This window comes from Enterobacter sp. BRE11 (assembly GCF_031844285.1).
Classification (GTDB): Bacteria; Pseudomonadota; Gammaproteobacteria; order Enterobacterales; family Enterobacteriaceae; genus Pantoea.
The window spans coordinates 1-87,372 of sequence record NZ_JAUZUX010000021.1 but is presented as its reverse complement, the minus strand read 5'-3'; the positions used below and the strand labels follow the sequence as shown (position 1 = coordinate 87,372).

Below are 87,372 nucleotides of genomic sequence, written 5' to 3'. Positions count from 1 at the left end.
GTTTTTAAGGTGTTATTTGGGATTTTCAACATGGACAGTGAACAGTGTTGGCAATCCAATTCCAGAGAAAATTGTTATTGAGAAGATAGTCACTGTCTTTTTTACCACCACTTCATGCCACTGCCAAGGTCGCAGCGGGTATCCAAAACGCATGAAGACAAGGTCTGAGTTAGATCAGCCCGCTTCGTAGAGCACTTTGCATCAGCTGTCGTTTCAAAATCGACTCTCATAAAAAAATCTTATGGCATTTCTTCTATAGGGATGCCGCATGGAGTGTTCTGGCGCTTCAGCCCTTCTGCAAGGGTAATGCGGCCGATAGCATATTCCCGGATCAGGTAGCCGCTAAGCCCCGCTGATTCCGCTTCCCGAAGTTTTGCGTTGAAAGTGGCCTGGGATTCAGTACTGATGCGTTCCATTTCCCGGAAGTAGTAAGTGCGGGCCTTTTTATAGCTGTCAGTGCAAGCCACCAGCACGTCCTTCACTACCACTTCATAGCGCCCCACATGCTCCTCGCCGCAATCCAGCAGCTGCACGCCTTTTCTGTCGGAATATGCCAATACGGTCTTATCGATCGCCAGTTCAGTAGCCACGTTTCTTCCAAATATATCGTTCATCAGGCGCTCCCCTTTTTTGTTATCTGTGCAGCGACTCCCATCGCTGAAGCCAGACTATACGGCAAAAATAACAAAAACTACAATCGTAAATCTAAAAAAATAATTTAGATAAATTACGCTGTTTTGCGTATGTCCGGCTCCAGCTGCAAATTACAAACCGGTTAATGTTGCGATCTCCTTTGGCCACACGGATGAAAGATGAATACCCGTAAAGCAACACCCTTTGAGCTCTTCCATAACCTGACTTTGGCATTCCGCGAAGATCCTCAGTTCCAATATGAATACAACTACTCCGCCGCCACGCTTGCGCTGATTGAAACGCCATACTGGCGGCTGACGCTGGCGCAGCAGGCGGAGCGCAACGCCATGATTGAACAGACCATGGCCAACGGTTCGGCTGAGGATACCCGCGTGCGCCTTATGGCCATGCGTCCCGAGCATCGCTACATGCTTATCCCCTCCTACGTCTGCCAGGCCGCTACAGAGCTCTACAGACAGCAGCTGGGCACTGTGACTGAAGAGCCTGAAACCGTCGATCTGATGCCAATTATCTGGTCGGCCGTATACGCCCTTGATCTGGCTCGGGAAATGCCCGTTCAGAAGTGGAATCAGATGACGCTTGCAGAGCAGCGATCGCAGCTGAAAGCGGTTGATAAAGCGCTGAGCACGCTGAAGCTATCGCGGTATGTCACCGATGCGAGCCGCGCTATCTGGCTGGGCCTGTTTATGACTTTCAGCGACTCACCAGATGATTTTTACGATCTGCTGATTTCCGGATGACTGCAGGAGCCACCTGATGACGATGAATAAGCCGCACGCCGGCGCCGGGAGGCGCTGATGCCCGCAGCCGGTACGCTGGACTCCGTTTGCTCCGGGCACGACGGTTTTCCCGCGCGTCAGACAGCTGAGGCTGATGCCGGGCTGACCATCAATGGAAAACCCGTGCTGGTGGACGGCAAGCTGTTTCCCGATCACTCCGACGGGAACAGCACCCACAACGGCACGGCGGTTACGGGCCGCCCGTGGTTCACAATCAACGGCAAGGGCATTGTGTGCGTCAACGATCCGGTTTCGTGTGGATCGGTGGTCGCCACTGGCGAAGCCGGTTTCGAGGTGAAGTAGATGCTCGATAACGACAAACAGATCAGCGCGTTCGCTGCCCTGTCCGCCTCCGGCATGGTAACGCCAGCGCCGGTAGTGGTGTGTGAAGCAATTCAGCCGCAGGCGACGCAGCTGGCTGACGCCATCCGGGCGCTGCTGCTGACCGGTGCAACCTATCCGGCGGAGGTGTCTCCGGACGTCGAAAAACTGCCGGGCTACGCGGCTGGTTTTGATAGTGCAGCAGGCGCGGCTTCTGGGTTCGTGACAGCGGTAAAACCTTTCAGCACCCCATCAGAGCTGCTGCAGTTAAAAACCGGATGGGACTGTCATGTGAAGGGAAATCGCCTGTCGCCGGCGCCAGGGTTCGCGCTGGTGGACGCCATGGGTGATACGTCCACTGCGGGAGCCCTCCAAGAGCTGCTGAAGGGCGTTTCGCTGTCTGCGCTTACCGATGCCATGACCGCGATAAACGCCAAAGTCAGCGCATCTGCAGCACCAGCTGACACCAGCATAACACCGGCCGCGCCGGCGCTGACGGATGCAGAGATCGACGCACTGCAGGAGGCAACCGCCGCGCTCGATGCGCAGCTGTCACCGCTTGCAGATAGCAGCAGCGCCCTCAAAATCCTTGCTGGCCAGGTCGCTGAAGCCACCAGCACGGCAAAAAAGGCGTTGTCTGACGCAGTGGCCATCACGCTGACAACCGGCCTCAGTAACGATCCCGTTATGGGGGCGGCCGTCAGCACCATCATGCCCGCAGCCGTTCTGGCTGCACTAAATCAGGAATAACCATGTTCAGTGAAATCACCCTTACCGGCTGGCTGAAGCGTGCTACTGCTGTCGCACTGTGCGCCGCGCTGCTGACGCTTTGCCACAAAGGGTATGTGACCGTTACTGATCACTTTGCACACGTCAAACAACTGGAAGCGGTTAACACCACACTGACAGCGGACAACAAGACGCTCACCGGCAACAACGCGACGCTGAAAACCTCTCTTTCTGAGCAACAGGCACAACTGCAGACGCTGCAGCAGACGCTGGATAAGCGGGAAAAGGAACGGCAGGAATACGCGCAGAAGCAGGCCCAGCTTGAGCAGGATCTACAGAAACTTAAAGAGGACAGTCAGAATGAAATTGAGGAAATTAACCGAGCGATACTGCTTGCCGGCATTAATCATACTGCTTTGCCTTCCAGCGTTATTCGCGTGCTCCGGGACAAAGCCCGAGCCGTTAACGCCAGAGGTCGTGACAGTAACAAAAGTGGTGGAACTGCCGCCCCAAAAAGCGCAGGCCTATCAGGCGTGCCAGGTCGATGAAAACATACCCGGCTTTACCGATCAGCTACCAGCCTACGTTGCGGGATTACTGACGACGGTCGATGAATGCAACCAGCGAAACGTCCTGATATCAAGCCATAACGCCAGTCTCTGAAAGCAGCCCTTCGGGGCTGTTTTCTTATAGCGTGGTTCCGGATATCTTTGTCACTAACCATGACGGAGGTGCCGGTCCGCGCTGCTATCTTAAAAAAAAGCAGCTGCGCCTACACTGGCTTTTCTCTTGAATGTTGTTGTCTGTTATCAGACGGGTGTATCACTCGCCGCGGTTAAGCGTCATTGGAATATTGAGGATTGAAGGGATGAAAAAATACCAGAGCAAAGCGCACCGGAACGGGCAGCAACATAACGCATCAGTAACCGGGTACGCCCAGCGCCACGCAGAGCAGGCCGAACGGAAACGACAGGAGGCCGTACAACGCGCACAGATCATCATACAGGCCGCAGAGCGCAAAGCTATGCAACGGCAGCAGGAAAGAGAGAAAGGCTGGCTGCGTCGTGTATGGGCCGCTAAATCGGGCGTCCTATTTGGTGCGGGTGCCCTCAGTGCATTTATCGCGGTTGGTCTGTGGTTCATGAATCAGGATGGGTACGTTTACACGAAAGGCAATCGTGTCAGCATGGCGGGCCAAGGGCTGTTAATCATCGCTATTGCGGTTGGTACACCGCTGTTTTTGTGGTGGGGTCAATGGCGTGATCGCAGGGACGAGCAGAGGCGAGTAGAGAAGGCCAAAGCGTTTCTGGAGCAGCAGGAGAAGATACAGGCGTTTAAGAGGTCGCAGCTGGGCCAGCAGTAAAAGCAGTAGTAAAGCAGAAGGGTTGCCCGGTAGGTAGTGGAACACGAACCGGGCCTTTCAAATTATCCCCCGCTTAAACACCACCGGTTAGCCACATATAGTCCTTCGTTGCTGGATTGCTGACGACGGTCGATGAGTGCAACCGGCGAAACGGCCTGATATCAAGCCATAACACCAGTCTCTGAAAGCAACCTTCGGGGCTGTTTTTACATAAACGTCGTATTCAGTAACTGATTATAAAAATCGGCTCTCTCACCTTTTAAACCCAGCCATCCGGGATAATTGGCTAAAGTTATCCAGATCAAACCGTTATTCTTGTGCACGGTGATTTTGAATGCCTGTTGCTCTTCGGGATCAATAAAACCACTCGCTTCCCAAGCCTTTTCTCCGTGCAGCTGAATAAACTGCGCATTTGTTACACTTCGCCCTCTTTTAGCATAGGATTTGCGCAAATCATCGACATATTTATCTAAATCGTCGGGCGTTTTTTCTGAAGAAACACCCATTTCTGCATTAGTAAAAGCGTCAGTAAAAGCCGTAATACGCTGGCCATCCTGCAGTGAGCCTTCAATTCTATAAGAGCTTGTTACCCCAACCGATTTAAGCGTGTCGAGGTTGATCCACGCCAAAGGCTTTCCGAATGAAGCATTGAAGGCCTGACTTGCAAAGTCCGGTGTGGACGGCTTTATGTAGATATATAGCGCCAGCGATAGGGCTGTAGCAGCGAGCAATGCAATTGCACCAAGCTGGATTTTTTGAGCATTTTTTGTGTTCTTAGCGGTCGGCTTATTTGTAACAACTGGCGCTGGTGGCGGTGTCTCATATTGGGACGTTACGCCTAAAAAATGGGGCACATCAGACAGCTGTAACCATCTGTCAAAGCCTGAAGTCCAGATCTGAGTATTTGCATTAAGCGGTTTGTTTTTCACTATTTCAGCGAATGCTCTTTCATCATATGGACCTTGTTTATCATTCCCGTCCAAATACCACCAATTAGCCATGTGTATCCCTTTGAGCCGCAAAATGCGCAAAAAAAGCCGCTGACATAGCGGCTTATGTTTATTTGGTGGGTAATTTAATTAAACCACGCTGTTAGTTCACTACCTGGGAAGCAAATTCAGAATTACCCGCTGCGTCCATCATATAAGCAGCAGCCACATCCGGCCCGCCTATTTGCAGCATGATTTTGCGCATGCCAGCTGCCAGCGAGCCGTCACCCTCAGAACGCAGGAAATCGCGTGCAGCAACAGGCATGTAAATGGAGGCTGTAACCGGATCGTGCATCTGCTGGGTGTTCCCCGCCTTTCGCCAGCGCGGCATGTTTCTGATTACTTCGTCGCCATCCTGTGCGCAGGCTTCCATGATGATTTCAGCACCATACATGATGATGATCTGCTGAGCCAGTGAGCGCGGCTCTGTCTCGCTGAGCATGTATTCAAGGTGCTGCTTCGCGTCGCGCTGGCTGCCGGTGGCCATGATGTGAGATTTAGAGCCGTTGGCGTACTGAAAGTAGAGTTTATAAGCCATGAGGTTTACCAGTGGTCAAATTCATGCATTCAATGTAACTACTTTTCTAAAAGTATTCCTTAGAATTGTGATTTTTTTCTTGCCTCCCCCACTTCGCAAATTACAAACCGCATACATTCATCCCGTCAAAAATTCCCTCGCAGCCGCGCCCTGAATTAAGGGCTGAATTGTGAGTAAAGAAATTACCCCTGCTCGTCTGCGCGAACAGGACATTATGAATCGCGCCTCGCGCGTTATGGCTTTTACCGTTGATGCGCAGCGCACCCAAGACGGCACGCTGATTACGGACCGTCACGCGCTGTCCGCCAACATCGGTGCTGCCCTGAAAAATGATCCGATGTTTGAAGGCGTAGAGCCTGAGTTTGGTCGCGTGGTTGGCACTGCCTGGGCATCGAGCATGATCGACTACCACAAACGTCATGGCTGCTATCCGCCGGCTGACCAGCTGGCCAACGCCAGCCGCGCGCTGGAAAATCTGCTGACCGAATCTGCTTCGGCCAAGCATGAAGGCTCCGGTAAGGCGATGTTTGAATCCGTAGCCGCGGACATGCGTACCTCTGATGGCGTTATGCGTCAGGCGCAGTTTGCCGCGCTGATCCTGCCGGCGGTGCTGGGCGCTGCCACCAGCGACGCATGTACTTTTGTCCCGTGCGAACGTGATGAAGCCAAAGTTTACGAGCTGCTGAACGTAGCCGGCACCACCTTTGGCAGCTTCCAGCAGGGTGACGAAATGAATATGCAGTCTGCGGCCGTTTACTCGCAGATGAAGCGCCATTACGTCTTTCCTGCAGCGTCACAGCCGGACGGCACCAAGAAAACCTTCGCCTTCTCGCTGAAAGCCATTGAAGGTGTGGATATGCCGATCCGTGCAGGTCGCTCCAAGCTGCTGATCAACCGTCGTCCGAGCAAGGTTGATGACGGCGACGGCAACCTGTATTTCCAGGATAAAGATTTCAACGGCAACGCGTTCGCCGCCACCTGTAAAGTCGATTACGACAAAGGCACTATCGCCGTGACCTTCCAGGATGCGCCGGTCAAAGGCACCGAACTGTCTGCACAGGTTGAGATCAACGTGGAGAAGGCACCAAACCTGATCCCGGTTATCAACCAGTCTATGCGTGAGTTCACCATCAAGCCGTCTCAGTTTGTCATCGCCTCTGAGCACACCGTAATGGCCGCATCGGATCTGAGCCGTGAATTTGGCATCAACCTGAATACGACGCAGTTCACCGCAATGCGTAACTGGCTGAGCCATGAACAAGACATGATGCGCCTGCGCACTATGGCTTTCCACACCGTGTACGGCCGTAAATTCGACGTCGCACTGCCTGAAGGCCAGACGTACGAATCATGGGTAGGCCTGATGAAGCACGTCATTACTCAGCTGAGCACTGACATGGTGAATCGCACCAGAAAAGCGGGCATCCGTGGTGGCTTTGCGGGTAGCGAGGCAGCTAACTTCCTGAAGAGCCTGCCCTCCAACGTGTTCCAGGCTGATCCAAACTTCGTGCAGTCGCCATACATCCAGCGCATCGGTACGCTTTTCGGCATCTACCAGATCTATGAAGTGCCAGCCGCTGTGTGCGAGCAGTTTGTGGCGAGTGGCGCGGCGCTGGGCAAAGACGACATTCTTTTCTACGGCCGTGGCGATTCCATCGGTGATGCAGGCCTGATCGCAGGTGATGCGGTACCAGCTATCCCGTACGTCCACGAAACCAACCCGTCACTGGTTAACCGTACGACGCTGTGGGGCTCTTCCCTGAACGAGCTGCACCCGCGCAACGGCGAAAACTACTTTGCCAAGCTGACGCTTACCAACGCCAAAGTCGGCGCTTACAACATGCTGACCGGTCAGAAAATTGAAGGTGAAGCCGCACCTGAAGCGACCACCGGCACCACTAACGCTACCAGCTAATCCCCCTTAACCCGCCCCCGTTAAGGGGGCATTTCATGGACATTTCGCATGAATAAAATTGGTTTTTCAGTAGGCCAGGCAGCTGGTGTTGCGGTGCAGGAGGTTAATGCTGATGCAACTACCTCCGTTGCCTCCGGTGGCGCGTCTGTTTTTGCTGGCCTGGTGATCTCCCGCCGCGGGAAAATCGGTACTGTGCTCCGTGTTACCGCGGATAACTATCAGTCCGTGCTGGGTGCCGCTATCCACCCGCGCACCGGCTCTGCGTTTGAACCTCTGCGCCACGTTGCGACAGCGGTTAACGGCGGCGACGGCTATGTGGTCCGCGTTGCGGCGCCGGGCATGAAGATCCCTGCCCTGTCACTGAATGTTGACTCAACGATGCGAGAGCTGAGCGTTGTTGCGAGCAACTTCGACCCGGCCAGCGATCCGGTGCTGGCTGCAGATTCAGCCGCAATGATTTATATCGACGACGGCGACGCCTCTGCAGATCGTACGCTGAGCATGGAAGCGGACCCGACGGCTCCGGGCTTCTACATCCTGACGCTTAAGCAGATTGATGCTGCTGGTGGCGAAACCGAGCTGGAATCACACCAGATTTCCTTCAACACCAACGCCACTAGCGATATGGGTTCTCCTGCATTCCTGCCTACCGCGCTGGAAAATGGTTCGACCCGTCTGCGCGCGCTCGTTGCTGACACCGTTGAAGAAAAGATGGCGCAGATTACCGAAGGCTTTGCCGACATGCAGTTTAACGGCGGTACCGACGGCGATCTGTCTAAGATCGCTACGGCGGACTACACCAAAGCCCTGGCCGTGCTGCGCAAGTCTATGTTCACCTGGACGGCCGTGCTGTCCCTGGGCTGCTATGACCCGACCGTTATCGCAGCGCTGGTGAAGCTGGCGGAAGATACCCGCACGGACATGTTCTACGACCTGAAAGGCCCGCAACTGGCCGCTGCAGCAATGACTGAAGCGAAGGGCCACGGCCTGGGTGGATCTCACCAGTCAGCGCGCTACTACTGGCCGTACACCGCGCGCGACGCGTTTACCGGTACCAACGTTAACTGGGGGATCTCCTGTGACGCGTTTGTCGCTAAAGCGAAAGGCGTTGCACTGGTCTCTGACGTGGGCGGCTGGCATTACGCGCCGGCAGGCGTGTCCCGCGCGATTATCTCGCGTCAGAACATCAAGCCTATCCCGAACCTGGACGAAATCGACCGCGAAGCCTTTGTGACCGCGCGTATTAACCCGGTCAGCCTGAACAAGGCCGGCGATATGTATATCGACGACTCCCTGACCACGTTCACCAAAAACAACTACCTGCGCCTGCAGCACATCAGTTCGCTTATGAATGCGATCGCACGCGGTTTTTATGACGTAGCAGAAGCGCTGAAACATGAGCCGGACGGCATCACCTTTAAAGGCCTCACGGATGGCCTGACCGACCTGCTGGAGCGATTTTCCGCATCTGGCGCGCTGGTGAAGCCGCGCGACGCCACGCAGGGCATGCAGCCTTTCGTCGTCTCTGTAGTGCAGAAAGATATCGACCTGTGGGAAGTCACCTGGTCCGTCTGCCCGACTGGTACATCACGCCGCATCGTCGGTAAACCAATGCTCTTCCGCTAACAGGAGAAATCATGAACAACATTTTTAGCCATCCCGTGAACAGTCTGCTGGGCGCGGCATTTTCTAAGCCAGTTCCAGCTGAAGCGGCACCAGCCGCCATGCTGGAAAGCGCTGGCACGGCCATTAACCCGGATTCACGCCTGGTGGCGATGTTTGAAGCGGTCGAACGCCGCGCGGGTGAAGATTCCCGCTCACTGGCCGCGTCCCTGCTGGCTGGCTGGGTAGCTGACGGCGACGCTGACGCTGACTGCTTTGAAGCCCTGGCGCTGGTGCTGGCCGGTCTTGACGGCATTCCCGAAGATGAAGATCTGACGGATGACCAGGTTGACCAGTTCAATGCCGCACTGAGCCAGCTTGCAAACGCCGCTGTGGCGCTGGGTGCGGATCAGGATGACGTCACCAGCATGATCGACGACGACGACGACAGCGCCGCTGAGAGCGTTTATGAGGCGCTTTCAGGGCTGAGCGACGACGACGAAGCCATTGCGGATTACACCATTGCCGGCGGCGAAGGTGGAGAAGCCATGCTGGAGTCTGCGACCTTCAAGGCCGTGCGTGATGGCGTTGTGACGCTTATCCGTAAGCGTCCGAAGAAGCGCCGCATGACGTCTCTGCAGAAGCAGGCGCTGAAAAAGGCCCGCACGAAGGCGCACAGTTCCATGGCCAACGCGCACCGCAAAAAATCCATGAAACTCCGCAAAAAGCGCGGACTGTAAGGCTTAGCCGCCGGGCGATCCCGGCGGCATTGAGGATAGCGCGATGATTTGCGGTGCATTCATGCCAGATGGGATCAGCCCATTCCTGAAGGTCTATATCACGTCGGAAACGGCGATGGTTGTGGGCTATCTCGGGGAAGGTTCAAGCGCAAGCATTGAATCTATGTGGGAATCACCCTTTTCCAATGACAGCCTGGGGGGTATGGCGGGTGCCGTCAGCGCTGCCGGCGGGAAGTTGGCCGGCGGCGTGCAGGCAATGAGTAACAACACCTCAAAGTCTGATTTCAACTCCCTGCTTATCTGGGAAGGACAGCAGCCGCCTGAGTTCAGCATCGTTATTGATCTCATGGCGACCGTTAACGCCAAAGTCGAAGTGATGGACGCAATCATGACACTTCAGCAAATGGCTTCGCCGGAGCTGAACGCTGCTTTACCGGGCGGCCGCCGCCCCCTTCCTGTCATTCTGGACGTTGGCCGCCGCATCAAGCTGATGGACGTGGTAATTCGCAGCGTCAGCTACCAGCTGGACGCGCCGCGCACGGCTGAGGGCCATTTCACCCACAACACCGTCACGCTGCAGTGCTCCGGCCTCAGTGTCCAGAACCAGTCCGACATTCCATTTATGTTTATCTGAGGATCTATTTATGTCCGGATTTTCCAACACGAAAGCCGACGTGGCTTTCCTGAAAAAGCGCTTTAACCAGAACCTCGCGGCCGGTGAAAAACTTATCGGATCTGAGTACTGGATGACCTTCAAAGGCTACCCCAACCTGTCCATTCTGGTGCGTACCACGCAGCTGCCAGAAATGGCGCGTGAGGACGTTGAGGACGTCGCGCCGGGTGGCATGAAGTTCAACCAGCACGGCACCCTTAAAAACAGCGGTGAGTTCCAGGTAACTTGCGTTGAAACCATCAAAGGCGACGTGTTTGCCGCCGTCAGAAAGATGGTGCTCGACAAAGAATACCTGGATATCACTTTTGCCGCTGCGGCGGAGTCAAACAGCGGCGAGAACGCTGGTCTGACCCGTAATTATCTGCACTGTAAGGTCTACTCTGACTCGGTGGATTTCGGATCTGAGGATACGACTGCAGCCGTGAAGCTGCCGCTGCGCGTCGTGTACAACTGGGCTGAATAATCATGACGCCGGCCGAACTGCTTGAGGGCGTGAAATTGCGCTTTACGACGCTGCTGGTGAATGAAGAGGCGCTACTTAAGAGCCTCCTCCGCCAGGCGCTCGGCGTCTATCAGGATCGGGCCGGTGTACCAGGCCGCATACGCATTGAAAAATCGGGGGGCGCAAGCCTCCCGTTTCCGTCTGATTACCTGTCACTGGTAAACGTTAATGACTTCAACGGTGCCCTGGTTTATGCCGATCCCTACGAATCATCCTTAGAGCTTGAGCTCACCGGCCGGGAAAAATGGCCGTTCACCCTGCTCTACTTCCGCAACATCCGCGACTGCGATTACGAAAAAACGCAGCTGCCACCAGACATTACCGGCCTGATCGAAGATTACCTGGAAGCGCTGATCGCTATCCGCAATGTGGAGCGACTGCGACGCCTTCAAATCGCCGGCAAGTTTGATGCCTCTTTCCTGCCTGACGAGGCCACGCTCCACCAGCGCAAAACCGATCTGGAAGCGCAGATCGCTGCTAATCGGGCAATTATCCCTGCAATGAGTTCCTGGTAAGGGGGTGTTATGAGCTTTTTTGACGGTCTGGCCGGAAACCTCAAAGGCTTCGCTTCCAGCACGGCCAAACAGGCCGGCGGCAACCTGATTTCCAATATCCTCGCGCGCGCCACCTCTTCCATGAGCGGCGCCGGCGCGTCATACGCAGGAATGTCTGCGGAAGTCTCCAATGCGAAAGCACTGCTGGAGCTGGCCATGCGTATTCGTTATGCGCAGGGCTGGCAGTGGAACATCGAGATAGACGGTTTCTCCCGGGTGGACATGTACGTGAAAGATATCACCTACAGCTTTGGCAACGTGGAGACCGAAAGCAAGCTGATTGGCGGCACGGAGTTTGTGAAGCCTACGCACCTGACGGCGGGCTCTGTGTCTATGACCGTCCGTGACAATGAGGGCGGCGAACTGCTGCAGAAGTTCAAAGAGCGGCGCGCGCGGATCAGCAACGGCGATGGCACGTTTAACCTGCCTCCCGCCTACCTGCTCAACGTCCGCATTTACCGCGTCTCACAGGACGGCAGCAGCGCGCTTGAGGAGGAAGCGAAAGGGTTTATCACCACGGTTGGCGAGATCTCCCGTGCGCGCGACGCTGTGGGCGAGTTTGCCACCTTCCCTGTGACGTTCGTGAAATACACCAGCGCCGGCAGCGGCATTAGCGGATTGCTAAAAGGAGTAACCGGGGGAATTACAAACCAGGTTCAATCATCGGCTTCAAACCTCATTAAATTCTGAAGGGCTTAACAGTGAACATTCCTCCGCTTCCCCTGGCGTCGCGCCCCACTACGGAAATCATCTTTCGCCAGCCGGTGATCAAAGACGCGCTGAAATATGGCACGCCGGATCAGTTTGGTGACGAGCGCCGTGTTTCGGAATACCTCAACGAGCTGCAGGAAGGCCCGCTTGATGACAGCCGCGATTGGACCGCCCAGGAGCGCCGTACCGCGCTCTGGTGGATCATGATTAACAGCCGCGTCGATAACCTTGAAGCCTTTCACTACACCTGCCAGCACTGCAATGCGATGCATACCTGTGATGTGGATCTGTCTGACCTGGCAGCGACCGTGGAGCTGCTGACAACCGAGCCATACGAACGCGTTAACGTGCCGGTAAACGGCGTACCTACGGACTGGACACTGAAGCCGCTGACCGGGCGCGGGCAGGAAATGCTGGAGCGCATGCGCGCTGGTCTGCCGGACAGTAGCGTGCCTGAGTATGAGGCCGCACTGGTGCGTTTGAGGATAGCGGAGTTCGCGCTCTGCACTGCGCTGGACGACGATCCGGAGGACTTTGAGGAAGCCGCTAACCGTCGCTTTGACATTATGGAAAGCATGGTTTCCGAAATGGAGTTTGCGCCGCTGGTGGCACACATTCAGCTGATGCAAAAGAACCTCCGTCACGGCCTTCTGATGCAAATTATTCAGGGCGAAGTGCGCCTGCTGCTGCCACCTCATGCTTGCGAAAAGGAGGACATGCAGATGAACACCACTCAACTGTTTATTCCCTTTCACCCTGGATTTTTTATTCCACGATTTTCCGCTCAGTGGATGGCTAACCATCATTGACAACCTGACGCTGACGGCGCGGCAGCCGGTTGGGGATGTTGATGCGCTGCCCCTGTGGCGCGCCATTCAGATGAACAACACGCTGACTGAGCAACTGAGAAAAACGAAAAGCAGGCCCGAATGATGAAGCACCAGGATCAGGCTCGCATCATCGATGCGATCGAAAAAGCCAGCGAGGCTGAGCTCAAACAGCTGACGCTTATCCAGCACACACTGACAGAAAACCTATCGCGGCCGTCTGGTAATGGCGGCTCCGCAACGGGCATGACCGTACGTCGTTCCCTGACACGGCCAGCACCCAAAAATGACGGTAAAACCGAAGATGTAAAAAAGGACTTCTCAAAAGAACCAAAAAGGCCCGAAAACGGGATAATTAGCTCCGGCTCCATTAAGAGGACCAAAAAAGAAAATTCAGATAAAACAGAGTCCTTTTTAAAAGACCAAAAATCGCCAAAAGAGATAAAGAGTCGGTCTTTGCCTGACTGGGTTCTTTTAGATGGGACTAAATTTAACGAAAAAGGGCAATCAAAAGGCAGAAAAAAAGCCAACACGGTGATTACGGGTGGCGCTGGTATAAAAAAGGGATTTTTAAAGGACCAAGAAAAATCAAAAGAGGGCAGAAAAGAGCTAACAGAAAGCCCTAAAGAAGGTGTGAAAAACACACCTGGCAGAGATTCCGGCGGCCGGTTCAAGGCGCATACGGATTCTGCAGAAGCCGCAGCCGCGCAAAGCGCAAAAAATGCACAGGCAGCAGCGAACAAACAGCAGCAAGGTTTTTTTCGTTCGCTGGGCGGCATGCTGGAAAATGCCACTCAGACAAACAGCGATGCGATGGCATCCGGCACAGATTTAGCCGGTACCGCTGCTGGTGGTCCGCTGTGGATGATGGGCAAAGGCATGTATGACATTTCCGCCGAAGTCGGGAAAAACGTTGTTACGCTTAAAGACTGGATGAAGGGTCAGACTGAAGGCAACACGGCGCTGAAGATCGAGCCGCCCGTGACACATCCGCCGGTAACTGCAGAGGCTAAGCAGCCACCAGCGCTGGGTAAACCAAAATCCGCTGACGGCTACAAAAACGCGCAGCAGGCAAAAGCTATTCAGGTTACGCAGGAGCAGACGAAAGTCATCGCGGCCAATGACGATCGTATCGTGGATGCGCTGGACGACGTGCGCGACGAAATCAAAAAGCTGTCGCATGCCTCCAGTTCCGGCGGCGGCCTGCTTGATTCACTGATGCCGGGCAGGCGTAAGCGCCGCAAGCGCAACAAATCTAATCCGCTGAGTACCGCTGCAGACGTCGCTGATGCAGCGGCTGACCTGCTGCCAGAAGGGCATAAAAAGACAGAAGGCGCGCGGCCCAAACCCAAAAAGAAAGGGCTTATGGCAAAAGCGCTGGAAGTGCTCAAAGGCGGCAAAAAGGCTGCCATTGCCGCAGGCGCAACGGCAGTCACGGCTGCTGGCGGCGCTGCGCTGGCCAATGACACGGCAGGCGCGGCCGGTGAAAAAACGAGGAAAGAAGGGGCTAAAGCTGCCACCTCAGAGGGGGCAAAAGTAGCCGGAAAACAGGGCATCCAAGTATCGGAGGCTGCAGCTGAAACTGCACTGGGCAAAGGCGCACTTAAAGGCGGCCTGAAAGTGGCAGGTAAGACTGCCGCTAAAACCGCGCTGAAAGCAGTTCCTCTGGTAGGAACCGTACTCGGTGCGGGATGGGATGCCTATGACGGCTTCAGCGATACGGAGGGGCAGAAAAAGGCATTCGGGCTCAAAGATGGCCAGGCGGTCACCGCCAGACAAAAAAGCGAGTACACCACGGCAAGCGTGCTGGACATGGGCGGGCTGATTTCCGGCGCCTCCGGCCTGCTGGCATCTGGTGCGTCAGCAATGGGCATGAATGGCGTGGCGAAGGCGCTTACTTTCGATACCGGCGACATAGCAAAAGGCCTGGACACCGGGCTGGGCAAAGTAGGCGACATGTTCAGCGCCTTTACTACCAGCGCTGCCGGCGCGTACGACAAACTGACCGGCACCAGTGCAGAGCAGACGAAAGCGATCACCGATGGTACTGATAAAACTGTCACTGCCATTAACCGCCTGGGGTCTCAGCTGCAGGGTGGCAACTGGGGCGAAGATGGGGTGGGTTCGCTGGGCAAAAGCGCGGCTGATTACGCCGACGTGGCGCAAAACAGTATCGGTGCCGATCTGAATGTGGGTGGGGCTAACGCCAAAAATCGCTCATTCCGAAACAACAACTTCGGGAACCTGAATTTTGTCGGTCAGGAGGGCGCAAGCCTGGAAGCAGCGAACGCTAAAGGCGAAGCGCGGTTTGCCAAATTCAATACCCCGGAGGAAGGTTTCCGTGCGCTGGCCAACCAGCTGACAAGCTACTCTCAGGGCACTTCAAAAGCGGCAGGTTACAAAAAGCTCAACACGGTGCAGGACATCATCAAGCTATACGCGCCGCAGAGTGAGAATGACACCTCGCAGTACGTCGATTCGCTCTCTAAAAAGCTGGGCGTGCGGGCAGATGAACAACTGAACCTTACCGATCCGAAAGTCATGACGCAGATGATGCGCGGCATTGCCACCATTGAGGGCGGCAATCCGCAGGTCACGAACGACTTCATGATGAATGCCATTGGGCATAACGAAAATGGCAAATGGGTCGGCGGTAAATTCAGTGATGAATCCCTGAAATCAGTTAACGAAGCGCGAGCGAAGCAGGGGCTGGCACCGGTTGCAGCGGATTCGCTCTATTCAGCTGGCGACAACGTGACACTGAAGCAGGGTGCAGCGGTACCGGCGGCACCGGCGGCTACAGCGCCAGTGGCACCGACCGGCTCACAGGCGGCGGCCGCTAAAGAAGCGGCCAAACCCGCACATGGTGGCAACGGCGTTACTGACAAAATCAAGCAGGGAGCCGCGAGCAGCTGGGGCAAGGTCAAAGAACTGAACGCCTGGGCTGACAACAAAGTGCAGGGTACCGTGGAATCAATGGGTGTTGCGGGAATGTCCCGCAAACGGCCTAACAGCGGCCTGTCTCTGCCCGCCGGCGATGCACTTCCGGCCGGGTTGCAACTGGCGGCACTGTCTCCGGATCAGATCGCTAAGCACACTCGTCCCGTTCCAACTTCCCGCGTTTCTTCTGCCAGCGTCAGCGCCCGGCCTGCATCCGCAACGTCGTCTGCGCCGATAACGGCAACCAGCCAGGCCAGAACAAATCCGCAGGCGGCGCTGGCGGCCAGCCAGCCAGATAGCACCGGCACGGGCTTTTTTGACCGCGCCATGAGCGGCGCTATGGACGGCATGAAAGCCGTCAGCGCGTCGATCATGCCCGCTGTGGGCGACACCTTCAGCCAGGCGCTGGGAGGCTTCAGCGGCAGCGACATGATCAGCAGCGTGATGGATCAGGCTGGTATTGCCGATCCGGGCCTGCTTCGCGCGGTATCACAGATCACCAGCAAAGCCGGCGGATGGCTGGACAGCAACGTGGAGTCGCTGGCAACCGCCGGCAAATCGCTCCTCAGCGGCAGCACAGCGCAGGCGAGAAGCATTCCGCAACAACCCCTTCTTAATCATCCGGCTCAGATTCAGAGCGTCACTGACCTGCCGCGCAGCGGCGTGCGGCCAATGATGAACGGCGATAACAGCAGCCATGAACAGGACATGCTCAAGGAACTGAAGGGCATGCGCTCGCAGCTGGAAGCGCTGCTGGGCGTCACGAAGAAAAAGGGCGACACAGCACCGGACAAAGTGGTGAACACCGCGCAGCCGGCGCCGCGCCAGTCATCAACGCTGAGCATCAACGATCCGGCGCTCAACGAACTACTGCAGGACTAACGCATGCAAAACGAAATCGACTGCCTGATGCGCGTGGATCAGGGCGGGGTAGTAGTGAAATCCGGCGATTCAGAAGCCTGGCTTGCCCGGCTTGAGGAATGGCTCCGAACCCCGCAGGGCAGCGTGTACGGCCTGCCCGGATGGGGCAACACGATGCAGGACTTCAAACATGAGCCAGTCGGCAGCGAAACGAGCCACTTAACCGCAGTGGCCATGGAGGCGGCGCTGATTCGCAAGCTGCGAATCGACCTGCCGGGGCTGGGGTTACAGGCGATCCGCTGTACGCCGGAGAACGTCGATACATGGCAAATCGCATTCATTACATCGTTTGGACCGCTAAGTGTGTCCATGAGCAAAAGTTAATCGGGGGAAAACGTGAGTATTCAGGATTTACTGGACAAGTTTAACGGCCAGCTGCAGGCAAACAGCTGGTGGAAGAAATTCACCAATAGCCAGTTCATTCAGATGATGGCTGTATTCGGTGCGCAGATCATCTACGCCGCTCAGAGCAGCGCTGAGCGGGGGCTTGCTGAAGGGTTTATCTCTACCGCCACAAAGCGCTCCAGCATTCTTGCGGCAGCGGAGGATCGTAACTACATCGGGCACCTGATTACCCCGTCATGGGGCAGCGTGAAAATCACCAATAAAACGGATGAACCGATCCAGCTGCCGGTGTTCGCAGAGTTCCTGTCTCTGGCACAACTGCCGTACGTTACAACCGATGTTATCTACATCCCGGCCGGACGCAGTGTGATTGTGAGTGACGTACGGCAGATGGAGCGCGTCAGCGTTTCCACAACCATTGAGGCCGAAGCGCCGTTCTTTACGGTCATGCTGCCGCGCGACATTACTGAAGAGACGGTATCTCTGGACGTCTATGTGACTGAGGACGGTAATAAAACCCTCTGGGAAAATAACCCGCTGTTTCGCCTGTCGCGCGGCACCAGTAAGCATTACGTGATGGTTTACAAGCCAACCGAACAGCTGGGCGTGCGCTTCGGTGATGGCGCGATCGGAGCCATGCCGGCCACCGGCAGCAAAGTGGATCTGGAGGTGTGGTGCAGCCAGGGCGACACCACGCTGACGCAGGGACAGAAGCTGACGCCGGCGGGCAACATTGCCGATCTGAACAGCAAAATTGAAGTCGTCACCATGACACCGATCACCGGCGGGAAAGGTTTTGAAACCACGGAGGAAACCCGCAACAGAGCCCAGTACTACGTGACCTATGACGAGCAGGTTGTATGGGGCGGGGATTATAAGTACTTCCTGAATCGCACCGTGCCGGGTATGTCGTGGATCAGCGTATGGGGCGAGCAGGAGCAGGAGGAGTCTACCGGCATCAAATCCCTGTCGAACATCAACACAATTTTCTTCTGTGGCCATATGCCCGGTTTTTCGCAGGAAGAACTGGAGGCGCAGATCATGGCGGCCGTAGAAGCCATCCCCAACGAGCTGAACAAGCGCTTTCGTTATGTGCCAACAAACGAGGAGCCTTTCACTCTCACCCTGAGCGCCGTAGCCAAAAAGAGCGTCATCATTTCTGATGCGAAAAACGAGGTCCAGAAAGCGCTTGAGGCCCGTTTCGGGCGGGATGCAAGCACGTTTGGCGACACCTATCAGAGTGATGTTTCCGCCGGCAAACATTTCTCGCAGGTGCAGGTAAAAGACCTGTGGCGCGTGGTTGAGGAGCTGGATCTGTTTCTCTCATACGAAGTGACCACGCACAACATGAAAGAGGCGCTGCAGCTGAATGACTTTATCTATCTGGACGTGGCCAATTCCGTCATTGAAATCAAATATCCGTAAGGCACAGCCATGATCAGAAATTGGGTAAAAGACCGTCTGACCAAAGATAAGCGCGACTCTGAGTTATGGTCCGGGTTTGCAACGGCACTGCAGGCCGTTTTTGAGCAGGCAGTAGAGCCTGTCCTGACGCGCATTACCAACCGCAAATCCTATTTCACGATGGACAGGGAGGATTTGACGCGGCGCATGGGCGAATATGGCCGCTTTTTCGTAGTGGCAGAAACAGCGGACAGCAGCAGGCCTGTGCTGCTGGCGCAGCGACTGGACGAGGTGCACTTTAAGGGCACGGATAAGCCCATTACCTCAACATTCTGGCGTGAGTTCGATAACCTGCCAGTGACATGGCAGCCGTTATACGCGCCGGTGGATCAGGAGAAAGCGCCATATGGCACTTACTTCACAACGAAAGAGGGGGTTAGCGTCGCTGAGGAGCATTACGGCGAGTTTTTCCTGACGTCCCGTGCGCAGATCTCAGTTGCGCTTAATGAGCTCTACAAGCGTTATGGCTACATCGAGCAGGAAGAAGCGGTAGAAAAATTGCTCACAAAGTTTGAGCAGATCATCGCGCCGCTGCTGCCCCTGCACATTGTGTTTGACGGCGTTGCGCTATTCATTTCATTTGAGCTCACGGCTAATGCCAATGAGATCCGGCTGATCAGTGCCGGCATCGACTATACCGCCAAAATGTCTTATGCCGATCTGCAGTCGGAAATCAAAAACCTCCGTCTGGCCACACAGATGGAGTTTGTGGTTCCGGCTGTCCCGGTCAAAGCGACCAGACGGTGTGAGCGCTTCGACATGTTTGCTGCAGATGCATGGTGGTGCGATTACCAAAGCAGGCCCGATGCCGCACCGGCACCGATAGTTATCGCCAGCGCCGCCAGCGACAGCCGGGCGCGGTTGTTCACTGAGGAGGGCATGCAGTATATCGCCATTCAGAAAGGCGACAGCCAGGGCGTCACTGCCACCAGCGCAGATGGTGGCAGCACGACCACGGCATTCCCGCATGATGGATCGCCTGAGTTCGCTATGGCGCTGCCCGCAGACGACAACGGCGACAGCACCATTACCACGCTTTTTTATGAGCGATATGTCGTGTAGTTGACCATCGGAAATTACAAACTCCTTACCCTCTGGCCTCTTATCCCTAAGAGGCTTTTTTATGGCTGATTCCATTTCCGTCAGCAGCAAGCTGTTTAAGGCAAAGCTGCTGGATTACTTTTACACCCGCCGTGCTGAGTCAGCGATCGGAAAGGGCAACCGCTTTCAGATGGCTAAAGCCTACTGGGGCAAGTCGGCGCTGGTTACAAGCAATGAGGCTGGCGGCTGGAACATTGCGGATATTCCGTCCACGTTCAGCAACGCCAATCTGTCCGGAAAGTTCACCGAAACACCGCTGATCCTCACCAACACCGGCGCGGACATTTCAATCTCGATCCAGCTGGATGACACCACACTGCCTGAAGGGCAGGCCTATGACCTCAATACCCTGACGCTGGTTGATACGGACGGCAACGCCTTTGCAGTGCTGTGCGTGCAGCAGGACACCGTATTTCGCGGGAAGGCCTACAACCTGATTGTGACCATTGAACAGAAAACGGCATAAGGCATATGAGCGATAACGAAATCACTGATATCGGCGTTATGTCCGGTATTCCATATGGCACAGCACCACTGTCCGCCGATATGCAGTACCTGGAGGCGTACACCAGTTCTGCGCTAAACCGCAAATTGAAAGGCGTCGTACTGCCGGGCTTTTACCTGGGCTTTTCGCCGGTACCGGGCGCCGGCCTGAATGTCGTCGTCACCTCAAAGGAGGCTGAGGGCGGGCAGGGCGCAGCGTCCATAGACGTAAATGCGCATCAGGTTACAGTGCAGCACCTGGCTGATCTGACTCTCGCCGTAGAAGCCGGGAAAACCACCCGCATTGTGCTGGAGGCGAATTACAAAATTGGCATCCGCACAGACCAGGTTGATCGGACGTCTCAGGTTAAAGCCGCTAGCGTATTTGCGCAGGATCTGTCTGTGGCGTTGGCACCGAACCAGCTGGAGCTCTGCCGCGTACTCGTGCCAACCGGCGCGACGCAGGTAACGGAGCCGATGATTGATACCCGTTTTCGGGTAAACCGGCAGGTAGGTATCACGCTGGATTCGATTTTCACCAGCGACGACGAGCTGATTGCGGCCAACCTGAAGGGGCTGAAAATCCTGAAGGCCTTGATCGACAAAAAGATGGTCATTTCTGAGAATGGCGCAGACATTCAGGACAAGGAAGCGTTTCGCAGAAACCTCGAACTGGATCAGGTGAGCAACGAGAAACAGCTGGTTGCATCCGAAAATCTGGCGGATCTACCGGACCTGCCGGCGGCCCGGAAAAATTTCGGTCTCGGCACCGCTGCAGAGGCAGATAAACAGGTATCCGCCATCGATATGACGCCGGGTGCACTGATGGCCGTGGGAGCATTTGGCCTGGGCGCGCCGTCGTATGTTCTGGCGGGCAGTATCACCCTGCTGGCTGATTCAACTGTTACAGAGCGAAACGCCTTCTGGACGCTGAACGGCACCTTTACCGATGGGCCGCTTGAGCTCGGGAATAAGGCGCTGGCCGGGCAGTTATTCAACATGCGGCGCTGGTACAACGGCGGTACGTCGCTGGTGCAGCTGCTGGTGGCGCAGGGCGGGGTCATGTATCTGCGTGCGGCCGGAGGTGGTCCGGGCACATGGGCATGGACCGGGCTTACGGCTGGCGCGGACAGTAACGGCTGGCGCAAAGTGATGGACAGCGCCAGCATGACGCTGGGCGACCTGTTAAATCTTGGGGCCGCGAAAGCTGGCGATAACAGCGATATCAGCCGCACAAATGCGCTGACGCATATCAACACAGAAACCCTAACGCTGTCCGAAAACCTGCACGTTGGATCGCAAATCACCGCCGGGGAGCGCGTGGGAATTATCCATGATGAAGCCAGCCCGGCTGACATGGTATTTGTGCGCAGCGATCAGCACGCCGGCGCGGCGCCGGCCAGCGAAACAATCATCATGAACGTGGATGCCCGTCTGGCTTCAGAGACGGATAATGCATTGGCGGGCAGGGTGCTGGGTGGCCTGACAGTCAGCAGCATGCCACACGGCGGCGGCAGCACTGCGCTGGCGGCCCGCGCGGCAGACGGCTCGATTGCTGCGCGTTTCTGGCTGGACGGCGGCGATGGATCAGTGTCATTCCAGGGCTCTGGCGGCCTCAAACTTACCGGTGGCCTTGTGTCAGACGGTGCTGGCCGCTTTGTTTCCGATACGATCACGCTGCAGATCAAACCCAAAACCAAAGACAAGGCCTATTACCTTCGCGGGCGTAAAAGTGACGATACCCTGCACTGGTATCTTGGCCAGACCACTGACGGCAATGATACCGTCACCTGGGGCAACTCCATTCCGAATACGTGGCTGACACTTGCCGGCGACGGCACGGGCGAAACCAACGTTTCCACAATGAAGTTCCGCAATAACGTGAGTGTGGGCGGCAACCTCACCGTGAGCGGCGGCGCTGACTTTACCGGTCCCGTTAATGTACTGGCGAAGGGAGCAACGGCGATTGGCGATCTGACGAACGCCGCGCTCGTAGTCACTGGTAGCAGCACAGACGGCAGTCAGGGACTTACCGTGAGCAGCTTTGCGCCATCCGTTTCCTTTGTTGATCGCACCGAAAACACCACGTCCTTCCGCTGGCGGACGCAGGGCAGTTATCTGCTTCTGGAAGCGGATTACCGGGACAATGGTGCGACGTGGCACAGCTATGGCGCTGCTTTCCATGAAGCGGGGCATCTGTCTCTTGGGGCGGGCACTATCAGCCCGGCGCGCCAGCTGACGATAGGCAACCCGCTGGCTGGAAACGGCAACATGACGGGCAAAACACAGATTGCCGCCATGACCTACTCCAACATTGGTGCTGACGCTACCGATCGCGCTATTGCCTGGGGCAGCGAAATGACCTACGGCGACGGTAAAACCACACAGAAAGTTGCTGATGTTGTGGAGTTTTGGGCAAACAGTAATATCGTCAATAACACCACAACCATTGATATTCTTTCCTCGTTCCGGTCTATCGATAAATCGAGCGAAAGCATGAAGAGTGTGTATGGTTTTGACGGGCGCCAGATGGTGCGTACTAACGTCAACCGCTGGAACCTCTACATGCAGGGCAATGCGCCAAACTATCTGCGTGGCCAGACAATTATCGGTGGGGTCGATACAACCCTCCCTGATAGTTACATGGCGCTGTCTGTAAGAGGTTCAGCAGAGATTAGTGACTTGCTCAGGGTTAAAGATATGGAGGTTAAAGGCCAGGTAAGTCTTATTTCGGCTACTCCGTATATCGATTTTAATTCCTCAACGGCACAACTGAATGATTATGACGCGCGCATTTTGGTTGATACCACGGATGCTACAACGAACGGCCAGGCGCAAATGTACATTCAGGCCGGGCATCTCAATATTAGGGCAACAACGGATGTTCAAGGGCAGCTTGTAGTTGAAAAAGACGCGCATTTCGATGATGCCGTTTATATAAGAGGCACGTTGTTTACAACAGCACATATGGGCATTGGTAATATTGGCACTGGCAATTTTGCAGGCACCAGTGCTTCTTTCAATATAGGGGATTCTGATTCAGGTTTTATTTGCCCTAATGACGGCGTGCTCGATGTTTATGCTAATAACGTTTTAACGACGCGTTTCACCCCAAACAATATGCGAGTATATGGGCCGGTTGTAAGCGAGGATGCTAATGCTTTCCGTATCAGAATTAATAATACGAAAAGTGTGTTCCACCGTTTTGATGGCTCCAATTATTACTTGTTAGTGACCAACGATAACGATCCAGACGGTACATGGAATACTTTACGTCCTTTTGCGTTCAATGCCGGCAATGGCAACGTTACGATTGAACACCAGCTACATGTTGTTGGCAACCTCGTATCAGATAGTCTGGTCTTATGTCAGGGCGCGCAATTTTTACCTGACGGCAACGTTTATGGCTCTGTATGGGGCGGATATCTTAATAACTTTTTGGCGGGCCGATTTGTAACAGGCGTCAGATTTGCTGGTTTTAAAGAGATCTGGGCCTGGAAAGATTCGGGTGTTTATGAGGAAAGCGGCTACGTCATTACCGCGGTTAAAAACAACAACAGAGATGAATACATCGACACAGTTTGCGCGCGATGCCTGCAATATTGCATCAGCGGCAACTGGTACACAGCAGGCTTTTCATAAGGATGAATATGTTAAATTTTGGTCCATTTAAAATTTATACGCCGGATGTACCGGTAATTACTGATTCCTCCACTGAGGAAGAAAAAGAGCTGGCGGCCAAATTAAAGACGCTTACCGAAATGAATGTCATGTTCGTTCGATGCCAGAGCGGCCAGGATTGGTACGAGTCGCAAAAACTTTATTCGCCAGACACCATGAAGATTGTTTATGACGAAACGGGCCGGGTGGTCAGTTTCGACAGGGACGCTTCCAAATTGTGGCCAATCAACTGCAGCGTGGCTGAGGTGGACGCCGCCGGTGTTCCCGAAGGCCTGGATACGCTGGGCGACTGGGTTTACCGCAATGGCAAGGTGGTGGCGCATGAGCACTCTGCCGCTGAGCTGCAGGAAATGGCTGAGCGCACCAGAAGTTCGCTGCTGTCCAAAGCGCGCGCTCAGATCAGCGACTGGCAGGCCGAGCTGGCGCTGGGCACTATTCCGGATGACGATAAGGCGCAGCTGGTGGAGTGGATGGCCTATATCCGCCAGCTGAAAGCGACCGATATCAGTAGCGCTCCGGACGTGCCCTGGCCTTCACCGCCCGCAACCCCCTGACTCTTCCTCAAAATACAGCGCTTTCGGGCGCTGTTTTTCTGTACCTCTCTAAATTACAGACTCCTTACCCTCTCTCCACCTGACAACCAGGTGTTAAAGGGGGGTATGTGACCGATGTAGAAAAAATGCTCGCGGTTTCGCTTCTCCTGTCTCTGTTAAGTGGCACAGGCGTTTTCCTGCAGGGAGTGCGCGAGTACCGGATCAAGGCGTCCGTATTCAACTTTGTTACTGAGCTGGTCCTGGCACTGATTACCGGCCTGACGGCCTATTTCTTTGCGCGGCAGCAGGGGCTGGATGAAATCGTGGTTTACCTCGCCGTGTTGGTTGCAAGCAACAACTGGCGTGAAATTTCAACTGTGTTTAAAGAACGACTCATAGCGGCAATAAACGGCGTCTTTGGGTCAAAAGGAGGCTCCGGCCAATGATTGATTACCAGGATCTGTTTATTGCGGGTATGGCGGCAGCGATGGTGGTAGATCGCAGCGTTTTAGCCCGTAAGAAAGTCACCCTCCTGGGGTGCGGCGAAGCGACGGTGCGGGATAACGCGCTGGCATTCCCGGTGAAGTTCGACATTACCTGCGCGGGCAAGCTGACAGGAGCCAAAATTGAATACTGGCTCCGCGACAGCAACGATCCGACGGTGGTTATTTCCGGCAAGCAGCGCACGCTGGACCTTTCCCCCAAAGGCGTGAGCGAAGAATTTCTGTTAATCGACACGCGTTATCTTGAACCGGGCACCTGGGAACTGACGGTGCGCGTGACACACGGTAACAGCCGGCTGAACCCGCTTTACCGCATCTTCCCGCTGCAGGAAACCGTCTCGAAAAAGTATCAGCTGATCAAATCAGAGCAGGGGGCTTTCCGTGTCGAGTCCTAAAAATTACGTGCTGCTGAGCTTTGACGATCTCAATGAGAAAGGCCTGGCAAAGCTGAAAAAGGCGATCGTCAAAAACGGCTATGAGATTGCCAAAATCACCGCCGCCGGCGCGGCGCGCAAAAAAGATGGTGTGCCCACCAAAACCTTCAGCCTCACCGGGATGGACGAGCAGGTAATGACCGTACAGGTCAACGACAGCGGTGATATTTCCGGCCTGAAGCTGAACGGCAAAAACGTACCTTTCACCCATGTAACCAGCATGGACGATCTCGGCCGCACGCTTGCCGCGCTCTTCAAACAAGGCTCAACGGCATTTCAGAAGGCGCTGGCGCGCAAGATGGCCCGCGCCGTTGCCGGCAAAGACGACGCTGCGCAGCCAAAGCGCGGGGTGAAATCGTCTGTGCAGCTGCTGGCTGAGGTGCAGCAGCGGCGTGACTCATACAAATCGGGGATCGCGGAGACAAAGGCGAAGGTAGACCAGCTGACACGCGATGCGGACACCGCACAGAAGAATGCGGAAAACGTGCAGACCGAGCTTAACCAGGAGCAGGCGTTAACCCGCCAGCTAAAGGAGCAGATCGCTCAATTAGAAGGGGCCGAATAATGAACGGTATTTTACAAAATCGGACAGTGGTTGATTTCAGCAGCCGCACACCGGGCGCTGTGCTGACGCAGGCGATCTATGACAGCCTGATGACCGGCAGCAGCGCAGATATGATGCTGGAAAGCGCCTCTATTGAGGATATCGATCACACCTACCTGGGCGAAGAATGCGTTGTTCCGGGAGCGATGTTTGAGGCCATCAGCACTGAGCGCATGCGCCTGGCGGCAACTATGCGGGCATTTGTGAAAGCGCTGAACCGCGGCCTGAACGGTACGAACATAAGCGCTGGCACGGACGATGCCGGCACAGACAGCACCGGGCAGAAAACCGTGGGCGGCGCGATTATCGGCAAAGTACGCCGCGTGGCCAACATACCGGTTATGAGCGCGCAAATCCCACTGTCAGACGGGCAATCCGTGTCGCTGGTGTTCCATTCACCGACGGCAGACGGCGGCAAAATCAGCAATCAGGATACGCTGGTGGCCTTTCAGTTCCTGATCAACAAACGCGACGTTACACACATCGTTGCGCCGATTGGCGGCCGCGACGTATCGCTGCAGCAGGTGACGCAGGCGCTTTCCAATCTGATCGAGAAGAACAGCGGCAAATTCGTTAAGCAAAAGGACGCACAGGCGAAGCTGCGCGCCGAAGTGGAGACGGTGCAGGCTGAGGCCGATCAGCTGGCAGAGCAGCAGTCAGCGCTGCTGGAGCAGGTAGATACGCAGACTCAGCGCGTGCATCTTCAGCAAAGCAATGAACAGGCACTGCGCGGCAAGCTGGCCAGCCAGCGCCAGCTGAATGCTGATCTCTCCGGGCAGCTGGCCGCACTGCAGCAGGCAAAAGCCAACGAGCCGGAAAATACGGACACCTTCAGCGACCGCACCATTCAGGTAAAGGCGCGTATGAACATCGACGGGAAGGCTACGCTGAGCAATGGCGCGACGGTGCGCTACCAGACTTATGACCAGAGCGGCGAGCTGGAAGGCAAAGTGATCATCACCGAAACCGACGGCACTACCTATGAAATGCTCTCCAAAACCAGCCAGGGCGCGGATATGGGTAAAGCGGCAACCAAATTGCTTAAAGCCTACCGCACCAGCGAAGCGGAGAAATACCGCGTTGCTGCTGAGCCAGCCCCGGCGCCAGTGCCAGAGCCCGAACCACAGCCAGACCCTCAACCAGAACAGCAGCCAGAGCCAGAGCCGGAGCCGGTCACGCCGGCGGCCGTATGGCGCTATGCGCTGGTGAACCGACCGGCTGGGATCGGCGCGGTACCGCCTGGCTTTACCTCAGTGGCAGATCAGCCCGCAGCGGGTGAGCCGTACAGCGGCGTTGCCCGCAACGGCATCATTTCCTATGACCGCCCGCTGACCGACAAAGAGGTTGCCGACTTTGAGCTGAAGCTGATCCCGACGCACGCTGATTTGGATAGCCTTGCCGCGACCGTGGCGAAAGAAATGGCCGGCTACGCCGCGCAGTATCTGGAAATGTCAGAGGAAGATCCGGATACCTACACCAAACAGGTGCGCATGGTGGCGCGTAAACAGCTGACCGGCGTTGCGTACCCGGAAGGGGGAGACGAAGCCTATTTCACGAGCGCTATCAAAGCGGCGCTGCAGCACCTGGCCGCAGGCGAAGAAAAACAGGAAGAGACCGATATGACTGATGATCGTGAAACCACAGACCCATTCTGGATTGCCGCGAAGCGCCTGGGCGATCTCGTTGGCTGGTCGTCTGATTTGGTGAATGCCTGGGCTGAAGCGCTGGGTTACGACAGTGAGCAGATGAAAATGGCTGCTGATTACGTGGAGGCAAATCAAAGCCCTGACTATCTGGCAGCAGTTAACGCCGCCATGATTACCGGTAAGCGAATCCCACTGACTGAAGAGCTGATCAGTCCAGAGCCAGCGCCTCAGCCGGAGCCAGAGCCTCAGCCAGCGCCACAACCTGAACCTGCCCCGGAACCAGAGCCAGAGCCAGAAGCTGATACCGAAGCGCAGAAGGCTATCAACTACCTGCAGGGGCTGAGCACACTGGATACCGACGACATGGACGTGATCCGTGCTGGCCGTAATCAGGTGCGCGAAGCTATAGCAGCGCTCACAGCGGCAGGCGTGTTTGACGAAAACGAAGCGCTGGTGAATGCTGCCGTGCAGCACCTTAGCGATCTGCTGGTGGCCGTTCAACGTAAGGGAGTGGCGGCATGACGTTAAGCGCCCTGCAGAAGCTGGATTTAGCCGATCAGCTGGACGAGCTCATTATCAAAGCCCCGACGGTTAAGGGGCTGGACCTTCTGGATCTCAATGACCAGATGGAGGCGATCATGCTCCAGCTGGGGTATGGCGCTGCGCCCGCACCTGCCACCAGCGAACCAATGCCGGCACCCGAACTGGTACCAGACCCACAGCCGCAGCAGGAAACCCATCCGGAGCCGGTGCAGGAAGATCAGCCCGTTCCGGAAGTGGTCCGCGATTTTCTGGCCGGGAAGTTCACGCATCAGGCGCAGCTGGATTTTGTCGAAACGCTCCGCCAGGTAAGTGACTACATCGGTGTTTACCTGCAGCTGGATGATGCCAAAGAGCAGACCGCCAGCTGGATAGCTGCCAGCGGCCTCGCTGCCTAATATTCGGCCCCGTTTCGGCGGGGCTTTTTGTTACCGGACAGACAATGCTTAACGAGAAACTTAAAAGCCTGCTGGGCGACGCCGGCAGCATCTTTGCGCTGATTGGGCTTGTGGGCTCACTGCGAAAAGCGGAAACCACAACGGGACGATCTTCTTACGTGGTGACGGGAAAAGGCCAGGAAGTGAAAACTGCCTTTAAGGTAGTGGATGCACGCCACCTGATTATCTCCAACAACCTCGACGGTACCATTAATCCGGCGTTCCCGGCGGAGCTGCAGCCGCGCGATCGCACGCGCCTGACCAGTAAAGTGCAGGTGTCCAAAATTGCGGGCAACCTCCGGCCGGCGAAGCTGACCGACTCCGGAATGAGCAGCCACGGCGCGCCAATCGTGGGCGCAGACAACGTGGTGGAATCCGGCAATGGCCGCTCTATGGGTATCACGCGCGCATACGAGCAGGGACAGGCGGATGAATACCGCCAGTACCTGATTGATCACGCAAAAGACTACGGTCTGAAGGCATCCGATATCGCGCAGATGGAAATGCCCGTGCTGGTGCGCGAGCGCCTGACAGACGTAGACCGCGCGCAGTTTGCGAAGGATTCCAACCTCTCCGATCTGCAGGAAATGGCGGCCAGCGAAAAGGCATTTGTGGACGCCGAAATGCTCGACGAGCGCCTGATGGCCATCTTCAATCCTTCTGATGATGGCAACCTGCTGGCGCGCACCAATGACGGCTTTATACGGGCGTTCATGAAAGAGATTGGCGACACGGCTACCGCCGGCCTGCTGACCGATGACGGGCGCCCGACGAAGCAGCTGATCGACCGTATCCAGAATGCGATCTTTGCCCGCGCTTATAAGGACGAGCGACTGGTAAAAATGGTGTCCGAAGAGCCGGACCCGGATATGCGTAACATCCTGACTGCACTCAACACGGCCGCCAGCGAATTTGCGCAGATGCAGTCGCTTTCCGGCGATGTGCACCGCCAGGCTGTCACCGGCCTGGTGGACGGCGTGCAGTCGGTCAACGGGCTGGATCAGCAGGCTATCGCCGCGCTGCAGGACGCAATCAAACTGGTGCGCCAGGCGAAAGACTCCGGGCAGGCGATACAGGAAGTGCTGGCGCAGCAAGGGCTGTTTGAAGAAACCAGCAAAGAGGCTGAAGCCCTGGCGCTGTTTATCGTCGCCAACAACCGCAGCGCCAAACGGATCGGGGCTGCATTCAAAAAGATGGCGCAGAAAATTAACGACGAACTGTTGCACCAGCAGCAGGCGCTGGGGGATATGTTCGGCGGCGGCGAGCTTTCGCTAACCGACGTGCTTACAGCCGTTTCAGGCGAGATTGAAGAGGAGTATGGCGAGGGGAAAGGCCTCAGTTTCTCCATGTTTGAATCCGCTGATCATCCGCGCGCCGCGGGGCAGTAAACCAGACATGCTCGGCCGCCTTGTGCGGCCTAATCCCACCGGAAATTACAAACTCCATACATTGCCGCCTTTCATCAACGAAAGAGTGACAACCACCATGGATCAATCCGCAAACCGTAAAGCCTTTGGCGACATGCTGGCCTTTTCAGAAGGCACCAGCACTCATCCACTGACGCGTATGAATGGCTATGACGTCATCGTTACCGGCATGGGGGAGAAGCAGGGTGAAATCTTCACCGACTTCAGCGATCACCCGTTTGCCCACCGCAAGGCCAAAACGCTCAATAAGCAGGGGCTGCTTTCTACCGCCTCCGGACGCTACCAGCAGCTTTTCAAATACTGGCCCGTCTACAAAGCGCAGCTGAAGCTGCCCGATTTCAGCCCGGCGTCACAGGAGCGGTTGCTTGATCAGCTGCTAAAAGAGCAGGGCGCGTACGCAGACGTTATCGCTGGGCGTATCAAAGCGGCTATCGCCAAAACCAACGATGTATGGGCATCACTGACCGGATCGCCATATGGGCAGAAAACGCATCCCATTGAAACGCTGCTGAATGCCTACCGGAACGCAGGAGGTACCGTTACCGATTAAGCCCCGCGAAACCCTTCCGGAATAGCGTAATCGTGACTGATGCCGTCGCCAGGCAGTGCGCCTGTGCGGCGGCCGTTCTGCTTCCTGCCATTGGCCGAATTAAACCGGCTTTTCAGGCGTCCCGTGTTAAACAGGCGATGCAGCAATGAACCGTTACGCTCAAATGTCTCTGCGCGACGTTCTTTGTCTGCAGCCGCTGCTGCAGCGGCCAGATCATTCTGTGAATCCTGGATGAAATGCTTCTCACGGGCTGGCGCTGGTGGCTGAGCCGTGGATTCATTCAAACCTGAAATTTCTGGCTGCCCGTTTAGTGTTTCTCTTTTTCTCGGATCAGTTATTACTTCTTCCCGGTCATTTTGACCAGGGGGGAGGCAGTCTTTTTGACTAGGGGTGTTGTGGATAAAATTGAACTTTATGAAGGCTTTAGCAATGACGCTCCGCACGTTTTTCTGACGGCCTGACACCTTCAGATTTGCAGCCTGAAGATCGGCAATGCTGGCCCGGACAAATGCCAGCGCTTTGCCGGTAAACGTGTATTTACTCGGGGCGCATTTGTTCCTGTTGAATTTGTCGTACTGTATTTCGCGCGTCAGGATGCCCAGGTGCTCAGCAAGGCGATAAGCGCGCTGAACGGTAGACACACTGCAGCCTGCTTCTTCAGCCAGGTTGCTGAGTGACTTCATGATGACGAATTTAGAGGTGGAACCCGCCAGGTTGCAGGCGAATTTCAGTATGCGAGTCATGCGCTTAGGCAGTGGAGAGAGCTCTATGATGCGCTCAAGATCAAAGCCAGTTATACGCACTGATTTTAGGTCATTATTTGAGCTACCTACGGGAAAAGTGTTGCCCGGATCGGTGTTTTTAGCTACTATTCTGGCTGCTGCTTTGCGGCCGTTTGTTGCTTGATTCACGGATTCCGTCCCTGGCTCACAGTGGCATACGATGTTGAAGTAATAATGGGGCTTAACGCTTGATTCATGGATGCCATCCCTGTTTCATAGTGACCATAAGTTCCTGTAAGTATTTGAAGTTTGAAGTTGTACGGCGCAAAGCCGATGTGGGTGCAACCACATGAAAGTTGTAAAAAAATCGACTGTTTCCAGCAGGCGATTTTTTTTTGGTTCTGAGTCAGTCGCCAAACTGAGTCAGAGCGCGGATGATAAACGTGATCCTTAAACGGATCAATACAGGTAAGAATTTTCCGGTATTTTAGAATCCGACAAAGCAGCGCCCTGTGAAGGGCGCGCTTTCGTTATCCCCTTTATTTTCCAGAATTAATCCAAAAAATCGTCTGATTCTCGTTCACAGCCTGACGCGTCTGCGGCAGCGGCGGCTGCTGAGTCGAGCCAATCGGCAGCGTGGCCGTTGCCGATGAACCGATAGATTCCAGCATGGCTGCGACGATCTGCGCATCCTCCGGCGTCTCCATCCGACACAGGGCATTTTGCTGCTCTTTGCTGATAAACAAAGGCATGTTGCCAATAGCCTCTTTCATGATTTTGCGGCGTGCTTTTGCCACGTTCCCGGCGCTTTCAAGCATCACTTGAGCGTTCCGCAATCTGTCCTCCAGCTCCAGCCGCTTACCGTGCTCGATTAACAGTGCGGATTCCAGCGAAGCCGAATCCGCTGATTCCAGCATCGCGGCCTGGCTGCGCATCGCTTCATAGTGCTGGATCAGGTCAGCGGCCTGATTTTCTGTGTACCCCTTTTCCACCAGCCCGGCGTGAATCACGTCAGCGCGCTCGGTGGCTGACTCCAGAATCAGCGCCGTACGATCGAGGCTGATATAGTTCGGATTGGTCACATAATCGAAGCCGTGAAAGCTGGTAACTTTGGAAATGGCGCTGTCGTCTCCGCCTGTCGCCCATGACCAGCCGCCGGCGCTGGAGCGATTCATACCGTCAACGATATTGCCGGGTTCAGTGTCGAGAATTTCCTGAACGTGCGTGACCACGCCGTTATCGTCCACGCTCACATCGAGCGTGCGGTTTGACGGTACGTTTTCGAGCGTCACCGGTTTGCCATCAACCATGACTACAGCAAATTCTGGCAGGTTAAGCCGGCCGGTTTTTGCGTAGTAGGCAGCGCGGCGACCATGGCCATAGTAGCCAAACATTTCCCCCAGCTGGATGCGCTCCCGCGTTTCGGGGCTGCTGAACGTGTCGCGTACAGAACGCAGCAGATAATTGCGGTCATTCTGCGGTGTATAGCGGCGAATCTTATCAATCAGTGAAAATCGATCCGTGACTGTGCGGAGTGCTTTCATGTTTTCCTCATAAGCAGGATGCAATGCCCCGCAAAGCGGCGGCAGCGCTGGCGGGTGCCGGCGCGAAGGGATGGTATGGAGGTTGTAATTTATGGGGTTAGGAAATCTTCAGGGGAGCATGGATCTATTAACCAGTGGGCAAACTCGCATAAGAAATATTGAATTTATCAGGGCGGGGGATATAGTGTGCGCGTCGCTGCAAAATCAGCGGCCGGGATTGGAACCCCGGAACGTACAAGGTTGGCACACAGTGCCTTCGGCGCTACCACGTCTGGAATTTGCCAGGCGTTTCAATGGTGGCGTTGGCGGGGCTACCTTCGGGTAGGCCGGTTTCCTTGTACGCCGGTAGTTCCAACCTCGTTAACGTCACCACCCGGAGATTGGAACCTCCAGTAGTGACGCTTCTACGTCGTACAGGGACCAATTTCATGCCGGACAAAATTACTTCACCTCACCCTGCATTTTCCTTCAGCAGAATGGAGGGGGAGATGCAATACAGCAGTGCTCTTCAAATTATATGCAGTAACACCAATGCGTTATGCCGCTGGGAAAAATGGGGCAAAACAGTAAAGCATGTTTACGCTGATTCTTGCGAAAGCGTGCAGCGCATTATGGTCAATGAAGATGGGGCTTTGTTTTTTTACATTCCATCTGTAAATGATTTAATGGCAAATGACTGGCAAGTATTACTTTGCTAAGAGTTTTAATTGGTTAGATGGTTTGTTTTGGATTTTCACAGTCATCGATCTAGGTGCTCTATATTTTTAGTGTTATCAAATAGTCAAAAGGAGATTGCTTTGACAACGTTCTTGGTGGTTGAGAGAGCTCGTGCGGATTATAGTAAGTATAAGGACTTGATTTTACTTAACTTCTCTACCTGGAATGATTACTCTTTCCGGACTTTATTTGATGTTACATATATTGGAAAGGACGGCGCAGCAAGTAGTATTGGTCAAATAAAAATAGGTTTTGTAGGACAGGATGAAAGCATTACCACATTATCTAGAATGGATGAATTTTTCCGGCAAATAGGTGATGATTTTTTTAGCATTGCTTCTAGTCCTGATTTTTACCAAAACCTGTACGCTTTTGGTCGGGATTTTGGTGACAACGTTTTGAAGAGCTTAAACTGTGTGCTTATTGAAGAAAGCGCCTTAACTAAAGCACGGCCAGAAATCGTGTTTACAAAGTCTCTTCTTAGGAACGTCCACTTAAAAACCTTGAAAGACCAGTTGAATCGTATTAGGCAGGGCTACAGCCCTTTAACAAATTTTTATTTCGCTTTCAAAAGAAACGCCGAAAAGCATGCTAAGTTAAGTTTGGAATTTGCTGTTGAAGCTGAATCACTCCCGCCCACTAATATACATGCTTTAATTGGTAGGAATGGTCTAGGGAAAACTACCATTTTGAATGGAATGGTTGATTCGATAATGAAGGAGGCGGATCGTAGTTCCGGAGTATTTGTGGATACTTTCGGCAGGAGGCTTGGAGAAGGTTATTTTAGTTCTGTGGTTTCTATCGCCTTCAGTGCTTTCGATCCTTTCAAAAACACTTTGCAAAGCGATGGTAATGATAACGGATTCAGCTATCATTATATAGGCCTTAAAGGCAGCACAGAAAACAAAATATTTCAAAATGGTTATTTGGAAGAATTGTTCACAAAGTGCTCGGATTCAGTTTATGAATGTCTGTCAGATAATTTCAAGAAAAAACTGTGGTTAGAAGCAATGGACGAGATGGGGTCCGATGAAAACTTTAAAAATCTTGATGTTGTAAATTTAGCTAGAATTAAGCCTAATTTAGTTATTCATGAGTGCAAATGGATGCTAAGAAAAATGAGTTCGGGGCATGCAATTGCTTTTATAACACTCAGCATGCTTATAGATAAAATCCAAGAGAAATCACTGGTCTTGTTTGATGAGCCAGAAAGTCATTTGCACCCTCCCTTGCTTTCAACATTAATTAGAGTAATGAGTGACTTGTTATATAAACGCAATGGAGTGGCAATAATAGCAACCCACTCGCCTGTTGTTGTGCAGGAAGTTCCCAAAAGTTGCTGCTGGATTCTTGATCGGTATGTGGATTTTATAGATTCTTATAGACCATCACTCGAAACTTTTGCCGAAAATGTGGGTGTAATAACAAAGGAGGTTTTTAAACTTGAAATGGAAAAATCCGGATATCATAACTTGCTAAAAAAGCAGGTAAGTACAGGTCTTTCATATGAAATGATTTTAAACAAGTTTGACGGTCAGTTAGGGTTTGAGGGCAGGGCGGTGCTATTAAGCATGGTCTTGTTAAGAGATAAAAAGATTAAAGATTTATTATCTTAACAGGAGAGGAAAGATGATAGAGGTTGTTTTCCCTCCAGACATTAAAAGCTCTGAGTATTACTTGTTATGTGTGTCTGAGATAACTGAAACAGATTTGGAATTGCAGGGCCGCCTGAACGAAATATCTAATGATGTTGACGCAGCATGGAAGTTATTTGACCTGCGGGTGACACCAAAACAATTTCATATGTTTGAGGCCTTATTACCTCCAGTTCGTAAGCGTCGGCCTCGCAGGAAGAAAGTAGAAAATCCAGAGGGTGAACCAATGGTAGAGCCAGTGGTTGAGCCTGTTATCGTGGCGGGAGCGGCCTCTAAAGCCGACTTTGTTCGTTTATACGAAAGGTATATGCTTCTAGGGAATAAAGAGCCTAGGCTCGTTTATGATTTACTCAGAGCTGCATCGCATAACGTATGTGCGCTATGTGGCATTATTAAGGCAACATCATTGGATCATTACCTGCCAAAGGCTAGGTATCCAATCTTTTCAATAAACCCTAAGAATCTCGTTCCTGCATGTACTCCATGCAACACGATAAAAGGTGACCCGATATATCATAGTGAATCAGATCTTCATCTTTATCCTTATAATGATGATGCCAAGTTTTACAATACCGATTGGATTGATGCTTCAATCACAGTAGTAGACGATATGCTGAGTTTTGACTTTTTTCCCAACCCACCTGAGCACTGGTCAGAAATTGAAAAAGATAGGGTTAGAACTCACTTTAGGACTTTTGAATTGCACGATAAATACAAAAATAACTCAATGCAACTCATTACCAGTATAATGTTCAATATACGTAGGATATTAGTTGGGGGTGATTATTTAGAGGTTTCTGCTTACTTTTTAGATAATATGAAAGTTGTTCCTTGTAACTCTACATTCCGAATTATGTACAAGGCTGTAGCTAATGATATCGATATCTGTAGCGGTAATTTTTAGTTCCTATAAATCCCACCAGCATGCACTGGTGGGGCTTGGTGGGGCTTAAATCAATCGTTAGATGACGTCACATATTTTGCAAACGCCACCAGTTCTTCATGTGTCCAGCTGGCCGGGTCATCATTGTCCGGCGCAGACTCGTTCATCATGCTGCTGCCGTCATCATTCTCGCTGGCCGCCTTGTCCCGGCTTTTGGTAAATTCTGCGAGCATTTTATCCAACGTTCCACCATCCATCTTCAGCTGATCGCTGAACAGGTAACGCATAAACGTGTCGTTTTCGGCCAGCTTGTTGTTGGCTTGCAACGCGTCCATGACCTGCACCATCAGCGTGATAAAATTGGCGCGGGCGTCCAGTTCACGGCTTTCCTCTTCCTGAATGGCTGTGTTCATGGAGTTAAACTGGACCGTATACGGCCGGTCGTTGACCGGGTACACCTTGCCGTACTTGAATGCCAGGTGGATATCAATCAGGCGGTAAATCATTTCCTGCGCTGCCTGGCGCAACCACTGTGCCCGCAATGCCGCCTGAATTGCCGTCTGAATCCAGCCACCTTCCCCGAGTCCGCCCGCCATCTGGTCAGCCCATCCCAGCATTGTTGAGTCGATACCCAACGCGGCGCACAGCTGGCGCAGGTGAAACATCACGTCCTCAATTCCCGTAATGTCTGCCGGTATCGACTGCGTATCAATGGTAATGCCGTTTTTGCCTTCACCCATCACCGGAATCACATGGTTCATGACCGTGGGCATGGAGTTCCCGTTGACCGCTTTCTTCTGCAGCGCTTCGCCGTGGCGCTTGAGCGTCTGCGAGACCGCGCGCGTATAGTTGGCCCCCACGACCGGATCAAGCGAGTTGGTCGTGAGCGCGATCAGACGGTCGATTTTGGCGGCGTTATAGCGCGTGGCTTTCAGCGCATTCAGTGCACCAACCAGATTCAGGAACGGTTCATACGCGTGCGCCAGGAAGCTGGTGCCGTAGTTCTGTGTTTCTGCGACTTCCTTGTTTTCCTCCTCTGTCAGCAGCGAATAGCCGCGGATGCCCGCCGTCACCGGCTGCACGTTGCGCGTCGGCGTCCAGTACGGGTTTTTCATGGGTACCAGTGACCATGGGGAAGAGAGCGTGCGCGTATGCGTGTCCGGAGACAGCACATAATCCCCGCCAAAGCCCACCAGCTGATCGCCTTTGTAAAACTCCTGGATGAAGTAGGGCAGCGAGTAATACGAGTTTTCCAGGCTGGTTATCCCTTTGCCTGACCGGGCGTATGGCCGCACGTAGGAGACGCCGAAAATAGCCATGGTCATGGCAAGGGACGGCAGGTGTTTGTTGATCATGGCTCCCAAATCGTCCTGCAGTTCTTTCGCGCGTGCAGCGCCTTCTTTGTCGGACGGATCAACCGCTTTGATGCAGAAAGCCAGCCCGGTTTTTTTGTCCGGCGCGAGCGCGTGGCCAATGTGGATATTCAGCGCAGCGGAGCACGTCGGGCTGTTGGCCATTTCTTCCAGAATGGCGTAGCGCTGCAGCCGGTCCAGCGGGAGTTCCGCGCCGAGATACAGGCTGTCGCCGGCGGTGGTTAGTTCACCCGGACTATCCGCGTTATAGGCCAGTGCGGCCGCCAGCCCGGAGCGGGAAACAACGACGTTTTGCCCATTGGACCACGCGAGATTATCAGGCACATCCGCGCCGGCGCCGCGAAACGCCTGCCTCAGCGCCCCGAGTACAGAAAAGGCCTTATTCATCTTTGCCAAAACATTAACCCTTAAAATTACAAATTATTTAGAATTGAGAGTTTATAGGCTTTGTGCAATCTGAAGATAAGGGTTATCGGTGGAAATATCGGCTAATAAGGCTGTACAGGAGGCGGGGTCGGTCGAGGATCTGATCCGGCTGGTCATGCGACTCCACAAACAGCGAACCGTCGTGGCGTTTGGCGTGACAAAACAGGAAGGCGTCAGCCTGCAGCGCGAGCGCCGCAATGCGAACGACGCCGCGGTAAAGCTGCTTAACTCGCTGCCGCAGGGCTTTGATGGCAACAAACTCACAGACGAACAACGCCGTATCCTCGCCGGCTACAGCGGTGAGGGTGGTCTGGAAGGGGGCGGTGGCAGCCAGTATGAGTACTACACGCCGCCGTTTATGGCGGAGGGCATTTGGGATCTGTTTTCCGATTACGGCATTACCGGCGGGCATATGCTGGAGCCGTCCGCGGGAACTGGCGTTTTCCAGGAAACCAAGCCCGCCGGCGCAATGATGACGTCGGCCGAAATCTCAGACACGTCCGGACGCATTAACCAGCTGCTGCACCCGGAAGATGACGTGCGCCTGGGCGCTTTTGAGAAGCTGGCCGCTTCGGTGCCGGATAACAGTTACGATCACGCTGTGGGCAACGTGCCGTTTGGCGATTCCCGCACCGGCTTTGCGGAGCTCGATCCGGCGTACCGGGATGAAACCAACGTCGGCCATTACTTTGTGATGCGCACCATCGATAAGGTGAAGTTTGGCGGGCTGGTGGTGCTGGTGGTGCCAAACGGCATGACCGACGGCGGCGGCAACAACAAAAAGCTGCGCGATCGCGTTTCCCGCGTGGCTGAGTTCCTGGGAGCGCACCGCATGCCGTCCGGCACCTTTGCCGAAAGCGGTACCGCCACTGTGGTAGACGTTTGGGTGCTGCGCAAGCACACCGAGGCGCTGACGCAGCTGGTGCATGACAGTGATGAACAGTCGCTTGAAGCTGCAAATGTGCTCTGGCCAACGTTCATCCGCGGTAAGTGGTTTGAAACGGAGGACCGCCGCTTTGTTCATGGCGAAACTGAGCGGTCAGACTTCAACAACATCCTGGTGGTGAAGAAAGATGGCCAGCTGACCAACGCAGCGATGAAGGCGGCACTGTCGCGCCGTTTTGACAGCCGTATCGACTGGGACCGGCTGGGCACGCCGGCTGCTGTCTGGCAGTCACCGGTTGAGGGCGATAAGCGCCTGATGGCGGGCGTCTGGCATACCTTCGACGGCACACGGTTCATCAAAGACGCGACCACGGCATCGAGCGGGATCGACGCAAGCCGGTTCGGCGTGGCGTCATTTGGCGACCTTCAGACGAAAACGCGCACAATCAACGGCATGCTTTCGCTGGACAGCCGCGCGCTGTATGAAGCCAGCGTTGAATATCCGCATCTGTTTGACGATCGCATTCACGCGGCAATCCGGTTTGCCATGCAGCAGAAGCCGGGGCACCGCTGGCGGGTAATGCGCGCCTCCATCATTGGCCTGCGAATTAACGACGCGCTGAACACGCAGATGCTGGGTGGCGACGCCAGCGGCATCATCGCGGATGCCGCGCGGCTGGTAAGCGAAGAGGTTGCACAGTACGGCACGCCGAAAGGCCTGAAGCTGGCCGGGCTGTCCGACGCCAGCGCCAAAGGCTGGCTGAGTTTTCAGGCCAACGTGTCCCGCGAAGGCGATTTATCGGCGCTGCTGACCGGCACCATAGACCGCTCTGAGGCCGTGGCGGTGTATTTCGCCAATCCTGAGCAGGTGGTAGCGCACCTCTTTAGCGATGTTGACCTTGTGCCGGTGGCGCTGGCTGCATTCCGCGAGGCCTTCACCGGGGAGCTGCCGGCAGACGATGACGCGCTGCTGGCCTATCTGGCCACGTTCCCGGAAATCGCGCTCGATGGAAACGGCAACGTCACGCCAATGGCGCGCGCCACGAGCGGCAACATCCGCGGTAAGATTTCCCGCCTGGCGGCGATGATCGACGCCGCGCAGGACGGCCCGCAGAAACAGAACTATGTTCGCCAGCTGGAGACCATCAACGCCAAGCGCAAGCACACGCCGATTGAGGACATTACGGTTAACCTCAACGCCCGCTGGCTGGACCGCCGCCTGATCAAAGAATTTCTGATTGAGCAGGGCTTTGATGACTTCAAATACACGCAGGATCTGGAAAACGAAAACGGCTACCTGACCGCTGAGGACAACTACGCGGGCAAAGACGGCGTTTTCTCTGGCTATCAGGTGCGATCTGTCACCAGCAAAGGCGGTGTAACCGAGTTTAAGCGCGCCAGCTACAAAGACGGTTTCTACAACCAGCTGGAGAACTACCTCAATGGCGTGAAGCCACGCGGTGTTAACGCGAACGTCTATCTGAAGCGCATCAGCGACCTGGAAGCCCATTTCAACGACTGGCTGCGCACGCATCCGGACGTGGGCAACGTCGTTGATGACTACAACGACGCGTTTAATGGCTATGTGCCGTTTGAACATTCGTCTGCATCGCTGGGCCTGCAGCAGATCAGCGGAAAGCGTATCCCGCTGAGCTACCAGAACGCCGAAGTACGCCGCCTTTCGGAAGATGGCCGCGGCATCATGGGGTTCGGTACCGGGCTGGGCAAAACGACAACGGCGCTGGCGCTGGAAGCCTACAACTACGAGGTGGGGCGCAGTAAGCGCACGGTTTACGTGGTACCAAAAGCGGTGCTGCAGAACTGGTACCACGAAGCGCAGGGCTTCTACAGCGCCGAGGCCTTCCAGAACATCCTCTTTGTGGGGCTGGATGAAGTCCGCGGCGAAGATGGCCAGATCATGCAGGCGCCGGAGCGCGACGAAAACAACGAGCAGAAGCTGGATAAAGACGGCAATCCGGTAATGCGCAACGTGGTGAAAGAGTCCGCTGCCGCGACCGTGCTGGAGCGCATGAACATGATCCCGGTCTCCAACTATCGTGCTGTGGTGATGACCAAAGAGCAGTTTGGTGATATCCCGCTGCGCCCGGAGACGATTGAGGAAAACTCCAGCCAGGCAGTCTTTAACCAGATCGAGAATGGCCGCACGGACCTGATGAAGTCCACGCACCGCGCCGCCACCTCGCGCAACAAACTCCGCGATAAAGCCGCTGACACCGGCACGAAGAAAAAGAGCCAGATCCCGTATTTTGAGGATATGCACTTTGACAGCGTGATCGCAGATGAAGGCCATAACTACCGCAACTCGCACAGCGCCGGGCGCGAGGCGGGCCAGCTGGCGTACCTGCCTAATCCGTCAGTGTCCAAAATCGCCCGCGATATGGCCGTCAAAAGCCAGTACATGATGAAGAAGTACAACGGGCGCGGCGTGGTTATGCTGACCGCAACTCCGCTGGTTAACTCCCCGATTGACGCCTTCAACATGCTGTCGCACGTCGTGTCGCTGGATGAATGGAAGGCAATGGGCATCCTGACGCCGGATGACTTTGTGCGCGTGTTTGGTGAAACCGAAACCGTGACGGTGCAGAAGATTTCCGGCGATTTGGAAGATAAGCAGGGGCTGGTGGGCTTTAAAAACCTGGATGGTCTGCGCGGCATCTTCCATCGATGGACCACGCTCAAATCTGCCGCTGATGTGAAAGACAGCGTGAAGATCCCGGGCCTGGATGAAAAGACCGTGGGTGTGCCGATGACGCGTGACCAGCAGGTGCTGTACGAAGAGCTGCGCCAGCGCGCCAGCCGCATCGGACAGAAAGAAAGCCTGCAGGACAATGGCGACGGCACGGTATCTATCGTCCAGAACGATGATGACTTTATTTTCTCCGTTATCCGCGACATGGATAAGGTCGTCATTGATCCGGACCTGTACCGCTCCGCCATGACGTTCCGCTTCCGTGAGGAGGACGTGGAACTGGCGAAGCAGGTGGCACGCGCTCTGCCGGGCGAGGCGGGCGGCGAACTGCTGGCCAGCGACGACGAAGAGACGGCAGAAGATGCTGAAACCGGCCTGACCGATACGCGCACCAGCAAAGTGGTGAAAACCACGCTGAAGAACCGCGGGGGCGTCGTGGAGCTGGTGGTTAGTGACACGCTGGAGCAGCAGGTATTGGATGCCATCGCTGCTGCCGGCATCGATATGCAAAACGTCTCTCACCCGGTACCGCCGAAGTACGCCGCACTGATTGAGAACCTGAAAACGGGCCTGCCGGACGGTAAGCAGATCATCTTCATGGATGAAAAGACACAGCACAACAAGCTGCGCCGCATTATCGCCAGTGCGCTGGGTCTGCAGGAGCAGCAGATCGGCATCATCAACGCGACAACGGTGGCCAAAGCCTCCGGCGTGAAAGTGAAGCCGGTTAAAAAGCCGGTGGAGCCGGTGGAAAAAGCGGACGGCAGCTTTAAGGATGGAGCCTGGGATAAATACTATCAGGAGCTGGCGCGCTATGAAGATTACCAGGCCGCGTTGAGCGATGCGTCACTTGCCGGGATGGAAGGTATCGCCGCCGATTACAACGAGGGCCGTACGCCGATAATCATCTGCAACAAAAAGGCTGAAGTCGGGATCAACCTGCACAAAGGCACCGCTGACACGCACCATCTGACGCTGCCGTGGACGCCGGCGAGTATCGATCAGCGAAACGGGCGCGGCGCCCGCGTGGGGTCCGAGCGCGACAGCATGCGCGTGCACTACTACTGCGGCAAAGGCTCATTTGACGAGTTCCGCCTGGAAACACTGCAGCGTAAGAAGAACTGGATCAACGACGTGATGAAATCCAGCGTCTCCAGTATCAAAAACGGTGATGTGGAGTCGAAGGAAGAGCAAAGCCTGCTGCTGGCCGCTAACCCTGAAGAGCGCCGCGCGCGCGTGGATGCACAGCTTAAAGCGAAACGTGAAGCCGAGCGCCAGCAGGCCGAACGTGAAGCCACTGCGGCGCTGGATATCTATCTGAAGGCAAGCGTAGCAGCCGCAACGCCGGTTGAGACTCTGGAAGCGAGCATTTCCGAATTATCAGACGCTTTTGACGCCATAAACGGGCAGATCGACGAGCTGCGACAGGCAGTGTCAGACGCTGAGGCGGCCTATAACCGCGAAGTGGAGCTGTACGGTAAGCGGTCGGCTGATAACTGGCGCGGACAGGATCGCCGCACAGCGCGCGCCAGCCTGCGCTCTGGCCTGGAGAAGCAGAAGAAGCTGGAGCAGGAGCTCAATGCCGCGCGTAAGGCGCTGACGCGCTCTAAAAGCGCCGCCAGCACCATCAAACGCTCACGCGGGGAAGTAGAGCGCGCCATTAAAGCGGGCGCGCTGGAAGTCGATTCTGACGTGCTGCGCGCACCTGAGCAGTACATGAGGCTGACCGGTGGCCAGCTGGTGCGCATCGGTGCGTGCTACGAAATCCTGCTGGACGACGATCTCAGCGATAAAGGCGTTTTCCTGATCCGTAAATTCTTCCCGGAGAAGGGTACCGTCGAGGTGGAGCTGATCCACAAGCCGCTGCGCTCTTACTGGGGGCCGGAGATTGGCACGTTTACCGAAATGCCAGCTGCGCACGTTGGCGATCGCGTGGATATCACTCTGGACCAGGCAAGAATGCTGCAGCTGGCCGCGAAAGGTATTGAGCCGGTGGCGCTGACAGACAAGCTGAGCCGCGCTGACTTTTACGCCGCTATTCGCGCCGGCGTAATGAACGTGAAGGCCGATGCCTGGCTGTACCGCGACGACGCCGGCGCATTGCAGCTGACCTATCTCAGTAAGGGGATCGCCGCAACCGACACCATCAAAGCTGAGGCCTGGATTTACCCTGACCACGACGACGAGCAGCTGAAGCGCGAGCTGTACCAATACAGCGTCCTGAAGGGCACCTATTCCGCGCAGGGCGTCTTTAAAGCGGCGTTTGGCGGGCAGTACGATCTGGCCATGCAAAGTTATGGCGCGCAGGCGGGCATGGATGATGCCGTGAAGGCCTTTAACAAGCTGGTGGCTGATTTTGAGGCGGCCGATTCAGAAGGGCGCACCGTTGCCGGCGCAACCGATAAAGAGGCGCGCGCTTACTACTTGGGCATTCAGGATGTGCGCCAGTATTGGCGCTCTGTTATCGGCCTGCGCGCATTCCGCGATGCCATGAAAGGCTTCTCCAATGCCCGCGAGTATGAGGCCATGTACGACCAGCTGCGCACCGCGCTGGCTGACGGCAAGCTGCTGGCCATCAAATCGCTGGCAGAGCACTATGCGGCTGCCGCGCTGAGCCAGTTCACCGCTCAGACGCCGGAAAGCGTTCAGGCAGCCATCGCCACGCTGCTGGACCAGTCAAAATGGAGTGTTTTCTCCGATCTCGATAACGCGGCAACCGTGGCGGATTCCTCTGCTGCGCTCTACATGCGCGCCGGCGTCACGCTGGGGGCGTTGGCTGAGTCTGAAATCAACGCGGCAACCTTCACTTCCTCCACCCTCGTTAAAGGGCACATTGCGAGTATCTACGCACACCTTGAGCGCATGGAGAAAGGGGAATACAGCCAGCTGGCACCTACCTGGCAGGACTACAAAGCCCTGATGACCGGCAAACTTTCACCTGCAGACCTGGCGGCGCGACGGGAGGCGGCAGCGGTCCAGGCCGCCAGCGCGGCCGCCGTGGTGCGCACAACCGAAACGCAGAAGCAGGCGGCGGGCTTCCAGGTACTGAAAAACGAGCTGGAGCTGGTGGCCTCGCGCAAATGGCGAAACCGCACTTTCAAGATCGACTTCCCCGCGGGCGGCGCCTATGTGCTGACAGACACCAGCGATAAGCCGGTACTGAAGCGCAAAGAGGTGCGCGACCTGATGAAAGAGAAGTACGGCGCGAAATTCTGGAACTTTGAAGAAGATCCGGTTGCCGGCAATGAATTTACGCAGCCCGCGTGGCTTATCCCGTCCTCACACGATCTCGACGCGCTGCGCGCCGATATTGAAAACGCCTGACGCCAACTGAATAAGGAGCGGCCCGAAAGGGCCGTCTGACATGACGACATTGATCGACACCATTAAACCGACTGAATCCTACATCGAAAGCCTGCTGCCGCTTGCCCTGGACGGCCGCACGGAGGAAGCCTACGTTACGAATTATCTGGAAAACCTGGTCAAGCGTGCAGGCAGTAACCGGTTTGCTTATCGGGCGTTCGGGCCATGGTGGCCCGCAGTTAAAACTCTCCTTCTGGAACATGCTATTACTAAATTTGGGCAGGTAGTCGAAAGCGATGTAGCCGAAATATACTCACTGTCCCGGCCAGCCCTGACGGTCATAGCAGCGCACCTGTATGCCGACGATCGTACGGAAAACGATGCAGTGTACAGTGCGGCCCACCTGCTGCCCGTTATGCAATCAGCGGACGATACGGAGCCGTATTTATACGTCAGTTATGACGAATCCATTGAGAAGCGCAGACTTTAGGAGTTTCCGTGCCACGAATTAATAAGCACATCAAGCAAGAGGAAATTGAGCACTATGTCAGTGCAGCGGGCGCACTGCTGCAGTTTAACCGGACCCTGGGCGTATTTTACGTGTACGCCGCTGAGGACAAAGATACGTGGGCATGGGTGATTAATCCCTACACAAAGGAGCGCGTCAGGCGGCTACGGGAGCTAGATAAAATGAGCTGGTATGTGGCTCTGGACGAAGCCATTACGCGCCTGAAAAACGGCGCTTAAGCCGCGCCACGCACGAAAAATGACAAAAACTTTAGTAATAAGTTGACTGAAATAGTTAAACCATTTAGATTTCACAGCGCAGTTTAAGCAGCACAAATGAAAAAGCCCGACCATAAGGCCGGGCTTTCACAAATTACAGGGGCTCTGTTTGGCGACGTGCGCCCCTGTACACAACAGAGAAAATATAACATGAAAAGTTTTGCGCAGCGCGATTTTGTTAATTCCAGCGTTACTCAGTCTGCTGGTGAAGAAAACGGCTCTATATCTAATACTTTGGGCAAATTTGTGACACTTTGCCTCAGCACAATCGGCGTAATTTTTAGCCTTTACTTCGTATATCTCGCGCACCGCTAATCCGATAAAAGCCTGTATTTACTATCTTTAGAAAGAAGTAAGTTACAGGCTTGTTTTTTGACGCCCGAGCGTTAAAAATACCCCCCAACAACAAACCTCTTTAGAATACATAATCATTGGTGATCAACTCAGGACATGCGTGTTAGTGAAGAGTGGTATCACTCCTACAGTCAAAAGAAAAAAACGCGCAGTCAGTCAGGGAAGCAGGTGGCTCCAGAAAAGCCCGGTCGTGCAGGAAAGGCACTTGACTGGTTAGCACCGGTTAAAGCGTTATCCGCCCACGCGATAGCACTTGCGGCCCTCGCAAAAAAACCTGAAAAGCGCAAAGGCAAGCAGGAACATTACGATCAGGTCCAGATATTCGACCATTTCCACCGTTCTGACAGCCACATCTACGAACACCTTTATGCCATACCAAACGGAGGATTCCGTTTAAAAGCGACAGCTGCCGCCATTGAGGCAGAAGGCGCTAAACGCGGATACCCGGATATGGGCCTGGAAATCCCCGCAGGCGTCTATCACGGGATGCGCATCGAGCAAAAGCACGGGAAGCGTATGCCTGCAGAGAAGCAGGTGGAATGGATGCGTCGCCTCGCCGCACAGGGCTTTTATGTTCTGCTGTCTTTTTCACCGGACGAAACGATCAGAGTAATTAAGCAGTATGTGGCGCTGAGACCTGGCGAAGGTATGCCAGCGCATGAGAATGACGAGTTCTGGAGTGAATAAGTGCTTTTTGATGCGAATTTTTTTACCGGGTGCCCTACGTTTCAGCACTATGCGCGTCGCTCCAAGACGCGCCAGAGCTTAGGCACGGGGCTATCGGTTTTTGCCGAAATGGCTTTGAGTACTGGCATGTTAAAAGTGCCGAAGGGGGACTTCATGACGCAGAGCGGCATGAGCGAGCGCACGCTGAATTATTACGGCGGCATGAAGGGCATTAGTTACATTTTACGAAAATCATTTATAGAGGGACGCGCAGGCATGACAACGGCACAGGTTGAAGGTTTAGGCAAAATTGGAATCGGTGCCATTGAGTGCGGCGTAAGGGCGGGGCAGTATTTTAGCTATAACGACGCCATGAACCGCCTGAACCAAAACCTGAATCTGGCCGTGCGGCGTGCCGGGTGGCCAGTGGGGCATTTTGTCATGGCTGAAGCAAAGGCTGACAGTAAGCGCGGTGATACGCTGCCCCTGAACCTCTTTCTGGCCAACGGCAGCACGCAGCCCTATGTGCCGGGCCTGCCGGATTTTGAGATCAACGACTGGGAAGAGGTCAGGTGATGGGTCAGCACAGCCGGCTGCACTATTACACGGTCTGTTTTGCCGGCGAGAACGGCAAAATGCGATCCGGCGTCATCAAGTTGCCCGTTCGCCAGGTCTCACGTCCGGCCCTGGAGCAGGTGCGCGAGGCGCTGGGCTTTGATGAAAACGCGGTACTGGTCTCACAGAGCCACCTGGGGCACATGACGCAGAAAGAGTACGAAACGGGCCAGGTCAGCCCTATGATCAAACTCATGCAAGCCTCGCTAATTTTCGTCACTTTCGCCGCACTGGCCGGCGTGTACTTGTTAATCCGCTAAATCTCCACTGGCGGGGGCATCAGCCTCTGCCAGCCCGCTGCACCCTTCCAAACAGAAACGATAATTCTAAACAAATAAATAGACAGTGGATAATTTCACGTTAGAATCTGCCGCAACTGTAATCCCGATTCTAAGGTAAATTATGTCCGCATCCCTTTCTCTGCAGCAGCCGTCAGAATGTCCTGTAAGCGATGAAGTCCTCCACGCCTCGTTCGTAAGCGCCTTTGGCCAGCTGGCCATGATTGACAAGCGTCTGAAACTGGACGATCTGGATCGACGCGTGCTGAATAACTGTATCTCCGCGCTGGAACAGCTGCAGATTGATTTTGGCGTGCGCCTGAATCATGAAGCCGATACCTACAATGCGCTGGTGGACATGCTGGAGAACGCGCAGCAGCAGCTGGCCAGTCACTCTGCGCTTCATGCAGAGATTGCGCACATCCGCCAGGAGGCGCAGAACGCCATTGAGGAAGCGGTGCAGGCCGCAAATTCCCGCGCAATGGAGGCGGAAAACCTCGCTATTAACGCCAACAACAAGCATGACCAGCTGCAGTCTGCGCTGACAACCTCACAGCTGGCGCTGACTACGCTGGATCTGGAGTTTGCCCGCTACAAGAGGCGCTACCCGGAGAAGATGGCGAAAGACATTCTGGACCGCGACAAGACCATTTCTCAGATGCGTGCGGACCGTAAAAAGGAGAGTGCCTTACGTCAGGAGCTGCAGGGCAAGCTGAACATCGCGGACAAAGAAGTGGGTAAAGAGCGCCGCCAGCGCGGTGAAATTACGCAGGATCTGATTAAGACCACAGCGCTTTATGACCACCTCAAAGAGCGCGTGGAGTTTCACGACGGCCGCGAGGATGTTGTTCAGTTCCTGCTGCAGCTGCCCGACGGCAGCGGCGACGTCGGGTGTTACATCTACAACTTCCATTTCGGCCTGAGTGTGTTTCACGGCATCAAGGATATCTCCATCGAGACCGCCAATTTCCACTTCCAGATCCGCACGGCCGTCATGCTGGCAATGGACGTGGTGCCGGGCATATGGGGCAATCCGGTATTCCGTGTGCTGCCGGAGCTGCAGGGCATGTGGGATACGGCCATTAACGACGAACTGCATGAGCGCATCATGAAGCGACTGGCGCTGGACTTCCCAATCCTGCATAAGCGCATCCTGGATGGCAAAGCCGCGCCGGCATCGGAGCTCGCTATACCGGCGCGCGCGCTCACCGCGCTGACCAAAGCCGGCTATGAAACCGTGGCGGACGTGGGCGGTGAGCTGCCGTGCGAGCTGGCGAAGGTGAAGGGGATTAGCGAGGCGACAGTAGCGGAGATCCGCGCGGCCGTTAACAGCTGGTGTATCGACTGGTCGAAGCGCAACGGCGACATTGAGAACATCAAAAACCAGACGGTAAAGCGCCGGTAATCTCCCTAACAAACCACACAGAAACAAAGATGGTAAATCTAAAATAAATTACCATTTTATTTTGATTGTTTTCGGGCGATTGTGTACATTTCTCCTCGTTCCAGAGGCGTGGTTACAATCCCTACTTCCATCCGGGCTAGACGATAAGTTTTTGTTTAGCCTGCTTTTTAGGAACGTCAGCTTTAAGCGTATTCCAGAGTGCGTTTAATGCTGAGTGGTAGATTTTTATGCCCGCTAGTCTGCGGGCTTTTTTTCAGGTTTAACCGTGAGCGCATTAAGGTGCTTTCACGGTTAGATCGGGAGAACTAACGGCGAGGCAAACGCACTGCAAGTCTGGCAGGTATTTTCCTACCTTTGTGATGCAAGCGGGCAGGTTGACCAGACGCTTAAATGCCCGCGCCGGATTATGCACCGGCACAAATTCAGCATGAGTAGCGAAGAGGCCGAGGGCAGAAGTTGTTAAATCCGCCGCCGGTACAAATTCAGCCCCATGCACCAGTTCGTAACGGGCCGCCCCCGGTTTTACCTTTTCCGGGTGTGTTATGAGAAGGGTGAACGGCATGTAGCCCCTCCTGTCACGGCAGTGAACGCGGTTTTGGACTACCCCGCGCATAGAACGCCCCGTGAGGCTTAAACATGTTCCCGCCTGATCCTCGTAAGGGATCTTCATTTGTGAGCGTGCTGGCCATCTTCCGTTTTCCTGGCGTTTGGCGGATTAACACAGCGTCCAGCGCGCTCACAAATGGGTATCTGGTGCGAAGCAGTGATATTCGCAACGGCAACGGCGCTCATTTTCCGGAGCTGTAGCACCAGTGCTCATTACCGACACGTCAACACCAGGCGTCGTCCTGTTTTCTGGCTAATTTGGCTGGTGGCAGGAGCCGAAACCGTAACCGGCCGTCTGCTTCACGTACGAAGCACACAACTGAAAGAGCGCTGGCATGCAAAACAATTTTCGCAGCCGTTGCAGTACCAAAAGCCAGGATGGGGCGGCAGAAACGCGGTAGTGCTCTTTTAGTTGTGGTGATCGCTTTAACACACCGTACGAGAAGTGGAGACGCAATCCACGGGCGAAAGCCTTGTCTGCGAACTGACGCAGGCGGCCAGCGATGGGCTGCGACGGCATGCGGGTTTAAATCCCGCCTCATTGAACAATCGCGCCAGCGGAAAACACGATCACAGCAACCGTTTTATGGTGGCGTAGCTCAGCGGAATGAGCGCCCGGCTTTGGCTCAGATGCACGGGAGGTCACTGGTTCAAATCCAGTCGCCACATCAAGATTGAAAAGGCCGGTATGTGCCATTGCCAGCGATCCCTGCTGGTGGCCGAAAGTGGGGCATGCGGGACATGTGGGTGCGGAGTCAGGGCGTTTAGTTACCTTTTCGTCTATTGGTTATCCGGTTAACACAGAATGTGCCAGCCAGCGGTTATGCAGCTATTGCAGGTTGAGCGCCTGGGCGATTAGTTCTGACAGCTGGAAGAGACAGCATTCCCCTAAGAAGGACGCATTATGTCGTTATCAGAGTTTGCTGCAGAGCACCCGCTTCTTACCGTGATATACGCGCTGGTGGCCATCTACGCTATCGAGACGTTTATCAAGGCATGGCGCAGTGGCTCTAAAAAGACACGCCGCAAGTAGCAACATAACAGGAGAAAGCATTGAGGCTGTGTCAGCAGCCATCCAGTGAGACCAAGTACATTTCCCTGGCATGGCAGTGCTTTCTTCGTTGTGGTGCATTCGCAGTGCTGCTGCGATCGCAAGACTGGCCCCCGCTTCATTCCGTCGCATACATGGGGTTCTGCCGCCAGTAACCAGGTTGACCAGTCGCTTGAGAGGTTACTTGCCGGGTATGGCACCGGCCGCCACCAACATCAACAGGGAACAGACATGAATACAGCACCTGAAAACGTAACCGGAAACAGACGCATGCATGCAGCTTTGCAGTTAAGCCTGCAGCTGTATCTGAACATGCCAGGCGCACAGATTGTTTTTATCACCGCTGAGAAGATTGCCGCGGCCAACCGAGCCATGAAACAGCTTTGGGCAGCCGCTGCCGCGAGAAACCCGCAGCTGTCTCATAAATTTTCGCACTGCAAACACGCAGGCCTGGTTGCCTGCAGCCGCTCTGCACACTGGAGCCTGTTTCTGTGCAATTACAGGGCTGGCAATGAGGCCGCGCTGGCCGGATTTTGCGGGGAAAAGCTGACGTTCGTGGTGCATGGATGGGAACAATTGTCGCTGGTGGCCAGAGAGATAATTCAGGCATCATTAACCGGACAAGACAGCCAACTGATCCGGATGTAATGACCATGAGTGCCAGTAAGCGAGACCCTTTTAAGACCGTCATGAAGATTATGGAATTTGCCACATTCCACCTGCTGCTGAATGCAGGGCTGTTTGCCGGTCATAAATGGCTGATAGCACACCTGGCCGCAGGCTGATACAGACCAACAGGTAAGAGCGCCGGTAGTCGCGCTTTTACCGTTGTGTTGTAGCTCAGAGGAAGCAGCACCCGCTCTATTTAATACCCCGCAGGGGCGTGATAGGGACAAGCGGGAGGTCGCCGGTTCAAATCCGGCCAGCACAGCACCCTCATAAACCGCCCGGCGTGCTGCCGGCGGCGGCCATAACCATCCAGTGCGCACCCCGCGCCGGAATTAATCAGGTGAACTTTGATCACCGGCAATCGCCGGGGATTCTGCACGCCTGCACGACAGAGAGAGAGCATGAAAAAGATCGCATTACTGAGCGCGCTGCTGGCCGGCGCCAGCTGGGGTGCCCGCCGGCAGCCAACCGTTCCGGTACCGCAGGTAAGAGCGCTGCAGCTGGGGGATCTGACTCTGCCCGTTGTGCAGGAACAGATTGAGCGCAATATCCGACATCTGGCCACCAGCCTTGAAGAGGCGCAGCAGCAGCGTCAGCTGGAACGACTCGCAGCGCAGCAGCGCAGAAGAAAGGCACAGCAGCGCATTAGAAAGAGGGGCTTTTAATTATGATGACCGCTCAGCGTCTTAACTTTGCTGTGAGCAGCCTTGCCGGCGCGAACGGTAACTTCGTGGGTGACTGGCTGCTGCTGTTAAACACCATCACGCGCCTCGGTTATGAAGTTGCCGAAACGTCAGAAACAAAGAAAGGCTGGTCAGCCACAATCAGCCGGGGTGGCCTGGCTTCAACGGGATATGGCGAGTCGCTTAACCATGCGGCGTGCATGGGGCTGCTGAAGTTGCACAGCATCGTCATGGACAATCAGGCCAGGATGGACCGTGGCGAGCTCCAGTTTCGGGAGAACAACGCGCCGCTTGCCGTCGCGCAGCTGTGGCTGTCCGAAGGGTGTAAGGTCTCGCGCGAAGCGTGGGGCGGCAACGTATTCCTGAGCCTAAACAGGGGATGCACGCGCGCTGAACTCAGCGGCCCGGATATGTACGGCGTGCCGGCGAAGTATTTTGACTGCGATCCAATGGCATCAGTAACGGTCATGCCGCGCTTCGTACTCACTGATATCGTGCACCTGACAACGGCTGACTGGACGCCTGCTGCAGCGGACCTTCTGGCGAGCGACTGGAGGCTGGTGTAATGGAGATACTGAAACTCAAAGGCCTAGAGCTGCTGGGCTGGCGCGCGGAACGCTGTCAGATCACGTCGGTAAAGTGCAGTCACGGCGCTGCGCTATCCGGCCACCAGCAGTCGGCTATGACCGTCACCGGCGTCATTACGCTGGAGCTCCGCAAAGACTGCAGGGTGTCTTTCAGCTGGAAAGCACAGCAGCTGGTGGAGCAGAACGGCGCAACCGGGAAATTTATCTACAGCGTGGATATGGGCGAAGGGGCAACTGCAGAAGGGCTGATTTTTGTGGATGAAGCCGGCGACCGCCTGCCTCTGTCTAATTATTGTCAGGTAATTCATCGCCTTGCGCGTTACAGCGTCACCAACTGGTCAAACACCGTCAGTCACTACCTGAAGAGCCTGTACTGATGCGTATATCAAAAGTATATCTCCAGTTTGACGAAGTGATATACTTTTGATATCTTAGCTGGAGTTATGAAGCACCGTTAAAACTGAAAAACTGAAAAACTGAAAAACTGAAAAACTGAAAAACTGAAAAACTGAAAAACTGAAAAACTGTAAAGCTGTAAAGCTGAAAATCGTAAAACTGAAACTTAATACTGAAACTTAATGTTGGAATTGTAAAAAGCGAGAAAATACATGAACTTAACCATAGGAAAAGTTGGATCAAAGCAGTCCACATGCGCTGCCAGCAGAGTAATGCAGGCATCCGCACACATTAGGTCCGTCGCCATAGATATAGAACCGACGGCACCTGCCAATAAGATATAAGTCTGGCGCAACGTCTGACTGTCTAAGCGTGATTCCGGCCTCGAAAGTGTTTTTATCTCTTTTCCCTTTTGAGCAAGCTGCCCGCTTAAAGCTACATAAAAGATATCGGAGTAACACAATGCAAAATTCTGCTGAAAAACAAGCACATAGCTTTTTATTCAGATTGAAACGTCAGGACTCACCCACAGGCATCAGTGAAGAGACAATGAATCTGCTGATGAATGGGCTGGGACTGAGCCAAACAGATGTTGCGCATCTCGCGCTGCGAACGCTGGCGGATAATTTTCTGCCGACCTATCAGCCCGACGATGAGCAGCTAACGCCAGCTCAAATCCAGATCATCCGCGAAGCAAGTAAAGCCAGCGAGATACCGGAGGAGAGTTTTATCAATAGACTGTTCTGATGGAGATAACATGACAGCTCAAAGTTCAAATAGCTCGACCTCAAACCCTTTTCACCCACTGGCCACGCCTGGTTCGATCGTGTGGTGTAAATTTCCAAACCATAATTTGCCAGGCGTTCCGGCCAAGTTACGACCTGCCTTAGTGCTGGCTAACGACCCTAAGAACCATGCTGTCATCGTTGCATATGGAACCTCCAACACAAAGAAGTGTTATACCGGAGAGTTCCGCATTCTAAAAACCGATCCTGACTTTGCTGTTACTGGACTTCAGCACGATACGAAGTTCGATATGGCACACACAGTACAATTATTCTACACAGATGAATGGTTTGCCCGCGCACCAGCGCACAGGACGACCATTCCACAACCTGTAAGCCCTGCGATGGGCACCCTGACGCCTACTGCAATGAAAGACGCTAAAAGCGCGCATTTAGCTCTACAGGCGAAGCACACCAAAACAGCCCCAAAGAAAAAATAGAGAGCAATGCCCCCTATGGGGGCGCTTTCTTCCAGCGACTCCGGTCCAGCACATACCCCGCCAGGAAGCATTCCAATCCGTTCTAACTCACTACAGCCAGAGCGTCAGTAGATCAAAAGCTGACGTCAGGCTTTTGCGCCTGCTGGTCAGGGCGGGAAAAACTCTGAAATCTAAAATGCCCGACTGGATTCCCCTGAGTTACAGCGCCCAAAACCTCTATTTTGAGTGGATCTGTTTACTGCCGTTATTTTCCTGTCAGCTGGTGGCCTGTATGCCCTGATAACCGGCGGATGCGGCCAAAAAGTCCTACAGATAAGCCCGGCGAATACGGCCGGCACATCTTGCCATGACTGGCACTTGCCACGCTCTGAATAAGAAAAGTCTAAAATGACGATTTTGTAATCCCTGCTAATTATGCAAACTTTAGAATTACGCGCATTGATATAACGCGGAGTCCTACATGCAGAAAAGAGTCAGCAGTGTAGAGGTGGCGGATCTGCTTATCAGGCAGCAGTCGTACATGACGGTTGCGCAGATCACCTGCCTCGTTCAGGAGGCCTATCCCGATATGCTGGTCAATACCGGCATTATCACCAACATCCTGCGCGTCTTTGTCCAGTCACCCTTTGCCCAGTGCAACGTTCACCCTGACGCGTATCCCCGGCAGTATCACCTCAAGGCTATGAACGGCTATATCTTCAAGGTTCGCGGCCGCAAAGAGGTCAGTTACGACGGCCTGCTGGTGGAAAGCGCCACCAAACAGGCGCGCTACGCCAAAGAGCAGGAGCAGCGCTCTTTATGCATGTTGGCCAGAGAATTGATGGACAGGTGTCAGCGGGTAAGAATGGAAAAAGCCCCGCTCAATTGAACGGGGCCGAGGCAGGTTTAGCTGGTCTTGTTCGGTCTGTGCCGCTGCAGCTTTGAGGCGCTGGCAGGGATAACAGCTCGTGGACCGTTCTCTACGCGTCGCGTCGAATTATCATCATCATTGTGTATAACCAATGGACGATCATCTTCGCTGGCCGGCTCTTTGACTGCTGGCGCCGGCTGAGGCTCTTCTGCAGCTGGTGGGCTTGCAGGCTGAGCGTCCGGTTGTGGGGCTGCCTCCTGCGCTGGTGGAGCCTGTACGGGCTGAACAGCTGGTGTCTGGACAGATTCACCCAGCACCGCGCTGATAAGCGTCAGCAGCCGCTGCAGACGCTCACGTTTGGTCATGGCCAGAAACTTCTCGCCGTCGTTCTCTTCCAGCAGCGCGACAATAGGGCCGAGGCCCATTTGATCTACTGAATAGCCCGCACGAATGACGTTCAGCACGTAAGCGCGCTTTGAGGCGTTCGTTTTAAGGGAGTTGTATTCTTCCAGCATGGAACTGGTGAACAGGCCACCATCTTCCAGACCGTTGAGTTTTAAAATCTGACCCATGTTTAAGCCTTATCGTTGGTCCGGCTACGAATGTCGCTTACTGATGCAATTTCGTTAAGCTCTGCGCGGATATCCGCCTCAGATGCAGTCAGCGCCATGTATACGCCGCGCGCGATAGCCATTTCAGGGTTTTCAGGAACCACTACAACGTCGTGCCAGTCAGCAGTGTGATCGGTCAGACCCGGCATCTTGCCTGCGATGTAGTTAGCACCGCCGCCAACAACCAGCACAGCGTCAATATCACGGGTGTTACGGTGCAGCGCCCGGACGTCCTGCCAGATTTTGTCTGCCAGTTCCTGCGCCGCCTGGTTAACCACGCCAGTGATATCGATACGCTTGTCTTTGGCGCTTTCCAGACGTGAACCGATGTAGCCCTGACGGATAATCGCATCAATGCTGTCAACGCTCAGATCGGATGCACCGAAGGATTTGCCCAGTTTGGTTTCCAGCTCCGGCAGCAGAGCGTGAACACGTTCAATCATCTTCTGGACGCCGTGCTCATAGCTCGCTTTGCGGACCGGCATCAGCTCTGAATCGACCACCGCGATATCACAGGTGAAGCGACCTAAGTCGATAACCAGCGTTGACTCAGCGTTAACCAGTTCAGGGAAATCAGCCTGTGCAGAAACCACGGCAGGCACGGCTTCAGGGAACACTTCAACGTGGACGATGCGCGCAGGTTCGCTACCGTCGCGGAAGTTGGTCACAGGCGTTTTAAGGCTATCCACTTTCTCTTTAATGCGCGCTTCGTTGATGACGCCAACAGCGCTGTAGAACTGATTCACCGGCAGCGTTTCACCGATAATCACGTCACGGCCGCCGAGGCCCGCGCGGAACAGCGCATCAGTAATCAGCACGCGGTGCGCAGGCGATACCTGATAGTCAGGATCACAGGTGTCATACAGGTCGTAACCTTTCTTCATGACGGTGTAAGCGCGCTCTTTGCCGGAGGTGTCGGTAGTGAGCCAGGTAGACAGAGACTCGCCAGCAAACGTCTGCTGGTGGCCCTCATGAATCAGAGAAGGCGTTACTGAGGTAATCCATTTGCCGGTAGCTTCATCAACATAGGTCAGCGCAACGTTACCAGACCCTGCATCAACTGCTACTAAAACTGCTTCATTCTTAGCCATTTATATTTATCCAGTGGTTTATTTCAAGTACAAGTCGAACCTGAAATTTACCATACAGTCCTTTTTTGTCCATATAAAAAGACCTAAATCAGCCCCGTATGCTGTCATAGTGATCATTAATGTGATCATCGAAAATTACAGACTCCTTACCATCCCGGTTTATTGGCCTCATTTGAACGATAAACCATGTCCAAAGTTAACTGGGATGAACACCGCAGGGCTTTCGTGCTGCAGAAGGCGGAAAGCGGCATAACCGTTAAGGAGTACTGCGAGTACTACGGCCTGCCGTTTAACACCGCCCGGCGTGAACTCAATGGTAAAGCGCTGGCCGCCATGCGTGATCAGGCTGGTGATCACAATCATGATCATTCGGGTGATCACGCTTCTGATCATCAAAATGATCATGGTCCGCACGGCGACCTGATCATCAGGCGAAACGGCCGCAAAACCAAGCACAGCGCGGCTTTGGAGGGTGTGCTTGAACCGCGTGATGACGCAGCAGCGCAGCCTGGCGCAGGCAAAAAGGCCAATGCTGCACATGCCAAAAAGATCAGAAATGCCGGTGAGCAGGAAGCCGGGCGCCCGCAGCACACCCCGAAGCCCCGCGGCGAGGGCAAACCTTTTGAAGAGGCCCACGAAACCAAGCTGGTGGCCAACCGGCGCGGCTATCCACGGCCGCAGGATTATGAAGCAGCGCTGGAGGTGCTGGGGGAAGGCGTAGAGGCCAGCGCGGCGACGGCACTTTATGACTCACTGGCGCATATGCAGTTGCTGAAGCGCACTACGGAGCGAGCGGTGGCGCTGTTTGAGCAGGAAGCGCTGAACATGGCCAACGGCAAAAAGAAGGATGACGACGACGGCGGCGGTGGCGGGCCGCACCCCATCCTGAAAATGACCAAGCTGATGATAGAAGTCGGCTATCTGGTCAATGACCATGCTACCCGCGTGGCGTCGATCGCCTCCGGTACCGATAAGAACCGGCGCGAGAACGAGAAGCACGCGCTGACCCATAACGCTGCAGACGTTATCAGCCAGGCGTACGCGCTGCGCGACGAACACGACTGGGATCTGCTGCAGACGGCGGAGTACATCGAGCAGCGCGGCATCAAGCTGCCTGAATCGCTGGCCAAGCGTCTCGATAACGAGCTGAAGAATGCTGAGCCGTCAGTAGATGACAGCACGCAGATAAGCGAGGAGGAGCTGGACCGCGAGGCTCGCCAGTACCGAGAGAATAAGGCCGGGCAGGAGGCAGATGTTGCAGAGCGCCGGCGGGCCGTCGCGGAGCTGGTGGACAGCGGCAACTATGGCGACCATACCGTTACCGGCGAGCGCAGAGACGGCGAATCGGACGTTGATTACAGCAACGCGGATATCGACTTTTCCGCCACCAGCGATCTGTATGGCGAAGATTTGCCGGATGAAATCGCCGTCCTTCCCGGAGACGATGACTGATGGCCGGGAAGAAGCGCATCAGGCGCGTTACCTCAGACCCGCGCTGGCGCGACATGGTGATCCGCTACCGCTATAACTGGGCGCTGGCCGTCGTGGAGCTGTTTGGCATGCAGCCCACCTGGCAGCAGGATCTGATACTGGATTCAGTGCAGGAGATAGGGAGCCAGACCACCGTTACGTCCGGGCACGGTACCGGTAAATCATCCCTTACGGCCATGATGCTGCTGGTGTACATGATCATGTTCCCGGACGCGCGCGTAATCATCGTGGCCAACAAAATCGCGCAGGTTAAAACGGGCGTATTCAAGTACGTTAAAGAGTACTGGGCAAACGCCACCAGGCGCCATCCGTGGCTCCAGAACCATTTCACGCTGACGGACACCATGTTTTATGAGAAGTCGCGTAAGGGCATATGGGAGGTGCTGTGTAAGGGCTACCGCCTGGGCAATGAGGAAGCGCTCGCCGGCGAGCACGCGGCTCACATCCTGCTGATTCTCGATGAAGCGTCCGGCATCAGTGATAAAGCGATCGCTATCATGCGTGGTGCGCTGACAGAGACCGATAACCGGATGCTGATGCTGTCGCAGCCCACGCGGCCAAGCGGGTACTTTTACGACTCGCATCATACGCTGGCCAAAAACCCGGATAACCCGGACGGCTTCTGGAATGCCATTGTGCTCAACTCAGAAGAAGCGCCACACGTCACCCTGAAATTCATCAAAGAAAAGCTGGTGGAGTACGGCGGGCGCGACTCGCTGGAATACATGGTGAAGGTGCTGGGGCGCTTCCCGCGCAACGTCAGCGGCTATCTGCTGGGGCGCGACGAATGTGACCGCGCAGCACGCCGCAAAGTATACTTGGAGAAGGGCTGGGGCTGGGTGGCCACCGTCGACGTCGGTAACGGCCGCGATAAATCCATTCTCAACATCTGTAAGGTGTCCGGGCAAGGCGATAGCCGGCGCGTGGTGCCATTTAAGATGCTGGAAATGCCTGGCACGATGGACCCGATAGCCTTCGGTGACTTCATTGCCAACGAGTGCACCAATGGCCGCTATCCGGGCATTACGATCGCAGTGGACAGTGACGGCGTTGGATCGGACACCGCGACGCAGCTGGAGCGCCGCGGGCGCAACGTGACGCGCATCCGCTGGGGTCAGCCGGTGTTTTCCCGCAAACTCAAAGAGCGATTCATCAACCAGCGCGCGTGGGCCAATATCATGGCCGCTGATGCGATCCGCTCCGGGCGCATGCGTCTGGACAGTTCACCGCGCACCGCAGAACAGGCGTCCAAGATACCGTATGGCATGAACGAAGAAGGGCGCATGTACATGTTCAGGAAAGACGTGATGCGCCAGAAACTCAACATCAAGTCGCCAGACCGCTGGGATACCTACTGCTTTATGTTCCTGGCCAGCTATCGCCCTGCAGACGAGGATATTGGCAGCGACATGGAAGAGTTCCGCGACAGCAAGCTGAAGGAGCTGGAGGACGTAGACGCGCTGCTGGCGTGACCACCAGCAAAAGAAAAGGGCGCTTGCGCGCCCTTCTGTCAGATTTCTTTATTCAGGTCTTTGGTGCGGTTCACCACCTGCTTCATCGTCTTGCCGATGCGGTGCTCAACGTCGTTGCCGTAGCGCTCGCGCAGCTGTGGCATGGTCAGAAACTCCGCGTCGTCAGCCGCCAGCTTGAGCTTCAGCAGTTCACGATCCATTTCGTTGAGCTCTTCCATCGCCGCGCGCCCTTCTTCTATCTTCTTCACGGCCGCTGCTGCCTGCTCCTGGGTGCGTGCGCGCTCCATACGGGCGGTGCAGCGCTTGTTGAAGAGGCGTTTGCGCTGGGAAATGGCGTTCTCAATAAACGACCCCTGTTTGATGTGGGCCTTCGCGCGATCCACATCCTCCAGCAGATAGATGTTGGCCGATGGCAGAACGGCGCACGGGATAGGCTTAATCAGATCAAACGGCGAGTTGTAGGATTGCGTCATGTTCGTGTTCGCCACGATATCCCGGTTGCGGTCCATGCGCTCGCTGTAGATGAAGAGGCCGTGTGAGCCATAGCGGAAGTTTTCAAGGTTCCGTTCATCGTCTGCACTGTCAAAGCGTGCCGTCACCTGCGTATCGAAGTAGTTGCTGATGCGCGAACGGTACAGCGTGCCTTCCGGCTGCTGCTCAAAGGCTTTCATTTCCTCTTTCAGCGACAGGATAGCGCCGGCAGCGAACGGCAGCTTTTCCAGCTTCTTCAGCTGCTGCGTGTAGCGCTTGAGGATGTTTTCACGAGTAAGTTTGCCTGATGACGTGCACGGAAAGCGGCTGATGGTGACTTTGCTCGGTCCCGCGATGATGGACGGTACCGGCGAGTAAACATAGGTGCTGATCGCCAGTGCGCTTTCAGCGCGCTTCTCTTCGGCCAGATCGGCGAAGCGCTGCCATTCTTTTACCAAGTGCTCAGCACGGACAAAGGTCTTTTTATCGTTAGTAAAAGCCACCGGGCGGCTCGGATCGCCGTTAGCATTCAGTTCAGAGTAAACCTGATTGGCCGTTACCAGTTCCAGCCACTCGCGCTGTACCTGCAGAAAATCTTTGTAGCGCTTCTCAAATTCAAGGTCGCTGAAGTTAGGCATAATTGTTATTCCAAAAAATATTTATGAGCTGTGCAGTCTCTCTGGACTTAATGAGCGCGAATATAGACATAAAAAGTAACCGTGTAAAACGGGAACTCCTTAGAATGTGCCATATTAAGAATAGTCCGTATTCAAGCCCTGTATATATATTCAATTTCCCGGCGGTATATTCAAACGGCTGCTAAACAGCGAATCCGGCATCAGGTGCCCTTAAAAGTTACATTGCTAACAGTAAACCATAGCAACTAATGTGACTGCCAAATGATCATATATTAAGGGGTGCAAACGATCACCATGAAAAAAGCCCCGGAATCTAAAATTTTCATGTTTTTTACGCTCAGCATTCAGGCCTGGCTGTTTTTTTGCCAAAAAAACCAAACTTTAAATAATAAGCCTTATATAAAGTTTCCTCATACTCATGTATGCTTGATCAGTAGTTGGGTGATCAAATGATCAGATGGTGCCGGCCGCGCCAAATCGTTTAGTTTTTGATCGAGTTTGCGACAGGCGTCGCTACGCAAAATCTGACGTATCACACCCCTGCTTTTTCTCTAACTTTCGCGTAGCGTCGCCTCGCTATTTTTGAAGGAATATATGTATGAACCACGTTGCGGAAATAAAACTCAATGACCTGCCTGGCGAATTAAATGAATTAACTGCCGAGGACGTTGCGAATAATCTTAGAAAATTTATCGCGGATAAGGCCGCTTATTCCGAGAACACTTTCCGCGATCTGCTGGCCGTCATCCGCCGCTGGGCATTCTGGTGTAATGACCGCGGCGTGGCGTATCTGCCCATCGATCCGGAGCTGGCGCGCGAATACTTCCTTGAAATGGCGGAGAGCGGCCTGGCGTCCAGCACCATCGACAAACACTACGCCATGATGAACATGCTGTGCCGGGAAAGCGGCCTGCCGGAGCTCAGGGGAAGCGTGGACCTGAAACGCGCGCTGAAGCGCATCCGCCGTGAGGCCGTTATGCAGGGCGAGCGCACCGGCCAGGCTGTGCCGTTCCGGCTGCAGGATCTGCAGCTGCTGAGCCATGTGCTCGGACGCTCCGATAAGCTGGCCGATCAGCGCAATTTGGCGTTCCTCTATGTGGCCTACAACACCCTGTGCCGGCTGGCGGAAATCAGCCGCATCCGGGTGTGCGATCTGGAAATCAGCGAAAACGGGCACGTCATCATTAACCTGTCTCACACAAAGACCATGGTCACAGCTGCCGGCGTCGTCAAGCACCTGAGCCGCGCCGCTGCGGGCCAGCTGCTGCACTGGCTGGCGATTTCCGGGCTGAGCGACCATCCGGAGGCCGTCGTTTTCGGCCCGGTGCGCCACAACAACACCGCCGGCGTGTCTGAAAAGCCCATGTCAGCACCGGCGACCGAGAAGATTTTCAAGGATGCATGGGATCTGCTGGGCAAAGACCCGGTACCGGATAACAAAGGCCGCTATACCAAATGGTCCGGGCACAGCGCGCGCGTGGGCGCGGCGATGGATATGGCGGAGCGTGACGCGACCATGACGCAAATCATGCAGGAAGGCACCTGGCGCGACCCGAAAACCGTAATGCGTTACCTGCGCCGCTCGGAAAGCCAGAAAGGCCGCATGTCGGGCATACTGGACGGAGAGTGAGTTAAAAACAGAATTGGTAATTCTAAACAATTAACCGTTGTAAGCACGTACATTTTACCCCACAATTCAGGCCGTCCCGCTACCGCGATTACCGATGGCCAGAAAACAGATCCTGCTGCACCGAACGTTCCAGATTGACGCCCACCAGCTGAGCTTCACCGCCATTGAGCGCGGCGGAGCTGTGCTGGTGGAATTTGGTGTAAGCACCCTGTCTGAAGCAGCCCCGCTGCTCACCCTCGATAAGACCTACCGCGACCGACACAGCGCCTGCTACTACGTGGAAAACATCACTGACAGAGCTGCAAATAAACTACTGGAGTATTACAGAAAGGAATTTGCCGCTTTCGTCGGGCTGGTGGACGACGCATTCAGTCAGCAGGAGAAACCTACCTTCAGCAGCCGCCAGCGGCTATTTGCGGGGCACTGATGGCCGTTACCGGCAACCTTGTAAACTTCTTCGTCGCGGTGGCTATGGCCCACGACGTCACAAACCCTATCGGCACCTACTCCAATGGCTCCTACGTGGACTCCTGCACCGGCATGTACTGGGGCGAGGAGATTTTCCGGCATCCCAAAACCCTCGTGACGCTTTCCCGTTACGGCGTGATTGAGTGCCTGAACGACCCGGACCGCGGCGAGGTGATCTGTTTTGAGGATCGCCATGAAGTGCTGAGCGAGTTTGCGCGCGGCTACCACGACGCGGAGAACGGCGTTTGCACGGAAGAAGGTGCCATTGATACCGGCGTGCCGCATGCCTATCTGTCCGGGGCGCAGTTTTGCCGCCGGCGCAGCAAGCTGGGCGGTATGGCGTTCCGTCTGGATCAGGGGCGCGTGTGTCACGGCGTGGCGTGTGAGGATACGGGCGAGAAATGGGCACAGGACTAAAGAAAAAGGGAGCCATTGCTGGCTCCCTCATTCAGTTCGACTTGGCTTATGAAATAAACCACTGGCGAGGATAACAGAACTTTGAGCTGGCTTTTACCAAAATTACGCATTTTTCGTGCGAAGCATCCGGAGACCGCCTCCGCAATCTTGCATGTACTGGCTGAAAAGCCTGGGCTGCTGCGCCGGGGCATTACCGCCGCATTACCGGCAGAAACCACCTGTTACGCCATCCGCGAGTCGCTGGCAGACCTGATGCGTATCGATCTGGTCAGCCTGTCACCGCGCGGCGAGTACAGCCTGGCGAAGTCTGCTAAAGCCGTGGCAGACCTGGTGCCGGTCAGAATGTCGAAGGTGGAGCACTACATCCTCACCCTGATCGACAAAAAGGCCATCATCAGCGCCTCTGACGTGTTCAACGAGTATGGCGTTATCCGGGCGCAGTTCCTGAAGCCGGTGCGCCGCCTCATTCAGCGCGGGCTGGTGGAATCGTACGACGTTCCCCTTGCCCCGAACTCCACCAGTTACCGTCGTCACTACACCTTTAAAAAGCCGGAGTAAGCTATGCCAGAAGTAAAGATTAAGCGCCTGACCCCTGACGCTGTAATGCCGTTCCGGGGATCGGATGGCGCGGCCGCGTGGGATATCACCGCGCTGGACGTGAAACTGAGCGTTGTGCAGACGCAGGGCGGCATCCGCCAGCCGCGCGCCTGGTGGGTAACTACCGGGCTGGCTGTGGAGATCCCCACCGGTTACTGCATGAAGATTTACGCGCGTTCCGGACTGGGTACGGCTAACTTCTTTCGCCCGTCCAACTGTGTGGCCATCATCGACAGCGACTACCGCGGCGAGATCAAACTGCGCATGATTGCCGATGAAGGTGGCCAGTTCATTGAGCCAAAAGCCGGCATGGTCATTGCGCAGGCGATGATTGAGAAGGTAGAGACTGTCACCTGGACTGAAGTTGATGAATTGTCCGTGACTGATCGCGGCGATAACGGCTTTGGCTCCACCACCGCCACACAGAGCGATCCGACGCCAGATGCAGACCATACGGCCAGCACCGCTGTAGCAGCTGACACGGACGCCGCTGCGGCCGCCAGCAAGACTGCAGCAGCTGAGCCGGCAGAGGAAGCGCCAGCCACCACCACAAGCACCACCACTACCACCAGCAAGAAAACCACCAGCAAATAAGGCCGCTCCATGACCAAATATTTCATCACTCCCAAAACCAGCATTGAGCTGAGCGAGAAAAACGAAATCCAGCCGGGCGACATTGAGATCGCGCTGATGGCCATCCTGGGCTATGAGCCGTCAGAGGTTGAAGGCGTTACGGTGTGGGTGAGCGGCAATGAGCGTTATTGGCTTGTGCAGCAGCAACAGCTGCCAGCTGAGGAAGCGGCGCGCAACGAGGCGATCACGGCTATCAACCAGAAAACCGGCGCCAGCCCCCTCGCCCCGACACTCGATCCTTCATTCGCACAGCTGCTGATGCGCCAGTTGCCAATGAACATCACCGGTGAGGCGTTTGTGGCAGGTTCCCTTGCGGGAATGTGGCGCGTGGAGCGTATTGGCCAGTATGCGCCGTATAACGTCCGGGTAAACGGCATCCTGGCCGGTAAAAACCAGCCCATGAGCTACACCAGCGCGTCTCTGCCGCTTTCCGTCGCCATGCTCTTCCTGCAGGCAATGGGTGTTGGCCAGCGTGCCTATGTCATTATCCCGGAAAGCCCGGACGCTGAGCCGCAGCTGGTCTACATGACGGCAGAAAACGAGGATGGCTTGCAGAAATTACTGCCTGCTGCTTCGCTGTACCGTATGGAAAGCCTGGATAAATACGCGGTGGTCGGGCTGGAAGCCGATATGGTTAAAGACGCTATCGAGAAGGCACAGCTGCTGCGCACCATTAAGCTTGCAGAGCTGGCCACCGCCCCACAGCCGGAGCCGGCGCTGGTGGCCGCAGCGTCAGAGGCTGAACCGGCAGCGGCGGAAGAAGCGGCGGTAAGCGCTGCTGAGCCAGTGGCGCAGGCGGCACCGGAGCACGCTTAAAAAAAAGATTGCGTAATTCTAAATAAAAATCCATTGTACGCGGCAGCATTCAACCCATGCTGATTCAGCCTCAAAGCCCCGTAAAGGGGCTTTTTTATTGCCGATACCGCACTTTCTAAACGATTCATCGTTGCACTTCTGATTGCAGTGAATGCCCCTATGCTCCCCTCCACCAGCGGATATACCTTTGCTGGCGCGGCGGCAATGCATTCAGCCATCACCTACCCTACGTTCACTATAGTCAGTTAGCCGGAGGCCTTTGTGCTTGATTTTTAATGATATGGGGTTTGGTTGGTGCTGGCTCTTCTTGCTTCGGAGGGGATGAAATAACTGGAAAAACCAAGAGGAATAACTGAGCAAAATTACATCATTTCTGCCGCGTTTTTCAGTACCCAGATATTGCCATTTTCCTTGTGTTTAAAAGGAATTTGCCACTTTTTGACATTGCATAATACCGTTCTATTAAGTAGATTTAGTAGACAGTTGACGATGTCGTCAACCGACTTGAAAAGCTCGCCCATAAGTGAGCATTTGCCAGGTGACACACAGTGTCCGGGCTAAGGTGGGAAAATGTTACATAGCGAAGCCAAAACTAAGAGCGAACGTTCTATTCATTCGATTATGGATAATACCAGCGTAATCGATACGATTGAGCCACGCTCACTGTTTCCTGAAGCCGTAGAAGTGCGCAGGATGCTTAGCCGTACCCACAAAGAATCGCAGCACTTCATCGTAACGCTGATTAGCGATGTTCAGCGCGCGCTGGACACCCAGGTAGTTAAGCCGCTCGCCGAACTGGCGATTCGCGGTGACAAACTGCGCTTTACGGTGAAGCCAACTAAGCAATATCCGAACCTGTGCGTGACGGAAGAAATCATTCATCAAATCGAGAAGTCTGTCGCTTCTTTCATGAAGGACAAATTCTCTGCACAAATTCTCATTAGCGATTACAAGACACAGGGTAGCAGAAAGGAATGGCACCAACTGTAATCAGCGGAAGTTACGCTAAGGACTTATCGAAATCCCCGTCTCTTTCAGGCGGGTTTTTTCATTCTAGAACTCATGAGTTTATCGTCCCTGACGATACGATAATCTACCGCATCGTTGAAACCACGTATGACAAAGCAGATTATCATCATGTTGCAGAGGTCTATGAACTGGCCTTTCACTCTCCAGATTTCATAGAAGATCAGATTGATACGTTGCGCGATGATGGCGCAAGTGACGACGAAGTAGTCAAAGAAATTATGGCGCTTGGCATGGAGGATGATCAGAATTCCGTCATAGTCGCCCGGTTTGCTTATGACAACTTTGATTTTCTGGACCAAAACCAACGACCAGCTTCCGGCAAACAGATCCGCGGTGCTTTCGTGGACCCTCAAAAAGCAGGTGCTGGTTTAGCTGGGCAGATCTATCGCCAATTCGTTCTGATTTATGGGCATCTGGTCTGTGATAATACTCAAACCGAGTATGGCGCTGCTTTGTGGGCTGGCACAATACGGGATGTGGTGGGCAGAGTAGACATTTATGACACTGGTGCACAAAAGTATATTGAGGAACTGGACGACCTCGCTACTGGCGCAAAAGGCTTTATTCCGTGGGATCTCAGTACAGCGACATATCCACACGTCTTTCAGATGTCGCGATGGAAGAACTACCCTTTCCAGATTAAGAGTTGTCGGCACATAGTCCTGATTGTCTCACGTTAAAACCCGCTTCAGCGGGTTTTTGCTTTGGTGCAGGCTGGTGGCGGCTTATGCCGTATAGCTTCGCAGGTGGTGGATAATCAGCAGAGCGCGGACATACTGCTTATCCCATTCCAGATAATCGTCAACGGGAACAACTTCAGGCAGCGGGAAACGTTTACTTTTCCACTTCTGATTAAGGCTGACCACGTCTGCCAGTGATGGCGCTACGCCGCGAATCTCGTCTACTGCCTTTTTAGCCAGGTCCAGTGCGTCTTGACCTGCACTGCGTAGCGTCTCGTCTGGTATGGCGTTAACCAGCTCCTGCCAGCGCATCTTTTGCAGCGAGGCCTCTAATTCGTACCCTTCCCAGTTCCAGTAGTAGCCCTCCTGTACTGGACTGATATTGCTGTGCAGCAGCATGTAACGTTCCCATAGCTCAGGTGACACGGGCGATTCGGCATCAATGGCCATAAGCGGATCACGGGTGGGCGTAACAAACGTGTATGCCCGCCCTTTATCCAACAAACTTACCGTTACCTGGTGGGCAGAAATGACTGCAGTAGCGAAAATGGTTTCGGGCTCTTTATCGACAAATTCAAACTGGCGGATTTCAGGGTAATCACAAGCTTTGCGGGTTTCTGTATAGGTGTCCGTTAGTTCCGGCTTCAGTCTTTCTAAGAGGAGATCGAAGTGGCGGGAGCGGCGGTTTTTGTTGTCTTTCATGGTGATCAACATGGCTGGTGGATAATCCGGGCACTTTACCTGGCATGCGGCCGCAAATCTACAACTTTATGATTTTACTATGTTTTTGCAAAGCTAGCTTTGCAAAGGCTGATAAGTTAACTGTGCACGGCCAGCTCTCTACAGCTTATGCGGTGCTTACCCTCTACAGCTTATGCTGCCGCCGACCACCGTAAAAAACCCGCTGCGGGAGCGGGTTGAGTGTTAAAGCCTTACTGGTGGCCAACCGCGTATTTTGCACTGCAGCCGGTTGTACCTGCGTTTACCGAATGAAATTATCTCCGCATTTGCTGCAGTACCATTGACGATCGTAACTTTCCAACGCGCGCCGGCGGTTGTGCCGGTTAAGCCAGGCTGCCAGCCCGGCCGCAAGCGCCGCCAGTACCGCCCCGGCCACCAGCGACGACTGCAGCGTGGTTCCATCCAGGCAGAGTGCCAGCCAGGTGAACACGACAAACGCGCCAGCAAACACCAGCCCTTCCAACTTCCGTCCAGCTGGAGCATTGCGCGACGCGGCGACGGACTGCCGGGTGGATTTCCCCTGCCGCCGGCTGCCGCCCGATCCGCGATTGGACAGCCAACCGGTGTAACTCACGCTCCGGGTGTTCGATGTTCCCTGCTCATACACCGCCCTGCTTTTCTTCACGCTGCCTGATCCGCAGTGCGGGCGCTTAATCCTGATTTCCATGTTCTGCCGTTCTGTTTTCCAAAAAATCGATGCTCAGCCACCAGCACACCAGCTGGAGCTGGTGGCACTACCGCCATTTTGGCAGGCCAAGCTGATCAAACTCAATGTACAGCGGCATGCCGGTAGTGTGACGGTGGCCCTTCAGCGACTCCCGGCGTTCCGGGATTTCGTCATACTCAGTCGCCGTCTTGTAAAGGTGTACGGCTTCCGCCGGATCTTCAAAGCACCAGCGGTAACAGTAGGCGTCAGTGGGCGAAATGCCCATGCAGACGCTTAACGTGTAAAGCAGCTTCATCAGACCACACCAGCTGCCATCCTCCAGCTTGCGGGCATGAATGATGCCGTATTTTGTGGTGAGGTAGTCGTGTACCTCTTCCTCCGGCCAGTCGTCGAAAGAGCACCAGCCGTATTTTCTCAGCCGTTCGTCCATCAGTATTCCGGCGACGGTTTGGAGCTGGTGGCCAGCGCGGGTGTTTTTGCCGGCTGGCGCATGATGTAAACGGGAAACTCGATGCTGGCGGCCTTATCATGAAAAAGGGCCATTGTGCATGCCTCAGCGCCACCAGCAGCCGCGATCTCAATATTCCCTACTGGATGCCCGTAAATATTGCTGTAGCGTTCTGCGAGCGCCTGAGCGACGCTGTAGAAAGCCGGGTCTAAATCCATACTGCCATCAGGCTGGCGCGCCAACTTGAAGCCGTGCGCCAGATACAGCGCCCTGATTTCGTCTTTAATCACTGGTGTTCTTATCCTGTGGGGTGGCGTCACCCGCTGACTGGCATACTGCGTTGAGGTGATGCTGAATCCACTCTGACAGCTTCATGCCCTCCCGCTGCGCCTGGTTGACGTAGCGGTTTTTTGTCTCTGGTGTGACGCGCATCTGTATCTGAGCCGACGCAGGGACGGCTCCTTTTACTGAGTTTAAAGCCCGTGGGTCGCGTGCTTTATCGGTCATGATTAGCCTCGGTGATTAGCTCCTTCTGCCGGAGCGTATTTTGGGTAAACGTCATTGAAAATTTGAGCGCCGAATCCCAGCGCACAATCCATTTCCTGTGCGGCTTCCAGCGTGTCCAGCGGGCGGCCGTCGCATTCAAAGAGCGAAAATTCGTATGGCAGGGTAAAGCGTGCCGCCGTAATGCTTACCATTGCAGGCAGGCCAGCCCGTTCCGCCTCTTCCCCCATTTCCATCAGCCACTCAAAGGCAATCTGAAATTCGCCTTCGGTATCCGTTATGGTGGCCATGCCTGTCACCTGGCCGCCTGCATGGCCAGTAACGGTGATCTGCTGTGCATCCCACCAGTCCAGCTCAAACATATTGCTCAGCACCATCTTGTGCGCTGGTGCAGCGCCGGGACGCCAGCCAGACAGCAGGATGAAATTAAGATGATCCAGCGTGCTCTGATTCACTTCTTCAAAGGTGCATTCGTCACCGGTATACCCAAAGCACAGGCGGTTTTTGAGCCATACCACGGCCGCCAGGTCTGTGCAGCTGGTGGCGACCAGATCAAAGTTAGTCTGGATATCCGCGTACGCTTCGTTTTCAACAAAGTCAGGCTTCTGGCTCTGTGCAATAAGGGCGGTCAGGGTGTATGCCATGTGCTGAATAGCGGCAGTAGAAGTCATAGCAGAGATTGTCATGGGGGTATTCCTTTAGTGCCTGGAGCCGCCAGGGCGGTGGCGCTACGTCAGTGCCATGAGCTGCAATATACGGAGAAAGATTTTGCTTGTCAATACAAGCAAACTAACCTATCATTGCCTCCGTTGACGAACGTCAACACAGATAATAGAATTGATGTTGTCGGAGGCGAATGAAGAAACACCCGAATAAGCATATTCAAGCAGCCATTGCGTATGCGATATCGAAAGGCTGGGTTTGGGTTCCACCAGGCGATTCTGCTCACTGCTTTTGCAAGTTGCGCTGCGGGAATCCAGAAGATGAACACCGGGATCATCGAATGAGTGTGTGGTCTACTCCAAAAAGTCCGGAGACACACGCAAAGCAAATCAGGCGCATGGCAGACCGTTGTCCCTGATTTAGCACGGTAAGAGGCGGCAATAGCCGCCTCTTACCGGTTAACACACAGTGAAAACAGAAGAGGTAACATGGCGCTTTATAACTTCACTCTGACTCTCTCAGGCGTAACGTATGAGACCGAAGGACTGGAAGATGCGCTGTACGAAAGCGGCTGTGACGATGCGCTGATCTGCGCATACGGCAAATCCGTTTACCTGGAATTTGACCGCGAGGCCGAATCCCTGGACGCCGCTATCGCATCAGCGGTAGACGACATTGAATCTGCCGGCATTGGCGCTATCGTTGAATCAGTGGATTCCGCGCTGGTGGGCCTGAGCGACATTGCCGAAATCACCAGCATGTCACGCCAGGCTATCGCCATGCTGAAAGACGGCACGCGCGGCAGCGGCGACTTTCCTTGCCCTGTACAGCGCATCAAAGGACAGTCGCCCCTATGGGACTGGGCTAAAGTGGCTGAATGGCTGGCGGAGAATGGCCGGCTGGAGGCGGGCAGCGAGCTGGCGGCCAACGCCCGCGTTCTGAATAAATGGAATATGGCGCTGCGGGCCAGCGCATCAAAAGACTTTGCAGAGGTGGAGACGATCGCCACCAGGCTGATTGAGCGTCGCCGCGCTGAGCATAATTAAAAGATCAGGAGAGACGAAATCATTCATTTGAGTAAAGACTCTCCCACCATTTATTTAAAATCGAATGAGTCATATGGAAGAATACATTGAGATTTATAGGGGCTTCCTTATGAGACCACGAGGCTCCCATGGTTGATTTTAATGGGATAAACTTAGATGTTGATAGGTATACTGCTTGTTCCGCCAAGCCAAAAAAGTTGTCCGGTGGAGCGCACATAGGTTGCGGAAAAGGCTTTCCAGCATGGAGCGCTAAAGATCTCAATTTATATACAATTTTAAATATCCTTAATAAATTTTCTTCTGTCCATTCTATAGCTCCGCTCTCCGGCCTTATAGACGGGGCATCAGGAAGGAAATTTATGCAAAAGTCACAGAATTTCTTAGCTGCCCCAAAGGTTCCGGCAAATTCTTTAGCAATATCCTCAACTAAACCGTCAACATTATGACTTAATAATCTATCATACAATTTCGGCTTAGATGCCCTGAATCTTTCAAGTTTATCACCCTTATTAGAGTCCCAACTGCCAGCAGCCACCTCTAGCGCTGAAATCATTAATAACCAAGATAAACTTGGTGAAGACTCGCAAATCCAAAGGATATTCTGGAAATTTCTAGCCGACTTAATTAATGAGTTAAAATTTTCTTCCGAAAGTTTGTGTATATTGTTTAATAATTTTAGCTGTGAAATTTCAACATATTTTTTTGCTGAGGGGACTACTAAGGAGCCCTTTGGCATTAGAAGAGGTGGAGGGTTTTGCTCTGCTCTTGGACTACCATACTCAGATGTATGATTACTATATTCTCTGACTTTTGAGCCTGCGTGTGCTCTAACGCCTAATTTCAAGCTAACTAAAGCTGCGATTTCATCACTAAGCCAACCGCCATGCCCGACGTCGTTTCGTTAAGAACGCTGTCGTACCCTTTCACTGCATCACCGCCTAACTGTTCGGCGGTCTTTCTGAAACCCTCGGGGTTGCCGTTATAAATGCCACCTGCGGCCAGAAGCCTTCCAGCAGCTTTACTGTTGATGGCTTTCCCGACTTCCGGCTGCGGTTGGGGCTGCGGTGCACGATAAGTGCTTCTGACGCCTATGGGCCGGACAAGCTGGCGGCGCATAACATATTCAAGACGCGAGCGCAGCATAATGGGCAAGGTGCCGATAAGGCTACCGTCTGAGTTTATGACCTTGTGAGGGTCCGTGACGTGACCGCGCCTTAGTATGACGATATTGCCGCATTCTACTTCTCTCAGCGCGTCTTTGTAGGCCATGTGTGGCTGTTGAAAATGCATGCTGAGGTAGCGCCTGACAAGCTGTGAGTATCCCATCGGCAAATCCCATTCATGAACGGTACGGGCGGGTATTACCGTATCTGAAAGATATCTGTAGGCGTAGTCTGGCGGAACAATTTTGGGGATATCGTCGAGGTAGACATCATCCCGAAGTCTGGCCTGGTAGTTATTTAGCATAGGCTCCCTTTACGCTTTATCAGTGGCACTAAAATTATATCCTGCCAGCGCACACTTTCAACGCGCCTATTCACTGTAAAGGGATCGGGGCAACGGCTATTTTGCTTTTAAGGGAATGGTTCAACCAAATGGGCAATTTACACGCTCAACCAACCTATAGTGGCTTTTTAACAAGCTCCTTAACAGTTTAAATTTCTGCGGCCTCTGTGAATGGCGGCTGTGCTATCATGCGATGGCAAGCTGATCAGCAGAAACAAAAAAACCGCCCGTAGGCGGTTTTCTTGAAATCAGGTAGTGTTCGCAGGCACTTCCCGATGCCACCAGCCCGTTCGCAGGCGGGTTAGTGGTTGCAAGTATTGCGTCAGAGCGCAAACACGAGCAGATGCTTCGCCGTCAGTATACGGCTCCATATGCTCTTATCAAGTAAGATTGAGAGTTAAATGTGCTTTTTCCCCTCGACAATGACCATGTGGATATGTAAGGCAAAACGATGAGGGGCAACTCAGTGTGTTCTGCCACGGTAATATGTCTTTTAAACATATTGACTTCTACTTGGTGGTGGTGGAATGCTGCTCACCAACGCAGGAAGGCGGGTTTCGCAGCCCTTTTGGTGCCTTGATTCCCTGTGAATGTAGTATCAACCAGACCGCAAACACCAGCAGATGCTTCACGTCAGCTGTGTGGTTAGCCAAAGCCCGGTCTCCTCTTCGAGCTATGCATATGCACAGAATATATGGTTTTACCGTTGTTTCTTTGCTAGCGGCATTGCTGCACACCTACAGCGGAGGTGAAGGTATGAACATCATTACCAACATCAACGCACCGGTGACAGTAATCCACAGCAAATGACGATAAGCCGCCTACGGGCGGCTTTTTATTTACTGAGAGATTTATCGTAATTTAAAAGCGCATCCTCAACATCTTTAAAGTAATGCCTGAATTCATGGGTGATGAAAACTAAACAACCAGCCTTAAAATTAACCTGATTAATATCTTTATCAAAATATAGAGGATTCTCTTCCATTAGGGCTATGGCTTCTTTGATTTCCTGCCCGTCATTAGTAATAAACCGAGCGTCATTGTGTGCGCACAAATTTCTAAGTTTAGTTATTTTCTTGACCATGTTCATATGCCTTGAGGTAGGCATTCCCATGAATTTTCTTGCAAACAGGTCGCAACGCTCAAACCCGCTTCCTTTGAGGTCTGAAAGGTTAACTCTAAGATTCTTTGATTTAGCAAAGCCATTGCACAGTTTTTCATAGTCATGCTCAAGCATGCCGTACAAAGTCAAAAAAGCAGAACGTCTGGTTACACTCGGATAATATGTAATGAACATATCATCTAAATCCACCTCATTGCTGTACAGGCCCATATAATAATCGATACAGTGATAATTTCCTTCATCGGGATCACCAGTTTCTTCGTATCCTAAAGTTTCCGGACCTGATTCTTTATACGAATCAACTGCTTTTTCTATTGATAATTCAATTTGGTAATTGAAAGTCCTAAGAATATCGAATGTAAGGTTTATATCATAATGACTAAATTGTGGTGGAAGCGCTTTTAAACCACGCGCTTTAATATTTTCGTTCATTTTTCATCCTTGTTATTGTGGTCTCGCCCATTCTACACAAGCTTTTAGAGAGCTCGCATTAGAGGATTCAGGCAGCTTTTCAGGACTACTGGCTTTCAATATCCCGCCAGCACCCATCTGCTCACTCACCATGAAGAGCGCGCGCAACGTTAGTCTATGCATGGCGCGCGCCACCAGCTCGGATAAAACGTTCGTCTATTCATGGCAGACAGGCCGGAAACGTGCATTTTTCGTGTTATCAGGGGCGCTGCAGGCATGCCTGCCATGAAACCACTAACGTTCACCATGAATAGACTAACGTCTGTCCTCAATCCCGGCCCGCTGCGCCTGTAACCGGCATCTTTGCTCTATCAGCCACTTTTATCCCGCCAGCACCCATCGAATAGCCATGGCCACTGCATATTGCGGGGCAAAGGCCTGCTTCAAGGGCGTGCGCAAAGGATGTGTGCTGGTGGGATGACCTGAGATCTCGATGTGTGCTGGCGGGATAAACTTTACTGCCGATGTGCGCTGGCGGGATAAGCTGCTCTGTAATGTGTGCTGGCGGGATAGTATGGGCTAAAAACATTCGGATCAGCCCTGACTATTGCCGCCAGGCCAGCTTATCAGAGCAAAAATCACTCATTTGCCCCGCCAGCACACACTTTCATCCCGCCAGCGCACATCAATGAACACAAGAGCATGCTTTATCCCGCCAGCACACACTTTCGATTGCCCGTGGCGGCCGGTTTTCCCTCCAGCACACATCCTCCCTCCCGCCAGCACACATTTTCAGAGGTCGATAGGCTTTAGCTTGGGGTTGCGCTTAATGATTATGAGGTAGTTCTCACGCTCTTTGCGGGTAAGCGTAAACTCCAGATAGCCAATGGACTGCAGCTGGTCTAAGGCCTTCTTAATCGTGCGGTTTTGTTCACCAACCGGGCTCGTAAGCGAAAGGCGGTCACGTAGCCGTTTGAATGATACCGGGGCCGGGCGCATCGGTAGGCTTTCGATAAACGTGTAGATCGCCTGTGCAACCTCTTTCTTCGGCAACGCTTTAATGGCGTGTTGCTGCAGCAGGACGCGATAGTCCAGCTGGAACAACTCCCATAGTTTTTCGTCTGCCTCCAGCTGAACGATATCAAGGTCAGCATCAAAATAACCGGTCTTAAGTAAGCCGGTCTGGTAGCTACCACGCGCATCAGAACCGCGTTTAAAGGAGATCGACTTGTTACGCAGCTTACCGAGCGATTCGTGAATTGTGTTGCGCAGGCGGCCGTCTATGCGCTTAGCGGAGAAGCCACACCCCTTCGCAAACTCGCTGAATTTCAGCTGAATTTTGTTGGTCGCCAGCCCGTATTTGCTGAAAGCGTAGATGACGCCTATCCACACCTTGAAATCAACATCCATATCGAGGCGAGGACCGCCAATCTTGATGTTGTCGTACCCTTCAGCTTTTGCCAGTTCCATTTTTGAAAACAATTCCGAGGCATCAACGATGTTGTTTTCTCCGGCCGTTTTGCTGGGCTTTGGTACAAAAACGCCTAATCGCATTAACGCTACAGGCTGCACGGTGTTGTTGGAGTTAACTGTGAGCTGTTTTTCTTTGTTGTCCATGTCTCCAAAGAGACCGTCAGCAATAAAATGCTCTTCAATCATGCTCTTATCTCACTTATCAACAGTGGCTGATGGAAAGTGCGAATCCTTATGCCCTATCCCGCCAGCACACATCAAGAAACCCGCCAGCACACATTACCATCCCGCCAGCACACATTTCTATCCCGCCAGCACACATTTTCATCCCGCCAGCACACATCGGGACACCCTCTCAAGCCAGACGGGGCGCGGCCTGCCAGCGACGGGGATCTATTTGGTACTATAGGGATCTATTTAGGATCGATTATTGGATCGGGAAGGTGGATAAGTGGATAACTTTAAAGCCCATTTTTTTATCATTCCCTTCTCACCTATTGCTCCCTCAAACCGGCACGTTTGGCGTAAATGGCTTAACTGCTGCGATCGAAACAGAACGTCTCAGCTGGTGGATAGCCCGCTCTACTGATTCCACACCTGCGGCCCCTTCAGATTCATGCTGCGCGCCAGCTCTGCTTTGTGCGTACCTGTCTCAATCATCGCGTTATGCAAAACCGCCTTCATGGCCACCAGCACAGGTACGCTTACCAGATACTCCCCTTTCTCTGGCTTACAGCCAGCCGGTACCGGGTAAACAAACATGGTTTCTCCTCAACCTAAGTTAACAGGCTCTAAAACTACATTAGTGTTGTTTTAAGCCACACGGGTGTTAACTAAATATCGAGCTTTAATTGTGCAGTGGTCAATTTCATATTCCTTTACAGAGGCTTATAAGTGATCAACAATCTAAATAAATTCACTATTACAACGGATTGTTTTCACTTTGGACACTTCAACCTACCAAGCAGCACGCGAAAAGCAGGCTCGCGCACAGCAGCGCCAGCGCGAAAGGCAAGCGGCTAAACTGGCCGATCCTGAATACCGGCAGCAGCAGCTGGAAAAGCAAAGCGCCAGTGCCAGCAAAATGATCGCCAGGCAGATAGAGCGTCGTAACTCACCAGAATGGATTGAGGGGCAAAAGCAGAAAGCAGCAGAACGCGCTGTAAGAGCCTCAGAGCGCCAGAAGGCAAATAGGCCAGCCCAAGGCATAGCGAAGCCGCAGACGCGTGCGAGAGCGTCCAGCAGAGGCCTTAAAGGTCGTGCGCCGACTGCCGCTGAGCGGGTCGTGATGGATGCATTGGGAAAACTCCCCTGCATTGCCTGCCTGCAACATGGGAAAGAATCGCCGATCATCAGCCTGCATCACATCGACGGGCGCACTAAACCTGGCGCGCATATGCTGCAGCTCCCACTGTGTGATAACCACCACCAGCACGCTGCGCCGGCAGACGTCCGGGCGGAATTTCCCTGGCTGGTGCCGGTACATGCAGACGGAATAACTGGCGGCAAAGCAGAGTTTGCTAACTATAACGGTTCGGAAATGCAGTTGATGGAAAAAGCCTATAATATGGCAGGTATAAGTCACCTGCTGCCGCAATTTTGCATAAACTACTACTAACCACTCAACAAATACGAATCATTTGAAAGGATTTTTGCTTATGGATTATGTGGATAGCGAATTAAAGCCTGTTGAAGAAAGCGTGAAAGAAAAATTTATCGGTTTGAAAAAATATCTTCAGTTTTTTAGTGAAATAAATGAGGTGCAACTGCTTTATCGCGGAGAAGAGTTTCGTAATATAAAAAATCGCTTGATAAAGAAAGGCACCTCAATGAAAGAAAAGGATGTTTTTGAACGTGCTTTTTACTTTGGCGACAAAGCCAGGCATTTTTCTATCGATGTTTTCACGCCGGGCAGAAATTACCTTACGAGTATAAGTGACGAATCTGATCATACTTTTATGTTTATCCATGACCGCATTTGCAATATTCTAAATGAGCCCAGGTTACAGGAGCGGGTCAACAACTGTACAAATGCCTGGTTCCGCCAATACTTTCTTAGTCCTGACTCTAATGTTGATTTCCTGAGAAAAGTTAAATCTTTTGACACCGAAAAGAAGAAAATAAATGTTCGGGATTATTACTTATACTTTCTACATGTTGCAGGTACTGCAGGCATCCGTAGGGAAACAATGTTAGTTTCCACATCAAAAGATAAATCCACTGCAGTTCAGTTTTCTGAAAACACAAAAAAAGAAAAAGTGATATTACATTACTTTATCCCTGCGCCATTCGAGGATTATGCCATTGGGCCATGGGAAATTGAACATCATAAAAAGGTAATTTATGGCACGGGGCTTCCCCGTTATTATCCGAAAGGGTTATATCCTGAACAAAATGAAATTGCTGTTAAAGGCGCATTGTTCCCACAATTTATTTTAGGTATAGAGTTGGTTGGCAAAGATAAATTTATTATAAATAATAATTTTATTAAAAGTTGCGACATGAACGATTTTAAATGGATTTCTCAATATGGATTTGATATAGACCAATCGAATTTTGAAAAAGATATATTTGACACCGGATATATACGCTACGGTGAAGTAGATGGTGAGCGAGATTTCAGCTCTTATGATGTTTTAGAGGAGCCATAGCGGACATTTATCACTTGTTCCTGCTGTTTTTCACTCAAAACGCATTCCATACTGCCAGCCGATGCAATGGCTAATCAGCCGCCGCTGTGCCATAGGTTGGCTTTCGAAGGGCCGCTACTCAACGGCCTTTTTTATTTGTGAAAAAACTGCTTGACCTATAACACCGCAAATTACAAACCGCTTAAAGTCCCCCCCAAGCTGTTAGCGGTTCCCTGATGGAATTTTTGACAACTTACCTAATCTGCAACGCGCGGTTGGGAACGTTAAAAGCCAGAGAGGCCGCTATATGCGGCCTTTCGCCTTTTCAGGGGTTCCGACGTGAAACAGAAAATTGCAGTTATCAGCCTTTCCACACGCCTGCCGATGGCCATCACCGCCATTTATGAAGATCACGCGCTGGTTATGTCAAAGGCGCAGCCGCTGCCAAAGGGCATGAGAGCACAGCTCGTAAAACTCGCCCCCTACGTTGAAAAACTGCGATCGCAGGGATTTAAAGTGCTGGTGGACGAAGCCACGGGCAAAGTGGCCAATGCCCTCTGTGCCAATCATGTTTCACTCAAAACGCGCAGCAGCGACGGGCGCGCGGCCGTGGTTGTGGGCATTGAGCGTTACAAAGAGCTCACGCTGCAGGACAACATTGCACTGCCGGCGCAGAACAAAGGCGCATTTGAAATCCCGGATAGCATCGTTGACGTGGACTACAACGCCAGCGGTGAAGAGGTTTACCGGATCAACTGGGCAGACATACGTCCAGAGCATGTACTGACCATCCTGTGCTGCTTCGCCATTGGTTATCACAACGTGGCATCCGCCGATTACATCACCGCAATGACAGCGGCCGTGGGCAGTGAAAAGCCGTCCGTCATGAATGCCTTTAAGCGCATCATCGGCTTTGAAAAACTTAAAGCGATAGAGGACATGCCTGAGACGCTGACAGGAAAACGCATCAGCGACGAGGAGCGCATTCTGTGAGTTACAACCGCCTCGACGATCGCTCAATTGACGACGTGGTGTTGCGCAGTCTCTTTCATCAGGAAGTGATCCGCCGGGCCAACGCCTATCACGAAGATAACAGCGACTACACCATTCGCCCTGACGAAACCTATCGCGCTGACCTGGCGGCGCACCGCGCCTATGAAGGCAACGCGGATCTGCGCTGGGTATTCCGGCTGCTGTGCGGGCTGGAATCAGAAATGGACCCGCTGCCAGTAGGCCAGACGCTTTCCCTGCCGGATATGTCCTGGATACGCAGCCGCATCCGCGATTATGCGGGCGGCAGACTGGAGCTCTACAGTGGCTGATACCCCTTTTGCCCGTACCGAATCCGGGCGCTATGCAACGGAGGGGCTGTCGTCCAAAGAGTTCTCCCGCGTATTCGATCAGATAGACAAAGACCGGCGCCGGTCGCGCCGGACGGCCCGACGCACGCTCAACCCGCTTACCCTCAAAAACAAAGCGCTCGATGACATTATTGCCCTGGGCAAGAAGAAGTCCGGGATGTTTTACACGAAGGACGATTTAAAGGGGTTTGAGAAGAACCGCGCCGGCGCGCGCCAGCAGTTTAATTCAGCCGTTCCGGGGATCACTTATGCGCAGCTGGTGGCCGGCAGCCAGCAGATCGACATAAAGCGCGCTAACAACCGTGTGGATGATGGTTCTGGTATCAGGCGCGCCGTGCCCACCACGCTAAAGCACAACGTGCTGACAGTGAGCGTGGAGGCGTCCGCCATATCCGTGGACAAGCATCACCGGGTGAAATTCCGCTTTGAAGAGTGGGATCAGCTGATTGAGGAAATCTCAGATGACGAAAAGAACGCCGCAAAAATCGCAAAGCGACTCTGCGCTGGCCGCGTCTCTTTTGATTGCGATTGCGGCCGTCACCAGTACTGGTACCGCTACATCGCCACGGCAGGCAATTTCGCCCTTGCCCCGCCAAAAGAGTACGCCTACCCCAAAGAGAAAAACCCCAATCTGAAAGGTGTGGCGTGTAAGCACGTTATTCACGCCTTCACCCGTCTGCAGTCGGCATCGTGGCAGGTGCGTATCGGCCAGGCGATGCGGAAGAGCGCCGGCAACAACGCATACAGCGACGATCCGCGCAAAACCACGGAGCACTTCACAGACGCCGATAAGGCGAAGTTCAACCGCAACCGCAGTTCACAGACCAACGTCGCCGCGGTCCAGCGAGAGCATGAGAAATATCAAAGGCGCATGAGCGCGGTGGCCAGGCGGCTCGATAAGGATGACGGCCGGATCGAAAGCCTGCGCGGCCAGCTGACGCGGGCCAAAAAAATGACCGCAGTGCAGCGCAGCCGGGCCGCGAAAAAGCAGGCGGAGCTGGCAGACGAAAAGGCCAAAAACGCCCTGTTACGTCAGCAGCTGGCTGACCAGGCGAAGATCCAGCGCCAGACGTTTATTGATGCGCTGGTGCTGAGCGGCACCCCGCGCGCGCAGGCAGAAAAGATGTTCACCGAATACGCAAAGAAACAGACCAAGACAGGTAAACAGTAATGGGCAGGTACGACGAATTTCTGATTGATAAGCCTCCCACATTAAGCGAGGCCACCAGCAGTGACACCGAACAGCAAAATCCGACAGACAGCAGCAGCGCTGCTACTGATCTTGAAGCCAGCGAGGAAGCCACCCCCGCGCCATCCGCTGACGTTGCCACTGGCAATGCTGATGACGCTGACGGCGATAGCGCTGCAGATCATGACCCACTGAGCGCCGCGCTGCCGGACGCTATTGCCGGTCGCGATCAGAGCACGGTAATTAAGCCGCGCTACAAAGGGCACGCCGCGTTTAACAACATGGTCCGCCGTGACTGGATTAAAGCGATTGAGAGCGACTACAGCGCATTTCAGGCGCTGCTGTACCTGCCGGACATGAACGACGTTGGCGAAGTGGACGACGAAACAGGCTTTGAAAAAGCCTCGTTTACTGAGCTCAACAACAACCAGCGCACCCTGAGTTATCAGGACGTCGATCCGGTTGTCGTCACCGTGCTGGATTGCCCGGACGAACGTGAGAGTTTCCAGGTGCTCGATGCTGACGGCGAACAGGATGGCTTTACCGATGACGTGCTGATCCTGCGTATAGCCGCTGAAGGCGTGCCCGTGGGTTCAATCCTGGAGTGGAATGAAGAGATGGCCAGCGGTGCACTGGCGCGGCGCTGGTGGTACGTCCATCGCATCTACGGCTTTGGCACGCAAAACGTTGGCTCGCTGTATTACTGCATTCCGGCGCGCAATTTTGACACCACCAGCAACGGACGAATCGAATGAAAGAAACGCTTTCACGCACCCGCGAATGGGTAACTACGCGCAGTGGCCAGACGCAGAGTACTGGCTTTACCGCCGCCGATGCCGCCGTAGCAAAAGCACTGAACGACGTGTACAGCAGCGCGGTTGTAATGGAGCCGCGAGATCACGAAAAACGTTACGCTGCATTCCTGGCGCGCAAGCCGGAAGATCGCGTATTCGTCGGTAAATTTGATGACGTGCTGGAGTTCCTGCGCGCCGTGCGCGGGGCGGGTGCCGGCCGCCGCGGCGTAACAGCAGAGGAAATGCCAAACCTGAACCGCGATGCGCTGCCGCTTATCAACCTGTCGCGCGGATTCGATATCACCTACGACAACAACGATCAGGAAATCGACCGCAAAAAGTACGGCACCATAACCGATCCTGCGCAGGCCGATAAGCCGCTGGCGGAGGTTGAAACCACGCAGGCGTCGCTGAATTACACGATCACGCTTATCGCCGCGGACAATGATACGCTGTCGCTCATGTGCAATACGCTGGCCGCTAATTTCCGGTCCCGCCTTACTACCAACTTTACCGCGCCGGAAATCCTGGTGCGGTGGCCAGTTGAGCTCAACTGCAGTATTCAGGACGCCAAAACCATCATGTTCAGCGATATCTCGCCGCCGTTCTCGCAGCAGCGCATCTATGCCTGCCAGGCGTCAATGATAGTCATGGTGGATGTGCTGACCGCATACGAAGTTAACGCGCGCAGCGTGCGCTATGACACGCAGCTGGCGGCTCCGGGAGGTAACGCGGATGGCCGGTGAGCAGAATAAGCCGCTCCAGTACTTCCTGCAGTCGGTCTCCATCAACGATAAAGAGCTGCCGCGCAGCTGGATCACATCGTCGCTCTACATTGAGAAAACCGCGCTGACTGCCCCGCTGCTGGTGCTGGACGCACACGATCCGGCCGGGAAGCTGGTGGACGAAATGGGCGCGCGATATGGCGCAACGCTGGTGGCGGAGCTGGGCGACCCGACTGGCCAGCGCGGCGCGTACAAAGAGACGTTCTTTGTCACCTCCGCGCCAGCCAGCGGAGACGTCGTGCGCATCATCGCTGTATCGCAGGATTTGAAGCGCCTAAAAACCCCTTCCGCGCGCGTGCGCCTGTACGCCGATCGTCAGCCGGGCGACGTCATGAAAGAGTTCGCCGGCGCGCTGACGATTGAGGCTGACGCCTTCAAAAAAGCGATGACCTATCACCTGAATATGGGCGAGAAACCGTCCGGCGTGCTGCGCCAGATGGCAGATGATCATGGCGCGCTGGTCTGGTGTGCACGCGGCCGCTTTTGCATGAAGGACATGGCCAAGCTGATCAGCACAAAGGCGGCCTTTGTCTATGAGGCAAACAATCCGCAGGCGGAGTACACGATAAGCAAGCTGAGCAATATCAACCAGGACGCTGCCGCCACCAGCGGGCGCGACTTTCAGTATGTGGGCTACTCCATGACTGACGGCTATGTGGCCGTGGGGGATAAGTCCAAGCCCGTGAAATATATCTCGGACGCTGACGTGACAACGCTTACCAATATGGCGCGCGTGCTCGTGCCCAAACTGGATATTGAAGTAAGCGGCAATGCTGACATTACTGCCGGCATGGTCATAGGCGTCCAGATCCACCGGTATGACCCGGATAATCAGGTAGACGAAACGCTGCCGAAAAACTTTATCGTCGCGGCCGTCATTCATCATGAGGACCGGATCGGCTACACCACACGCATGATTTTAGGAGTGCCCAATTCGTGAGTAAGCATCGTGCTGTTATCACAGCCACCAAAGATCCAGCTGGTCTCATGCGTGCGCAAATCCGGCTGACGCCGCAGTGGGCTGACGTCGAAGCGGAAACGCTGCCCTGGGCTGAGTACCAACTGCCCATAGGTAACACGTTCGTGCCCTGCCAGACCGGCGATGAAGTGTGGGTGGAGTTCCCCTACACAGACGGCCGGAATCGTCCGGATACCCGGCGCCCGCTGATTACCGGCGCGGCTCAGTCAGCACCAGGCGGCGTACCAAACGTTGCACCTGAAGCGTCCGGACAGGGGGCTGCATACGAGCCACCAGCGGTTGACGGCGCGCCGGCGCGCCCTTCCCTCAGCGCCACCGCTGATTACGTCTCACACCGCAACAACCTGCTGGAGGTCCGCTCTGCCGGCGGCGGCTTTGAGATAACCAATACGGCCAAAGGATCGCGCATCGGGATGAATGAGGCGGGCGACATGTACATGCTGGGGCCGGGGAACATGGTGATAGACCTGGGGGGCGATCTGACCATCAAGAGCGGCGGGAAAATCGTTTATCAGTCTGGCGGCACGTTCAGCGCCACCGCGCCGAAGTTTGAATTTAAGCAGTAATTTTGTGTGTAAATCTAAAATATAAATATAGAATGAGACTGATTGTTTATACAGAGAAAATCAGGCATGAAATCCCCCTTCTTTAAAAATGTCATGGTCTACAGCCTCAACCGCGATCTTCCACTGAATGCGGAGGAACTGGAGCAGCAGCTGCAGACTATGACGTTCACCCCGTGCGCCGCGCAGGACATGGCTAAATCAGGCTGGATAGATGTGACAGCAGAAGGCCCGCTGCTGGCTGAGAACGGGCAATATCTGCTGTGCTGCCAGACCGAAAGCAAAATCATGCCCGCCGCTACCCTGAATGACTACGTTGCCGAGCGCGTGGAAAAAATGGAGCGCGAACAGGGCCGGAAAGTCCGCAGAAATGAACGTGTATCTCTAAAAGACGAAGCGCTTCACACGCTTCTGCCGCGAGCTTTCACCCGCCGTTCGCAGGCTTATATCTGGATCGACAGCGTGAATAACCGCGTTTATGTGGATGCCTCCAGCGCCAAAGCGGCGGAGGACATGCTGGCCATGCTGCGTAAAACCATTGGCTCACTGCCGGTCGTGCCGATTATGGCCGCTGAGCCGGTAGAGCTCACCCTGACTGAGTGGCTGCGCAGCGGAGAAATGCCCGCCGGCTTTGTGCTGGGCGATGAAGCTGAGCTGGTGGCCATCCTGGAGGATGGCGGGAAAATCCGCTGTAAGAAGCAGGATCTGATTACCGATGAAATGCGCACGCACATTGAAGCCGGCAAAGTCGTCACACAGCTTAGCCTCGACTGGCAGGAGCGCATTTTCTGCCGTGTGGCGGACAACCTTAGTATTAAGGGCATCAAATATGCCGACATGCTCACGCAGCAGAATGATGACATTGACCGGGAAGATCACCGGGCGCGCATGCTGGCGGATTTCATGCTCTTCACGTCCGAGTTTTCCGGCTTCTTCTCCGGGCTGATGGATGCCCTGGGCGGAGAAGCTAAGCGATGATCACTTACGGCTCCGTTTGCTCCGGCATTGAAGCGGCCAGCGTGGCATGGAGCGGGTTGGGATGGAAGGCAGCATGGTTTGCTGAGATTGAAAAATTCCCCGCCGCCGTGCTGGCGCATCGGTTCCCGGCCGTGCCTAATCTGGGCGACATGACAAAGATAGCTGCCGGCGTCCGGGCTGGCTCCATCCCTGCCCCCGCCGTTATGGTTGGCGGCACCCCCTGCCAGGCGTTCTCCATCGCCGGGCTTCGTAAAAGCCTGAATGACCCGCGCGGTCAGCTAACCCTCGCTTATGTAGATTTAGCCAATGCCATTGATGAAAAAAGAGCAGCCAGCGGCGACGCACCAGCCGTCCACCTGTGGGAAAACGTGCCCGGAAGTCTCAGCACAGACGACAACGCTTTTGGGTACTTCCTTGCCGGAATGGTTGGTGAAGATGAAGCATTTGAACCTGGTCCAAGACCTGAGCCCGGAAAACACGGCCCCGGCTGGCGCTGGAAAAAAAACGCCGGTAAGCATGTGGCGAAGTGGCCAAAGTCTGGTTGTGTTTACGGACGACAGCGCAAACTCGCCTGGCGACTCCTTGATGCCCAATACTTCGGAGTGGCCCAACGCCGCCGCCGTGTGTTCGTTGTCGCAAGTGCTCGAAACGACGTTGATCCCGCAGAAGTACTTCTTGAGTTCGACGGCATGCGCCGGGATTCTCCGCCGTGCAGAGAAACGGGGCAGGCAGTTGCCACCCTTACTGCTAACGGCTCTGGAGTCGGTGGCCCTGACTTCACCCACGCCGCAGCCGGTCACTTAATTTCTGCTTTTGGCGGCGGAAATTGCTCCGGGGCGCTAAACGTGGCTGCGTGCCTGACGGCAAAAGGTCAGCGCAATGATTTTGACGTTGAGACGTTTGCTGTGCAAAGCGCCACGGGTGAGGTAAGCCACACTCTGACAGCTGAAGGTCACGATGCCTCCGAGGATGGCACCGGGCGTGGCACTCCTGTAGTAGCGTTTTCGTCCAAAGACTACGGGCAGTATACGGCCGAGGAGATATCTCCAGTGTTACGCGCTGGCGGGCACGCTCATAACCATGCAAATGCTGGCGCACCGCCAGCAGTGGTTTATGTCTTCCAGACACGCATAGCGCGTAACGGGCGCGGGGATATGGGCGAGGTCTGCCATACGCTGAATGCAGAATCAGGGGAGACCGGCAAAGGTGATGCCGCGCCGTGCGTCGCGCGCTGTGAAGAGCATGTGGCGTTTGCAGAAAACACCCGCGGCGAAGTCCGCTTGTTCAATGGCGACGGGCAGATAACTGGCGCGCTGTCAACTGGTGGAGGTAAGCCCGGCCAGGGCTTCCCCTCAGTTGTCAGCAGCTGCGAGGTGCGTCGCTTGACGCCGAAAGAGTGTGAGCGGCTGCAGGGCTTCCCTGATGGCTGGACACTTATCCCGGAGAAGAAGCGCAACGCGCTGGCGGCGGACGAGCTGGCATACCTGCGCCTGATGCACCCGGACATGCCAGAAGAAGAGGCACACCGCTTATCCGCTGACGGCCCGCGCTATAAGGCAATTGGCAACTCTATGGCGGTACCAGTCATGCGCTGGATTGGTGATCGCATTGCCAATCAGATCATGCTGGTGGCGGCCGAAGTACAGGCGCAGCCAGCTGCCCTGCCTGCGCCTGCAGTACCGGTGATCCAGCGCGCGCCGGCGCGGAAGGTCGCAGCTGACAAATACCCGCGATCGTTCCTGAAATGGGCCGGCGGTAAATACTCCGTGCTGGATGAAGTGCGCGCCGCGCTGCCAGCCGGCAAACGTCTGATTGAGCCGTTTGTTGGCAGCGGAACGGTGTTTATCAACGCGGGCTTTCAACGCAATCTGCTGGGCGACGTCAACCCGGACCTGATCAACCTCTTCAACCAGCTGCAGGCGTCTCCGGACGCTGTGATCAACACTGCCAGCCAGCTGGTGAAAGGCTGCGTATCCAACGAGGCCTATCTGTCCATCCGGAACGAGTTCAACGGGCGGCAGGCGCATGCTGTGCGGCATGCTGCACTATTCCTGGCGCTGATGCGCACCTGCTTTAACGGGCTGTGCCGCTACAACCGGAAAGGTGAATTTAACGTAGGGTGGAACAAAAAGGGCGAGGCCAATCACTTCCCACTGGCGGAGCTGAAACACTTTGCAGGGCTGCAGAAAGAAATGGCGTTTGTCTGCGCGAGCTTTGAAGAGGTGATTGGGCAGGCTGGCGAGGGTGACGTGATTTTCTGTGATCCGCCGTATGAGCCGCTGCCGGATGAAACCGGCTTTACGGCCTATAGCGGTACCAACTTCACCTTTATGCATCAGGAACGGCTGGTGGAGTGCTTAGTGGCCGCGCGCGGCTGTGGCGCAAGGATTGTCATTACCAACAGTGGCGCGCCGTCTATCCAGCAGCTGTATACCCGCAGCGGATTCAAAATCTCCCCGCTGGCCACACGGCGATCCGTGTCCTGCAAAAGCGACACTCGGAAAACAGCTGACGACATAATTGCCACCCTGTAAAACAACAAACCCCGCACAGTGCGGGGTTATTTAAAGCT

General features: G+C 54.4%; 90 protein-coding genes, 1 tRNA gene and 1 pseudogene. 70 read left to right on the top strand and 22 right to left on the bottom strand.

Annotated features, from left to right (window positions below; genetic code table 11):
* Window positions 1-239: 239 nt before the first annotated feature.
* Window positions 240-614 (bottom strand): hypothetical protein, encoded by a 375-nt coding sequence (locus Q9R34_RS19565; protein WP_485895920.1) that lies wholly within the window; start codon window positions 612-614, stop codon window positions 240-242.
* 198 nt (window positions 615-812) lie between these two features.
* Here Q9R34_RS19565 and Q9R34_RS19560 point away from each other — a divergent pair, with 198 nt between their 5' ends.
* The 5 genes from Q9R34_RS19560 to Q9R34_RS19540 all read left to right on the top strand — a co-directional run bounded on the left by Q9R34_RS19560 (window position 813) and on the right by Q9R34_RS19540 (window position 3,846).
* On the top strand, window positions 813-1,394 hold the full coding sequence (locus Q9R34_RS19560; protein WP_485895918.1) for a hypothetical protein: 582 nt from the start codon (window positions 813-815) through the stop codon (window positions 1,392-1,394).
* Between the two features lie 57 nt (window positions 1,395-1,451).
* A complete protein-coding gene (locus Q9R34_RS19555) occupies window positions 1,452-1,736 on the top strand; it encodes a PAAR domain-containing protein (protein WP_485895916.1) in 285 nt (94 codons plus the stop codon).
* Window positions 1,737-2,504, top strand: a complete 768-nt coding sequence (locus Q9R34_RS19550) for a hypothetical protein (RefSeq protein ID WP_485895914.1) — start codon at window positions 1,737-1,739, stop codon at window positions 2,502-2,504.
* 2 nt (window positions 2,505-2,506) lie between these two features.
* Window positions 2,507-3,031, top strand: coding sequence for a hypothetical protein (locus Q9R34_RS19545; RefSeq protein WP_485895912.1), 525 nt, complete (start codon window positions 2,507-2,509; stop codon window positions 3,029-3,031).
* A gap of 320 nt (window positions 3,032-3,351) precedes the next feature.
* Window positions 3,352-3,846, top strand: coding sequence for a hypothetical protein (locus Q9R34_RS19540; RefSeq protein ID WP_485895910.1), 495 nt, complete (start codon window positions 3,352-3,354; stop codon window positions 3,844-3,846).
* A gap of 206 nt (window positions 3,847-4,052) precedes the next feature.
* On the opposite strand, the gene Q9R34_RS19535 is transcribed toward Q9R34_RS19540, so the two are convergent.
* Together Q9R34_RS19535 and Q9R34_RS19530 are read right to left on the bottom strand one after the other, a co-directional pair.
* Complete coding sequence (locus Q9R34_RS19535; protein ID WP_485895908.1) at window positions 4,053-4,847, bottom strand: DUF4339 domain-containing protein; 795 nt, start codon at window positions 4,845-4,847, stop codon at window positions 4,053-4,055.
* Between the two features lie 91 nt (window positions 4,848-4,938).
* Window positions 4,939-5,373, bottom strand: a complete 435-nt coding sequence (locus tag Q9R34_RS19530; RefSeq protein WP_485895906.1) for a hypothetical protein — start codon at window positions 5,371-5,373, stop codon at window positions 4,939-4,941.
* 169 nt (window positions 5,374-5,542) lie between these two features.
* Here Q9R34_RS19530 and Q9R34_RS19525 point away from each other — a divergent pair, with 169 nt between their 5' ends.
* From Q9R34_RS19525 to Q9R34_RS19420, 22 genes are all read left to right on the top strand, one after another.
* Entirely contained in the window at window positions 5,543-7,288 is a 1,746-nt protein-coding gene (locus Q9R34_RS19525) for a capsid protein (RefSeq protein ID WP_485895904.1), read from the top strand.
* 192 nt (window positions 7,289-7,480) lie between these two features.
* Window positions 7,481-8,914, top strand: a complete 1,434-nt coding sequence (locus Q9R34_RS19520; RefSeq protein WP_485895902.1) for a phage tail protein — start codon at window positions 7,481-7,483, stop codon at window positions 8,912-8,914.
* Between the two features lie 11 nt (window positions 8,915-8,925).
* Window positions 8,926-9,630, top strand: a complete 705-nt coding sequence (locus tag Q9R34_RS19515; RefSeq protein WP_485895900.1) for a hypothetical protein — start codon at window positions 8,926-8,928, stop codon at window positions 9,628-9,630.
* 61 nt (window positions 9,631-9,691) lie between these two features.
* Window positions 9,692-10,264, top strand: coding sequence for a hypothetical protein (locus Q9R34_RS19510; RefSeq protein WP_485895898.1), 573 nt, complete (start codon window positions 9,692-9,694; stop codon window positions 10,262-10,264).
* A gap of 10 nt (window positions 10,265-10,274) precedes the next feature.
* Complete coding sequence (locus tag Q9R34_RS19505; RefSeq protein ID WP_485895896.1) at window positions 10,275-10,766, top strand: baseplate protein; 492 nt, start codon at window positions 10,275-10,277, stop codon at window positions 10,764-10,766.
* 2 nt (window positions 10,767-10,768) lie between these two features.
* Window positions 10,769-11,320 carry a hypothetical protein gene (locus Q9R34_RS19500; protein WP_485895894.1) on the top strand — a complete coding sequence of 184 codons (552 nt, stop codon included), beginning with the start codon at window positions 10,769-10,771 and terminating at the stop codon, window positions 11,318-11,320.
* A gap of 9 nt (window positions 11,321-11,329) precedes the next feature.
* A complete protein-coding gene (locus Q9R34_RS19495) occupies window positions 11,330-12,049 on the top strand; it encodes a phage tail protein (protein WP_485895892.1) in 720 nt (239 codons plus the stop codon).
* Between the two features lie 11 nt (window positions 12,050-12,060).
* Window positions 12,061-12,879, top strand: coding sequence for a hypothetical protein (locus Q9R34_RS19490; protein ID WP_485895890.1), 819 nt, complete (start codon window positions 12,061-12,063; stop codon window positions 12,877-12,879).
* A 120-nt stretch (window positions 12,880-12,999) separates the two neighbouring features.
* Window positions 13,000-16,719, top strand: coding sequence for a hypothetical protein (locus Q9R34_RS19485; protein WP_485895888.1), 3,720 nt, complete (start codon window positions 13,000-13,002; stop codon window positions 16,717-16,719).
* Between the two features lie 3 nt (window positions 16,720-16,722).
* On the top strand, window positions 16,723-17,082 hold the full coding sequence (locus Q9R34_RS19480; RefSeq protein WP_485895886.1) for a hypothetical protein: 360 nt from the start codon (window positions 16,723-16,725) through the stop codon (window positions 17,080-17,082).
* A 12-nt stretch (window positions 17,083-17,094) separates the two neighbouring features.
* On the top strand, window positions 17,095-18,528 hold the full coding sequence (locus Q9R34_RS19475; protein ID WP_485895884.1) for a baseplate J/gp47 family protein: 1,434 nt from the start codon (window positions 17,095-17,097) through the stop codon (window positions 18,526-18,528).
* Between the two features lie 9 nt (window positions 18,529-18,537).
* Window positions 18,538-19,629 carry a phage tail protein gene (locus Q9R34_RS19470; protein ID WP_485895882.1) on the top strand — a complete coding sequence of 364 codons (1,092 nt, stop codon included), beginning with the start codon at window positions 18,538-18,540 and terminating at the stop codon, window positions 19,627-19,629.
* A 61-nt stretch (window positions 19,630-19,690) separates the two neighbouring features.
* A complete protein-coding gene (locus Q9R34_RS19465) occupies window positions 19,691-20,134 on the top strand; it encodes a phage tail protein (RefSeq protein ID WP_485895880.1) in 444 nt (147 codons plus the stop codon).
* 5 nt (window positions 20,135-20,139) lie between these two features.
* Entirely contained in the window at window positions 20,140-23,793 is a 3,654-nt protein-coding gene (locus Q9R34_RS19460; RefSeq protein ID WP_485895878.1) for a phage tail fiber protein, read from the top strand.
* Window positions 23,794-23,801: 8 nt separating this feature from the next.
* On the top strand, window positions 23,802-24,386 hold the full coding sequence (locus tag Q9R34_RS19455) for a tail fiber assembly protein (protein ID WP_485895876.1): 585 nt from the start codon (window positions 23,802-23,804) through the stop codon (window positions 24,384-24,386).
* 107 nt (window positions 24,387-24,493) lie between these two features.
* Complete coding sequence (locus tag Q9R34_RS19450) at window positions 24,494-24,811, top strand: holin (protein ID WP_485895874.1); 318 nt, start codon at window positions 24,494-24,496, stop codon at window positions 24,809-24,811.
* Window positions 24,808-25,263, top strand: coding sequence for a lysis protein (locus Q9R34_RS19445; RefSeq protein WP_485895872.1), 456 nt, complete (start codon window positions 24,808-24,810; stop codon window positions 25,261-25,263). Before Q9R34_RS19450 ends, Q9R34_RS19445 begins: the two co-directional genes overlap by 4 nt.
* Window positions 25,250-25,867, top strand: coding sequence for a defense against restriction DarA-related protein (locus tag Q9R34_RS19440; RefSeq protein ID WP_485895870.1), 618 nt, complete (start codon window positions 25,250-25,252; stop codon window positions 25,865-25,867). Before Q9R34_RS19445 ends, Q9R34_RS19440 begins: the two co-directional genes overlap by 14 nt.
* The gene (gene darA / locus Q9R34_RS19435) at window positions 25,867-28,074 is read left to right on the top strand and encodes an antirestriction phage head protein DarA (RefSeq protein ID WP_485895868.1); all 2,208 of its coding nucleotides are present in this window, start codon (window positions 25,867-25,869) and stop codon (window positions 28,072-28,074) included. The genes Q9R34_RS19440 and darA overlap by 1 nt, the downstream gene beginning before the upstream one ends.
* A complete protein-coding gene (locus tag Q9R34_RS19430) occupies window positions 28,071-28,490 on the top strand; it encodes a ddrA (protein WP_485895866.1) in 420 nt (139 codons plus the stop codon). The genes darA and Q9R34_RS19430 overlap by 4 nt, the downstream gene beginning before the upstream one ends.
* Window positions 28,491-28,534: 44 nt before the next feature.
* The gene (locus Q9R34_RS19425) at window positions 28,535-29,917 is read left to right on the top strand and encodes a hypothetical protein (protein WP_485895864.1); all 1,383 of its coding nucleotides are present in this window, start codon (window positions 28,535-28,537) and stop codon (window positions 29,915-29,917) included.
* 97 nt (window positions 29,918-30,014) lie between these two features.
* Window positions 30,015-30,506, top strand: coding sequence for a glycoside hydrolase family 24 protein (locus Q9R34_RS19420; protein WP_485895862.1), 492 nt, complete (start codon window positions 30,015-30,017; stop codon window positions 30,504-30,506).
* On the opposite strand, the gene Q9R34_RS19415 is transcribed toward Q9R34_RS19420, so the two are convergent.
* Window positions 30,503-31,417: a hypothetical protein gene (locus tag Q9R34_RS19415; protein ID WP_485895860.1), complete on the bottom strand. Its 915-nt coding sequence runs from the start codon at window positions 31,415-31,417 to the stop codon at window positions 30,503-30,505. The genes Q9R34_RS19420 and Q9R34_RS19415 overlap by 4 nt on opposite strands.
* Window positions 31,418-31,767: 350 nt before the next feature.
* Entirely contained in the window at window positions 31,768-32,772 is a 1,005-nt protein-coding gene (locus tag Q9R34_RS19410; RefSeq protein WP_485895858.1) for a head processing protein, read from the bottom strand.
* Window positions 32,773-33,065: 293 nt separating this feature from the next.
* Between Q9R34_RS19410 and Q9R34_RS19405 the strand changes: the two are divergent.
* From Q9R34_RS19405 to Q9R34_RS19390, 4 genes and pseudogenes are all read left to right on the top strand, one after another.
* Window positions 33,066-33,137 (top strand): annotated as a pseudogene (locus Q9R34_RS19405) (hypothetical protein); the annotation flags it as partial.
* A gap of 63 nt (window positions 33,138-33,200) precedes the next feature.
* Window positions 33,201-33,470 carry a Thoeris anti-defense Tad2 family protein gene (locus Q9R34_RS19400; RefSeq protein WP_485895928.1) on the top strand — a complete coding sequence of 90 codons (270 nt, stop codon included), beginning with the start codon at window positions 33,201-33,203 and terminating at the stop codon, window positions 33,468-33,470.
* Window positions 33,471-33,569: 99 nt separating this feature from the next.
* Window positions 33,570-35,105: an AAA family ATPase gene (locus Q9R34_RS19395; RefSeq protein ID WP_485895856.1), complete on the top strand. Its 1,536-nt coding sequence runs from the start codon at window positions 33,570-33,572 to the stop codon at window positions 35,103-35,105.
* Between the two features lie 13 nt (window positions 35,106-35,118).
* Window positions 35,119-36,048 (top strand): HNH endonuclease, encoded by a 930-nt coding sequence (locus Q9R34_RS19390; protein ID WP_485895854.1) that lies wholly within the window; start codon window positions 35,119-35,121, stop codon window positions 36,046-36,048.
* Window positions 36,049-36,098: 50 nt separating this feature from the next.
* Here Q9R34_RS19390 and Q9R34_RS19385 read toward each other — a convergent pair whose 3' ends face one another.
* The gene (locus Q9R34_RS19385) at window positions 36,099-37,787 is read right to left on the bottom strand and encodes a phage portal protein (RefSeq protein ID WP_485895926.1); all 1,689 of its coding nucleotides are present in this window, start codon (window positions 37,785-37,787) and stop codon (window positions 36,099-36,101) included.
* An 88-nt stretch (window positions 37,788-37,875) separates the two neighbouring features.
* Here Q9R34_RS19385 and Q9R34_RS19380 point away from each other — a divergent pair, with 88 nt between their 5' ends.
* The 8 genes from Q9R34_RS19380 to Q9R34_RS19345 all read left to right on the top strand — a co-directional run bounded on the left by Q9R34_RS19380 (window position 37,876) and on the right by Q9R34_RS19345 (window position 48,828).
* Window positions 37,876-44,745: an SNF2-related protein gene (locus tag Q9R34_RS19380; protein WP_485895852.1), complete on the top strand. Its 6,870-nt coding sequence runs from the start codon at window positions 37,876-37,878 to the stop codon at window positions 44,743-44,745.
* 40 nt (window positions 44,746-44,785) lie between these two features.
* Complete coding sequence (locus Q9R34_RS19375) at window positions 44,786-45,214, top strand: olxA (RefSeq protein WP_485895850.1); 429 nt, start codon at window positions 44,786-44,788, stop codon at window positions 45,212-45,214.
* Between the two features lie 8 nt (window positions 45,215-45,222).
* On the top strand, window positions 45,223-45,471 hold the full coding sequence (locus Q9R34_RS19370; protein ID WP_485895848.1) for a hypothetical protein: 249 nt from the start codon (window positions 45,223-45,225) through the stop codon (window positions 45,469-45,471).
* A 96-nt stretch (window positions 45,472-45,567) separates the two neighbouring features.
* Window positions 45,568-45,825, top strand: a complete 258-nt coding sequence (locus Q9R34_RS19365; protein ID WP_485895846.1) for a hypothetical protein — start codon at window positions 45,568-45,570, stop codon at window positions 45,823-45,825.
* A gap of 135 nt (window positions 45,826-45,960) precedes the next feature.
* Window positions 45,961-46,551: a PDDEXK family nuclease gene (locus Q9R34_RS19360; RefSeq protein WP_485895844.1), complete on the top strand. Its 591-nt coding sequence runs from the start codon at window positions 45,961-45,963 to the stop codon at window positions 46,549-46,551.
* Window positions 46,552-47,106, top strand: a complete 555-nt coding sequence (locus Q9R34_RS19355) for a hypothetical protein (protein ID WP_485895842.1) — start codon at window positions 46,552-46,554, stop codon at window positions 47,104-47,106.
* Window positions 47,106-47,405, top strand: a complete 300-nt coding sequence (locus tag Q9R34_RS19350; protein ID WP_485895840.1) for a hypothetical protein — start codon at window positions 47,106-47,108, stop codon at window positions 47,403-47,405. The genes Q9R34_RS19355 and Q9R34_RS19350 overlap by 1 nt, the downstream gene beginning before the upstream one ends.
* Window positions 47,406-47,547: 142 nt before the next feature.
* Complete coding sequence (locus tag Q9R34_RS19345; protein WP_485895838.1) at window positions 47,548-48,828, top strand: hypothetical protein; 1,281 nt, start codon at window positions 47,548-47,550, stop codon at window positions 48,826-48,828.
* Window positions 48,829-49,102: 274 nt separating this feature from the next.
* On the opposite strand, the gene Q9R34_RS19340 is transcribed toward Q9R34_RS19345, so the two are convergent.
* Window positions 49,103-49,390, bottom strand: coding sequence for a hypothetical protein (locus tag Q9R34_RS19340; RefSeq protein WP_485895836.1), 288 nt, complete (start codon window positions 49,388-49,390; stop codon window positions 49,103-49,105).
* Window positions 49,391-50,716: 1,326 nt separating this feature from the next.
* Here Q9R34_RS19340 and Q9R34_RS19335 point away from each other — a divergent pair.
* The 8 genes from Q9R34_RS19335 to Q9R34_RS19300 all read left to right on the top strand — a co-directional run bounded on the left by Q9R34_RS19335 (window position 50,717) and on the right by Q9R34_RS19300 (window position 54,913).
* Window positions 50,717-51,133 (top strand): hypothetical protein, encoded by a 417-nt coding sequence (locus Q9R34_RS19335; RefSeq protein ID WP_485895834.1) that lies wholly within the window; start codon window positions 50,717-50,719, stop codon window positions 51,131-51,133.
* A gap of 181 nt (window positions 51,134-51,314) precedes the next feature.
* Window positions 51,315-51,416 (top strand) — tRNA-OTHER (locus tag Q9R34_RS19330).
* Between the two features lie 139 nt (window positions 51,417-51,555).
* Window positions 51,556-51,819, top strand: a complete 264-nt coding sequence (locus tag Q9R34_RS19325) for a hypothetical protein (protein ID WP_485895832.1) — start codon at window positions 51,556-51,558, stop codon at window positions 51,817-51,819.
* A 2-nt stretch (window positions 51,820-51,821) separates the two neighbouring features.
* Window positions 51,822-52,403, top strand: a complete 582-nt coding sequence (locus tag Q9R34_RS19320) for a Thoeris anti-defense Tad2 family protein (RefSeq protein ID WP_485895830.1) — start codon at window positions 51,822-51,824, stop codon at window positions 52,401-52,403.
* Entirely contained in the window at window positions 52,403-52,801 is a 399-nt protein-coding gene (locus tag Q9R34_RS19315) for a hypothetical protein (protein WP_485895828.1), read from the top strand. Before Q9R34_RS19320 ends, Q9R34_RS19315 begins: the two co-directional genes overlap by 1 nt.
* Window positions 52,802-53,282: 481 nt before the next feature.
* A complete protein-coding gene (locus Q9R34_RS19310) occupies window positions 53,283-53,567 on the top strand; it encodes a hypothetical protein (RefSeq protein WP_485895826.1) in 285 nt (94 codons plus the stop codon).
* Between the two features lie 10 nt (window positions 53,568-53,577).
* Window positions 53,578-54,045 carry a type II toxin-antitoxin system PemK/MazF family toxin gene (locus tag Q9R34_RS19305; protein WP_485895824.1) on the top strand — a complete coding sequence of 156 codons (468 nt, stop codon included), beginning with the start codon at window positions 53,578-53,580 and terminating at the stop codon, window positions 54,043-54,045.
* Between the two features lie 460 nt (window positions 54,046-54,505).
* Complete coding sequence (locus tag Q9R34_RS19300) at window positions 54,506-54,913, top strand: late promoter activating protein (protein WP_485895822.1); 408 nt, start codon at window positions 54,506-54,508, stop codon at window positions 54,911-54,913.
* Between the two features lie 17 nt (window positions 54,914-54,930).
* Here the strand turns inward: Q9R34_RS19300 and Q9R34_RS19295 are convergent, their stop codons facing one another.
* Complete coding sequence (locus tag Q9R34_RS19295) at window positions 54,931-55,467, bottom strand: hypothetical protein (protein WP_485895820.1); 537 nt, start codon at window positions 55,465-55,467, stop codon at window positions 54,931-54,933.
* A gap of 2 nt (window positions 55,468-55,469) precedes the next feature.
* Window positions 55,470-56,597, bottom strand: a complete 1,128-nt coding sequence (gene parM, locus Q9R34_RS19290) for a plasmid segregation protein ParM domain-containing protein (protein WP_485895818.1) — start codon at window positions 56,595-56,597, stop codon at window positions 55,470-55,472.
* Window positions 56,598-56,783: 186 nt separating this feature from the next.
* Here parM and Q9R34_RS19285 point away from each other — a divergent pair, with 186 nt between their 5' ends.
* Both Q9R34_RS19285 and Q9R34_RS19280 read left to right on the top strand, forming a co-directional pair.
* The gene (locus Q9R34_RS19285) at window positions 56,784-58,049 is read left to right on the top strand and encodes a hypothetical protein (RefSeq protein WP_485895816.1); all 1,266 of its coding nucleotides are present in this window, start codon (window positions 56,784-56,786) and stop codon (window positions 58,047-58,049) included.
* Entirely contained in the window at window positions 58,049-59,560 is a 1,512-nt protein-coding gene (locus Q9R34_RS19280; protein WP_485895814.1) for a terminase, read from the top strand. The genes Q9R34_RS19285 and Q9R34_RS19280 overlap by 1 nt, the downstream gene beginning before the upstream one ends.
* A 38-nt stretch (window positions 59,561-59,598) precedes the next feature.
* Here the strand turns inward: Q9R34_RS19280 and Q9R34_RS19275 are convergent, their stop codons facing one another.
* Window positions 59,599-60,669: a hypothetical protein gene (locus Q9R34_RS19275; protein WP_485895812.1), complete on the bottom strand. Its 1,071-nt coding sequence runs from the start codon at window positions 60,667-60,669 to the stop codon at window positions 59,599-59,601.
* Window positions 60,670-61,267: 598 nt separating this feature from the next.
* Here Q9R34_RS19275 and Q9R34_RS19270 point away from each other — a divergent pair.
* The 6 genes from Q9R34_RS19270 to Q9R34_RS19245 all read left to right on the top strand — a co-directional run bounded on the left by Q9R34_RS19270 (window position 61,268) and on the right by Q9R34_RS19245 (window position 65,230).
* On the top strand, window positions 61,268-62,299 hold the full coding sequence (locus Q9R34_RS19270) for a tyrosine-type recombinase/integrase (protein ID WP_485895810.1): 1,032 nt from the start codon (window positions 61,268-61,270) through the stop codon (window positions 62,297-62,299).
* A gap of 94 nt (window positions 62,300-62,393) precedes the next feature.
* Window positions 62,394-62,726, top strand: a complete 333-nt coding sequence (locus tag Q9R34_RS19265; protein WP_485895808.1) for a hypothetical protein — start codon at window positions 62,394-62,396, stop codon at window positions 62,724-62,726.
* Entirely contained in the window at window positions 62,726-63,184 is a 459-nt protein-coding gene (locus Q9R34_RS19260; RefSeq protein WP_485895806.1) for a hypothetical protein, read from the top strand. The genes Q9R34_RS19265 and Q9R34_RS19260 overlap by 1 nt, the downstream gene beginning before the upstream one ends.
* An 81-nt stretch (window positions 63,185-63,265) precedes the next feature.
* A complete protein-coding gene (locus Q9R34_RS19255; protein WP_485895804.1) occupies window positions 63,266-63,742 on the top strand; it encodes a hypothetical protein in 477 nt (158 codons plus the stop codon).
* Between the two features lie 3 nt (window positions 63,743-63,745).
* Window positions 63,746-64,375 carry a dUTP diphosphatase gene (locus Q9R34_RS19250; RefSeq protein WP_485895802.1) on the top strand — a complete coding sequence of 210 codons (630 nt, stop codon included), beginning with the start codon at window positions 63,746-63,748 and terminating at the stop codon, window positions 64,373-64,375.
* A gap of 9 nt (window positions 64,376-64,384) precedes the next feature.
* The gene (locus Q9R34_RS19245) at window positions 64,385-65,230 is read left to right on the top strand and encodes a hypothetical protein (RefSeq protein ID WP_485895800.1); all 846 of its coding nucleotides are present in this window, start codon (window positions 64,385-64,387) and stop codon (window positions 65,228-65,230) included.
* Here Q9R34_RS19245 and Q9R34_RS19240 read toward each other — a convergent pair.
* Window positions 65,227-65,448: a hypothetical protein gene (locus Q9R34_RS19240; RefSeq protein WP_485895798.1), complete on the bottom strand. Its 222-nt coding sequence runs from the start codon at window positions 65,446-65,448 to the stop codon at window positions 65,227-65,229. The genes Q9R34_RS19245 and Q9R34_RS19240 overlap by 4 nt on opposite strands.
* 352 nt (window positions 65,449-65,800) lie before the next feature.
* Here Q9R34_RS19240 and Q9R34_RS19235 point away from each other — a divergent pair, with 352 nt between their 5' ends.
* Both Q9R34_RS19235 and Q9R34_RS19230 read left to right on the top strand, forming a co-directional pair.
* Window positions 65,801-66,220: a hypothetical protein gene (locus Q9R34_RS19235; RefSeq protein ID WP_485895796.1), complete on the top strand. Its 420-nt coding sequence runs from the start codon at window positions 65,801-65,803 to the stop codon at window positions 66,218-66,220.
* Window positions 66,205-66,939 (top strand): hypothetical protein, encoded by a 735-nt coding sequence (locus Q9R34_RS19230; RefSeq protein WP_485895794.1) that lies wholly within the window; start codon window positions 66,205-66,207, stop codon window positions 66,937-66,939. Before Q9R34_RS19235 ends, Q9R34_RS19230 begins: the two co-directional genes overlap by 16 nt.
* A 45-nt stretch (window positions 66,940-66,984) precedes the next feature.
* On the opposite strand, the gene Q9R34_RS19225 is transcribed toward Q9R34_RS19230, so the two are convergent.
* From Q9R34_RS19225 to Q9R34_RS19200, 6 genes are all read right to left on the bottom strand, one after another.
* Entirely contained in the window at window positions 66,985-67,653 is a 669-nt protein-coding gene (locus Q9R34_RS19225; protein WP_485895792.1) for a hypothetical protein, read from the bottom strand.
* A 268-nt stretch (window positions 67,654-67,921) separates the two neighbouring features.
* Window positions 67,922-68,347, bottom strand: coding sequence for a hypothetical protein (locus Q9R34_RS19220; protein WP_485895790.1), 426 nt, complete (start codon window positions 68,345-68,347; stop codon window positions 67,922-67,924).
* 67 nt (window positions 68,348-68,414) lie between these two features.
* Complete coding sequence (locus Q9R34_RS19215) at window positions 68,415-68,777, bottom strand: hypothetical protein (protein WP_485895788.1); 363 nt, start codon at window positions 68,775-68,777, stop codon at window positions 68,415-68,417.
* Window positions 68,777-69,085, bottom strand: coding sequence for a hypothetical protein (locus Q9R34_RS19210; protein WP_485895786.1), 309 nt, complete (start codon window positions 69,083-69,085; stop codon window positions 68,777-68,779). Before Q9R34_RS19210 ends, Q9R34_RS19215 begins: the two co-directional genes overlap by 1 nt.
* On the bottom strand, window positions 69,078-69,302 hold the full coding sequence (locus Q9R34_RS19205; RefSeq protein WP_289368059.1) for a hypothetical protein: 225 nt from the start codon (window positions 69,300-69,302) through the stop codon (window positions 69,078-69,080). The genes Q9R34_RS19210 and Q9R34_RS19205 overlap by 8 nt, the downstream gene beginning before the upstream one ends.
* Window positions 69,303-69,304: 2 nt before the next feature.
* The gene (locus Q9R34_RS19200) at window positions 69,305-69,985 is read right to left on the bottom strand and encodes a hypothetical protein (protein ID WP_485895784.1); all 681 of its coding nucleotides are present in this window, start codon (window positions 69,983-69,985) and stop codon (window positions 69,305-69,307) included.
* A gap of 170 nt (window positions 69,986-70,155) precedes the next feature.
* Here Q9R34_RS19200 and Q9R34_RS19195 point away from each other — a divergent pair, with 170 nt between their 5' ends.
* Together Q9R34_RS19195 and Q9R34_RS19190 are read left to right on the top strand one after the other, a co-directional pair.
* Window positions 70,156-70,380: a hypothetical protein gene (locus Q9R34_RS19195; RefSeq protein WP_485895782.1), complete on the top strand. Its 225-nt coding sequence runs from the start codon at window positions 70,156-70,158 to the stop codon at window positions 70,378-70,380.
* Window positions 70,381-70,450: 70 nt separating this feature from the next.
* Window positions 70,451-71,008 carry a helix-turn-helix transcriptional regulator gene (locus Q9R34_RS19190; RefSeq protein WP_485895780.1) on the top strand — a complete coding sequence of 186 codons (558 nt, stop codon included), beginning with the start codon at window positions 70,451-70,453 and terminating at the stop codon, window positions 71,006-71,008.
* 19 nt (window positions 71,009-71,027) lie between these two features.
* On the opposite strand, the gene Q9R34_RS19185 is transcribed toward Q9R34_RS19190, so the two are convergent.
* From Q9R34_RS19185 to Q9R34_RS19165, 5 genes are all read right to left on the bottom strand, one after another.
* Complete coding sequence (locus tag Q9R34_RS19185) at window positions 71,028-71,852, bottom strand: hypothetical protein (protein ID WP_485895778.1); 825 nt, start codon at window positions 71,850-71,852, stop codon at window positions 71,028-71,030.
* A gap of 5 nt (window positions 71,853-71,857) precedes the next feature.
* On the bottom strand, window positions 71,858-72,475 hold the full coding sequence (locus Q9R34_RS19180) for a hypothetical protein (RefSeq protein ID WP_485895776.1): 618 nt from the start codon (window positions 72,473-72,475) through the stop codon (window positions 71,858-71,860).
* Window positions 72,476-73,349: 874 nt separating this feature from the next.
* Window positions 73,350-74,069 (bottom strand): hypothetical protein, encoded by a 720-nt coding sequence (locus tag Q9R34_RS19175; RefSeq protein WP_485895774.1) that lies wholly within the window; start codon window positions 74,067-74,069, stop codon window positions 73,350-73,352.
* 771 nt (window positions 74,070-74,840) lie between these two features.
* A complete protein-coding gene (locus tag Q9R34_RS19170; RefSeq protein WP_485895772.1) occupies window positions 74,841-75,707 on the bottom strand; it encodes a RepB family plasmid replication initiator protein in 867 nt (288 codons plus the stop codon).
* Between the two features lie 396 nt (window positions 75,708-76,103).
* Window positions 76,104-76,283: a hypothetical protein gene (locus Q9R34_RS19165; protein WP_485895770.1), complete on the bottom strand. Its 180-nt coding sequence runs from the start codon at window positions 76,281-76,283 to the stop codon at window positions 76,104-76,106.
* Between the two features lie 322 nt (window positions 76,284-76,605).
* Here Q9R34_RS19165 and Q9R34_RS19160 point away from each other — a divergent pair, with 322 nt between their 5' ends.
* The 11 genes from Q9R34_RS19160 (at window position 76,606) to Q9R34_RS19110 (ending at window position 87,334) form a co-directional block, all read left to right on the top strand.
* Window positions 76,606-77,139, top strand: a complete 534-nt coding sequence (locus Q9R34_RS19160) for a Ref family recombination enhancement nuclease (protein WP_485895924.1) — start codon at window positions 76,606-76,608, stop codon at window positions 77,137-77,139.
* Window positions 77,140-77,179: 40 nt separating this feature from the next.
* The gene (locus Q9R34_RS19155) at window positions 77,180-78,172 is read left to right on the top strand and encodes a hypothetical protein (protein ID WP_485895768.1); all 993 of its coding nucleotides are present in this window, start codon (window positions 77,180-77,182) and stop codon (window positions 78,170-78,172) included.
* A 318-nt stretch (window positions 78,173-78,490) separates the two neighbouring features.
* On the top strand, window positions 78,491-79,144 hold the full coding sequence (locus Q9R34_RS19150; RefSeq protein ID WP_485895766.1) for a maturation control protein: 654 nt from the start codon (window positions 78,491-78,493) through the stop codon (window positions 79,142-79,144).
* Window positions 79,141-79,473, top strand: a complete 333-nt coding sequence (locus tag Q9R34_RS19145; protein WP_485895764.1) for a baseplate protein — start codon at window positions 79,141-79,143, stop codon at window positions 79,471-79,473. The genes Q9R34_RS19150 and Q9R34_RS19145 overlap by 4 nt, the downstream gene beginning before the upstream one ends.
* A complete protein-coding gene (locus tag Q9R34_RS19140; RefSeq protein WP_485895762.1) occupies window positions 79,466-80,683 on the top strand; it encodes a phage tail protein in 1,218 nt (405 codons plus the stop codon). The genes Q9R34_RS19145 and Q9R34_RS19140 overlap by 8 nt, the downstream gene beginning before the upstream one ends.
* Window positions 80,683-81,456, top strand: coding sequence for a phage tail protein (locus Q9R34_RS19135; protein ID WP_485895760.1), 774 nt, complete (start codon window positions 80,683-80,685; stop codon window positions 81,454-81,456). The genes Q9R34_RS19140 and Q9R34_RS19135 overlap by 1 nt, the downstream gene beginning before the upstream one ends.
* Complete coding sequence (locus Q9R34_RS19130) at window positions 81,453-82,241, top strand: baseplate (RefSeq protein ID WP_485895758.1); 789 nt, start codon at window positions 81,453-81,455, stop codon at window positions 82,239-82,241. The genes Q9R34_RS19135 and Q9R34_RS19130 overlap by 4 nt, the downstream gene beginning before the upstream one ends.
* Window positions 82,231-83,220 carry a tail length tape measure protein gene (locus tag Q9R34_RS19125; protein WP_485895756.1) on the top strand — a complete coding sequence of 330 codons (990 nt, stop codon included), beginning with the start codon at window positions 82,231-82,233 and terminating at the stop codon, window positions 83,218-83,220. The genes Q9R34_RS19130 and Q9R34_RS19125 overlap by 11 nt, the downstream gene beginning before the upstream one ends.
* A 47-nt stretch (window positions 83,221-83,267) precedes the next feature.
* Window positions 83,268-83,825: a baseplate protein gene (locus tag Q9R34_RS19120; RefSeq protein ID WP_485895922.1), complete on the top strand. Its 558-nt coding sequence runs from the start codon at window positions 83,268-83,270 to the stop codon at window positions 83,823-83,825.
* 66 nt (window positions 83,826-83,891) lie between these two features.
* Complete coding sequence (gene rdgC, locus Q9R34_RS19115; RefSeq protein ID WP_485895754.1) at window positions 83,892-84,800, top strand: recombination-associated protein RdgC; 909 nt, start codon at window positions 83,892-83,894, stop codon at window positions 84,798-84,800.
* The gene (locus Q9R34_RS19110) at window positions 84,797-87,334 is read left to right on the top strand and encodes a Dam family site-specific DNA-(adenine-N6)-methyltransferase (RefSeq protein WP_485895752.1); all 2,538 of its coding nucleotides are present in this window, start codon (window positions 84,797-84,799) and stop codon (window positions 87,332-87,334) included. Before rdgC ends, Q9R34_RS19110 begins: the two co-directional genes overlap by 4 nt.
* The last annotated feature ends 38 nt before the right edge of the window (window positions 87,335-87,372 follow it).

What these genes read in the sequence shown, in the direction of transcription:
- Q9R34_RS19310 (WP_485895826.1), top strand. Translation starts at nt 53,283, where the DNA reads ATGCAAAATTCTGCTGAAAAACAAGCACATAGCTTTTTATTCAGATTG.
- Q9R34_RS19555 (WP_485895916.1), top strand. Translation starts at nt 1,452, where the DNA reads ATGCCCGCAGCCGGTACGCTGGACTCCGTTTGCTCCGGGCACGACGGT.
- Q9R34_RS19190 (WP_485895780.1), top strand. Translation starts at nt 70,451, where the DNA reads ATGGCGCTTTATAACTTCACTCTGACTCTCTCAGGCGTAACGTATGAG.
- Q9R34_RS19325 (WP_485895832.1), top strand. Translation starts at nt 51,556, where the DNA reads ATGAAAAAGATCGCATTACTGAGCGCGCTGCTGGCCGGCGCCAGCTGG.
- Q9R34_RS19360 (WP_485895844.1), top strand. Translation starts at nt 45,961, where the DNA reads ATGCGTGTTAGTGAAGAGTGGTATCACTCCTACAGTCAAAAGAAAAAA.
- Q9R34_RS19365 (WP_485895846.1), top strand. Translation starts at nt 45,568, where the DNA reads ATGAAAAAGCCCGACCATAAGGCCGGGCTTTCACAAATTACAGGGGCT.
- Q9R34_RS19155 (WP_485895768.1), top strand. Translation starts at nt 77,180, where the DNA reads ATGGATTATGTGGATAGCGAATTAAAGCCTGTTGAAGAAAGCGTGAAA.
- Q9R34_RS19545 (WP_485895912.1), top strand. Translation starts at nt 2,507, where the DNA reads ATGTTCAGTGAAATCACCCTTACCGGCTGGCTGAAGCGTGCTACTGCT.
- Q9R34_RS19170 (WP_485895772.1), bottom strand. Translation starts at nt 75,707, where the DNA reads ATGATTGAAGAGCATTTTATTGCTGACGGTCTCTTTGGAGACATGGAC.
- Q9R34_RS19465 (WP_485895880.1), top strand. Translation starts at nt 19,691, where the DNA reads ATGGCTGATTCCATTTCCGTCAGCAGCAAGCTGTTTAAGGCAAAGCTG.
- Q9R34_RS19480 (WP_485895886.1), top strand. Translation starts at nt 16,723, where the DNA reads ATGCAAAACGAAATCGACTGCCTGATGCGCGTGGATCAGGGCGGGGTA.
- Q9R34_RS19295 (WP_485895820.1), bottom strand. Translation starts at nt 55,467, where the DNA reads ATGGGTCAGATTTTAAAACTCAACGGTCTGGAAGATGGTGGCCTGTTC.
- Q9R34_RS19260 (WP_485895806.1), top strand. Translation starts at nt 62,726, where the DNA reads ATGGCCGTTACCGGCAACCTTGTAAACTTCTTCGTCGCGGTGGCTATG.
- Q9R34_RS19540 (WP_485895910.1), top strand. Translation starts at nt 3,352, where the DNA reads ATGAAAAAATACCAGAGCAAAGCGCACCGGAACGGGCAGCAACATAAC.
- Q9R34_RS19270 (WP_485895810.1), top strand. Translation starts at nt 61,268, where the DNA reads ATGAACCACGTTGCGGAAATAAAACTCAATGACCTGCCTGGCGAATTA.
- Q9R34_RS19470 (WP_485895882.1), top strand. Translation starts at nt 18,538, where the DNA reads ATGATCAGAAATTGGGTAAAAGACCGTCTGACCAAAGATAAGCGCGAC.
- Q9R34_RS19410 (WP_485895858.1), bottom strand. Translation starts at nt 32,772, where the DNA reads ATGAAAGCACTCCGCACAGTCACGGATCGATTTTCACTGATTGATAAG.
- Q9R34_RS19345 (WP_485895838.1), top strand. Translation starts at nt 47,548, where the DNA reads ATGTCCGCATCCCTTTCTCTGCAGCAGCCGTCAGAATGTCCTGTAAGC.
- Q9R34_RS19460 (WP_485895878.1), top strand. Translation starts at nt 20,140, where the DNA reads ATGAGCGATAACGAAATCACTGATATCGGCGTTATGTCCGGTATTCCA.
- Q9R34_RS19175 (WP_485895774.1), bottom strand. Translation starts at nt 74,069, where the DNA reads ATGAACGAAAATATTAAAGCGCGTGGTTTAAAAGCGCTTCCACCACAA.
- Q9R34_RS19225 (WP_485895792.1), bottom strand. Translation starts at nt 67,653, where the DNA reads ATGTTGATCACCATGAAAGACAACAAAAACCGCCGCTCCCGCCACTTC.
- Q9R34_RS19565 (WP_485895920.1), bottom strand. Translation starts at nt 614, where the DNA reads ATGAACGATATATTTGGAAGAAACGTGGCTACTGAACTGGCGATCGAT.
- Q9R34_RS19165 (WP_485895770.1), bottom strand. Translation starts at nt 76,283, where the DNA reads ATGTTTGTTTACCCGGTACCGGCTGGCTGTAAGCCAGAGAAAGGGGAG.
- Q9R34_RS19230 (WP_485895794.1), top strand. Translation starts at nt 66,205, where the DNA reads ATGGCACCAACTGTAATCAGCGGAAGTTACGCTAAGGACTTATCGAAA.
- Q9R34_RS19335 (WP_485895834.1), top strand. Translation starts at nt 50,717, where the DNA reads ATGAATACAGCACCTGAAAACGTAACCGGAAACAGACGCATGCATGCA.
- Q9R34_RS19160 (WP_485895924.1), top strand. Translation starts at nt 76,606, where the DNA reads ATGATCGCCAGGCAGATAGAGCGTCGTAACTCACCAGAATGGATTGAG.
- Q9R34_RS19505 (WP_485895896.1), top strand. Translation starts at nt 10,275, where the DNA reads ATGTCCGGATTTTCCAACACGAAAGCCGACGTGGCTTTCCTGAAAAAG.
- Q9R34_RS19560 (WP_485895918.1), top strand. Translation starts at nt 813, where the DNA reads ATGAATACCCGTAAAGCAACACCCTTTGAGCTCTTCCATAACCTGACT.
- parM (WP_485895818.1), bottom strand. Translation starts at nt 56,597, where the DNA reads ATGGCTAAGAATGAAGCAGTTTTAGTAGCAGTTGATGCAGGGTCTGGT.
- Q9R34_RS19235 (WP_485895796.1), top strand. Translation starts at nt 65,801, where the DNA reads ATGTTACATAGCGAAGCCAAAACTAAGAGCGAACGTTCTATTCATTCG.
- rdgC (WP_485895754.1), top strand. Translation starts at nt 83,892, where the DNA reads ATGAAATCCCCCTTCTTTAAAAATGTCATGGTCTACAGCCTCAACCGC.
- Q9R34_RS19350 (WP_485895840.1), top strand. Translation starts at nt 47,106, where the DNA reads ATGGGTCAGCACAGCCGGCTGCACTATTACACGGTCTGTTTTGCCGGC.
- Q9R34_RS19485 (WP_485895888.1), top strand. Translation starts at nt 13,000, where the DNA reads ATGATGAAGCACCAGGATCAGGCTCGCATCATCGATGCGATCGAAAAA.
- Q9R34_RS19510 (WP_485895898.1), top strand. Translation starts at nt 9,692, where the DNA reads ATGCCAGATGGGATCAGCCCATTCCTGAAGGTCTATATCACGTCGGAA.
- Q9R34_RS19390 (WP_485895854.1), top strand. Translation starts at nt 35,119, where the DNA reads ATGATAGAGGTTGTTTTCCCTCCAGACATTAAAAGCTCTGAGTATTAC.
- Q9R34_RS19275 (WP_485895812.1), bottom strand. Translation starts at nt 60,669, where the DNA reads ATGCCTAACTTCAGCGACCTTGAATTTGAGAAGCGCTACAAAGATTTT.
- Q9R34_RS19400 (WP_485895928.1), top strand. Translation starts at nt 33,201, where the DNA reads ATGCCGGACAAAATTACTTCACCTCACCCTGCATTTTCCTTCAGCAGA.
- Q9R34_RS19195 (WP_485895782.1), top strand. Translation starts at nt 70,156, where the DNA reads ATGAAGAAACACCCGAATAAGCATATTCAAGCAGCCATTGCGTATGCG.
- Q9R34_RS19430 (WP_485895866.1), top strand. Translation starts at nt 28,071, where the DNA reads ATGACGTTAAGCGCCCTGCAGAAGCTGGATTTAGCCGATCAGCTGGAC.
- Q9R34_RS19130 (WP_485895758.1), top strand. Translation starts at nt 81,453, where the DNA reads ATGAAAGAAACGCTTTCACGCACCCGCGAATGGGTAACTACGCGCAGT.
- Q9R34_RS19215 (WP_485895788.1), bottom strand. Translation starts at nt 68,777, where the DNA reads ATGGACGAACGGCTGAGAAAATACGGCTGGTGCTCTTTCGACGACTGG.
- Q9R34_RS19495 (WP_485895892.1), top strand. Translation starts at nt 11,330, where the DNA reads ATGAGCTTTTTTGACGGTCTGGCCGGAAACCTCAAAGGCTTCGCTTCC.
- Q9R34_RS19445 (WP_485895872.1), top strand. Translation starts at nt 24,808, where the DNA reads ATGATTGATTACCAGGATCTGTTTATTGCGGGTATGGCGGCAGCGATG.
- Q9R34_RS19340 (WP_485895836.1), bottom strand. Translation starts at nt 49,390, where the DNA reads ATGCCGTTCACCCTTCTCATAACACACCCGGAAAAGGTAAAACCGGGG.
- Q9R34_RS19205 (WP_289368059.1), bottom strand. Translation starts at nt 69,302, where the DNA reads ATGACCGATAAAGCACGCGACCCACGGGCTTTAAACTCAGTAAAAGGA.
- Q9R34_RS19420 (WP_485895862.1), top strand. Translation starts at nt 30,015, where the DNA reads ATGGATCAATCCGCAAACCGTAAAGCCTTTGGCGACATGCTGGCCTTT.
- Q9R34_RS19110 (WP_485895752.1), top strand. Translation starts at nt 84,797, where the DNA reads ATGATCACTTACGGCTCCGTTTGCTCCGGCATTGAAGCGGCCAGCGTG.
- Q9R34_RS19265 (WP_485895808.1), top strand. Translation starts at nt 62,394, where the DNA reads ATGGCCAGAAAACAGATCCTGCTGCACCGAACGTTCCAGATTGACGCC.
- darA (WP_485895868.1), top strand. Translation starts at nt 25,867, where the DNA reads ATGAACGGTATTTTACAAAATCGGACAGTGGTTGATTTCAGCAGCCGC.
- Q9R34_RS19320 (WP_485895830.1), top strand. Translation starts at nt 51,822, where the DNA reads ATGATGACCGCTCAGCGTCTTAACTTTGCTGTGAGCAGCCTTGCCGGC.
- Q9R34_RS19125 (WP_485895756.1), top strand. Translation starts at nt 82,231, where the DNA reads ATGGCCGGTGAGCAGAATAAGCCGCTCCAGTACTTCCTGCAGTCGGTC.
- Q9R34_RS19425 (WP_485895864.1), top strand. Translation starts at nt 28,535, where the DNA reads ATGCTTAACGAGAAACTTAAAAGCCTGCTGGGCGACGCCGGCAGCATC.
- Q9R34_RS19250 (WP_485895802.1), top strand. Translation starts at nt 63,746, where the DNA reads ATGCCAGAAGTAAAGATTAAGCGCCTGACCCCTGACGCTGTAATGCCG.
- Q9R34_RS19535 (WP_485895908.1), bottom strand. Translation starts at nt 4,847, where the DNA reads ATGGCTAATTGGTGGTATTTGGACGGGAATGATAAACAAGGTCCATAT.
- Q9R34_RS19200 (WP_485895784.1), bottom strand. Translation starts at nt 69,985, where the DNA reads ATGACAATCTCTGCTATGACTTCTACTGCCGCTATTCAGCACATGGCA.
- Q9R34_RS19240 (WP_485895798.1), bottom strand. Translation starts at nt 65,448, where the DNA reads ATGGCTGAATGCATTGCCGCCGCGCCAGCAAAGGTATATCCGCTGGTG.
- Q9R34_RS19245 (WP_485895800.1), top strand. Translation starts at nt 64,385, where the DNA reads ATGACCAAATATTTCATCACTCCCAAAACCAGCATTGAGCTGAGCGAG.
- Q9R34_RS19385 (WP_485895926.1), bottom strand. Translation starts at nt 37,787, where the DNA reads ATGAATAAGGCCTTTTCTGTACTCGGGGCGCTGAGGCAGGCGTTTCGC.
- Q9R34_RS19120 (WP_485895922.1), top strand. Translation starts at nt 83,268, where the DNA reads ATGCGTGCGCAAATCCGGCTGACGCCGCAGTGGGCTGACGTCGAAGCG.
- Q9R34_RS19305 (WP_485895824.1), top strand. Translation starts at nt 53,578, where the DNA reads ATGACAGCTCAAAGTTCAAATAGCTCGACCTCAAACCCTTTTCACCCA.
- Q9R34_RS19455 (WP_485895876.1), top strand. Translation starts at nt 23,802, where the DNA reads ATGTTAAATTTTGGTCCATTTAAAATTTATACGCCGGATGTACCGGTA.
- Q9R34_RS19280 (WP_485895814.1), top strand. Translation starts at nt 58,049, where the DNA reads ATGGCCGGGAAGAAGCGCATCAGGCGCGTTACCTCAGACCCGCGCTGG.
- Q9R34_RS19285 (WP_485895816.1), top strand. Translation starts at nt 56,784, where the DNA reads ATGTCCAAAGTTAACTGGGATGAACACCGCAGGGCTTTCGTGCTGCAG.
- Q9R34_RS19300 (WP_485895822.1), top strand. Translation starts at nt 54,506, where the DNA reads ATGCAGAAAAGAGTCAGCAGTGTAGAGGTGGCGGATCTGCTTATCAGG.
- Q9R34_RS19220 (WP_485895790.1), bottom strand. Translation starts at nt 68,347, where the DNA reads ATGGAAATCAGGATTAAGCGCCCGCACTGCGGATCAGGCAGCGTGAAG.
- Q9R34_RS19180 (WP_485895776.1), bottom strand. Translation starts at nt 72,475, where the DNA reads ATGCTAAATAACTACCAGGCCAGACTTCGGGATGATGTCTACCTCGAC.
- Q9R34_RS19375 (WP_485895850.1), top strand. Translation starts at nt 44,786, where the DNA reads ATGACGACATTGATCGACACCATTAAACCGACTGAATCCTACATCGAA.
- Q9R34_RS19530 (WP_485895906.1), bottom strand. Translation starts at nt 5,373, where the DNA reads ATGGCTTATAAACTCTACTTTCAGTACGCCAACGGCTCTAAATCTCAC.
- Q9R34_RS19515 (WP_485895900.1), top strand. Translation starts at nt 8,926, where the DNA reads ATGAACAACATTTTTAGCCATCCCGTGAACAGTCTGCTGGGCGCGGCA.
- Q9R34_RS19500 (WP_485895894.1), top strand. Translation starts at nt 10,769, where the DNA reads ATGACGCCGGCCGAACTGCTTGAGGGCGTGAAATTGCGCTTTACGACG.
- Q9R34_RS19135 (WP_485895760.1), top strand. Translation starts at nt 80,683, where the DNA reads ATGGGCAGGTACGACGAATTTCTGATTGATAAGCCTCCCACATTAAGC.
- Q9R34_RS19550 (WP_485895914.1), top strand. Translation starts at nt 1,737, where the DNA reads ATGCTCGATAACGACAAACAGATCAGCGCGTTCGCTGCCCTGTCCGCC.
- Q9R34_RS19315 (WP_485895828.1), top strand. Translation starts at nt 52,403, where the DNA reads ATGGAGATACTGAAACTCAAAGGCCTAGAGCTGCTGGGCTGGCGCGCG.